We start from the raw sequence: 110,682 nt of genomic DNA, 5'->3' as shown, positions 1-110,682 counted from the left end.
CTTGATGTTGTCATCAATGATTTTGGTGATTTCTGCGTGATTCATTTGTTTTGTCTCTTCTTTTTATTGGGCAGGCTAGAGGATAAAACAGACTTTAAATCTTCGCTGAGGATTCAAGCACTCATATTTCAGAGAATTAAGTCGAAAAAGCTTACTTTTTCGGCTCCCAAAGCTCAATAAATGCTTTTTTTGCCAAAAATGCCTGTTTTTGGGTGTTTTAGCCCCATAAAACCTAGTAAAAGCCCTGATTAAATAATCATATCCCTTTATTCAAATTGTGCGATACTTAGCGCGTAGGTCTTCAAGTAGCTTCCGTCGTTTCCATTTTTCAAAATGGGTGATTCGGTTAGTTGAATCTTCCAGCCCTGCAAAGAAATGGTGAGAAATCACCACGTTTAATTTTTTTAAGGAATTTCAGTAATGGCAACAGGTATTGTTAAGTGGTTCAACGACGCAAAAGGTTTTGGTTTTATTACTCCTGACGGTGGTGGTGAAGATTTATTCGCTCACTTCTCAGCGATTCAAGGTAACGGATTCAAAAGCTTGAAAGAAAACCAAAAGGTTAGCTTTGAAGTAACAACTGGCCCTAAGGGCAAGCAAGCTTCTAACATCAACCCAATGTAATTTGGCGTTATGTTTATAAGAACCCGACTTCGGTCGGGTTTTTTATTGCCTATTTTTTATGGCTGGCTGTGATGCGCTGATTTAAATCAGCCCCACCCCACCCAACACTGCCCCAATCAATAACAACAACAAGATATGTATCTTTGTTTTCCAAATCAGGAAGACAGTGACAATGGTGCACAACCACAATGGCCAGTCATTTTCTAAACTGGTGTTAGCAGCACTGATCAACCAACTGGTGGCCAAAATGGCACCAATCACCAGAGGGGCCAGCCCTTGTTTGAAGGCCATAACGAAATTACTGTCTTTATTGGCCTGAACCCACTTCGCAGTTGAGTAAGTCAGAACTGAGCTGGGTAGCATCACACCAATCATGGCCAACACCATGCCAAAGGTTCCCCAAAAATACTGCGCATGAATTGTTGTGACAGAGTTAATGCCTATGTGCCAACCCATCATGGCAATCACCAAGATGTTTGGGCCTGGGGCTGATTGAGCGATTGCAATGGATGCCGCGAATTGGTCCTCAGACATCCAGGCATTTTGATAGACCAAATGCCGATGCATCTCCGGAATGACAGTCACTGCTCCGCCCACTGCCATCAATGAAACAGCCGTGAAATGCAAAAATACATCCAGCCAGTTGGCGAATGAAAATTGAATCATGGTTTGACCCGACGATATGTAAGATAGATAGACAAAATGCCAAGGCTTAAGAGCACATGTACCAAAGGAATTCTGATCAAAGCCACCAAAATGAAACACAGTGAAGCGATACCAATGGCCGGCAAATAACCCAATGGATGCTTTTTAAGTGCGCTGGCTAATTTAAGAGATGTTCCAGCAATCAAGCCTGCTGCAACAGCACCCATCCCTTTGATCGCACCTGCAACCACCGGATTAGCCCCCCAATGAAGATAGGTGATCGCTATGACAATCAGCGCCAACATCGGAAATACCAACATGCCTGCAATGGCTGCTAAAGCACCTAGCAAACCAAAATGGCGTGAGCCAAAAATGATGGCCAAGTTAACCACGTTGGGGCCGGGCAATACTTGGGCAACTGCCCACTCTTCAAGAAACTCTTCTCTGGTGTACCAACGTTTCTTATCTACCAACTCGCGCTCAGCAACGGGCAAAACACCACCAAATCCCTGAAGAGCCAGCCAAGTAAATGCCCAGAATATTTCAGATTTAGATTGGGGTAATTGGCTCATGGGTTTATTTTATCTTGGCGTTTGGTCTTGGTAGATAAATAAAAAAGGAGCCGAAGCTCCTTTAATGATCTTATCTTCAGCAGTCTTAATTGGTAGATGCTTCCTTAACGCGCATCGTTCTTGCTTGCTCATTGATTGGTCGAACAGGTCTGCCTTGGAAAAAGACAGATGTCTGCGATAAACCATTGGTCAAAATGGTGAATGGGGCTTTACCACCAAAGGTATGACCCGCGCCTGGCTCAATCGACTGCATCATTGATTTTCCGCTGGCATCCACCACGCAAATAATTTGCCTTGACTTCACAACGACATGCACAAAGTTACCTGGCTTGGTAGGCTCAGTCACAGATTGCTCTGACACACTCGCATCAGGTTTTGGGCAACCAACATCTGATGGCAATGGTGATGTAACCGCCACATTGGCTGCTGGCACTCCTGAACTTGGTGCAGATGGGTTTGCAGGGTTTGCAGGATTGGCTGGTGTTGCTGGATTAGCGCCGTCTTCTTTAGGTTCAGCTCCTTCAACCACCACTGGTTGAGGTTCTGCAGCTGGCGGATTAAACACAGCAATGATGTCATCCTTACTTGAATACAAACCACCTGCCACCAAGATCAACAACAAGATTGACATCAAACCACTGCGTGAGCGTTTTGACTTTGGTCTTGAAGAATCCATCTGACCACCAGTCTGAATATTTTCCAAGCTGACTTTGATTGGTTTATTTGCTGGTGCTGTTGCAGGCTTAGTAGTTTGTTGATTTGACTCTTCAGCTGCTGGCGCACTCACCTTTTCTTCCTTGGCCGATTTTGTTTCTTGAACTTTTACTGGCTGCTGAGTCTCTTCAACGGTTGCATCGAAAGGCAATGATTCTTGTTGAGACAAATCACCATCTGGATGAACCAACACAAGTGCTTCATCCAATTGCAATATTTTGGCAACTTTTTTTGCCACGGTGATCTTATGAGATTCAGAGTAAAAGCTGGTGATGCCACCCTGCTCAAGCTCTGTGATATGTTTTTTAGATAGGCATGCTTTGACTGCAAGTTCTTGAACATCAAGTCTTAGTTTTTCACGGGCGGCTTTAAGCACCTTTCCCTGAATTTCAGGCAGGATTTCAATTTTATTTTTTGATCCTATTGACATGCTGTCTCCATGAGCTCTTTGGCTTCTTCGTGCTACTTTAACATCGTTAAATTACTAAAAACTCTAAATTCATCAAAGACCTGTTATTTATTCTTCACCAAATCATATAAACGGACCAACTCTTGCAAAGAAGGCGCCATCATTTTTTCCATCACCCTTGATTTATGAACCTTGATGGTGGCGTCGGTGGTACCTAAGCGCACAGCCACGTCTTTGTTCATCAAACCCTCGACCAATAGAGCGCAAACCTCTTTTTCCCTAGGGGTCAGGGAGTCGTAACGCTGATTAATGGTCAATGACTGAGTCATTGATTGGAAAATTTCTTTGTCTTTTTGAATCGCGGCACCGATGCAACGCAATAGATCATCCAAATTAAATGGCTTGAACAAGAAATCAATGGCTCCTTGTTTCATGCTGGTCACGATCTCGTGAGGCATCGATTCACCTGAAATAAAAATGATCGGTGTCTCTCGGCCCATCTCTTTTAATTTCTTTTGCAACTCGACCCCTGACATCCTTGGCATGCGCATATCCAAAAGAATAGTTGCTGGCGAAACCGGAATTGATTTTTCTAAAAATGACTCAGGGGACTCATGTGACTCGATGGAGTAACCGCAACTATTCAACATGCGAGTCAAGGAACTGCGCATTGAAGCATCGTCATCGATGATGTATATGTGGCCTAATTCACTCAAAATGCTATATCTTTCAGATATTTAACTTTGGTCATATTAGTTATATTAATAATTTTCGGCTATTAGCTTTAAAGCTAATAAAAAAGGCCGCACAAATGTGGTGCAGCCTTTATGGGTTTAATTCATGTACTCAATCAGTGCTCGGGAGTGACCTGCAAAGCAACCAAAAATCTTGAGACCATGTTGTAAGTAGCAATCACACCTACCAACTCCACCAAATGTGAATTACCCAAAGCGCTTTGTAAACGCTTCATCAAAGCCGGATCAACCTCGATTGATCTTGTCATTTGAATGGTTAATTCAATCGCGTCCTCTTCCAACTGACTGAACAAGCCTGCTGGCATCGGACCGGAACCAATTTGGCGCATGGCTTTGACTTGTTCCTCAGTTCCACCAGAACTTAAAAAGACTGGGGCATGATGAATGAACTCATATTCAGCACGGTTCAAGATCGCCACACCGCACATACCCAATTCACGGAGCTTTGGGTCTAGGCCAATATTGTTACGGACCTCACCTAAAAAAGCATTCCAACCCGTTGCAAACGGAGCGCTGTGCAACAGCATGCGATCAAGATTGATGAATTGGCCGCCTCGCCTTTGACGGATAGCGGCCACCAAATCCGCTGGCTCTTGCAAGTCCAGCGGTTGATAAGGTACGAGACGTTCAGTCATTGATTAATCAGCTGCCTTGATGTTGTTAGCCTTGATGAAAGCACCCCAAACATCAATCTGCTTATTAACAAAATCTTGAGCAGGCTTTGGACCCAAGGCTGCAATTTCAATGCCTTGTGATTTCAAGCGTTGTGCAATCTCAGGATTCTTCAATGCCTTAGCAACTTCTTCGTGCATGCGGTTAACGATTGCTGCCGGAGTTTTTGCTGGAGCAATGATGGCCCACCAAGCTGGCGCTTCAAAGTTAGGGTAACCACTTTCAGCGATCGTTGGAACATTTGGCATTTCTGGTGAACGCTTGCTGGTTGTCACTGCCAAAGGAATCACACCACCTGAATCAACGTGAGGTTTGACCAAGAACAATGAACCAATCGCCAAAGGTACGTGACCTGCCAAAGCATCTTGCATCAAAGGACCACCGCCACGATACGGCACGTGTGTCCAATCAAATTTAGCGTCTTTAGCCAATGATGCCAAAGCTAAATGACCCAAGCTACCTGTACCAATTGAACCGTAGTTGTTTGCTTTTTTTGCTTTTGCATCAGCAAGCAATTGTTTGAAACTGGTAATGCCTGATGCTTTGCTAGCAGTCAACACCATCGGCGCTGTACCAATCATGGTCACAGTCGCCAAATCAGTTTTGGTCTTATACGGTAACTTTTCAATCATGTTCTCGTTCACACCGTGGGTGTCGAACACAACGCCAAATGTGTATCCATCTGGTTGAGCTCTTGCAACTGCAGCAGCACCGATAGAGCCTGATGCTCCACCAATGTTTTCAACAATCACGTTTTGCTTCATTTGATTTTGTAATGCTGGGGCCAAAATTCTGGCAACCTGGTCAACAGATCCCCCTGGTGGGAAAACTGCAATCATCTTGATTGTTTTTTGAGTTGGCCAGTCATTGCTTTGTGCCTGAGCGACACCACTGATACATAAAACCGACATCAAGCCGGCTAAAAGCTTATTCATTTCGTCTCCTTAAGGTTTTGTCCGGCTTTTTAGCTCTGTGACTTCATAAATATCCCACACTCCTATAATGAATGCAATTAAAAAAACGGGACACATCATGCGCAAGAAAATTGTGGTTTTAGATGATTATGAAAATTCATATGAAAAACTGTCCAATTGGAGCTCCATCAAAGGTTTGGCCGATGTGCAGATCTTCAATCAACCCTTGCTTGGCGCTGCCCTTCTAGAAAAAATTCAAGATGCTCATGCCTTGGTGTTGATGCGTGACCGCACCCCGCTCAAAGCAGACCTGATTGCTCAATTAAAACATTTGGAATATGTGGTCTTTACCGGCACTCGGAATTTAGCCTTAGATAGTGACGCTTTAAAACAAAGAGGCATTCCAATCAGTCATACCGAATGGGGTCCATCCAAAGACAGCACAGCTGAATTAACTTGGGCATTGATTCTGGGCTTACACAAAAGATTGGTTGAACAAAATAGACTGATCATTGATAAGCAATGGCGCAATCAACATTCTTTATTACCAGTTTTAAAAGGCCAAACTTTGGGTTTGGTCGGCTTGGGTGAAATTGGCTCGCGCGTGGCCAAAGTGGCGCTCGCCTTTGGTATGAAAGTGGTGACCTGGAGTCCTAACATGACTACTGAAAGAGCCGCGGCTGTGGGCGCTGAATCAGTCAGCTTAGATGTCCTGTTGCAAAACTCTGACATTGTTTCTTTGCACATCGTTGCCAGCCCAACGACTAAGGGCATGATCAACCAAGAAAAACTAGCGCTGATGAAAAAAGGTGCCTTACTGATCAATACCTCACGCTCAACCTTGGTTGATACAAGTGCATTGGTTCAAGCACTTCAAAACCAAAGTATTGGTGGTGCAGCCTTGGATGTTTTTGACATCGAGCCTTTACCCGATGATCACCCATTGCGCAGCACACCCAATACATTGCTCACCCCACACCTTGGCTTCGTTGCAGAGCCAGTGTTCAAGTCATTCACCACAGGCGTGGTCGAGTGTTTAGAAGCTTGGTTAAATGGTCAAGCCATCATCCGTCCTCTGCCCTGATTGCGGCAACCCACGAGGCACTCTTCAGTCAGAGTGCCCTTACTGTGGATCGCAAGAAACACCACCGCTACCTAAAAAGTTAGCGGGTATTTTTACACTCAATTTAGAAGAGAATTTACCCAGGGTCGACGAAGCTTTGATAATTTTTGATCGAGCTCTCGATGAGCTGGCCAAAACAGCGATCAGGGTTGTGAAAGTGATTCATGGTTATGGCTCAGGTGGGCAAGGTGGCAGAATCAAAGAAGCGATTCGCCAAGAGCTGATGTATCAAAGACGCTCTCACTTGATCAGCGCATATTTCGCTGGTGAAGATTTGGGTCCAGGCAAAGAGTCTTACCAAGAACTGTGCAGACAATACCCTGCTGTCAAAGAGATTCTGACAAAGGATATTTTTGGTAACCCCGGTATTACTTTGATTATTCTGAAAAGATGAACAAACCGTTAACGGATTCTCAATGCCCGCAATGTGGCAAAATTTTTGAATGTCTCTCTGCCACAAATGTGGAAGACTGCTGGTGCATGTCACTGCCACCAGTGAGCTTCAACGATGGTGAAAAAAGCAGTTCTTGCTGGTGCCCTGATTGCCTTCAACAGCAGTTAGAAAAGCAATCAAATCAAGATTAAAGAGTAACTAAGCTCACTTTGAGAGTGCGCAAAGCTCATTCAGAGCGAGAACAAACCCACTCACGTCTTTGCCATTCACCTGGTTTTTCAGCAAAAACCATCCAAATAACCAAACCGCTCATCAAAGACCAAATTGGGTTAGAAATCAAAGTTTTCATTTAAATACTCCTTTTAACGCCAGTAGATATAAGGCACAGTGCCTATACTGTATAAATATACAGTATTTTTAAAAGATGTCAAGAAATTGCTTAAAATTCTTAAAAATGGCTTGTTTGGGCAGATAATTGATAATTCAAAGACCCCTCCGCACTTGGGTTCTTGTGAGTAATGTCTTGATAACTGGGTGAATGATGACTCTGGCAGAAATGATTTTTGATGGACTGGTTTGGCTAATTGGCGGTCTTGTGGTTTTCTATATGGCACGTCGCTACTGGGTGATGTTTCGCGCCAGCCAAAAACCTGCATCAGGCTGCTCAAGCTCAGATTCCGGCTCAGGATCTTGCTCTTCTTGCCCCAGTAAAAAAGACTCTTAGCAATAAGGAGACATTGCCATGTTGTTAACCGCTATTCGCACCCCACTCTCTCGTGTTTTATTGAGTGTCTGTTTGGTATTGTTTTCTAGCTTATCTTTGGCGCAGGTTGAGATTCCAGAAGCGAAGGTTGCGCAAGGTATTGAATACATCAGTGGCGGCATTGGTAGCGAAGAATCCGATGCACTTTTAGCTTTGGGTAAAAAATGGCCTCTGGTTTTGGAGTTTTCTCAAGATCATCCACAAAGACCATTGTGGGTGGCTGATGTCACCGTCAAAATCATGGATCAAAAAAAGAAGGTTGTTTTTGAGGCTTTGAGTGATGGCCCCATCATGTTGCTGAAATTGACAGCTGGCAAATACGATGCCGAATACTCCTTTGAAGGAAAAGTTTTGAAACGCACCTTGGTAGTTGAAGAAGGTAAGTTCCAAAAGCAATCGATTGTTTGGCCACAATAAGGCCAAGAGGGTTTCGTGCGCTCAGCATTTCTTGACAACATCAAAGGCATTGCTTGCCTGTTGATTCTTTTTCATCATTTGGCTTTTTATGGGCCAATGTCGGATGTTGCCAACACAGTCATACCCAAAACCATTGATTTCTTTTTTGATTACGCTCGCTTAGCGGTTGCGGTATTTCTTTGCATTGGTGGTTTTTTAACTGGCTTAAAGCTCAGTGAACCGAATTTTTTCGCCAAGCATTCTGTGCAAAAAGTCATTTGGCAAAAGTATCTTCGTCTCGTGATTCCCTACCTTGGCGCAATCGCTTTAGCCATCGCAGCTTCATTTGTGGCCAGTCGCCTGATGGAGCACCATTCAATCTCTGCAATGCCCGACATGCCTCAGCTATTGAGTCATCTGTTCTTTTTACAAAACATCCTTGGTTATGAATCTTTATCTGCTGGCCTTTGGTATGTCGCCATCGATTTTCAGTTATTTGCCGTTTGCGCATTATTGGTTTTCTTGGTAGAAAAATTATCTCCAGCTAGCTGGAGCTACCGCAGCACTCGCCTGATCACATTGATCATCTTCAGCGCTCTCACAACTGCATCGGTGCTATTTTTTAATCGTCATGACACCTATGACGTTTGGTTCATTTTCTTCTTTGCCACCTATGGCTTGGGCTTGCTGACCGCTTTCTTGGCCAGAAGCCAATCACATCATGTCTTGATTCTGTCTGTGGCAGCGATCACTATTTTTTCTCTTTACTACCAAGATTTCAGAGAGCGCTTGTCCGTTGCATTAATCACGGCACTTATATTGTTCAGTAGCTATGAGAGCAATTGGTCTCAATCCAAACTTTGGAACAACCCATTGCGAAAAATTGGGGAGATGTCCTATTCTATTTTCTTGGTGCACTTCCCTGTTTCTCTGGTGATCAGTGGAATTTGGGTGCAACTTTACCCAAGCGATCCTTGGATGAATGTCTTGGGGATGTGCGTATCTGCGGTGCTTAGTTTATTGCTGGCCATTCCTTTCTATAAGTACATAGAAAAGAATTAAACCCACCCTTGTTTCCACTCCAAGCCATTGGTGAGTGATCGCCATTGAATGGTTTTTTGACGCTTGCTCATCACTGCTTCAATCACCACCTGCTCAACTGGCCCACCCTCAACTTGCGGCTCAATCACTTTGATCACCATGAAATGTTTTTCTTTGTTCTCAGGTGTGACCGCAGTCCATTTACTCAAGAGTAATTTTTTTGGGTGAATTGGATTCTTGGTCATGAGTGAAATTGATGAGAAACTTGGTAATTCTTTAATTTTGGTTGAATTCAATAGATACTATGAAGATGAAACAATTATTGCAAGAAACCAAAACAATTGCTGTGGTGGGTCTATCCAATAAACCTGATCGACCATCTTATGGCGTGACCAAGTACATGCAAGATCATGGCTATAAGATCATTCCCGTGAATCCTGCTTGCACTGAAATTTTGGGCGAGACCTGTTATCCAGATTTAAGCAGCATTCCAGTTCCTGTCGACATGGTGAATGTGTTCAGAAAGTCAGTAGATTGCCTGGAGATTGCTCATGAAGCAGTCAAAATTGGCGCAAAATCCTTGTGGCTCCAGATGGGTGTCATCAACCAGGAAGCCTTGGATTACGCCAGTTCGCATGGTCTAACTGGCATCATGGACAAATGCCTGATGGTGGAACACCGCCAGTTGGTCCTCTAAGCCTTCTAATTAGCAAGCCACGCAAAGCAGAAATCTTGATTCTCGATTAAGCTAGATGCATGAAAAATACCCATGACATCCTGGCCAGCGAGATCACCCCTCAAAACATCTTTGAAAAGAGACGCCAATTAATCAAATTGGCTGCGATGGGTGCGTTTGGCTTGTCGCAAGCAGAAGTTTTCAGCAGAAGTGCTTTTGCTCAGAGCGGCCAAAAGCTTCCAGCCAAAGTCAACCCGCAGTTCTTTGTGGCTGATAAGTTAACAAGTTATAAAGATGTAACAACCTACAATAATTTTTATGAGTTTGGAACAGACAAAGCTGATCCTGCTCGCAATGCCCACACACTAAAAACAAGACCTTGGACTGTGAGCGTTGAAGGTCTGGTCAACAAACCTAAAGTTTGGGACATTGATGCCCTGCTCAAGTTAGCCCCAATGGAAGAGCGAGTCTATCGCTTTCGTTGCGTCGAAGGCTGGTCAATGGTGATACCTTGGATTGGTTATTCTTTATCTCATCTAATCAAAGCCAGCGAGCCACAAGGTTCTGCAAAGTACATTGAATTTATTTCTTTGGCTGATCCAAAACAAATGCCTGGCGTTAACAGCCGAGTATTGAATTGGCCCTACACCGAAGGCTTGCGTTTAGATGAGGCCATGAATCCTTTGGCACTTTTAACATTTGGCCTTTATGGAGAAGTGCTGCCTAATCAAAATGGGGCACCAATTCGTATCAACGTGCCCTGGAAATACGGCTTCAAGAGTGCTAAATCAATTGTAAAAATCCGCATCACCGATAAAGAACCTGCAACGAGCTGGAAAGTATCAGCTCCTTATGAGTACGGCTTCTATTCCAATGTAAACCCAGAGGTCAATCATCCGCGTTGGAGTCAAGCAACTGAGAGAAGAATCGGTGCTGAGGGCGGTATGTTTGCACCTAAGATCAAGACCTTGCCTTTCAATGGCTACGCAGAACAAGTGGCGCATCTTTATAAAGGCATGGATTTACGGAAGTTTTATTAAGTGATGAAAGCATTGTTGATCGGCATTGGTTTACTGCCACTGGTCCGATTGATAGTCTTGGGCTACCAAGAGGATTTAACAGCCAATCCGATTGAATTCATCACTCGCTCGACGGGTACCTGGGCCTTGGTATTTTTATGCTTGACCTTGGCCATCACACCTTTGAGAAGACTCACTGGCATCAACCAATTGATTCAATACAGAAGAACCTTGGGTTTATTTGTGTTCTTCTATGCCTGTCTGCACTTTTCAATTTGGTTTTGGCTAGATCACGGTTTGATATTTTCAGAAATGATTGTGGATGTGATCAAGCGCCCTTTCATCACGGTCGGATTCATATCATTTGTTTTACTGATTCCTTTGGCACTCACATCCAATCAATGGGCCGTTAAAAAACTAAAACGGAACTGGGCCAGACTCCATCAATTAATTTACTTGATTGCACCTTTGGTGATTCTTCATTATTTTTGGCACAAGTCCGGAAAAAATGATTACTTCACTGTGAGTATTTATGGTGCTGTTCTTTTGATACTTCTCGCATTTAGATTACGACTGAGGTTAAAACCATGAAGCTGAACAAACCACACAATTTCAAGATGTCTCTTTACGGCGGCCTATTGGTGATACTCATGACTTCTTTGATGAACACAGCCAGCGCTCAAACAAAACCAACTGCTTTAGAAAAAACAACTCGAATTGGGCAACTGGAATGGGACTTGCATGAAGTCACGATTGGCACAGTCAAACTTTATGCACAACAAACCAAGTTTGTCAGCTCCGGTGAAAAAGAAGGTGGTAGTTTTATTTATGAATATGGCTGGACACGTAAAAAAGGTTGGACTTGGTTGCAACCATTTGGCGTGCCATCAAAAGATCAAGAGCCAGCGGTTCATTTGAATTTCGATGAAGCACAAGCCATCTGCCAATTTTTTGGTAAACGACTGCCCAAGGATCAAGAATGGACATCAGCGGCTTTTCTAGAGCAGCGGGCCACTCCTCCACAGCCATTCGTTAAAGGTAAACGTTACACCTATGCCAATGGTGATACCCCACGAAACTCGCATTGCTTGAATGGCTGTGCAGGTTTAAAAGGCCTAGCCCCTGCTAATGTTCTTAATCGCGGCACAGGCCATGTGGCGGTAATGACCACTCAACCGGGGGTGAATGGTTTATACGATATGGGCGGCAATGTTTGGGAATGGGTCGACGATGGTCCAGGCAATGAGAGAGTCACTCGCGGTGCCTCTTGGTGGTATGGCCCAGAGAATCAAATTGAATCAGCCGTGGCAACCAAACCCAGAGATACCAAGGTCGCTTATGTTGGTTTTAGGTGCGTTAGAGATGTGAAGTGAAACTCCATCAACTGATTTAAGTAGTTGGGGTAATCAGAGATAGCATGATCGCCACCTTCTAAAATCAGTTGATGAGCACCAGGGTATTTGGCGACCATCTCATGCCAATCCAAAACTTCATCCCCTTTTGCAGCCAATAAAAAATAGCGCTCTGCTTGAGTGATCTTTTGCACATAAATCTCTTGAAGCTCTTCGATGTACTCTGGCAAGAAATGAAACACTTCATCTTGGTGCCAAGATTTTTGTTCGCCAATGTATTTTTCTAAATCTCTAGCAGGCTCAATCGCCGGGTTCAACAAGCTGACCTTACTTGGAAACAGTTCAGCCAAATAGGTGGCGTAGTAACCACCCAAGGATGACCCCATGAAAGACAAAGTACTGAATGTCTGCCCATGAATATGATCCTTTACCATCTGTATCGCTTCACGCGGCGAAGCAGGTAATTGCGGGCAATACCAAGTGATTGGCTCACCAGCTTGAATGCGTTGCTCAATGGCGGCTTTAGTCAGCTGAGCCTTATTGGAATTTGGCGAAGATTTAAAGCCGTGAAGATAAACAAATAAATGCATGTGGATGGTTTTAATTTTGAATCAAGCTTGGTGAATTAGCCTAATATAGTCGAATATTACTTAAGAAATCAGGTTTCTAAATGACCACCATATTTGAAAAGCTTTTATCAGGTGAATTGCCTTGTGCCAAAGTGTACGAAGATGATCTCGTATTTGCTTTCATGGATGCTGGACAAGTGAATGATGGGCATGTAATCGTGGCATCTAAAAAGCCCTATGAAACCATTTTAGATATCGACGAAGAAACCACTCAGCGACTCTTTTTGGTCGCCAAGCGCATTGCTCACGTTGTTAAGGATGTGTTCAAGGCTGAAGGCATTACTCTTTTACAAGCTAACAAAGATGCTGGCTGGCAATCTGTGCCCCACATCCATGTGCATGTTCTACCTCGCTACAAAAATGACGGGGTTGAGCTGGTTTGGCCAAGAAAAGAACCTGGCATCGAGCGTCTCAAAGAACTTGCTAAATTGATTCAAGTACCAAGCCTTTGAAAGATTCATCAATGAACTGTCCATGCGGCAAAGGCCTCTATGAAACATGCTGCGGTAAATTTCATGAAGGTAAAGAACTGGCCAGCAATGCTGAAGAATTGATGCGCTCACGTTACAGTGCCTTTGTTTTAAAGAATGAACCCTATTTATTAAGCACCTGGCACTCTTCCACCAGACCTCAAGAACCATTGTTCAATGAAGATCCAACTCAATGGACGGGTCTGACCGTGAAACATTTCAGTGAAGCCAGTGATCGTTTATCTGCCACAGTAGAGTTTGTGGCGATATATAAAATCAATGGCAAAGCCCATCGCCTTCACGAAATCAGCTCCTTTGTCTGTGAAGATAAACAATGGCTCTATGTGGATGGGCAGTTTCCCAAGATAAAATGAATCCATGAACGACGATATTCTTCTTAAAATGCGCGCAGTCTTCCAGGATTGCCAAAAACAGGCCGTAATATTGGTCCAACAGCACCCCAGCATCCACAAGGGATTTGTGGCTGATATGCAATTTGCCAGTACGTTTGGCACCTTTTTGGGCGAAATTAAAATCAAGCATGGCATTGATATAGAAAAAGACTCTATGGCTCAACGCTTGATCAATGCCTTAGAAAAAACAGACTCTCACACCATTGGTCTGATTCGAGAAGAAATCTACGATGCCTTAGATAAGATGCAGGCAGAACAATACGCTAGCTATATTTTTATCAGCTGCTTCCCAAGTATTTACAAAGCAATGTCAGAAAAATAAAGGCCTGTCATGATGTCCGATCAATTAGCCAAGAAGACGCTCAAAGAAAAACTCTTCGTCATCATCTTTGAGGCAGATACTCGCGCCGGACAATTATTCGACAAAACCCTCATTTATTTAATTTTGTTGTCATTGGTGGTAGTAGTAGTAGATAGCATCGAATCAATTTCTGCTGAATTCCACTTCAGCCTGACTGTTCTAGAGTGGTTTTTTACAATCATCTTTAGTTTGGAATACATTGCTCGGGTTTACTGTGCGCAAAATCGTATGCAGTACATCAAGAGCTTTTACGGCATCATCGATTTGGTTGCGATTCTTCCGACCTACCTAGCGATGCTCTTCCCTGAGTTACACGCTTTGATTGATGTGCGCGTGCTGCGCTTGATTCGCATCTTCAGAATTTTCAAACTCACTGAATATGTTGCTGAGTATGTCCACCTAGGTGCTGCTTTGGCTGCCAGCCGAAGAAAGATCTTCGTCTTCTTGTCAGGCGTTTTAATGATTGTGATGGTCTTGGGCACTCTGATGTATGTGGTCGAAGGTCCAGCCAATGGATTTACCAGCATACCAACGAGTATTTATTGGGCCATCAGCACCATGACAACAGTTGGTTTTGGCGACATCACTCCTAAGACAGACTTGGGAAGATTCATCACATCCATCATGATGTTGATGGGCTGGGGAACCTTGGCAGTACCAACGGGTATTGTGACCGCTGAACTAGCCAGTTCGCGCACTGAACAAATCACCACCAGAACTTGTAAAGAATGTATGTCAGAAGGTCATGCTGCTACCGACCAATACTGTCGCCATTGCGGCGCCAAACTACCTGACTACATTCACGACTAAATCTTCGCTTAAATTCATCCTTTTTATTTTTTGGATGATGTCCAATATTTTTGCATCTCCAAAAATAGGAATGATGCTGACCAGGTGATGAGTAAGAGACCCAATAGTGCTTCTACCCCAGTCAGATATCTAAGATAGCCATTTGCCACGACATCACCATAACCAACCGTGGTGTAGGTGATGAAAGATAAATAAACATAATCTAATAAGAGTCCATGGCCACTGGTCACACCAGTCAAGCCACCCATGCCTTCAAATTGCAATGTGAACAAATAGCCAAAAGCAAAAACCCAGATTTCTACAATATGGGCCATGAAAATCACACCGGCACCCACCAGCACTTTGAAGCGTGCAGGCAAATGGGAGACTTTTGGCAATTGCTTATCCAATTGGAATAAGACCTCGTAGTGAATCAAGATCACCAATAGAGCCAAGATCGTATTGAAGATAAAAGCAAGAGTAAGCAACATAAAAAATCTTTTTGGAATATTGAATCAGTCCATATTACTGATTTATCCGGCTTTACACCACCCGAATGATCAAGCAAAAGATAAAAATCTTCAGAATGGTTACACTAGATCAATTCATACATTAATAATTGATTCAATTTAAGAATATTCTCTATGCTCTCTCATCTAGAAAAATTCAATGCACTGGTGATTGGCTCTAGCGGATCCATTGGTCAGGCATTCATTGAGCATTTAAATAAACTGCCCAATTGTTCAAAAGTAATGGGCTTAAACAGACAATCAACGCCATCGATTGATTATGCAAATCCTGACAGCATTCAAGCAGCAGCTGATGCCTTGTCTCATGAAGGCCCTTTTCACTTGATCATTGTTGCTACAGGCATTCTTCACAGTGATGCTTGGTTACCAGAAAAGAAGTTATCAGACTTGCATGAAGCTCAGTTCATGCAAACCATGCAGTTAAATGCCTTGGGGCCTGGCATGTGCTTGCAATCATTCGCACCACTATTAGATCCTGAATTTGGTGTCATGGCCTGCCTATCTGCCAAAGTCGGCAGCATTGAAGACAATCGTTTGGGTGGCTGGTACAGTTATCGAGCCTCTAAGGCTGCTTTGAATATGCTGATTAAAACAGCGTCGATTGAGCAAAAGCGCACAAAACCCAATCATTGTTTGCTGGCACTGCACCCCGGCACAGTGGCCTCTGCCCTATCAAGACCATTCAAGGGTGATCAAATTGGCAGAACGCCACAGGATGCAACTTCTGATATGTTGCAAGTGCTCTTGAACGTCAAAGCCAGCGACTCTGGTAAGTTTTTGAGTTACCAAGGCGAAGAGATTCCTTGGTAAGAAATTCTCTGTATTTAATTATTTGATGTTTTTAAATATTTGATTCATTGACTTCGCCAAAGCGATGTCTTTGTGCGTGATGCCACCAGAATCATGGGTACTCAATGTCACGTACACAGTACTATAAACATTTGACCAGTCAGGATGGTGATTCATCTCTTCAATTGGTTCATAACAATTCTTCATGAACGCAAAAGCTTGTTCAAAATTCTTGAACATGAACTTTCGCTGCAGTGAGAGTTGATCAGCGCTGATGGCCCAACCCTCTAGCTCATTGATTGGAATATCTTTAACTACCAGTAAAGCTGGCTTGACGTTATTTGCTTGAGTGGACATGACGTACTTTTAAAAGTGCTGAAAAATAAAATAAGGCTGGCGTAATCATCAACCAGACAACTGATAAGCAAATCATGGCGGTCACAAAGTCAGGAAATACGCCCGCACCCATTCTGACACCTGCCCAGTAGGCAAATGGTCCACTGATGGCACCCAATACTCCTGCGAGCACATAGCGGCCACTCAACCAGCTCATGGATGATTGAAGCGTCAATGCCAGAGCAATCCAAATTGGTGTCATCCACAATGGCGCCATCGAGGTCCAATACGCCGTTGTAAAAGTAATTAAATTCTGGGATATCAGTAAGCTATCAAGAGCGACTCCAATGATCACAGCAATCAAGCCGATCATATAGTCATGGGTGCGATACTCCGAGGTGAGGATGGCCCAAGCAATGATGCCTACAGAAATCAAGATGGCTATCAACTCAAATTGATGGGCGGCCCCAAAAATACATAGAAACCAAACCGCTTGAAATTGAATGAAGTTGATCAGTTTTTTCATAGACTTCTTGATACTTCAGTATTAGCGTTTGTAAAAGGCCAAAGTCACTTCACCTAAATAAATACCAAATTTACTCATTTTGGCTTTGTTTAGCATGACCTTGTCATCCATCTGATACATCCAGTCATTGAACTGAACGTTGTAGACCTTGCCATCTACTGGCAGCGCTAGAGTGTATGACCAGTTCAAGGCATTACCAGCAACCTCACCCAATGCTTCTCCAACCACATCAGAGGCAGTTCCCTTGTAGCGGTTTGGAGCAATTTCTGTGAGAGTCCACACACGACGCTGCGTGGTGCCGTCTGAGTATGTAAAGGCTTCATCTAATACGCCAACCTTGTTGCCATTCTGCACAGTCCACTTGGCATCAATCACGACTTTGAATCGCTTCACTACTTTATCGCTTCTGTCTGTGAAGATGCCATGAGCATCAATCGTGCCATTGAAATAGGTGGATAAATCCAAGGCTGGCTTTTCTTGGGCATAGTCACTGACTTTCACGCTTGAACAACCAAATAAGGCAAACCCCATTAAACAAACTCCTAAACGTTGAAATAATTTAATCATGACAATAGGCCTCTAAATTAACCCTCGGACAATATTGACCCAATAATACTTTTCTTAATTGGGGCGCACTGGTTTTGGGGTGTAACCAGATACCAAAAAATGCTTGGGAGAATGACTCTCCAGAAATTTCACTGACAAACTGCCCGTTATAAAAAAACTGAGTGCTGCCTTGGGGCTTTTTGATGGCAGTGATTGAATCCCCTACTTGCACGGTTTTGAATGCCTTGGCCAATGGACTGGCCCACTCCGCTCTTTGGGTATCACTCACCCCCAACTTCTTTAGTTCATCTAAAGTTTGCTCGGCCAGTGCTTTGGCTTCAAATTTACGCAGGTACTGAATATCCAGAGCAATGCCACCTTTAGGCTCTTTACTAGCAAATAGTTTTGCATCGTAAAGAGTAAATCCCCAATAGGTCATTCTGCCTTGCCCCAAAGATTCGACTTGACTGATATTTTTAGTTACCAGGGATTGATTGTGAGCATTTGATGCAAGCGTCACGCCTGAAAATGACACCACCAAGCCCAGAAAAAAAGCTTTTAATGGCAGGGTAAGGCGTTGGTGATTGCTTAAATATTTGGTCATCTCACTAGCTTACTCTTTAATCAGAATTTTTTCTTATGTGCCCCAGACCTCCCAAGAAATATGGGGGTATTGAGGGCATTACCAAATGTGGTTATTTCATTAAGAATTGATGAAAAAATGCATCTTTGAGCTAAACAACCAAGATATTGAACTATCTGTAAAATGAGCCATCAATAAATGGATTGTGGTCTATGAAAAAAACAAGCCCTACCGAAGAACTCCGCGAGACCGGACTGAAGGTCACAGCGCCAAGATTAAAGATCTTGGAGTTTTTCAATAAAAATCCTAATCGTCATTTCAGTGCTGATGATATCTATCTTGAAGTTATTAAAGAGAAGCTAGACATTGGTATTGCCACAATTTACCGTGTATTGATGCAATTTGAAGGTGCTGGCATTTTAAGAAAAAATAACTTTGAATCGGTCAAAGGCGATGGAAAAGCTATTTTTGAATTAAATGAAGGCACTCATCACGATCACATTGTTTGTGTCAAATGCGGCAAGATTGAAGAGTTCTTTGACGCCACCATTGAAAAGCGTCAAAAAGAGATCGCCGATAAATTAGGTTTTACTTTGGTTGATCACTCTTTATCTTTGTACGGCTCTTGCAAGGCTTGTAAGAAGAAATAAGCAACTCGCTGGCTGTCTGGCTCAGCATCCTCTTCCGTTGCTTCATTTAACCATTGAGTTTTGACCCTTCTTTTCTCAAAATAAACTGCACAGGTAAGAGATAGCAAGCATTGATATCTCTGTCTTGATTTTTCGCAGGAATAAATTTCCATTTCCTCACGGTTTCAATCGCGATGTCATCCAAACGCTGATAACCCGATGTTGTTTCTAGCTTCAGATTCTCAACCAAGCCGCTTAAGCTCACACATACATTCAGGACCACTTTACCCTCTTCATTCAGTCTTCTACTCAACAGAGGATAAGGAGGCTTCGGATTGTTCAGGCCTTTAGCAAATGCGTTCGGCATGGTGACTGGGGCAGCCCCAGCTTGATGTTTCTCAGCTTGTCTTTTTTCTTCTTCAGAATTTAGGCTCTTTTCTGAATCACTATCTTGGCTTTGTTGTGAGGCAGATGCTTTCGGCACGATATTGATGGTGTTTGTTGATGGGTGATCGATGAGCGACGCCATCATCATGATCTGAGCGCCCTGCTCACTGCGCACATTAAAAGAAAATAATCCAAACAAGATAATTGCCACATGCACTGCGGTGACCACCAGTGTGATGACTGCATGAGGTTGATTGGCTTTACTGAATATCAAAGACATGATGTTGGTCAGTTTGTGTAAAAGGGCCTTAGATTTGACGGAATCAACAAATCTTTTCTTCCTGCTCGAGTAAATCTTTCCAAGCTCATCTCATACAAAATCTCGAGCTCTTTTTGAGGTGCAGGATGGGATGGCAGGTCTGCCATGATTTTTCCGTCTTTGATCAAGATCAGACGTTCAAAATGCTCAATGGCTTGTTGGATGTCATGCAAGATGGCAACAAGGGCGTGAGATCTATCTTGGCAAAATTTCAAAATTGCCGACAGCAGTTCAATCTGCAATCCAGGATCCAAAGCTGCCAGTGGTTCATCAATCAACAGGATGCCGTTGTGCTGATCCCATAATTGGGCGAATACTCTGGCCAAGTGCACCCTGGCTTTTTCTCCTCCGGAGAGTGTCTGATAGGAGCGATCTAAAAGATGTTCTGCTCTCGCGGCCATTGCTGAGTCTTTGATGATTTCAACAAGTTCTGGGTCGTGACCCCTCGCCACCCTGCCTAAGCTGATGATCAGCTCACTGCTTAAATTAAATGCGGTCTCATGCTGTTGAGGTAATAATGCTCTCTTATAAGAGAGTTCTTGCACACTCATTTCTCCGAGTGGTTTAGATAAAAACTCTATGCATCCAAAATGCGCATGTAATCCAGACATGATTTGCAATAAAGTTGATTTACCAGCTCCACTGGGGCCAAGTATTGCTATACGCTCATTGCTTTTGATATCAATTGAGAATGGTCCAGGGGTATTGCTTCTAGCTTTGGCACTGTTATTTTTTGAACTCGCACTTTTTAAGCTGGCGTCTTTCAAAGACATTAGAGATTTGGCATTACTCATCACATCAAGACCCTCCTTTGTTTTGCTAAGAGACTCAAGAAAAATGGTGCCCCCAACAGGGCCGTGAATATACCCACAGGTATTTCAGCAGGTATGGCGACTGTTCTGGCCAAAGTGTCTGCAAGTAGCAGCAGTAAACCGCCGAGCAACATCGACAATGGCAACACCTGGCGATGATCTGGTCCTGCGATGGCTCTGGCTATGTGGGGCGCAATTAAGCTGATGAATCCAATCATCCCGCACCAAGCTACTGCACAAGCACTCAAGATAGCAACCATCACAATGATGCGTTGACGCAATTGCTTTAGGTTGATGCCGACTTGACTTGCCACGGCCTCACCCAATGACAAGGCATTGATTTGAAGCGTCAATCTTTGTGAGCATAAGAATGCGACAGTCAATACAAACATCATCAATGAGAGCACCATCCAATTGGCGCCTGCCAAGGAACCCATGGTCCAAAAAGATAGGTTCCTTAATTGTTCATCGTTGGCAAGGTAAGTAGATAAGCCTATGAATGCTGCGACCAAGGCGTTGATGGCAATACCAGTGAGCAACAGTCCCATGACAGATCCAGGAGTTAACCACCTTGCAAGACGATCTAATAGAAAGCAAATGCCCAGAGCTCCACAGAAGGCTGCCACAGGCAACACCCAGACACGCAGGTCTTCAGGTATCGCCCAAGCCAAACTTCCAGAAAACACAATTGCACCGGCCGCTGCAGCGGCAGCACCACTGTTCACCCCCAATAAGCCCGGATCTGCAAGCGGATTACGAAACAATCCTTGTGTCAAAGCTCCAGCCAAACCAAGACTTGCACCAAGGGCGATGGCAAACAAAATTCTGGGTAAGCGCACTTGCCACAAAATATAGTCTTCTACGAGCTGATCATTAGCCGACAGCTTATTTAAATAATTAATTTCTACTGGGCCAAGAATCACAGCCATCAAAGCGATGGTGATCAGCACAATCAAACCAATCGCATACATCAACGCTGTTTGATTGTTCATCAATTTGCAATACCCCTGCGAGAGTGCGTTCCGTTCCATCACTTGATGTTGTGGATTTCTTTAGCGAGTGAATAAAGCATGCTGGGCAAACGAGGGCCAAAACCTAAAAGGTGATTGGCCTCACGAGAGTAAATCTGTCGATATCTGCCAGCCGGAGTTTGTATCAGCCCAGGTAGGCGCAAGACACCCTTCATCCCACCTTGAGCTTGCAGACCTTGATCTGTTAATAGAATGACATCTGCTTGTCCAGCAATCACACTTTCCGGAGTGAGTGGCTTATAGCCTTGTAGTGTTTTGAATGCATTATCAAGCTGCAGGTAGTTCATGATGGCATGAGCACTTGTGCTGTGCCCTGCCACCATGATTTGCTGTGGACTGTGCGCCATGATGAACATGGCTTTTGGTTTTTTGCTACCAGGAACTTCATTTTTACCAATCACGCCGTGATTGATGTCCTGTTGATATCTCTGCCACTCATGATTGATTTCTTTGATCAGCTTCTCTGCCCGAGCTTCTGCCCCCAATAAGAAGCCAATCGCCCTGATTCGGTCAATCAGACCTTCATAACGATGATCTGCCTTTAATACCTTGACTTGAACCCCTGCATGACTGAGTTGACGTAATACTTGTGGAGGTCCTGCATCTTCGGTGACCAACAGGGTTTGTGGTCGCATGCTCAATACGCCTTCTAAAGAAAGAGTTCTGGCATACCCCACATTGGGTAGCTTTTTGGTGGCCATGGGGTATGTGGATGTGGTATCAATCGCGATCAAATGCTCTTGAAGATCCAGGGCATAAATGATTTCCGTCAAAGACCCACCCACACAGACCAAACGCTTCAAAACAGTTGCTCTTGGTTTAGACCAACTTGGGCTGGGGAATAGCCAACTACTGATAGCAGTGGCAGCAGCCGCCTTGGCAGCTGGGGCACAGATATTTTGTAGCAATTGTCGACGTTCAAGAATCACTGGATGCATAGCTCTTCCTTATCCAGAAATTCTTGAATCATCTTGCGCCAAGTTTCTAACTCAGGAGTGCCAGGCTTTCTTTCGCCAAAAAACATGGCAATCGCTTGACCTTCACAATCAAATAACTCCAAGGATGTGACAATGCCATCATCTGTGGGTTTTCTGACGACCCATGTGTCATAAATATTATCTTCACGCAAATGAAGATTGAAGTTTTTATCTAAGATATTGAGCCAAGGGTCCATCATCACAACCCTTGATATTGGGCCTGTGTGTATTTGTATGACCCCTCGATTGGCCACAAACACCATGATGGGGATGCGTCTGACGGCCACTCTTCTTAACAGTTGTCTTGTGAACTGAAGTGGCACTCTTTGAGCGTGACCTTCAGGCGCAAAGCGCAAAGCTTGGATTCTGCTGAGCTTGTATTGTTTGATCAAGTCATAGAACTGATGGGTATCAGACATACCCAACCAATCTTTCTGAAAGCTCAATAGATCAATGTCAACATCAATCAACGGATGTTTGTTGAGTTTCGGTGCTTGTATCTCAATCTTGGGTGCTTGATCTTTAGATTGGTATTTTTCTATGATGCTTTCATAGGCATAAATGTTGCTATTCTCTGTGATGATGATCTTATGCAGCGCATTGCCGTGGTCATCAAAAAACTGTAGGCTGCGTCGACAATCGAAGACCAGGTTCTCAATGACGGCAAAGCCATGCGCCCATTCTTTATAAAAAATTCTTAAATCAATTTCTTTGCCTAACAGTAGGTCAAGATCTTTACCGGTTGGTTGAGCGTACTGCCCCACCTTCTCGTGCACACATGACTCATTTCTGGTCAGTGCCATGACCTCGCCCAAGGAATGAGCATCAGCAATGATCGATGCCCAGCTTGGCTCTAAGCGAATCACCCTTAACTTGATGTCTTTATTAGCAGGGTCAGTGTCTAGGTGAGCTGCCAGTAATTCAGCTTCAGAGATACCCATGGAATGAGCCACATCCCTGTGCCTTACTTTATTTTTAAAACGCTGATTGATGAGTCCCTGCTGAATTTCTTGAATAGATAAAGTCATATATTTCCATGATTTAAATTACCGGCTGGCTAGATCTGTGTTGAAAATCTTGGCTTGCTACGACTATTGATGCTTTCTTGTTACTTTTTATTGTTATTTTTTATTTGTTAGTTCTACATTTTTCATTTACATGAACGCATAGTTCATGCTGACAAAGAAGTTACGGCCCGGTGAGGTGTGATAGTCACTCACAGCAGTACTGCCAGTTTGAGTTAAACCTGACGATGAGATGTTGGCCCAATCAATGTACTTTTTATCCAATAGGTTGTTGATACCCGCATAAAGATTGAGTTGTTTGTTGGCTTTGTATTGACCGCGGGTATTGATGATGGTGTATGAGCCTGGAGCATAGGTGTTGGTGCTTGCGCCAGCAATGTCCTCTTGTTTTTTAGCTCCCACGTATTTGATTGTGGTGGCTGCACCCCATGTCCCTTGATGATAGTCTGCTGAGAGAATCACTCTTTCGGGTTGCACGGTGTTGATCGGTTGATTCAAACCAGCAAGGGTTGTTTCTGAACCACTGGAACGAACATAGCCAGCCTTGAATAACCACTGAGGATTATGACGGTACTCAAGTCTTAAATCTATTCCTTGAATAGTTGCTTTGGGCGCATTTTGGTACTGATAGCACTGTGTAAGGCCACACGTGGTCATACCATTCGGACTAGTTCCTGAGTTAAAGGTGTATTGACTGATGAAATCATCATAAGAGTTATCAAAGTAACTGATGGCGTATTTGATCTGCTGTATGGATCCCTTGATACCCACCTCTTTGGCCAGGACTCTTTCTGGATTAAGGTTTGGATTGGGTATATAGGCATAACCATGGCCTTGATTGGTGAATGAGGCAGATATTTCCTCTGCCGCAGGAGCTCTAAACCCCTTACCAATGTTCATGAATGGCATAGCTGCTGGCTCTTGAGTCCAAATAGCTCCCAATGAAGGTGACCAGGCCTGATCATTTTTATTGATGGCTGATGAACTGATGCTCCACCGATCAAAGCGTATGGCTGGAATTAGATTGAGGTGACCGATGCTCAAGTCATCTTGGAAATAAACACCCACCATGTCTTGTTTGGTTTTGGGTATGTAACTTTCAGGGGTGCTGACATCCCCACTTCTGTTGAGCTCTTGCTTGACCCAAGATTCTGATAAATCCAGACCATATTTGAACTGATGAGCAATCTGAGTATCAGAATCTTTGCCAGGTGAGATGCTTTTAGCTCCTTGCAAGACAAAGCCATAAGCGTCATTCAGAACTTTGTTATCGCGGGTCCTGTTGTAGGTACTTGGTAAATAACGACTAGTTTGAGATGTGCCGGTTTGCCACACTGCTTGATGAACATTGGTTTTTTGGTACCAAAGCTTGCTGTCAATCACATCTGCTAATTGACTATGCAAATGGTATTGATGATCGATAGACACTCTGCTTCTATTGATGTGGTCCTGGCCAATATCACTGTAGATACCCGCTCCAATGGCATTGAGATTATTGGTGTCGATTCTTTTTTTAGAATCTTCCAAGGTGAATTTAAGTTCATCGCCCCCTTGAAGTTCTTTGACATATTTAGCCAACACATAGGTGTTGTGGGTATCCATGGGGTTGGCTTTGGTTCTACTGCTGCCCGTGCTGTCATTCACACCCTGAGTTTCTGTTTCATGACCAAGACTCAATGAACCCAAGATAACTGCAGACCAATCATCACCCTGCTGAGCATGCGTCAAAACACCTTTGGATGTTTGTGATGCATCGAAATACGATGCTGTGACTGAAGTTGCGGAATTTGCATCATTGATGGAACTTGCTGGATGATCATGAAGGATGTCCTGAGGAGCAATGGTATTGAAGAGGACTGTGCCAGCAACGCCATCACTGCCATAGAGCGCTGAAGATGCCCCGCGCAGCACTTGCACACTGCTCACTCCATCCACATCTAAGTAATCACCCCTTGCAGCAGAGTGACTTCCAAAGCCGAAGGAGTATGGGAGCTTGATACCATCCACCATGAGGTTGAGTCGATTACCTTCTAAACCTCTGATGTTGATACTTTCGTTTGAACCTTTGCGATTACTCGCCCCACTGACACTGTTACCGGTGCGGATGGTTTGCTTAACATCAACATCCAATTCTTCATAAAATAAATCTTTGATATTTTTAACACCACGACGATCGATGTCATCTTTGGTGATGGTGGAGATGGTAGCAGGTGTTTCTAGGTTGGATTTTTCACCACGTGTTGCCAAGACATTGACTGTACCCAAAGTGCCTTGTTGTGAGTTTGTTCGTTCGGTGTTTGATGGTTGCGCACTGGTTTGATGAGCGTAGAGGCTGCATAGCAAGCCAGCAAAAGTAGCAATCCTATAAATAGGTTTGCGCGCTGTTGAATTTTGAGGTTTTGGTCGTGAGAGTTTTTGTAGCAACATGAGATAGCCCTTTTAAGTGATTCTTTAGCTAATAAATTAGCTATTAACTTAGCTGGCTATATCAATAGATTTGCTTGCTACTTCGAATAAGAACTATATCATAAATGATAATCATTCTTATTAATAAACTATTAATTGAAGGGGTTTTTGTGACTCGCTGCCACTTCTATCAATTAAAACGCTTTGAATTTGAATTGAACTGAAAGAGATCCCGCAACCTTCTCCGGAATCGATGGGACCAACAATAAGTTAACGCCAAAGCGATCACCCTCATAGGTCAAGGCCGGAATGAGTGCTGGAAACCAGCCGCCATCATTGGTTTTTGAGTAGCCATTAAAGACCCCTGCTACTGCACCAAACTTGAATACTCCCAACTGAATCGGTTGCCAATAGGCGCCTATGTAATTACTGGATTCATGATAACTGTTACGGTATGTACCCAAAGTGACAGATGCAACTGAGGAATAACGATACTCAGCACCAAAACCCACATTACGAGAGTTAAAGCTTCTATCACGATCAAAGTGATAAGAAAGCATGCCTGGGTTGAGCCATAGCTCGCTTTGAGCTTCATGCTTGGCGATACTAAAAAAATCACTGGCTTGCGTCTTGGCTGGTGCGCTGAGTGCGCAGAAAGTGACGGCAAGAAACATCCATTTGAGGCATTTGATCATTGTTAGATGATGCCATAAAGGAAAAGCCCAGCAATCAAATGATCACTGGGCTTTTTGTAAAGCTAGCTGAGTAAGGTCAGCTGTCTTTTAGTGACTATCTTTTGAACTACCCCGCTCTTTTGCACTGAAAGGGAATGAAGTGCTAGAAGCGCCTTTCCTTGCTGGAATTTTCAATGACAGAATCATCGTGATAGCCAAAGTTAGAACGGTGAAGCCCAATGACCATGTGATAGGAATCTTGTACAGGTCAATCAGCATCATTTTTGTACCGATGAACACCAAGATGATCGCCAATCCATAGGACAACAAATGGAATCGCTCATGCATGCTTGCCAATAGGAAGTACATGGCACGTAAACCAAGGATCGCAAACACGTTGGATGTCAACACAATGAACGGATCAGTGGTGATCGCAAAAATAGCTGGGATTGAATCCACCGCGAACACGATGTCCACAATACCAATCAACATGATCACCACAAACAAAGGTGTGGCCATCTTGACACCGTTGTGCACAGTGAAGAATTTTTCGCCATCAAATGTTGGAGAGATCTTCATGTGACGATTGATCCACTTGAGTGCTGGGTTGTTATTCAGGTCAGGTTCTTGACCAGCCGCCCACCACATCTTGACACCTGTGAATAGCAAGAATGCGCCAAACACGTACATCACCCAATGGAACTGAGTGATCAACCAAGCACCAATCAAGATCATGACTGCGCGCAAGACCAAGGCACCCAAAATACCAATCATCAATACACGCTTTTGAAATTCTGCTGGTACAGCGAAGTATGTGAATAGCATCAAGAAGACAAAGATGTTATCGACTGCCAGCGCTTTTTCAACCAGGTAACCTGTGATGAATTCCAAAGCTTTGGCATCGGCCATTTCTCGTGTCACAGGATCTTGTCCTGTACCACCCAAGAACCACCATAGCCAAGCAACGAACAAGAAAGATACCGCTACCCAAATCAGCGACCAGATGGAAGCTTCTTTGATACTGACGGCGTGAGAGCCCTGACGGCTCATAGCGAAGAAGTCAACAATCAGAGCAACAACCACAAATGCTGCGAATAGTGACCATAACAAGGGAGTACCGATGGATATCATCGTTTGTTACCTCTCATCCCAAACCGGCATCGCCTGGGCAATAAATTAATAAGGGGTCTCTGTTAGTCTTGCTGCCCGGAAATGATACTACCGAGTTAAGGCACCGAACACAGATGTTTGCCACTTCACCTATGTCGTAATGACGGCACCAAAATACAAAGTTTATGCACGGGGGCACTAAAGCATTTGTATCAGCTACTCCCTTTGAGAGATACCCAAATCTTAAATGAAGAGATGAACTTCGTCAAACGACCTCAAAAATCCATCAATTAAGATTTATTTTAACTAATCAAAAATGTCGCTCAACCATGATTTTGGTTTGCGATAGTGATCGGAACGGTACTCATTCCGATATTGTTGTTGTGGCGGTGCCGATGCCTGAACAGGCGCATGATCAGCTGATGATCTTTCAATTAATTTATCCAACTCACCTCGATCAAGCCACACTCCTCGACATGAAGGGCAATAATCAATTTCAATTTTTTGCCTCTCAGAAATGACAAGTTGAGAATCTTTGCAAACTGGACACTGCATAAAGAACTCCTATAAAAGTTGTTGAACCAAACAAAATTGATTTCTTTCAACACATCATGGATGTGCGAAAAAATTATAGGAGTGCGATTGAAATACTGTTGAGTGCTTAGATTCCCCAAAGAAAAAAGGGCTTTTCAGCCCTTTGTATCTTTGATGTTGGCGGAGACGAGAAGATTCGAACTTCCGATCCAGGTTTTGCCCAGATGCTCCCTTAGCAGGGGAGTGCCTTCGACCACTCGGCCACGTCTCCGTATCACTTCACTGAATTAAATCAATGAAGACGATGATTTTAAATTACTTTTGGTCTAACTCGAATGCTTTATGCAAAGCACGTACTGCTAATTCCATGTATTTCTCATCAATCAAGACAGAAATCTTGATTTCACTGGTAGAAATCATCTGAATATTGATGCCCTCTTCTGACAGAGTGCGGAACATTTTGCTGGCAATACCTACGTGTGAACGCATGCCAACACCCACAACTGAAACCTTAGATACTTTTGGATCACCCAAAATTTCTTTGGCTTGAATGTGCGCTTGAACTTTGCTCTTGAGTAGATCAAGGGCTTTTTGATAGTCGCCGCGTGGCACTGTGAAAGTGAAGTCAGTCTTACCATCCACAGATTGGTTTTGAATGATCATGTCCACATCAATGTTGGCGTCCGCAATCGGGCCCAAAATTTGATATGCGATACCTGGCTTATCAGGTACACCTAATACGGTGATTTTTGCTTCGTCACGGGCGAAAGCAATACCCGAAATAACAGCAGCTTCCATGGTTTCTTCTTCCTCGAAAGTAATCAAAGTGCCTGAGTTCATTTCTTGCTCAAGCGACATCAATGGGTCAGTTAATGATGAGAGTACGCGTGTCTTAACGCGGTATTTACCAGCAAATTCTACTGAACGAATTTGTAGTACTTTTGAACCCAAGCTAGCCATTTCTAGCATTTCTTCAAAAGTGATTTTGTCTAAGCGTCGTGCATCTTCACACACACGTGGATCAGTTGTATAAACACCATCCACATCGGTATAGATCAAACACTCATCAGCGTTCAATGCAGCAGCCACAGCCACAGCAGAAGTATCAGAACCACCACGACCTAGGGTTGTGATGTTGCCATGATCATCAACACCTTGGAAACCAGTGATCACCACTGCTTTACCAGCTTTGAGGTCACCTAAAACTTTTTCACCATCAATGCCCTGAATACGAGCTTTGGTATATGACGAATCAGTTTTAATTACAACTTGCCAGCCGGCATAACTCACCGCACCAACACCTTGAGCTTGAAGTGCCAAAGCCAACAAACCAGAACTGACTTGCTCACCTGTTGAGGCAATTTGGTCCAACTCACGTGGATCTGGATTTGGGTTGATTTCTTTAGCCAAACCTAAAAGACGATTCGTTTCACCAGACATGGCTGAAGGAACGACGACCACTTGATGGCCTGCCTTCATCCATTTGGCAACTCGTTTGGCCACGTTTTGAATGCGCTCAACAGAGCCCATCGACGTGCCACCATATTTATGAACTATTAGAGCCATGAGTTAAAAATCGTAAAAATCGCACCACTGGGGTGCGTTAAGTAGCAAAAATGTAATTTTACACGTTTAGGGCGGGTTTAATGAGAATTTCGGCAGGAATGTAAATGTCCAAAGTTTTAACTAGATTGCCTGGATGCTTTGAAAACAAGAAGTTAATCGTTTTCTTTCAAAATTTTCAACCATTGAGACAAGCCCATCCAACTTAGAGCCTTCAAGAGTACCCTTTTGAGCATTCATCAATGATTCGATTTCTTGTAAAACCTTGATGTACTGGCGATTTGATGTGATTTGCTTCAGATTCATGAGTGATCCATTGAAATTTGATTGTGATTTTGAGGACACAATTTTGAACTTGTCAGCGTTTATCAGCAAGTAGATTTAATTTATTAGTAATAAGAGACTCTTTGAATCACACTCGGCATTTACTTGAATGCAGGTTAATTTTGATACTTATGTCACTTCTATTTCCCTATTGACAAAATAGGTGTAATATATACGCAACTTACGTATAATTTTGGGATGTATGCAACCCTGATTGAACTCCCAAATTTTAGTAAGTACCGCGAGGATTACCTTGATGACTACGAATACAACAAGCTCCAAGCGCTTCTTGTTAACAATCCAACATCTGGTGACTTGATACAAGGAACGGGTGGATTAAGAAAGCTACGCTATGGTGATTCAAGTAGAGGAAAAGGTAAAAGAGGTGGGCTGCGAATTATTTATTACTGGTGGGTCAATGCGTATCAAATATTTTTGTTCACTATACATAACAAAAATGAAATGACTGACCTAAATCAAGAGCAGAAAAAGAAGCTGAAAGAACTACTTGAAGATGAAATCAAAGCAAGGAGTAAACATGAAAAAACGTGATTTGTTTTCTGAGCTAAGCGAAGGCGTGGATGCCCTCAAAAAAGAGAGGTCAGGAAAGTTAACGCTTAAGAAATACAAAGTGACCATCAAGCCATCTCCTATCGTGACAGTTAATGAGCTCACCACCCTTCGCGAAAAACTAGGTCTCTCAAGACCAGTCTTTGCTAGCTTCATTCGCACCAACCCAAGAACAGTTGAAAACTGGGAGCAAGGTCGAGCTAAACCAAATGCTCAAGCTGCTCTCATCATTAAATTAGTTTCTAAATATCCTCAAACATTTGAGATGCTGGCAAGCATCTAAGCCGCTTGCCACTCCAGGGTGAATCTCGGACCCTCAGTGGTCTGCCAGTCTGCGCTGATGCCAATACCTGCCACAGCCACAAGCTCTTCGCCGATATACAACAGTGGCACATCACGTTGCCATGGTGGAATGGCAGCTTCTTGGTAGAGATTTTTTAGACTTTTTCTAGGTCTTTTTAAATCCACCTTGAATTTTTCGCCGCCCTCTCTTGCCATGGTGTTGATCAGGCCTTTTTGTTTGGCTTGTTCAAAACGATCTTTGGCAATGCCTGGCTTCTTGCTATTCGCGGGAACTTTCTTAAAAGTCCACTCGCCCTCATTTGTTACTTTTTCTTTTTCTCTTTCTTTTCCTTTTGCCTTGGCATTCAAGTCTTGAGTGATGCTCAAGTGGCCACGCCACAAACGAATCACGCACTGATCATGATCCCATTGCAACTTCGCATCAAGTCTTGCTTGCGTCAGTTCAGACCACCAAGCAGTTAATCTTTCTTCACTTGGATAAGCCAAGCCGTTTTTAGATAGCCAACGGCGCAAGGCATTGGTGGCTCTCGCCTGACTGGTTTTGTACAGTCTGATGAGATTGGTTTTTGATAAGCCTTCTTTTGTTTCAATCAAACCCAAATCAATATCAGCCAATTGGTTTAACAATCCTTGAGCCTCACCAAGGTGCTTGGCACTTCTTGCTAAATTTTCAATGGCGCCCTTTTGGTGTTTCTCCAAGCTTGGCATGATTGATTTTCTGACGGCATTGCGACGATAGGATTCATCTTGATTGCTGGGGTCTTCAATCCATGTGAGCTGATGTTCTTTGGCATAAATCTCTAGATCTTTGCGGCGCATGTTTAGAAATGGACGCCATAAGTGAATCAGTTCATTTGATTTAACTTGCGGCATGGCTGATAGGCCTGGCAAACCGGCACCACGCATCAACTGAATCAAGACCGTCTCTGCTTGGTCATCCAAATGGTGGGCAAGTAATAAGTCTTGAATCTTGTACGCTTCGCACATCTGAGTTAATGACTCGTAGCGCAAGTTTCTAGCTTGAGATTCAACATTGGATTGCTTATTGAGTTTGACGTTTCTGGTGTCAAAGTGACAGCCGAATTTATTAGCCACTGCTTTGCAGTGAGCTTGCCATTGGTCTGCTTCTTTTTGAATGCCATGATGCACATGAAAGGCGTGTACATTTTTCTTGCCATGCGCTTTGATGGTGGCGTGAAGTAATACAGTGGAATCAAGCCCACCACTGAAAGCCACCGCCAGTTGTGTCGGCGGTGTTTTCTTTTGGGTAGGTTTACTTGTCTTTGCTGCTGTCTTTGAACTTGCCATAGCTCATCAAGCGCTCGTGACGACGTTCAAGCAACTCATCCACACCCATGGTTTGGAATTGGCGCAAAGAATCAGCCAAAGCACGCTTGAGTAATGCAGCCATACCAGCGTGGTCACGGTGCGCACCACCCAAAGGTTCGCTAACAATTTTGTCAATCAAGCCCAAGGCTTTTAAACGAAGTGCTGTCAAAGCCAATTGCTCGGCAGCTTCTGGAGCTTTCTCTGCAGTCTTCCAAAGAATTGATGCGCAACCCTCTGGTGAGATCACTGAGTAAGTGGCAAATTGCAACATTTGCACCACATCACCCATCGCAATCGCCAAAGCACCACCTGAACCACCCTCACCGATGATGGTTGAGATGATAGGTACTCTGAGTTCTGCTTGAACAAATAAGTTATGACCAATCGCTTCTGATTGGTTGCGCTCTTCAGCATCAATACCCGGGAACGCGCCTGGTGTATCAACAAATGTGAAGACTGGCACATTGAATTTTTCTGCTAAGCGCATCAAGCGCTTGGCTTTTCTGTAACCCTCAGGACGGCTCATACCAAAGTTACGCATCGCACGTTCTTTGGTGTCTCGACCTTTTTGATGACCGATCACCATACAAGGCATGCCGTTGAATCTGGCTAATCCACCAATGATGGATTGGTCATCAGCAAAGTTTCTGTCACCATGCAGTTCATGGAAGTCAGTGAAAATGTTGTTCACATAATCCATGGTGTATGGGCGCTGCGGATGACGTGCAATTTGCGCCACTTGCCATGGAGTTAAACGTGTATAGAGGTCTTTGGTGAGCAGTTGGCTTTTTTCAGAAAGCTTGCCGATCTCTTCAGAAATATCGACTGCAGACTCATCTTGAACAAAACGTAATTCTTCAATTTTTTGCTCGAGTTCAGCGATTGGCTGCTCGAATTCAAGGAAAGTGATTTTCATGGCCTCTATTCTAATAGCTTGCGGCTTAGATGCCTAATTTTATGAAAATTTATTACAAATCAATGACTTGTATTAAATCAATACTCGACTGGAATGGGATCGATACTGCGCCACATGTACCAAGTGGCCACTGTTTGCCAAGGCGCCCAATTGGCAGCAACCTCTTTGGCTTCATGGCGTGACACAGGTTCACCGCTGAAATAAGCCAAAGAAATGCCTTTGATCAAACCAATATCATCCAAAGGCAAGACATTGGGTCTCATCAAATAGAAGATCAAGAACATTTCTGCTGTCCAACGGCCAATGCCACGAATCGCTGTTAATTCTGCGATGACGGTGTCGTCATCCAGCAAATCCCATTTCGCACTGCTCAAGCCGCCATTTTCAAAATGAGTGGCCAAGTCTTGCATGTACTCGACTTTTCTTTGCGATAAACCAGCTGCTCTCAATGCAGAAGGCTCTAACTTAAGAACTGCTTTGGCAGTGAATTTTTTGGTCAGCGCAATGGTGCGCTCCCAAACAGATTGAGCCGCCTTAACCGAAATCTGCTGCCCCACAATGGCCCTAGCCAAAGTTTGAAATGGATCACCGCGGGTGGTCAAGAATTCTGCTTTGGGGTATTTGGGAATGAGTTTGCGCATGATGCGGTCGTGCTTCATCAACTCAGTGCACGCCTGATCCCAATAGTCTGGGGCTTTTAGTGCTGGTGCCTGAGGTTCTACTACCTTAGGTTCTGCTACCTTAGGAGCAGCAGTCATTAAGCGCGTCTCCAAAGCGTGACGCCACCTGGCTTGTCTTCTAGAACAATGCCTTGGGCTAGCAAGTCTTGGCGTATTTGGTCTGCTTTGGCAAAGTCTTTGCCCTGCTTGGCGTCCGCACGTGCCTGAATCGCTGCTTCAATGGCTGCCGTGTCGTTATCGGCACTCTGCGATCCACCACCGGCTTGTAAAAACTCTTGAGCAGGTCTTTCTAACAATCCCAATAGTTTTGCCAATTGTTTGAGCTCTCGTGCAAGATCGCGTCTTTCTTCTAACTTCTCAGGACCCTCTGCTTTATTGATCTCACCTGCCAACTCAAACAAGATGGCAATCGCTTCAGGGGTGTTGAAGTCATCGTTCATCACCTGGGCAAAGCGAGTTCTCCAAGTACTTGGCTTGCCATACGTTGGAATGTCTTCAACCGTTGATAAGGCGTTGTACAAACGCGTCAAACCTTGCTTGGCTTCTTCAAGATGCGCATCGCTGTAGTTGAGTGGACTGCGGTAATGGGCTTTCAAAATAAAGAAGCGCACCACTTCAGGATCAAATACTTTTAATACTTCGCGAATGGTGAAGAAATTGCCCAATGATTTAGACATTTTCTCTTCATTGACTCGCACAAAGCCGTTGTGCATCCAGGTGTTCACAAACGGCTTGCCTGTTTCGTCAGAGAATGCACCTTCACTTTGGGCGATCTCGTTTTCATGATGAGGGAACTGCAGGTCTGCACCACCACCGTGGATGTCAAAGTGCTTACCTAAGAGTTCACAGCTCATGGCTGAACACTCAATGTGCCAACCTGGTCGACCAACACCCCAAGGAGATTCCCATTTGGTGTCTGCTGGCTCATCAGCTTTGGCAGTTTTCCAAAGAACGAAGTCCAAAGGATCTTGCTTGCCACCGGTCACGGCCACACGCTCACCCGCTCTTAAATCGTCCAATGACTTACCTGATAACTGACCGTAGTTTTTGAAGTTTCTAACGGCGTAATTCACATCACCCTCATCTGCCTGATAAGCGTAGTTCTTATCCATCAAGCGCGTGATGATGTTTTGCATCTGTGGAACATACTCAGTGGCTCTTGGCTCATAAGTAGGTCTCTCAATACCCAAGGCATCGGCATCTTCATGCATCGCGGTAATGAAGCGATCGGTCAAGGCTTTGATGGTCTCTTTGTTCTCTACCGCACGCTTGATGATTTTGTCGTCAATGTCTGTGATGTTTCTGACATAAGTCACTTCCATGCCAGAGGCTCTTAACCAACGCTGCACCATGTCAAACACCACCATCACCCGAGCATGGCCAATGTGACAAAAGTCATAAACAGTCATGCCACAAACATAGAGCTTTACTTTGCCTGGCTCAATGGGCTTGAATGTTTCTTTACGGCGCGTCAGGGTATTAAAAATGTGCAACATATAAAAGCTTGAGAGTTCTTTTAAGTTCTTTTGATTTCTTTAGATGATTCGGTATTTGTTCTGGCGTGATTTTAATGAAATCACTTTCATTACGGTGTTATTTAAGGCAATATCTTAGAAATACTCCAGCTGCCTGGCGATTTGTTAGACTGATTGATGAGTATAGCTAATTCGTTGTCGTATCTGCTTTAAAATCAACCCATTCCTTCGATCCCGGGCCCGTTTTATGAAAATGCTTTTCCAGAAAAGTCCTTCCCTGCAGCAAGTGGCCCTCGGGGTTCTATGTTTTATCTCGGCACAGGCTGTGATGGCTCAGACACCAACGCCGCCGACCAGTCTCACAGCACCCAAAGTCAGTCGCTCTGATATCGCCGCCAAGTCAGATCCATCTCCATTTGAAAATAATCCAAATGCCGTGCAATCAGCGCAGATGCAACCATCCTTGGCAACACCCTTCATTGTTTTACAAAGAGTGCCTGAGCCAAAGAATAAAAATGCGATTCCGCAAGACATCTACAACCTGATCACCAGCAAGAAATTGCCAGAAGCCATTGTGGCGATTGATAAAGAATTAGGCGTTAACCCACGCAACGTGCAATTACGTTTTGTGCGCTCAAGAATTCAGATTGAAATCGGTCAAATTGATTTAGCAAAAAAGACACTTTTAGAAATCACCCAACAGTTCCCAGAATTGCCTGAGCCTTATAACAATCTAGCCGTGCTTGAAGCTCAAGGCGGTGATCTTGATCAAGCCAAAGAGTATTTAGAGTTGGCACTCAAGGTTCAACCCAGCTTTTCAACTGCTTTAGAAAACTTGGGCGATGTTTACACACGCTTAGCCTCTAGATCTTATGGCAAAGCAGTGCAACTTGATCGCCGATTGGTTGACAGTCGCCGCAAAATGAAACTGGCTGAAGACATTCTGAAGTAATTATTAGCAAGCAATCGTTAGTTACAAATCAATTTTTTTATTTTTAAACTCCGGGACTCAATCCCTCATTACATGGAGAAGGACGTAGCATGGCAAAAGTGCAATTAACCACCAGCATGGGCAACATCACATTGACTTTGAATGATGAATTAGCACCTAAATCGACTGAGAACTTTCTAGACAACGTTCGCTCTGGTCATTACGACGGTACGATCTTTCATCGCGTGATTGCAAACTTCATGGTTCAAGGCGGCGGCATGACTGCCGGCATGAAACAAAAGCCAACCAAAGCCACGATTGAAAACGAAGCTGATAACGGTTTACCAAACAAGCGCGGCAGCGTAGCGATGGCGAGAACGAGCGATCCTCATTCAGCAAGTTCACAGTTTTTTATCAACGTGGTTGATAACGACTTCTTGAACTTCTCTGCACCAACTTCACAAGGTTGGGGTTATGCAGTGTTCGGCGAAGTTACTGAAGGCATGGACGTGGTCGATGCGATTCGCCAAGTGAAAACTGGCAGCTCAGGCTTTCATCAAGATGTGCCTAAGGAAGATGTCACGATCACCAAAGCAACCATCTTAGAAGAGTGATCATGCACGCGAGCGCTCTGTTCATTTCTGATCTTCATTTAACACCATCGATGCCTAGAACGGCAGAGAGGTTTTTTGAATTTCTAGAAAAAGAGGCTCGCACCCATGAAGCTTTGTTTATTTTGGGTGATTTGTTTGAGTTCTGGGTGGGTGATGATGCCAAAGCAAGATCACCCTTCCACCTTGAAGTCGCTCAAAAAATCAAAGCACTGAAGCAACAAGGCACCAAGGTTTACTTCATGCACGGCAACCGAGACTTCTTGCTCGGTGAAGCTTATGCACAAAAAGCAGACATGGAAGTTTTAAGAGATCCACAAGTGGTCACGATTGCCGAGCAAACCTGGTTGCTCACTCACGGTGATGCTCTGTGCACTGCGGATAAAAGCTATCAACGTTTTCGCTCAGTGGTGAGAAGTGCTTTTGTACAAAAGTTATTTTTGATGTTGCCAACCTCTTTGCGAGTGAATATCGCCAGTTCTTTGCGCAGCAACAGCACGGCCAACTATCACCGTGCACAACGCTTTACACCGGATGTGATTCAGGTCAAAGGTGATGTGACCATCACTGCGACTGCAAGCTTGGTAGCAATGACCAATTGTCAACGAGTGATCCATGGACACACCCATCGTCCTGGCTATCATGAAGAATCTTTGGGCGGCCAGTCATGGCAGCGCTGGGTGTTATCAGATTGGGATTTTGATCATCCTGAAACAGTGCTACCAAAAGGTAATGCTTTGAGCATTACCTCTGATGGTGTCAAAGTTTTGGATTTAGTTCGGTCTTAAGTTTATTAATCAGGCTTGAGGCTTTGAGTGCTCGCGCAGAGCGGTCACCAATTGGCCGAAGATGCGTGGGTTGGCTGCCATGATTTCTCCTGACTGCATGTAACCCTCTTCACCTGCGTAGTTACCAACCAAGCCACCAGATTCAGTGATCAACAAGATGCCTGCTGCCATGTCCCATGGCTTTAAGCCTGATTCAAAGAATCCATCCAAGCGACCAGCGGCCACATAGGCCAAGTCCAAAGATGCGGCGCCCGGACGACGCAAGCCAGCACACTGGCGTGTCATCTTGGCAAATATTTCTAAATACTCTTCAACGTTTTGGTCTTCGCGATAAGGGAAGCCCGTGCCCAAAAGTGCTTCTGACATTTTTAATCTACCAGCCACACGTAAACGGCGGTTGTTCACATAAGCACCTGCACCGCGAGTGGCCGTGAACAACTCATCACGGTTCGGGTCATAGACCACGGCTTGCTGCAAGACGCCATCAACTGCTAAAGCAATTGATACCGCGTACTGTGGAAAGCCATGAATGAAATTGGTTGTGCCATCCAAAGGATCAATGATCCACACATGGTTGGAGGTTTGATTGTTACTGCTAGATGGTGTTTCGCCGGTTTCTTCGCCTAAAAAGCTGTGATCAGGGAAGGCTTCTTTCAAAGTATCGATAATGGCAGCTTCAGCAGCTTGATCGATTTCAGTGACAAAATCATTGTGTTGCTTACGGGTAACCTGAATACGCTCGCTATTCAGCGATGCTCGGTTGATAATATTTCCTGCGCGACGCGCGGCCTTAATGGCCACATTAAGCATGGGATGCATAGTATTTAAGTAACACAACGAATTGGAGAAGAGCAATGTCCAGCAATCAAGCTGAACGGCGAAAACAGATTTTAGCCCGAAATGAAGATCAATTGGGAGTTTTGGACCAAAACTGGCCAATTCGTTGGGTCATGATGCGCACCAGCCACCCTGGTAATGTGGGCTCTGCAGCCCGTGCTTTGAAAACCATGGGCTTTTCAGCTCTGCACTTGGTGAGCCCGGCCTATGAGTACATGGCCAGAAAAGCTGAGGCCATTTCTTTATCCAGCGGGGCTTTTGATGTGCTCGAAGCGGCTCAAAATCATGAGACGATGCTTGAAGCTTTGGGTGATAGTCAGTTGGTCTTTGGTCTGACTGCCAGGGATCGTGAATTCGGCCCACCCGCGATTTCTTTGCACGAAGCGGTGTCGATGGCAAGTTCAGCACTTGTGGCGAATAAGCCGGTGTCATTTGTCTTTGGTACAGAGCGCACGGGTTTAGATAATGAAGACCTTAAACACTGCACCCATCGGGTGTGGATTGATGCAAATCCGAGCTACCCTTCTTTGAACTTGGCTCAAGCGATGATGATCGTGGCTTACTCCATGCGCCAAGGTTTGATGAAAGAACTGGCGATTGATTCAATTGCGCCAAGTTCTTTGGCATCACAGTCAGCAGAATTGGCCGATCCAAGCGCGATTGCGGCGATGCTCGAGCATTGGCAACAAGGTCTCGAGGCCATTGGATATCTGGATCCAGAGAACCCTAAAAAACTCATGCCCAGACTCCAAAGTCTATTTGCCAGAGCCGCTCTACAAAAAGAAGAAATTGACCTTTTACGCGGTATCGCGAAACAAATGCTCCAACACGGTAAAATCAAGTAATGCCTTTATTCGATCACATTGACTCCATCATTTCCCGAGACCCTGCCGCGCGCACACGTCTGGAGGTGATCCTTTGCTATCCTGGCTTACATGCCATTTGGCTGCATCGAATTGCTCATTTTTTATGGGGCATTGGTCTGAAGTTATTGGCCAGAATCGTTTCTCATACAGCCCGTTTCATCACCGGTATTGAAATCCACCCTGCTGTGGTTGTGGGTAAGCGTGTGTTCATTGATCACGGCTTAGGTGTTGTGATTGGCGAGACCACCGTGATCGGTGATGATTGCACAATTTATCAAGGGGTCACACTCGGTGGTACTTCTTTGTTCAAAGGTGCCAAGCGTCACCCAACACTAGAGGCTGGCGTGGTGGTGAGTGCTGGCGCAAAAGTATTGGGTGGTTTTGTGGTGGGCGCAGGAGCTCGCATCGGCTCTAATGCGGTGGTCCTCAAGGCTGTTCCTGCCGGTGCTACTGCGGTGGGCATCCCAGCACGCATTCTTGAAACCAATGAGTCACAACACTCATTCACTGCCTACGGCATCACACCAGAAGATCTCAATAATTAATGACTATGCAGGAGTTGGCAACGCACACGCCAGCGATGCAGCAATTTCTGCGCATCAAAGCTGAGCACCCGCACTCCTTGGTATTTTTTCGGATGGGTGATTTTTATGAGCTCTTCTTTGAAGATGCTGAAAAAGCAGCCCGCCTCTTAGACATCACCCTGACCCAACGTGGTCAATCATCTGGCAGACCGATCAAAATGGCAGGCATCCCCTACCATGCTGCCGAACAGTATTTGGCCAAGATCGTCAAAGCCGGTGAGTCTGTGGCGATTGCTGAACAAGTCGGTGATCCTGCAACATCCAAAGGTCCTGTTGAACGCCGCGTGATGCGCGTGATCACACCAGGCACCGTGACAGATTCAGCATTGATGAATGATTTGGAAGATGCACCATTGTTGGCGATTGTTCCAAGCAAAAAGATGTGGGGTTTGGCATGGCTGACGATCACCAGCGGTCAATTGCGTTTCACACAATGCGCTCCTCATGAATTAGCTCATTACATTTATCGCATTCGTGCGGCAGAATTGTTGTGCCCTCTCGGCACAGAGAGTTCTATCAAAGAAGCATTGCAAGCATCGAGCGCATCAGAAGTTCATTTATCGGGTCACACAATCCCGGATTGGGTGTGGTCAGCTGATGAAGGTCAACGTCGCCTTTTAGAGCTTTTCAATATGAGCAATTTGCAAAGCTTGGGCATTGATGATGCAGAAAAATTTGGCCCAACACTCACCGCAGTTGCTGCTGTCTTGGCCTACGGCGCCAATACGCAAGGTTTGGGTTGGCAGGGCAAATTGCCACATATCTTGCAATGCCAATTAGAAGAAGATCAGAACTACATTGGCATTGATGCAGCTACGCGCCGCAATTTAGAAATAACAGAAACACTGCGCGGTGAAACAGAGCCCACCTTGTTGTCTTTATTAGACACTTGCTCTAGTGCCATGGGCAGTCGTTTATTGCGACACACCTTGCATCACCCATTGCGTGATCAAGCCGTGATTAGTGAGCGTCACGTGGCGGTTGGCACATTGATTGAGCATGCCTTTGTTTTAGATGAATTGCGTCAAACTTTAAGAAGCGTCGCTGATATTGAACGCATCAGCACGCGCTTGGCCTTGGGCAGTGCTCGCCCACGGGATTTGAGCAGTCTGCGCGACACATTGGCGAATCTTCCTCAACTCGCCAAGACTTTGGATGGCTTGGCTCAAAAAAGTTCTTTGCTGACCTCTTTGGCTAAGACCTTGGCATCCCCTCCCCCTGTCTTGGCTTTGTTACAAGCAGCCATCGCAGTAGAACCATCCGTGGTGATCAGAGAAGGTGGCGTGATCGCTGATGGTTACAACTCTGAGTTAGATGAACTGCGTCGCTTGAGTGATGACTGCGGCGCATTTTTATTAGATTTAGAAACTCGCGAACGAGAAAGAACTGGCATTGCCAATTTGCGGGTTGAGTTCAATAAAGTACACGGCTTTTTTATTGAAGTGACCAACGGTCAAACAGACAAAGTGCCCGATAACTATCGTCGTCGCCAAACTTTAAAAAATGCTGAGCGTTACATTACTCCTGAGCTCAAGGCTTTTGAAGACAAAGCTTTGTCTGCTAAGGAGCGCAGCTTTGCTTTAGAGAAACAACTTTACGAAGAGTTGTTGGTGCAATTACAAGCCCACGTGCAAGCATGCCAATCAATGGGTTTGGCATTGGCCCAGGTAGATGTTTTAGCCACACTCGGTGAACGTGCTCAAACCTTGGGTTGGTCACGTCCAGAGTTCAGCAAGGATGCTGGCATTGCGATTGAAGAGGGTCGCCACCCTGTGGTTGAAGCTCAGTTGGCCAAACGTTCAGAATCTTTTTCACCAAACGACGTGCGCTTTGATCAAAGCAGACGCATGCTGTTGATCACTGGTCCGAACATGGGTGGTAAATCAACCTATATGCGACAAATAGCATTGATTGTTTTGTTGGCATACGTGGGTTCTTACGTTCCAGCCAAACATGCGCGCATTGGTGTGGTTGATCAAATTTTCACACGCATTGGTGCAGCCGATGATTTGGCCAGCGGTCGTTCAACCTTCATGGTTGAGATGACTGAAGCCGCTGCCATCTTGCATCGCTCCACCGAACACTCTTTGGTCTTGATGGATGAGATTGGAAGAGGTACTTCCACTTTTGACGGTTTGGCATTGGCTTGGGCGATCGCACAACATTTGCTCACAAAGAATCGTTCATGGACTTTATTTGCAACGCACTATTTAGAGCTGGCATCTTTGCCAAGTAAATATCCGCAGTGTGCCAACGTTCATTTGAGTGCCGTTGAAAAAGGTCAAGGCATTGTGTTTTTACACACTGTCAAAGAGGGTCATGCGAATCAGAGTTATGGTTTACAAGTGGCTCAGCTAGCGGGCGTTCCTCAAGCAGTGATCAAAGATGCTCGTCAGCATTTGCGTCGCTTAGAAGAGCACGCCAATCAAGAGAGTGCGCAAGTTGATTTGTTCAGCCAAGATTTTTCTGCTGATACAGGTGGATCTGGTGCTGATGAGGAAACAGCCAGGGAAATAGAAAAGGCTTTGGCTGTCCTAAAACAGTTGAATGAGATTCAACCGGACAACCTCAGCCCTAAAGAAGCTCTTGATCTCTTGTACAGCTTAAAAAGATCTAGCTAAATAATCAGTGAAGGCTCGGTGAAGACTTAGTGAAGGCTTAGTGAAGCGTTGGGCGCTGAACCACAGGTGGTGCTGGTGGCTCTTCGTCAATGTCCATGTCTGATTCATCATCCACATCAAGACCAAAGGCTCCTTGTGGGTGACCATCTTCTAGCTCTTCTTCGGTGGCTTCACGCACATCTGACACCACCAACCAAAACTTCAATGCCAAACCAGCCAAAGGATGGTTGCCATCCAAGACCACTTTGTCTTCTGCTAAATCAGTGACTGTGTAGATCAAAGGATCATCGTCGTCCTCTTCTTCAACAGGCGTTTGATCATCATCCAACAGACCTTCGAATTGCATGCCCACTTCTAAAGGCTCAGGGAATCTTGAGCGCGGTTCAATTTTGAGTAACTCAGGGTCATAATCACCAAAAGCATCAGCAGGTTCCAACTGAATCGTGGTCTCGTAACCAACATCGTGGCCATCCACGGCTTCTTCTATTTTTGGAAAGGTGCCGTCATAGCCACCATGGAGATAAATCATGGGGCCAGCTGATTCTTCGATCAAATTATCCTGAGCATCAGTCAAACGGTATTTGAGTGAAACAATAGTATTCTTTTGTACTTTCATAATATGTATTTTACGTGAGTCCACCCAAGCAGGTCATAATCTTCCTATGACAACTCAATCCAAAACCGGCCACAAAGCCCTTTATAAAGCCCCAAAGGCTCCCAAACCCCTCCCAATACAAGAGCCTTGGGCTCTCTTGGGTGGCATGAGTCCTGTGACCTTCATGCAAGAGTATTGGCAAAAGAAGCCCCTCCTAGTGCGTGGCGCCATCCCAGCGTTTCAACTGGCAAGAGAGTCTGGCTTGGAACTTGAAAGCCCAATTTCAATGGCAGATTTGAGTGATTTCGCCAGACAAAAAACCGTTGAATCTAGATTGATTCAAAGCAAACCCTGGTCACTCAAAAAAGGACCCTTCAAACCAAAAGACATTCCATCTTTAAAGAAGGATGCATGGACTTTGTTGGTGCAAGGTGTCAACGCCCATCATCCAATCGCTGAAAGAGTGATGTCTTGGTTTCGCTTCATTCCTGAAGCTCGTTTAGATGATTTGATGATCAGCATCGCAGGCAAGCATGGTGGCGTCGGTCCGCACGTGGATTCTTATGATGTGTTTTTGTTACAAATGGCTGGTCGTCGTCATTGGAAGATTTCAGGACAAAAAGATCTGCGCTTAAAAGAAGGTTTGCCACTCAAGATCTTGAAACACTTTGAACCCACCCAAGATTGGGTTTTAGAGCCTGGCGACATGCTGTATTTACCACCCAACATCGCTCATGATGGCTTGGCATTGGATGCTGGTTGCCAGACTTGGTCGATTGGCTTCAGAGCACCAACTTATAAAGAGTTGATCAGTGAAATTCTTTGGCGCACCACCGAGGCCCTCGAGAATGATCCAAAGCTTTGCCAGTTATATACCGATCCAAAGCAGCCTGCCACTCTTGATACCAACGCAGTACCCAAAGACCTGGTTGCAGCAGTGTCTAAGCACTTAAATGGCTTGCGCTGGAGCAATAGTGATATTTCTTGCACACTGGCCAGCATCCTGAGCGAACCAAAACCTCAAACGGTCTTTGATGCTCCTAGCAGTCAGTTGGATTTGCATGCTTTCAAAAAAATGATTGCACAACAAGGACTTAAGCTATCCCCTCAATCAAAAGCCCTGCACGATCATGACTTTTTCTACCTCAATGGCGAGAGTTTGAGCGATTCCGAAGAGGCTGATTGGGCTTTCTGGCTGGCATTAGCCCAAGAGCAATCTTTGAGCCCCGCCAAGTGCCAACAGTTAGTGAAATTGATCAAGGATGTTGATAGCCCTTGGTTTGAGGCCTACAGCTCAGCCTGGATATTAATTGATCAAGATTAGGGTTATCACTAGTATTTTGCGCATTTTTATTTATAATCATCGTCGGTGCATTAGTTTTAATAATGAAGGCACCCGGTCTAAATCACCGTTAGATGATTAGCTAATCTTTTAAGGAAAACAAAATGAAAAAATCACTATTAATCGCTTCTTTGTTGGCAATTTCTTTGGCTGCTTGCGGCAAAAAAGAAGCTCCAGCTCCTGTAGCTCCTGCTGCTGCTCCAGCTCCTGAAGCTGCTCCTGCTGCAGCTCCTGCTGCTGCTCCAGCTGCTCCAGCTGCTCCAGCTGCTCCAGCACCTGCTAAGAAGTAATTCTTCTTCAGAAGTAAAAAGACCACCCTCGGGTGGTCTTTTTTTTGCCTGCTGTTTTAGCGTCTGCTGTTTTTAGCTTTTGCTATTTTGAACTTCTAATCAGCGACCGATCTGCTGATCCAAAAGTGTCAAGATTTGAACAGCTGTTTCACCTAGTTCGTTCGCGCCTTTTTCATCTTGAACGGTCACAGTGACATTACCAGCAACATCTTTAACCTGTACACGGTAACGTTTCGCTTTTTTCAACTCATCGGCACTCTTCTTGCTGAATAAGTTAGCGAAGAAACTCTTGTTGGTCTCTGGTGATAGGTCATTGGTGTTCACAAAACGCACGTAGTAAATACCTTTGCTTCTATCACGGTCTTCAACGGTGAAGTTTGAACGATCCAAGCCAACACCCACTTCTCTCCAAGCACGATCAAAGTTGCTAGCGAACTCAAGACGTGGCTGTTTGTCTTTCTTCAAGCGAGATGGTGCATTAGCAGCCACTGTTGATTTTTGACCCACTGATGCGCGCGCAGCATCTTCGGTGTATCCCAAACGCTGCATCAAACGAGCCAAGAATTCAGCTTCTAATTCAGGATCATTCGGACGATTGGTCCACATGGTTTGAGACTTGTCATTACCTGTTAATTCTTCAGTAGCACCACGGTGAGTGATATAGATCTCAGTGTCGCCTTTGCTGTTAACTTCTAAACGTGTGCGGAACTTGTCACGCTCACCAGTAGAGTAAAGAGAATCTAAAACTTTACCAAGGGTGCGACGAATGATGTCTTGAGGAATCTTGGCACGATTTTCTGCCCAATCAGTTTCCATGATGCCGGTCTCTGGTGAATCAGTTAAGAGAATGAAGCCAGTCTCTTGCCAGAACTCACGCACGCTTGGATACAAATCTTTGGCTGGCTTTGAAACCACCAACCAACGACGATTACCTTCACGTTCGATCTTCATGCCAGACACTGCTGGCAATACAGCTTCTTTGCCTGTTGGTTTGTTTTTAACAGCTGTGCTGTAACCAGATAGTGTTGCACCGCCATCAGGCACCACGTAACGCTTGTCACCACCCATCGCGGTCATGTCTGGTGGAAATGCCAAATTAGGGCCCTTCTTTTCGCCAGCAGATTTGTAATCAATGGTGTCACCAGAAAACGTGCTGGTGCAAGCAGAGGTCAAGACGCCAGTTGCTAAAACTGACATCAGTAGCACGCTTGATTTAATTGATATGCGACGCATAAGTTTTCCTAAGTTATCGAACGATTATTTAGACATTAAGCCAGCGCCGATCAGCGCTTGCTTGACTTGTTCTTGAGCACTGCCTACCAAAGTTGTGAGTGGTAGACGAATCCCTGGCTTCATTTTGCCCATAGCGGTTAAAGCCCACTTCACCGGAATTGGGTTGGCTTCTACAAACATGGCTTTGTGAACCGGCAGTAATTTGAATTGGATTTCTTTGGCACGTGCCACATCACCAGCCATGGCAGCCACGCACAGCTCATGCATCAATTTAGGTGCCACGTTGGCTGTCACAGAAATATTGCCGCGACCACCCATCATCATCAGCAACAAGGCTGTTGGATCATCACCAGAGTAAACCGCGAAATCTTTACAACCCGCCTCTTCTAGACCAGCGATCAACTGAATGCCGCGATCAAGATTGCCCGTCGCATCTTTGATACCAACAATGCCTGGCACTTTGGCCAAACGAATTGTGGTCTCTGTGGCCATGTCTGCCACCGTGCGACCTGGCACGTTGTACAAAATGACTGGTAGATCAACTTTTTGAGCGATTGTTTTGAAATGCTGATACATGCCTTCTTGTGTTGGCTTGTTGTAATAAGGCACGACTTGCAAACTGGCATCGGCACCCACTTTTTTTGCGTACTCTGTGAGCTCAATTGCTTCGCTGGTTGAATTACCACCAGTGCCCGCAATGATTGGAATACGTTTAGCCGTGTGTTCAACGGTCACTTTGATCAGTTCACAGTGCTCTTCAACTGAAACAGTTGGAGATTCACCAGTGGTACCAACGATCACGATGCCATCGGTGCCCTGCTCAATATGCCAATCGATCAACTGGCGCAAACCAGGCAAATCTAGACTGCCATCGGCGTGCATGGGCGTGACAATGGCCACCAAACTTCCTGAGATATTTTTAGCTAATTTAGTCATGTTTTTGATTGTAGCGGAACAGCACAGACTCTCTGCACACAAGCGGGTTTAGGCTGAGTGACCGTGAGGTCCTCATAGGCCAAAACCCTCATATTTGAGGCAAAGCCGAGCAGTTCATTGGGTTTTAATAAAAAGTCAGGATTACTGGGTTTACCAAAGGCTTCATTGCCAATGGCAAAGGTTTCGTAGATCAAAACCCCTTGAGAATTCAATAAATTAGGCAATTTTTGCAAAAAAGGACGGTAGAGGTAATTGGTCACAATCACCGCGTCAAATTGGCCTAAATGGCTCAATGACCAGGCATCGGTTTCTAGATCAATGGCTTCTGTTTGGATGGCCAGATCAGGATGGCTACTCTTGATTTGCTGCAAAGAGGCCAAATCACGATCGATCGCCATCACCTGAAAGCCTTGCTTGGCCAACCAAACCGCATGGCGACCACTGCCGCAAGCGTAGTCCAAGACACGTCCACCGGCTTTGATCTTCGAAGCGTGAGTTTGTACCCAGTCCGAAGCTGGAACACTCAACTCTTGGTGCGACTTAACTGTAATCAAGTCCCATGGCCTCGCGCACATCGCGCATCGTTTCTTGAGCAGATTTGCGAGCCTTATCACAACCATCAGCAATGATGGCGCGCAATAAACTTGGATCGTCCAAATAAGTTTGAGCACGTTCCATCATCGGTTGTTGCTCTTTGAGAATCGCATCGATCACAGGTTGTTTGCATTCCAAGCAACCAATGCCGGCACTCTTACAACCTTTTTCTGCCCAAGCTTTGGTTTCGTCGCTGGAATACACCGCATGCAATTGCCACACTGGGCAACGCGCTGGATCACCCACATCCGTTTTACGAATACGGGCTGGATCAGTTGGCATGGTTTTGATTTTTTTCTCAACCGATGCAGCGTCTTCACGCAGAGCAATCGTGTTGCCATAAGACTTGGACATTTTTTGGCCATCCAAACCAGGCATGCGTGACTCTTGCGTCAAGAGCGCTTGCGGCTCAGCCAAAATAATTTTTCTTGAACCTTCTAAGTAACCGAACAAACGCTCACGGTCACCCATTGATAAACTTTGTGCGTCAGCCAATACCGCACGAGCCTGCTCTAGTGCTTCTTCATGGCCTTTTTCTTGATACTCGGTTCTGAGCTCAAGGTATAACTTGGTGCGCTTACTGCCTAATTTTTTAGCTGCTTCCAAAGCTTTTTCTTCAAAGCCTGGTTCACGACCATACAAGTGATTAAAACGACGCGCTACTTCACGGGTCATTTCTACGTGAGGCACTTGGTCTTCACCCACTGGCACGTGTTGTGCGCGGTAGATCAAGATGTCTGCGGCTTGTAGCAATGGATAGCCCAAGAAACCATAAGTCTGAAGATCTTTTTCTTTGAGTTTTTCAATTTGATCTTTGTAGGTCGGTACACGTTCCAACCAACCCAAAGGTGTGCCCATGGCTAACAAGAGAAATAGTTCTGCGTGCTCTGGCACTTTGCTCTGAATGAACAAGGTGGCTTGAGTTGGATCAACACCAGCTGCCAACCAATCGATGACCATGTCCCAAACGGATTTTTCAATCACCTCTGGTGTTTCATAGTGCGTGGTCAAAGCATGCCAATCAGCCACAAAGAAATAGCATGGGTATTCAGCTTGAAGCTTTAACCAATTTTTAAGAACACCGTGATAGTGACCTAAGTGCAGAGCGCCGGTTGGGCGCATACCTGATAAAACTCGTTCAGAAAACATATATCTCTTATTGAAACTCCAACCAAACAGGTTGTAATTGTGATGGCAGATCTGGCAAGGTGCCCAAATCTACATGGCTCTCAGTGGGACTATGAAAATCAGACCCTCTGGAAGCCAAAAAACCATGCTGTAGTGCTACTTTAGCAAATGTTTTGTACTCGTCCTTGGTATGGCTACCAGTGACCACTTCGATGCCACGGCCGCCCATGTCTTTGAACTGGCCATAAAGCTCGTCTAACTGCAAGCTGGTGTAGTTATAACGCCCTGGATGGGCTATCACGGCAATACCACCCGCTTGGGTGATCCAATTGACGGCGTCGGTTAAATTGGCCCATTCATGGCCCACATAGCCAGGTTTACCTTCTATTAAATAATTGGCAAATACTTCATTGGTGTCTTTGCAAACACCAGAATCCACCAAGAATCGTGCGAAATGCGTTCTTGAAATAAGTTCAGGATTACCCACGAATTGCAAAGCACCCTCGTAGGCATTTTTAATGCCGATTTGATCGAGTTGTGCTGCAATCTCTTGGGCTCGCTTGGATCGACCATTTCTGGTCTGATAAAGGCCTTCAATCAAAGCGGCGTTGGTGTGGTCAATCCCCAAACCAACAATGTGAACTGTTTGTGAGCACCAGGTCACTGAGATTTCAACACCAGAGATGTATTTCATGCCCAGATCTTCGGCGGCTTTTTTGGCGCGCTCTTGACCACCCACTTCATCGTGGTCGGTCAAAGACCATACTTGTACGCCATTGGCATGGGCACGACAAGCCAGAGCTTCCGGGGTCAAAGTCCCATCAGAAACAACGGAGTGGCAATGCAAATCGGCATTGAGTGTGTGCATGCGTCTATTTTACTTGCCTATTGGCGGCAATGCTTTGAGATTAAGGATCAACTAAGTTAGACCTAAGTCAGACCTAAGTCAGACTGGTATCAACGATGCGCCTAGGCGCCTCAAGGTACTCTTTGGACTGCATCTCAACAATGCGTGACACGGTTCTGTGGAACTCATTGGCCATAGGGCCTTCGGTGTAGAGTAATTCTGCTGCTACCTCGGCCGAGATGATGAGTTTGACCTTATGGTCATAAAAGACATCGATCAACCAAGTGAAGCGACGCGCCTCACTCGACATCTTGGGTGGCATGTGTGGCACTTCTGATAGTAGTACCGTGTGAAACAGATTAGAGATCTCTAGATAATCGTTTTGAGATCTTGTGCCACCACACAAAGTTTTAAAGTTGAACCAAGCTACGCCACCGGCTCTGCGCACGGCATTGATTTCTCTTGATTCAATAAAAAGAGTTGAGTTTTCCTCATCGTGCGCTTCAGCAATTTTGTTAAAAACTGCATCCATGGTTTTCGCAGTTTCTGCACCCAAAGGTGTGTAGTAGGCCTGAACCTGTTCCATCGCTTTTTGACGGTAGTCGATGCCTGCATCAACGTTCATCACATCGAGCTTTTCTTGCAATAAAGCAATCGCTGGCAAGAGACGGTCACGATGCAAGCCATCTGGGTAAAGAAGATCAGGACGGTAATTGGACGTCATGATGAATTGCACGCGGTATTTGAATAAGGCTTCAAGCAATTTGTACAAGATCATTGCATCAGCCACATCGCTCACGTGAAACTCATCAAAACAAATCAAACGGTATTTTTTGGCGATGTTTTTACCCAAGGCATCCAATGGGTCTGCTTGACCTCTGAGGTCTTGAAGCTCTCGGTGAACTTCACGCATGAACTCATGAAAGTGCAAACGGGTTTTCTTCTCCAGAGGAGATGCTTCGTAGAAGCAATCCATCAAAAATGATTTTCCGCGCCCCACTCCACCCCATAGATAAACACCACGAGGAAGATCTGGAAAGCGCACCATTTTTTTCAGGGTATTACTGCGCACTTCTTTGTAGGCAAACCATTCATCTTGACATACTTGCAAGCGATCAATCGCGGCTTGTTGTGCAGGATCGCTGCCATAGCCTCGCTTGACCAATTCTTGTTTGTAAAAATCAACGACTTTCATTTTCATGATTTATCTGCGTGATTGCTTTCTAGTAAGTACTATCTAAAAAAATGCTGTCTGTATAAATAATTTGGGGATCTATAAACCAATAGCGTTTATCGATCCCCAATTTGTCACTCTTGATAAAGCAACATCACATGCATTACATATTCAGTGCACGTTTGTCAGTCGCCAATGCTGCTTCTCTCACGACTTCTGACAAGCTTGGGTGTGGATGGCAAACGCGACCGATGTCTTCAGCGGCTGCTTTGAACTCCATCGCTACAGCGGCTTCAGCGATCAAGTCTGAGGCTGCCGCACCAACAATGTGAACACCAAGGATCTCATCAGTCTGAGCATCAGCCAACACTTTCACGAAACCATCAGCAGAGCCCATACCCAAGGCACGACCGTTGGCCGCGAATGGGAACTGACCTGGCTTGTAAGCACGACCTTCAGCTTTTAATTGCTGTTCAGTTTTGCCAACCCAAGCAATCTCAGGAGATGTGTAGATCACCCAAGGAATGCAGTTGTAATCAATGTGTGGTTTTTGACCAGCGATCACTTCAGCCACTAAGACACCTTCGTCTTCAGCTTTATGTGCCAACATCGGTCCACGCACCACGTCACCCACAGCGTATACACCAGGAGCTGAAGTAGCGCATGTGTGGTTATCGATTGGAATGAAACCGCGCTCATCCACTTTTAAGCCGATGGCTTCTAGGTTCAAACCTTCAGTGTTTGGTACACGACCCACTGACACGATCAAACGATCACATTCAAGTTTTTGAGCTGCACCAGTGCTGTCTGTATAAGCCACTGACACACCTTTTTTAGATGCTTTCACTTCACCAATCTTCACACCCAAATTGATCTTCAAGCCTTGCTTGGTGAATAGTTTGTGAGCTTCTTTGGCAACGCCTTCATCACAAGCACCCAAGAAGCTTGGTAATGCTTCAAGGATCGTGACTTCAGCACCCAAACGACGCCAGACTGAACCCAACTCAAGACCAATCACGCCAGCACCAATCACGCCTAATTTCTTAGGAGTGGCGCCAAACTTGAGAGCACCTTCGTTGTCACAAATCAATTCGTTATCAACAGGCATGCCTGGTAGATGACGGGCTTTAGAACCTGTGGCGATGATGACGTTTTTAGCAGTTACTGTGCCAGCGTCTTTACCGTCCACTTTGATCTGGTAACCATCAGCGCCCTTGCCTGCAAATGAAGCGTGGCCTCTTAACAAAGTGATTTTGTTTTTGCGGAACAAGAACTGAATGCCACCTGTCATCTTGCCAACGATGTCATCTTTGCGAGCAATCATCTTTTTCACATCGATGCTGGCATCTTTAACGCTGATACCGTGATCACCAATGTGATGAGCGATGTTCTCAAACTCTTCAGAGCTGGCCAACAATGCTTTTGATGGAATACAACCAACGTTCAAACAAGTACCGCCCAAACGTGGCTCACCTTTTGGATCGTCATATGGATTGCTTTCAGCACACGCTACTTTGAAACCTAATTGAGCGGCACGAATCGCAGCGATGTAACCACCAGGGCCACCGCCAATGACAACTACGTCAAAATTTTGACTCATAATTTTTCCCTATTTCTCTTTGTCTTTGACTGTATGGATTAAAGGTCTAACAAAAGACGTGCTGGATCTTCCAACGCTTCTTTCATTGCAACCAAACCTAATACAGCTTCACGACCGTCAATGATGCGGTGGTCGTAAGACATCGCCAAATAGTTAATTGGGCGCACCACCACTTGACCGTTTTCAACAACAGCACGGTCTTTGGTAGCGTGGATACCCAAAATAGCTGACTGTGGTGGGTTGATGATCGGTGTAGACAACATTGAACCGAAGATACCGCCGTTAGAGATTGAGAAAGTACCACCTGACAAGTCATCAAGTGTTAATTTGCCATCACGTGCTTTAACGCCAAATTCAGCAATTTTCTTTTCAATATCAGCCAAGCTCATTTGATCAGCATCGCGCAGAATAGGTACCACTAGACCACGTGGTGAACCAACGGCGATACCAATGTCAAAGTAACCGTGATAAACGATGTCGTTGCCATCAACTGAGGCATTCAAGACCGGGTATTTCTTCAAAGCGTGCACAGCTGCTTTAACGAAGAAAGACATGAAACCTAACTTAGTACCGTGTTCTTTTTCAAACTGGTCTTTGTATTTGTTGCGCATGCCCATCACTGGAGCCATGTTCACTTCGTTGAAAGTAGTCAAAATGGCATTGGTTTGTTGAGACTGCAATAAGCGCTCAGCAATACGAGCACGCAAACGGCTCATTGGTACGCGCTCTTCTGGGCGATTACCGATGTTCACTTGCGGTGCCGCTGGTGCAGCAGCTGCTTTAGCAACTGGTGCTGCGCCAGACAATGTTGCAAGAACATCACCTTTGGTCACACGACCATCTTTACCTGAACCACCCACTTGAGCAGCAGATAGATTGTTTTCTGCCATCAACTTAGCTGCTGAAGGCATTGCCTTAGCGCTGGCTGATGCAGCGGCTGCTGGCGCAGCAGCAGGAGCTGCGGCTGGTGCAGCTGCAGGAGCAGGAGCGGCCGCTGCAGGTGCAGCAGCAGCTTTAGCAGCGCTGTCAATTTTTGCAATCACTTGATCAGAAACCACTGTGCCGCCATCACCCACCACGATTTCAGCCAATACACCGGCTGAAGGCGCTGGTACTTCAAGCACCACTTTGTCGGTTTCGATTTCGATCAAGATTTCATCTTGAGCAACCGCTTCACCGGCTTTTTTCTTCCAAGTCAACATAGTTGCTTCTGCAACTGATTCTGATAATTGTGGAACTTTGACGTCTACGATAGCCATGTTCTTTTTCCCTTATTCTCTATTGAGTAATTGTTAGTGTTATTAACTGATTATTTAGTGAGTACAAAACCTTTGAGTTTGGCAAACGCGCCTTCAATCAAAGATTTTTGTTGATCTTGATGCAAGTGAGCGTAACCACAAGCCGGAGAGGCTGAAGCTGGGCGACCTGAGTAACCCAATTTTTGACCCTCTGTCATGTTCTCGTGAATGTTGTGCTGAATGAAGAACCATGAACCCTGGTTTTGTGGCTCGTCCTGACACCAAACAATTTCAGTCGCTTTTGGATATTTCTTCATTTCTGTAGCAAATGCTTTGTGTGGGAACGGATACAACTGTTCTACACGAATCAATGCCACATCAGTTTGTTTCTTAGCTTCACGAGCTTTTACCAAGTCGTAATAAACCTTGCCTGAGCAAGCAACCACACGGGTCACTTTCTTAGGATCAATGCTCTCATCCAATTCACCGATCACTGTTTTGAATTCACCTTTGGTGAATTCTGAAACTGGTGATGTGGCGTCTTTGTTTCTCAACAAAGATTTTGGAGTCATGATGATCAACGGCTTACGGAACTGACGGATCATCTGACGACGCAACAAATGGAAGATTTGTGAAGCAGTGGTTGGCTGAACAACTTGCATGTTCATGTCAGCGCACAACTGCATGAAACGCTCAGGACGTGCTGATGAGTGCTCAGGACCCTGACCTTCATAACCGTGAGGCAACATAAGAACTAGACCATTGGCACGACCCCACTTCACTTCGCCAGAGGCGATGAACTGGTCGATCACCACTTGAGCACCGTTCACGAAGTCACCGAACTGGGCTTCCCAAATAGTCAAAGTGTTTGGTTCTGCTGCTGCGTAACCATATTCAAAACCTAAAACAGCTTCTTCTGAAAGAATTGAGTCGATCACAGTGAAATTGGCTTGACCTTCTGCAACGTGTTCCAAAGGCACATAAGTACCTGTGTCCCACTTTTCGCGATTTTGATCATGGATCACTGCGTGACGGTGTGTGAATGTGCCACGGCCTGAGTCTTCACCTGATAAACGAATCGGGTAACCGCTCGCCACCAATGAAGCAAACGCCATGTGCTCGCCCATACCCCAGTCAACGTTGACTTCGCCACGACCCATGGCCGCACGATTGTTCAATACGTTATCAACCAAGTTATGTGGCTTAAAGCCTTCTGGCACTTTTGTAATACGTTCTGCCAAGCGCTTCCACTCAGCCAAAGGAATCGCTGTGTCCGCTGAGTCTGTCCATTTCTTATTTAGGAATGGAGACCAATCAACTGCGTACTTGCCTTTGAAGTTAGAAATCACTGGGTCTACTGTGTGCTTACCAGCATCCATCGCTGTGCGATAGGCTTTGACCATTTCATCACCGCCACCAGCTTGCAATACGCCTTGGGCTTCTAGCTTGTCAGCATATAACTTACGAGTACCAGGATGTTGTGCAATCTTTTTGTACATCAAAGGTTGAGTCAAGGCTGGAGTGTCTTGCTCGTTGTGACCTAATTTACGGAAACAGATGATGTCGATCGCCACGTCTTTTTTGAAGGTGTTGCGATATTCAACAGCCAACTGAGTAGCGAACACCACTGCTTCTGGATCATCACCGTTCACGTGCAACACAGGTGCATCGATTGTTTTGAGGATGTCTGTACAGTAAAGAGTCGAACGCAAGTCGCGTGGGTCTGATGTCGTGAAACCGATTTGGTTGTTGATCACGATATGAATCGTGCCACCAGTGTAGTAACCACGAACCTCAGCCATCGCCAATGTTTCTTGAACCACACCTTGACCAGCAATCGCTGCGTCACCGTGTACCAAGATTGGCATCACTTGAGAACCTGTTGTGTCGCCACGACGATCCATACGCGCACGCACTGAACCTTCTACCACTGGGTTCACGATCTCTAAGTGAGATGGGTTGAACGCCAATGACAAATGCACAGGACCGCCAGGAGTTGTGACGTCGCTTGAGAAACCTTGGTGATACTTCACGTCACCAGCAGGCAAATCTTCTGGGGCTGTGTGATCGAATTCAGCGAACAAGTCTTTAGGCATCTTGCCCAAGGTGTTCACCAACACGTTCAAACGACCGCGGTGAGCCATACCGATCACGATTTCTTGTACACCGGCAGAGCCAGCCACTTTGATCACTTCATCCATCGAAGCGATGAAACTTTCACCGCCCTCTAATGAGAAACGCTTTTGACCCACATACTTTGTGTGCAAGTAACGCTCTAAGCCTTCAGCTGCTGTTAAGCGCTCAAGAACTTGTTTTTTCTTTTCTGGTGAGAAGCTTGGAGTTGATCTCGCAGCTTCTAATTTTTCTTGCCACCAACGTTTGATCTTTTGATCAGTGATGTACATGAACTCAGCACCGATGGTGCCTGAGTATGTTTGGCGCAAGTTTTGCAACAACTCACGCAAAGTCATGTTGTCTTTGCCGAAGAATGTGTTGCTGGTATTAAATACGATGTCCATGTCAGCATCACCCAAACCGTAGAAGGCAGGATCTAGCTCTGGAATATTTGGGCGCTCAGTGCGCTTGAGTGGGTCTAAATCGGCCCAACGGTTACCAACGTTGCGGTGAGCAGCGATGAGTTGTTGAACAGCAACGCGTTTGCGACCTAGTTCTGAATCGGCAGAGTCATTGATGACACGAATCGGACCTTGCTTGGCACGTTGTGCAAAAGCATTGACCACTGGGGCATGAGGTACATCGTGTTTGGTTGAACCATCAACAGCTGGCACTAATTGAACATTGTCAAAATATTCACGCCAATAGTCTGAGACAGAAGCTGGGTTTTCAAGATAGGCTTCGTAGAGTTCTTCTACGTAGGGCGCGTTACCGCCAAAGAGATAAGAACTACCTCTGTAGGACTGCATCATATTGCTCACCTTTCATCGGGTATCCCGAGTTTGTAGTGGGTTAAAACCTTCCGCGACACGGCTTCACCGGTTAGCGGATTGCGATCAAGTTGTAACTACCACGGAAACATTTCCGTAAATGAGAGCTTAACACTTCCAGCACCAATTTGCGGGACTTTTTTAACAATAATCACTTTAAACCCAATGTTTAAGGTGCACATTCAGGTTTTTCCCTTATTTAATCGGTTTCTCATGACAGTTATTTGTAAGAAATTTCCTACAAAGAAATCAGAATCGTCTGATTACATAGCAAATAAATTAAATATACGATTTCAGGTCCTTTCATCAATTAATAGGAAAGTTTTAGATGGACCTTAATAAAGAAGAAAATCCTAAAGATTTCTTGAGTACTCGCGAAACCGCGAAGCATCTTCAAGTATCACTAGGTACCGTCCAAAAGATGGTTGAGACTGGCGAGTTATTGGCTTGGAAAACCCGAGGCGGTCACCGCCGTATTTTGATGTCCTCATTAGAGCAATTGCTGACCCGCAGAAGAATGGGTATCCGCGAACGCTGCGGCAATCAGTTCCTATTACTCTGTATTTTGCGAGGCGAGGAGCAGTTCGAAGACTTCAAGAAGTTCGTTGAGCCTTGGGAGTCTTCGGTCGATTTGCATTTGTGCCATGACACCCTGGAAGCCTTGATGCAATCGGTTTCCCTATCACCCGATGTGATTTATTTGGATTGGCAGATCAGCCCAGTTGAGCAAGTTCATTTGCTTCATTATTTGCAGAGAAACCTGCACACCAGACACATCCCTACTTTGGTTGAGGGTGGGTTCTTAAAGTTGCATCCTCAAGTGACAAAGATTCCCCCAGAAATCAAAGAATATCCACCCAATAAAGAACCCAAGATTTTGACCAATTCAATGATCAGGGGATATAAGAAAGATAAGCTCTCTATGGCAAAAGGCGAGGTTAATTTGCTTTATGCCCACAAGATGGAAACCTTGATTTTGGATTGCCTGGTTCAGAAATGCGAAGAGGCTGGAATATAAGCTCTAGGAGCACTGGGCTTTGATGCGGTAGCAGGCCACTTTGGCAGAGGTTGCCATTAAAAATCCAAAATCGGTATTTTGCCTCCTCATCAAGTTTGGCTTGCAGTAGGTACAAAGGTCCTTAAAGAGAAAAGGAAATAATCATGCCATTAACTAAATTATTTAAAGATACAGTTAAGGCGCGCGTTGAGCGTGACCCTGCTTTTGCAGCAGCTCTATTTGAAGAAGCTCTTTCTGCCTTTTTTGTAGGCGATACCGCACTTGGAAAAGCCTTACTCAGAGATCTCGTGAATTCTACGATCGGCTTTGAGGGCTTGGCTCAAGAAATAAATAAGCCGAGTAAAAGCCTTCATCGTATGCTTGCTCTTACTGGCAACCCAACCATGGAGAATTTTTTTCAAGTGATCCATATTATTCAAAAAAATGAAGGTATTAATTTCCAACTAAATGCGTTGGTAAAAAAGAAAGCAAGAGTTAGCCAAAAGGTACATGCCTGATTACTAGCATAGCAATCACTACCCCTCCCTGAAAATATGAGGGAATATAAGTCAATTAATTAGAGTGTATTTAAGGGCGGGATGGAGAAAAGAGAAAGCCCGCTATGGGTCATTAACTGACCAATTAACGGGCTTTTTATTGTTTGAGCTATTTATTACTAAATATTACTGAGTTACCTGATCAGTAATATCTAGTAAATCGCGCATTAAATTGCAAATTGAGCGCGGTTTTGACCTTCGATCCATTTTGGCGCTTTGCCACGGCCAGTCCAGGTTTCACCTGTGTTTGGATTGCGGTATTTAGCAGCAACCTTACCACCACGTGAGCCTGCAGGACCTTTGCGATTGAATATATCAGAGGCGCTCAAGTTATATTGTTCAATGATGGCTTTTGCCTTAGCAACGCCTTCTGCTTTTTCACGGGCTTTAGCTTCAAGGATTTGTTTCTCTAAAGATTCTTTTTGAGCTAATAACTCTTGATAAGTTGCCATTGATTCTCCAAATATTATATAAGTTTAATAAGTATTAATTTACTCAGCAGTTAATAAACCAGTTTTCTGAGCTATCCCATCAATTAATTATTGAGGATATTTATTATAGTAACTATTAAATACCTAATCGGCAAGTATTTAATAATTTATTTGGATTATTAATATTAATGTTTATATAAATATAATAATATTTATATGTTTTGATGATTTTATTCAGCCCCCCCCCTATTTACTTAAAATCCTTGATTTATAAGCACTTTTAATCAATTAAGAGGGCTTCAACTTTGGCTGTCATCAGAATTTTGCCAATGGCGGTCATGACTTCTTTTTCTTTGCCTCTAAAGCCATGCTCGGTAAATGCCTTGCAAGCATCCCCACGAAAATCACCTCCTCCGGTGACCGTGATCAATGGACGTTTGTATTTTTCTGCAATGGACTTCGCTCCTGAATGAGTGGTCAGGAAGCAAGGATCGTTCAGATGGTGAATGAAGATGTGATTGGCTTTGGCGTAATCAAAGTTTCTTAGTTCTGGATAAGAGTTTCTGGCATTGGGTTCAGTGATCGAAGCTGTATGAATCGCTCCTTTGTAAATACTGGGCTCATGAGTGAGTGCAAAGCTTGATGAGACTGTGCCCATCGATGTACCTATTGCCCATATCTCTTGAATACTTGGGTATTGTTTTTTAACTTCCTGAATTAACTTCAATACATCTTGATGACGTTTTGAAGATGCTTGATAACTGCTTGAGCAATAGTCACCACTATCCGAGTGACAATCCACAACCAAAGTAGCAATTGCATCAGTGGCCAAGTGACGGCGTGACCGAATCAAGAAGTTTCCAGAGAGCTTAGAGGATGTCATGCTCTGCCCTTCAACCACTGGTCTTACTACTGATGGATAGCCCGGAAATAAAACAGCAAGTCGTGTGGGCGCTGTGCTGCTAGCAGCAAGTGATAAAACACCTTGTTGTTGAATGCCCGGAGATAGCTCAACTGAGATGAGTTGTTCTTTAAGGCCTATGGCGTGCTCGGGGGTGGCAGTAGATTGAGCGAAGGCAAGATTTAGAAGAGCTACATTCAAAAGACCAAATGTGATGAATGTGGGAAATTTGAGAATGAAGTTTTTTGAAATTGATAAAAGTGTTTTCATGAACTGATGCTCCAGTTGAATGCTTCATCAATCAGTTGAGAGGCTTCAACAGATAAGAATTTAGGTGATGGGATGATGCCTACTCTTCCAAGATCTAAGCGATCAGCATCCCAACAGCTTTGTATGGTTGGATTGGTAGAGACTTCACCACCTGAGTGATGACGAATAGCATAGCAGAGGTTATCGAGCTGCTGACTGTCTAGGTGGAAGTGTTGTCCATTGATGCCGTGGGCGAATTCTGCACCCCGCTCTCCATGCAGTGGGTCTTTGTAGTCATCAAAGCGGCAGCTGTCATGCAAAAAAGCAAATAGTTCTACAACGAGTAAGTCAGCTTGTCTTTGTTCAGCGATGCGTTGGCCATGATGCAAGACCCTGGCCCAGTGATTAGCTCCATGAACCCCATGCCAGTCAATGACGAATTGGTCACGGATGTGCTGAAGGAGTTGTGGGCGGTGGTAGAGCATTTATATGTATGGGTAGATGTTTACCAAGTCTATGTCTTTGGGTGGGTTAAAGAGTTCATAAATTTTTTGATAAGTACGACCCCAAATATTGTTTTTATAAGTTCTTTCAACTCTAACAGTTTTTGGTTTCTTACCCAAGCATATGTAGTCTTTAACTTGATTTTTTTGACCGCACTTTTTGATAAATTACATGTTGTTGATTAATTCATGAATAATCATTTTTAAATATCCGAAAAAGTATTAGTACTTCTTAAGAATTTGAGAATGAAGAGTTTTCTTCTTTTAAGGGGTCGATCATATTTGTTGGCTTCTCTGAGTATGAGCTCTTGGTCATGGTTGATGACTGGAAAACGGTTCATGAGATTGGGCACACCAATCAATACGGCTGAATCACGTGCAATACGCACGTAAACATCCGTTTCAAGACGGAAATGTTGAAGATCGTTGGCATAGAGTTGTAGAGGTAGCAAGAAAGAAATGATGGCTGGTCCGATTAGCATATTTCGCATTTTGGGACATGGGTGGCTCATATATTGAGCCAGCTTGAGCTTAAAGTGGATTCATAGTTGAACGCACGTCACCCAAAGAGATCGCTAAACGTTACATTCAAAAAGTTACTACTTCTTAAATGCACTAATTTCAATTTTTTTAAATTCTAAATTCGGGTGACTAAATGGAATAGAGCATGACTCCCACTCTCCAAATCCAATACTTTGAGGTATTGAATCAGAAATCATTGAAATGTCAGCAATTGCCATGTAGATATCATTATTCAAAAAATTAAAAAGATAGAGATGGTAATTTTCTTTTTGCTTAGCAAAATTGTATTCATTTTTAGAAAGATAAAAATGCGCCTTAGATCTAGCCAAAGTACTAGATTTAACTTCAATAAACAAGCGGTGGCTTAAATCAAAATCAATACAACTTAAAATATCATAACCAGCAGTATTGTCATAAATTGATTGCCATATTGGCTCTAGGCCAGTTCTGCTTCGCTCATAATTAATTGCAATCTCTTCACCGCGACGACCAACATCTTCTTTGAGAGCATTAATATCCCCTCGGCGTTCTCTTGCTAACCCATCCCACCAGTCGATCATTTCATTAGTTGGAGAATCTTCTAAAAGTCCACTTTCCCTAAAAATTTGACGCTCACTTGCACTCATCGAAGCTAAACAATGCGCAACTCCAAGATGGGCTAAAGAAGTAATTACTGGCCTATCAAATTGAACATACATCTTTACAATTGCTTGCTTAATAAATAATTTTTTTTCTGATTTAATTAAAATTGCGGCTGATTCAGAGAGTTCGATAAGCTCATCATGGTTTTCTTTAAGCAATTTATATCTAATGCCTAATTGACAGATAGATGCTAAATCACAGCTGTTAAAAACTCGGCGCATCGTTACATTTACATGTAAGTGATAACCGCTATTAATTTTTAAAATTAATTCAACTAAAGCATCTACTAAACCAGCCGACACCATAATTAAGAAGCCATATCCTTAATAAGAGCTCGAACGTCTTCGACCTCCAAGCCTTCTGACTCATCCAGAACACCCTCTTCCAAATCCAGGCTTACGTTTATCATATCTCTTAGAGAGTCATCTCTAAGAACCTTTGACATATTCTCAATCTTTTCGGCAAGACGTTTTGAAACAGTTTGATCAATTGAGTCTTCACATTCTAAAAATTTAATTTTTACAGCTGGCTTATTCTTACCATCATTACTGACTCTATGAATCCTGTCTTGTGCCTGAATATACTGTGCCGCATTAAATGATCTATCAATAAAAACGGCATTATGGCAACCATGATGAAGACTTATACTTTCTGAAGCAGCTGCAGGAGTTGCAACCATTACCATACAATCGGGCGCTTGATTGAATTGCTTGATTTTATATTCTCTCGTCTCCTCATCCTCATCAGAGCCAGCATCAACACCTCCATGAATGTGAACAGCTCCCAAATCTTTCAATTGCGTAGTTATTAGCTCGACATTCTGTCTAAAGTTTGTCCATATAAGAGTCTTCTCACCATTATTAGCATTTTTCCTGGCGATTTCACATGCTCGTTTATTTTTTGGGGACTCATTTTTACAGGCTGCAATTAACAAATCATTTAATGCATCACTATCAAATTTACCAATAATTGATGGATTTACTGCTAACATCAATAATCTCATTACAGAGCGGCCAGCCCTCCTAAGAGCACTTCTATCAGTTAGATTTAATCCAGATAACTTGCGAATCTCCTCTTTCTTAACTAAATCATATAAATGCCTGTGGTCAAAACCTAATTTAACCATTTCACGCTCGCAAACAATTGACGGCAAGTATTCATCTAGCTCAGCTTTTGTGGTCCTAACAAATATATTAGAAATTGCAGAAACAGGATCTTCAATGTTGTGAACTTGGTATGCCGGATATAAAAAACTAATTTGCGGCTTCAAATCCTCAATGCTTTGAGGCATTGGCGTACCAGTAAGAAGTAATCTCCTGTCAACCAAATCTGCTAGGCTCAGTACTGCTTCGGCAGTTACCCTACCTTTACCACCTTTAATTCTATGCGCCTCATCAAGAATCATCATAACCCGATGATTTGATAAAAGCTTTTTAAGTAGCGGAACTTCATTAGCTAATTTTTGATATGTGATGATTAAAAATCTAGCAGCATCTATTTCATCCACATTTAAATTTGCACCCTGCATACGATATATAGCCGGAGGATTTAAGAAACAATCCTGAATCTGGTCATCCCAAGAAATAAATGCATTCTTAGGTGCCACAATTAAAACCTTGTCAAGGTCTTTACTGTGATACGCGTAAGTCGCCAATGCTTCGGTAGTTTTACCTGCGCCAGGGACAGAAAAAGACGCTCCACCGCGCAAAGACGCTAACTTACAAACATTTCTAAGCTGCTCTGCAGTTAAATTACGTTTAAAGTGACTTGCTTGAATAGTCCCCAATAAAATACTTGCATCTATGGGGCTTGGAGCAGAACTTTCAGTTAAGACTTCTCTGTCCTTTATCGCCAGATTGAATTTATTTCGAGCATCATCATCGAAAATAAACTCAACATCCTCGAACTCAACACGCTCAGATATACCATCACATATTGATAAAAAATCTGACCAATCCATCTGAAACCGAAAGTCAGATAATCTCTTATAGCTTTCTAAACCTGATATCTGACAGTAAGTAAAAATACTCATTCGCAAGGATGCTTTTACATCATCTGAGAAAGTAAAAATCGCAGACGAGTTTTCGCGACTATAGTCAACTTTTAGATGAGGCATTATTTTTTATCCTCAAGCACCTTTTTTCTTAGTTCATTTGTCAAACTTAAGATTTTATCCATGTTAGAAACAATGGTTGATGGGTTTTTAGGGGACTTAAAATTCCTCTTGGCTTGATTTAAGCATTTAATTGCTTCATTAACTTTATCCTCAACAAAAGAAGCATTTTTTTCGCCTTTAAGCTCTTCCTTAGCTTCCTCTATGGCCTCAAAAATTATTTGGGACTTTTCTTTAACCTCTTCTCGTTCATTAGTTTTTATTGTTACAAATTGAGCAAAACTCTTAAATCTTTCTTTTTCAGGAAGATCTAAAAAACCCTTATCCTCTGCTACTTTGTCGACAATGACCTCAAGTGATTTTCCCAATTCAGGTATTTGAGTAAACAACCGCCCTGCCTTATCTTGTCTAGGCGTACTTATTAAAGTAAAAGCAGCTGCCTCTAAAGCCATCTCATGATGAGGCATTAATTTCTTACCCCTTTTCTTTTTTGCTTCATAAAGCATCTTAAAAGCTTGTTCATTTTGATCAACCTCAGACCACTCATTAGTTTTACCAGATTGCTCTAACCAGTTTTCAGCCAATTGATAGTAACCAATTTGATCATTCAACTCTGCAACATCTGTAAGTTTGTAATTATTAACAATAACCTCGGGGTCCACATTGTCAATAAATTGCCTTTGTCGCATCATTCCTATACGACAATGCCATGCATATTCACTTTTAATATCCGGTTTAACCTGAATAGCCTCTTCGTACTCAACAATTTCCCTTTCCTCACAAGGGGGCAACCTAACAACATCTATATATTCAAACGCCCCATATGATTTTGGATTGTCCGATAACAACTTACGCCAGGCTGTAATACGCCTATTACCATTAACAACAAATCCATCATGATCTAGAACTAACGGCTCTGTTTGAATTTCACCGTTCTTTTTTTGAGTGCTTTGAAATGTTTCCAATAGCCTCTCTTCATTAATCATTTTTTCTAATATTTCATATTGCGCTTTTTGAGCTTCAATATTTTCAGGGTCAGCACTAAAGAAATCTTTATCCACTGTATGTTTTGCAACATACTCTAATTGATAGGTTAATGTTCTACCATTCCTTAACCTGTACTTTGGCACTGAAATATTAACGCGCAAAATTGGTAAATCATGCGACTTGCGTTTAAAGTTTGTAATTAGGAAGGTACGAGTATCCCCACGAGCTGCCTCAAGCTCAGCTCGTTCCAATATATCCAACCTTTCTTGCCTAGACTTACCCAAAAAATTTTCATCCATCATCTTGCCCTCAACTCACCCAATCAGTTTATAAATTGAAATCCCCAACCTATCCACAACACCTGTTACAAGTGCATTACCTATAAAGAAGGCTCGCTTCTTATCTGGAATAATGTCCAGCCTTGTATGATTCTTCGGAAACCCACTTAATCCCTCAAGCTCAACTGGTGTCAACCTTCTGTACTTACCATCCTTAAAAATAATATGCTTAAATCTTGATGGGGTTTTCCCCCCCTCCGAAGTTATGATGGTCCGAGCAGGCTTATTCAACTCATCTGGACAGGCAATTCTGCCTTCAGAATAAAGATAGGGAATTCCAGATTTACTTATTCTTTCTATTTTTTTTGCATCCTTTAAGGGAAACCATTTTTCTTCATATTCTTTTTTAGATATGTAGTACTCAGCCGGCACATCAGAATCCTTTACCAGATGATTTCTAATGCAATCAAACTTGCCAGAGTAATTTGGAATAACTCGCTCAGTCCATATATTTCTTTTAAATGAGATACCGGAATTTAAAAATGGAGTTTTTTTACCGCCCTTATTAAAATTAGTTGTTATCACATCCAAATCTAAATCACTAATTGAAAAATTAGGGAGTAAATTTTCTTCTAAATTTTTTTCTTTGCCTATAACTGGAAAAGCTTGCGGAAAAATACCATTTTTATAAATTGATGTGAACGGAGATTTAATAATTTTTTTTGCATATTTCGTTGTCTCTTTTGAGGCAAAAATAAATATCCTCTTTCTTCTTTGAGCGAACCCATACTCAGCAGCATTAATGATTCGCCACTCAACCACATACCCTAAATCATTCAAACATGACAACATAATTGCGAAATCTCTTCCCCGTTGCTTGGCCGGGGAACTTATTAATCTATCAACATTTTCTAAGAGAACGTACTTGGGCGCTGTAATCGAAATAATTTTGTATATCGACCACCATAAAACACCTTTTTTTCCATGAATACCCTCTGCACTTCGAAGTGTTTTAGCTACTGAGTAATCTTGGCATGGAAAACCACCAACTAATAAATCGTATTTCGGCAGGATTTTTTCGCCTGATCCAGAAGACATTTCCCGCTCGCAAATCGTCTCAATATCTTCATTGCTATGATTTTTTTCACCCCACTTATTGACATAAACTTGAGATGCGTATTGAGCCCTCTCATTAGGCTCCCACTGATTACTCCAAACCACCTTAAAGTAGTCTGAATTTAAATTCTTATTGGCTGATTCAAATCCAATCCGAAAACCGCCAATACCTGCAAAAAGTTCAATAATTTTCATTGGATTATGATAACTTATAGTTTCTAGTAAATAAAAATTAATTAAATGACTTTTAGTAAAAGTGGCGTAACTTCAGGCGATGACTTAATCAACATTATGACAATGCTTGAAGGTCAAAGTATGATTACTTTAGCAAAGCAACTAAATATTGATATTTCAAAGTCAAAGAATGGTCAGGCAACATTATTTAAAAAGTTCTTTGCAAATCTTAATGTATTACCAAAAGACTCTAATACTAAAATTAAGGTCATTAGAATTAACCCAGCTACAAATAAACCCTGGGAATCGGTATCTTTATGCCCCATTAAACTTAAAGAATTTGAGCTTGAAACTTGGGAGCAAAGCCATTTAAAAAAATATTTAAACTCCCTGTTGTTTATACCAATTTTATCAACCTCAAAGATTAGTCATGTTAGTGAAAGAAAAATTGGGAAATCATTTTTATGGTTTCCTGATAATTTCGATGAAGCTATGATTAGAGCCGAATGGGAAATGTATCAAAAAAAAGTTCAAACTGGTGCATGCAAAACATTTAAAACGTCAGGCGGAAAAAATATTAGTAGCCTGCCAACAAGCTCATTTACAAATTTTATACACATGCGGCCAAAAGCTCAAAATGGCTCTGATTTTGATACTGATTCCATAGGCAATAAAATTGTTAAGCAAGCTTTTTGGTTTAACAGTGACTACATTAGAAAAATTGTTGATAAATCTCTTCGTTACTACTAACGTATTTACGCAAGTACATGACTATTTAGTGTTTCTTTCTATTTTGATTTTCACATCAAATTCGCTCGTGCCTTATAGAAACGTTTTTTTAATTTCAAAGCGTTGAATAATTTTCATTCTTTTAAGCAAGCAAAATCCAGTACCCACCATACATAAGGTGCCATCTTTAAATCTTGATTTCAATACAGCAGTTGAAATACAAGCGCGGAATCAGAGCTAAGGCAGCACTAGCTCATTAAATGAGCTACCAATCTCATAAAGTGCTAAAGTCATCAAAAGTGCTAAATATGAGGCTGGCTTATGAACAACATGGAGCGCGTTTACAAGATATACAACCTACTCAATAGTCGTGGGGTTGTGAGTACAGACGCTTTTTTACAAGAGCTCGATATTTCATTGGCCACGTTCAAACGCGATCTGGCTTTCATGAAGAATAATTTGAATGCCCCGATTGAGTGGGATTCATATGAGCGTGGTTATAAATTTGGTAAACAAGGTCCAGGCCCTAAGTTTGAGCTGCACGGCATGTGGTTTTCTCAAGAGGAAACCACCGCCCTAGTGACCATGAATCATCTCCTGGCTTCTTTGGACCAAGGCGGCCTCATTGGTCCTCATATCGCGCCATTGATGACCAGAATCGATGCGATCCTAGGCAACGGTGAAACAAGCTCCAAAGAGTTGCGTAAGCGCATCAAATTGATCAGCATGGGGTCCCGAAAGAACTCTAGCAAGTATTTTGCGGATATTGGTAATGCCCTGCTCAAACGAGAAATGATTCAAATCCTTTTTTATACCAAGGACCGCGATGAAGTCGAGGAACGCGAGGTGTCACCTCAGCGTTTGATTCATTATCGAGAAAACTGGTACTTGGATGCTTATTGTCATAAGCGAGAAGCTTTACGAAGCTTCTCGCTAGATGGCATCAGAGATGTGGTTTTACTCAATGAGAAGTGCAAAGACATTTCTGATAAGGATATGAATGAGCATTTCACAAAGAGTTACGGCATCTTCTCTGGCGGAGCAGATAAGACAGCCAAACTTAAATTTAGTCCAAAAGCATCAAGATGGGTTTCAGGGGAGTCTTGGCACCCAGAACAACGCAGCCATTTTGAAAAAGATGGCTCTTATGTTTTAGAGTTTGAGTACAGCCAAGATCCTGAACTGATCATGGATATTCTCAAGCATGGCGACGAGGTAGAAGTTCTAGCCCCCGCTGACTTGAAGAAGAAAGTCATCTCAAAGCTTGAGAATTCTCTTAAGAAATACGCTCAATAAATTGAGCGTATTAATGAAGTAAAGATTCAGCTTCTGTAGTTTTGTCGCTCTCTTTTTTACCTTGGCTGTTGATCAGGTAGTTTTTAGTGATTAGCGCATCCTTGATGAACTCATCAACGGCTTCTCTGAACTCTTCCGTGGTTTCTTCGTTTGAGAACATGTAAGTCAGACTGTAGATGAGATTGTCGGCGTCCCCACCATCAAGAGTCACTGTATTGTTCTCATCGTTATCAACGATCCTAAAGCCTCTTGAAAAGATCGGCTTTTGATCCCCCACCCAGCTCATGTCTAAGCGGTCAATGTCATATCTCAGACTGCGAAATAGGTTGACCACTATAAAACGGGTGCCATCAATGTAAGTGTAGTTACGCATACCACCTCCAAAATGAGTGTTTGATAGCTCATTTTGAGGGCTCAATGGCTCATAGGTTGAGCCATTGAATAACTAAAATTTAATTGAGTAAGCGGTTAAATAAAGTTACATATAAAAATTACTAGCAATAAAGTATCAATAAGGTTAATCTAAAGATATTGAATCAACGTAAAGGAGTCACATGAAGAAAGTACTAGGTTTTTTACTTATGTCCGTTACAAGTATTGCTTTTGCTCAACAGAGTTATCAGCAAATTGGTAATCAACGCTATTACCAAAATGGAACTACATCGCAACAGATTGGCAATCAGACTTATTACTCCAACGGAACGACAGCTCAACAAATCGGCAACCAGACCTATTACTCAAATGGAACGACTGCTCAGCAAATCGGCAATCAAACCTATTACTCAAATGGAGTTACTGCCCAGCAAATTGGCAATCAAACCTATTATTCAAATGGGAAAACCTGTCAAACAATTGGTACTCAGACATACTGCAATTAAAGATCTCAGTACAAAAAATATAAAAAGACCACTTCGGTGGTCTTTTTTATTGGTCGGGGCGAGAGGATTTGAACCTCCGACCACTTGCACCCCATGCAAGTACGCTACCAGGCTGCGCTACGCCCCGACTTAACAGAAAATTGTATAACTATTTAGATAGGATTTTTAGGACGGCTTCTAGCTCAGTCCTGATTGAATCTTGATGCTGGCCATTGGTTCTCTGGTGGCTCACCTGAACAGAGTTCTCTTGGCTTGATTCATTGAGGCGCAATTTGGCGCCGTTGATGGTGAAACCTTCTTCGTACAGCAGCTCTCTGATTCTACGAATCAGCACCACTTCATGGTGTTGGTAGTAACGACGGTTACCGCGACGCTTTTGTGGGTTGAGTTGGTTGAACTCTTGCTCCCAATATCTCAAGACGTGCGGCTTAACATCACACAACTCCCCTACTTCACCAATGGTGAAGTAGCGTTTCGCTGGAATTGGAGGGAGGGATCCCCCGGCAATCATGCCGTGCATGTTCTTTTCCATTAGTGAAACTCTTTAGACCTTAGGATCGACCTTGTCTTTGAGCTTTTGGCTGGCGTGAAATGTGACCACGCGTCTGGCTGAGATAGGTACCAACTCACCAGTTTTAGGATTACGGCCAGGACGAGCTGATTTTTCTCTTAATTGAAAGTTACCAAATCCAGAGATTTTAACGTCCACACCTGATTGCAAAGATTGACCCACTGTTTCAAAGAAAGAGTCGATCAAGTCTTTGGCTTCACGCTTGTTTAAACCAACTTGGTCAAACAAGGCGTCTGATAATTCTGCTTTTGTAATTGTTGCGGCATCACTCATGGCTGCACTCCACTTTTACTTTGTTCTGTTGTTTATTTTTTAGTTACTGCTTATTCTGTTCTTTGTTGCGTTGTTGGTCAACGAATTCTTGCTTTGCATTTTACGCTCATGGCATCTAACAAGGCTGAAATCACAGGTTCGATCTGAGCATCTTGTAATGTACCTGATTCATCTGACAAAGTGATCCTAAACGCCAAACTCTTTTCGTTTTCAGCCATTCCGCCCATTCTGCCTGCAGTTGGCTTGAATTCGTCAAATAAGTCGATTTTCTTTACCAATAACTGCTTGGCTGCCTTCATAGCATCTTGCAACTGAGTCACTGTTACTGCCTGATCCACAACCACCGCCAAGTCTCTGGTAACCGCTGGGAATTTACTGATCGTGTTGATGACCGGTAAACCGATGTCTTGGATGGCTGCCCAGTCAATTTCAAATAGAACGACTGAACCTGGGATGTCATAGGCTTGCTGCCAACGTGGGTGAAGTTCACCAATCACGCCCAAGTTAATATCTTTGCCACGCTTCTTGATAGAAATTTGTGCACTGCGTCCAGGATGCAAGGCTGGGTGTTCTGTCTTTTCTGCTTTGAATTCTAAAGGAGCCAATAGTGCCTCTAGATCACCTTTGACATCAAAGAAGTCGACTGAGCGAGTTGGTGTGCCCCATTGTTCTGGCACTGCTGGGCCATAGGCCAAACCAGCAACACGAACTGGTTGATCGTAACCAGCAATGCTCAACTCACCTACTTGAGCTTCTGGATTGCGTTGGAATACACGACCCACTTCAAATAAACGCACACGCGTTGCTTTGCGGTTGATGTTTTGTTTGAGGTTTTGTACCAAACCACCAATCAAGTTACTTCTCATGACCGAGTACTGACTAGCGATCGGGTTGAGTACTTTGATTGGGTTGGTGTTACCGGCTAATTTTTCTTCTGTGTCAGCGTCAATGAAACCAAAGTTCATGACTTCTTGATAGGCTCTGTTTGCAATCGCGTGACGCAATTGATGGATGCCACGCTTAGGCTCTTGCGTGCCTTGCATGCGCTGCTCTGCCACTGGCGGGTTGGCTGGAATATTTTCAAAGCCGTAGAGTCTGGCAACTTCTTCAATCAAGTCTTCTTCGATTTCAATATCGAAACGATGGCTAGGAGCTTTGACCACAAATGCTTCATTGCCTTCTCGCTGGTATTGCAAACCAATGCGATCAAATAATTGTGCAATCACATCAGCAGTCAATGGCACACCAATGACTTTTTGTGCACGAGCCACTCTTAAACGAACGTCTGAGCGCTTTGGCAAGTCAACGATTTGGTCATCAACAGGACCTAACTGACCACCACAGATTTCAGCAATCAATCCTGAAACAAATTCAAGGGCATTGACTGTGCCGGCAGGATCTACACCGCGCTCAAAACGATGCGCTGCATCGGTTGAGAAGTTGAATCTTCTGCTGCGACCTTGGATGGCTGATGGCCACCAGAAAGCAGATTCGAGATAAATATCTTGTGTGTCTAAAGTGACAGAGCTTGGGTTACCACCCATGATGCCGGCCATGCTTTCTACACCGTTGGCATCAGCGATCACGCCAACACCCTGACCATTCAATGGCGCCACAGAAATTGTTTGGCCATTCAATAGCTCTAATTGCTCACCATCACGACCCCAACGAACCGTTAAGTCGCCTTTGATCTTGTTCAGATCAAACACATGCGTTGGTTGACCAATTGCCAACATCGCATAGTTTGAGATATCCACCAAAGCAGAAATACTTCTTTGTCCGGCGCCTTCTAAATAACGCACCATCCAGTCAGGAGTTTTGGTTTTGGCATTAACACCCTTGATCACACGACCAGCGAAACGACCACAGAGGTCTTTGTTTTCTACTGTGACTTTGAGTTTGTCTTGAATGCTGCTTTTTTGCGCTTCAATTGTTGGTGCGCATAGTTTGGCACCAGTGATGGCAGACACTTCACGTGCCACACCAAGAATTGATAAGCAATCAGCTTTGTTTGGTGTGAGCTTGATGATGAAAATCGTGTCATCAAGTTTTAAGTGCTCACGAATGTCTTGTCCAACCGGCGCATCAGCAGCCAACTCCATGATGCCTTCAGAGTCTTGACCAACACCTAGTTCGCGACCTGAACACAACATGCCTTGCGATTCAACACCGCGCAATTTGCCAAGTTTGATAGCGAATGGTTTGCCACCCTCTTCAGATGGTGGCAATTGCGCACCAACCAAAGCACAAGGAATCTTGATACCAACGCGAGCATTTGGGGCACCACAAACAATTTGCAATGTCTCGCCACCGGCATTGACTTTACAAACGCGCAAGCGGTCTGCATCTGGGTGCTGCGCAGCTTCTAGAATTTCTGCAACCACCACTTGTGTGAATGGCGGCGCTAAAGGACGTGTCTCTTCAACTTCAAGACCTGCCATGGTCAAAGCATGTGACAACTGCTCCGTTGTCATGTCAGGATTAACGTATTGTCTGAGCCAGGATTCTGAAAATTGCATGATGGTTGCTCAGTCTGAATTAAGCTGGGAATTGAGATAAGAAACGAATGTCGTTTTCAAAGAACAAACGCAAATCGTCAATGCCATAGCGCAACATGGTCAAGCGCTCTAAACCTGAGCCAAAAGCAAATCCAATGTAACGCTCCGGGTCGAGACCCATGTTGCGCAAAACAGTTGGATGAACTTGACCTGCTCCTGAAATTTCTAACCAACGGCCCGCTAACTTTCCAGATTCAAAGGCCATGTCAATTTCTGCTGATGGCTCAGTGAACGGAAAATATGATGGGCGGAAACGAACATCGATGGCGTCCGTTTCAAAGAATGTTTTTAAGAAGTCGGTGTAAACACCTTTGAGGTCTGCAAAAGATACGTTCTCTGCAATCCATAAGCCTTCTACTTGATTGAACATTGGTGAATGCGTCGCATCACTATCAACACGGTAAGTGCGACCTGGTGCAATCACTTTGATTGGTGGCATCACCGCATCTTTGGAATATTTAGCCACATGAGCGCTGGCATAACGAACTTGCATTGGGCTGGTGTGCGTGCGCAATAGCAATGGTTTGTTTTGCTCATCAACACCTTCCACATAGAAAGTGTCTTGCATGGATCGTGCTGGGTGATTTTCAGGGCTGTTCAGCGCCGTGAAATTGAACCAGTCGTTTTCGATTTCTGGGCCATCGGCCACATCGAAACCAACTGATCGGAAAATTTGTTCAACACGTTCCCAAGTGCGCATCACAGGATGCAAGCTACCGCTGTCTTGACCACGACCTGGCATGGTGACATCAATGGCTTCAGCACTTAAACGAGTTTGTAAAACAGCATCAGCCAATGCTTGGCGACGCGCATTGAGCGCTGCTTCTACGGCTGATTTAACTTGGTTGATTTCTGCGCCGGCTGCTTTGCGTGCCTCAGGATCCAACGCACCTAGCGACTTAAGACGCTCTGTGAGAATTCCGGATTTACCGAGGTAGCGTGCCTTGGCGTCTTCGAGGGCCGCCGAATCGGCGGCACCATCGAAGTCCCGCTTGGCATCCTCGACAACTTGGTCGAGTGAAACCATGTGCGGGCCCTACTTACGCAGCTACTACTGTTTTGATACGAGCGACTAAGGCAGCAAACGCTGGCTTGTCGTTGATCGCCATGTCAGATAGAACCTTACGGTCTAACTCAACACCTGATCGCTTCATACCATTCATGAATACGCTGTATGTGACATCGTATTGGCGAACAGCAGCATTGATACGTGCAATCCACAAAGCACGGAATACGCGCTTCTTATTGCGACGGTCACGGTAAGCGTACTGACCTGCACGCATAACCGCTTGCTTAGCAATACGGAATACATTCTTACGACGGCCACGGTAACCTTTGGCAGCATCGATAACTTTTTTATGACGGGCTCTAGCTGTAACCCCGCGTTTGACTCTTGGCATGTGATTCTCCTATTCGTCTGAGGTTAAGCGTAAGGCATCATAGAACGTACTGATTTCACATCTGAATCATGTACGGCAACTGCACCGCGAAGGTGACGTTTGTTCTTAGTCGTCTTCTTGGTCAGAATATGGCGCTTGAACGCTTGACCACGTTTGATAGAACCGCTTGCGCGAACTCTAAAACGCTTAGCTGCACCGCTTTTCGTTTTCATCTTGGGCATAACTGCTCCCTTTTCACTAATTTGTACGACTTAGGTGGCAATCGACGATTGCGCTTCTATTACCCAGACATACTTCTAAATAAGACTTTCGTCTTTCTCCGGTCTGACTTACGTCGCCGGGTTACTGCATCACCTTTTCAGGTAATTCTTTCACCCTTAGGGTGATTATTCGTTTCACTCTTGCGAGTGATTATTTCTTCTTGATGGGGGAAAGAACCATCACCATCTGGCGCCCCTCCATCTTTGGAAACTGCTCAACAGCGCCATACGGCTCTAGATCAGCTTTCAATCTTTCCAACATGCGTACACCAATTTCTTGGTGGGCTAATTCACGACCTCGGAAACGCAAAGTGATTTTTGTTTTATCACCCTCTTCTAAGAATCTCACCAAATTGCGCAACTTAACGTTGTAGTCACCGTCATCAGTGCCAGGGCGGAATTTAACTTCCTTCACCTGAATAACTTTTTGCTTTAACTTCGCTTCGTGAGCTTTCTTAGCTTCTTGGTATTTGAACTTGCCGTAATCCATCACACGGGCAACCGGAGGTTCTGCCGTTGGGGCAATCTCCACCAAATCTAATTCGCTCTCTTCCGCCAGTCTTAAAGCATCAGCCAATTTCACCACTCCAAGTGGTTCACTGTCGTTGCCAATTAATCGTAATTCGGGGGCAGTAATTTCCCGGTTAATACGATGAGTTTTCTCAGTAGCTATCTCGTGTTTCCTTCAAAATTTTTTAACAAGACCTTGCTCACCTCAGACTGGCTGGGGTCCGACCTTCTGGGATACATCCTGTTGGAGTCGGGCGATGAAGTCTTCGATTGGCATTACACCTAAATCAACTCCACCTCTGGCGCGCACGGCCACCGCATTTGCTTCTGCTTCCTTGTCACCGACAACGATGAGATAAGGAACCTTCTGCATTGCGTGCTCACGGATTTTAAACGTAATTTTCTCGTTCCGCAAATCAACTTCAGCCCTAAATCCTTGTTTTTTGAGGATTTGCTGTACTTTTTCAGCATATTCGGCTGAATTTCCGGAAATATTCATCACTATGCACTGAGTTGGTGCAAGCCAGGTAGGCATTGCGCCGGCATGGTTTTCGATCAAAATACCGATAAATCGCTCCAAAGAACCCACGATCGCACGGTGCAACATGACCGGTACTTGACGATCATTGTCAGCAGAAACGTATTCAGCGCCTAAACGTTGTGGCATTGAAAAGTCGACTTGCATCGTGCCGCATTGCCATGAACGACCGATTGAATCTTTGAGGTGATATTCAATTTTTGGTCCGTAGAAAGCACCCTCACCTGGTAACTCTTCCCACTCTTGTCCAGAGGATTTCAAAGCATTGCGCAAGGCATCTTCTGCTTTATCCCAAATGGCGTCGTCACCAACTCGCTTAGCAGGTCGCAAGGCCAATTTAACGGCCACTTCTGTGAAACCAAAGTCTTGATAAACCGCACGCACGGCTTTATCAAAGTCAGCCACTTCAGATTGGATCTGATCTTCTGTACAGAAAATGTGACCATCGTCTTGCGTGAAACCACGCACACGCATCAAACCGTGCAAGGCACCAGATGATTCATTGCGGTGACACTGACCAAACTCACCGTAACGCAACGGTAGTTCACGGTAGCTGTGTAAACCAGCGTTATAAATTTGTACGTGGCCTGGGCAGTTCATCGGCTTCAAAGCATAAGCACGATTCTCAGACTCAGTCGTGAACATATTGTCTTTGTAGTTTTCCCAGTGGCCTGATTTTTCCCAAAGTCCACGGTCCAAGATTTGCGGAGCTTTGACTTCTTGGTAACCATTCTCTTGGTACACACGGCGCATGTATTGCTCAACTTGCTGCCAAATCGTCCAACCTTTTGGATGCCAGAAGATCAAGCCTGGGGCTTCTTCTTGGAAATGGAATAGATCTAATTGTTTACCTAGTTTGCGGTGATCACGCTTCTCAGCTTCTTCCAACATGTGGAAGTAAGCGTCTTGATCTTCTTTCTTGGCCCATGCTGTGGCGTAAATACGCTGAAGCATTTCGTTCTTGCTGTCGCCGCGCCAATAGGCACCTGCCACTTTGATCAATTTGAATACTTTTAATTTGCCAGTCGATGGCACGTGAGGGCCGCGGCACAAGTCAGTGAAGCCACCTTCTGAATACAAAGAAACATCTTCAGACTGAGGAATCGCTTCAATCAATTCTGCTTTGTAGTTCTCGCCCAAACCTTTGAAATATTTAACAGCTTCATCACGGCTCACCACGCGACGCTCAATCTTCTCGTCTTTTTTGGCCAACTCAGCCATGCGCTTTTCAATCGCTACCAAGTCTTCTGGTGTGAATGGACGGCTGTAGGCAAAGTCATAATAAAAACCAGACTCGATCACAGGGCCGATGGTCACTTGCGCTTCTGGGTAGAGTTCTTTAACGGCATAAGCCATCAAGTGGGCGCTGGAGTGACGAATGACTTCCAAGCCTTCAGGATCTTTATCTGTGACGATCGCGATGTTGCTATCAGAGTTGATCAAGTGACTGGTGTCAACCAATTTGCCATTGACCTTACCGGCCAAAGCAGCTTTAGCCAAACCAGCACCAATGCTTTGTGCCACTTCGAAAACGGTCAATGGCGCGGGATATTCGCGCTTTGATCCATCAGGTAATGTGACAACAACCATATCAACTCCAAAAATTTAGCGCGGTGCTCTGGGGTCTTTTTGAACCTAGGACATTCCGCGCCAGTTTTTACATCACTGCACCATACTTTACGGTGCCAAATTCGTTGGTAGGCTCGATTGGAATCGAACCAACGACCTCTACCATGTCAAGGTAGCGCTCTAACCAACTGAGCTACGAGCCTATTAAGACCGACAGTTTATCACTTGTGGCTACTTCCTTCTCGCCTCGGTGACACCTTTGACCTCTAAAAGAGCGCTCACAGCGGTTTGTAAACCATTGGTTGAGGGCACTTCAATCGTGAACTGCATGCTGGCAATGCCTTTGCGAGACTGCGTTTTGACGCCTGTGACGTTGATTTTTAGGCGTGAGAACACTTCCGAGATGTCTCGCAACAAGCCCTGGCGATCGACGGCCATCAAAGCCAAGTCCACTGGGAACAATGATTTGCCTTCGGGCTGATTGCCCCACTCAGTGACCACGACTCTCTCTGGTGCTCTGGCTAGGAGTTGCTTGAAAGTGCTGCAGTCTTGTCGATGGATCGATACGCCACGACCTCGGGTCACAAATCCACTGATGGGGTCTGGTGGCACAGGACGGCAACAACGCGATAGTTGCGTGAGCAAAGAATCAACACCCACCACCAAGACATCGCTTTGACCAGATTTGACTTTGCTCTTGCGCAAGATGATGTCGGGCAACTCTGGCTTAACAACTTCAGCAACAATTTCATCTTTATCTGTTTTGTCACCATCTTGTTCAGCTTGTTGCGCCGTGAACCAAGCACGCACTTTTGATTTAGCACGATTGGTGGCGAGGTAGCCTCGCTCAGCATTGAGCCAATCCAAAGAAGGACCGCCTTGTTTGACAGAAATGATTTCAACGGTTTGACCATTTTTTAGTTGCGTGTCCAAAGGCACCATCGCACCATCTACTCTCGAGCCTCTGCAACGGTGCCCCAAGTCCGTGTGAACCGAGTAAGCGAAATCAATCGGTGTGGCACCTTGCTGCAAAGGCACGACCTGACCCAATGGTGTCAGCACATAAATTTGATCATCGAGCTCTTGCCCTTTGAGTTGATCCCAAGCGTCTTCTTTCCAGGCAATCAATTGTCTGGCCCAAGCAATGCGGCGGTCGTATTCTTCTTTGGCACTCACGGTGCCGGCATAACCTTGCTTGCCCGCTTCTTTGTAACGCCAATGCGCAGCAACACCATACTCGGCTTGCTTGTGCATTTCGTGGGTTCTGACCTGCACTTCAAATGAAATGTTGTCTGCGTCCATCACCACGGTGTGCAGTGATTGATAACCGTTGGGTTTTGGTCTGGCAATGTAGTCGTCGAATTCTTTTGGGATGGGTTGCCAGATGTGATGCACGATGCCCAAGGCAGCGTAGCAATCTTTTACATCATCGACCATGATACGAAATGCGCGCACATCGTAAAGCTGAGCAAAGTCGATGGATTTGCCCTGCATTTTTTTCCAAATGCTGTAAATGTGTTTTGGTCGACCCTGCACTTCACCTTTGATACCAGCTTGATTCAATTCTGCTTGCAAGCGATTCATGACATCGGCAATGAATGCTTCACGCTCAACGCGTTTTGAATCCAACAAACTGGCGATCTGTTTGTAGGTGTCTGGAGCCAAGCATCGAAATGCTAAATCTTCCATCTCCCACTTCAATTGCCAAATACCCAAACGATTGGCTAAAGCTGCATCGACATCCAAGATGTCTTGCGCCCAAGATGTTGGTGTTTCGATTCTTTGGGAGGTGACCCAACGCAAAGTTTGAACCACTGATGCCAAATGCAATAGCACCACGCGCAAGTCATGAGCAAATGCCAAAAGCATTTTTCTTAAAACTTCTACTTGAGCTTGCGCACTTTGACCAAGTTGATTGGATGACTGTCGGGCAATTTTTAATTGCGCCGCTTTCAGCGCGCGATAGCCCATGATCAATTGAGCAACTTCTTGCCCCAATTGTTTTTCTAGAGATTCTTTAGAGAGTGTTGAGTCAAGATGCTCAGCAGCCAAGCAACTGGCTTCATCTAACTTTAAGAAGAGCAGGATCTCCTTCACGCCCATGGCATGGGCATGAAGGTCTTCTCCAAACAATAAATCGGTCTTAACTATAGAACTCACGTGCTAAGGATACCTGTTCTGGCGTGATGAATGCCGGAGCATGTCCCACCCCAAGAATTTCGGTGCTTTTTGCTTTGGGGTTACGACGACACATCTCATTCACTGTGAGCCCTGAAATCAAATCAGATTCAGCACCACGCACAATCAGCATCTCAGCATTGATCGCATCATAGGCTTTCCAGGTCATCATTTCACCCATCATGGAAGTCATCTTATTAACTGCTGAAAATGGTTTGACGATGTCCGGGTCGTAATGCACGATCCACTGATCACCATCTTTTTTCAAATGAGGACCGTTGTAGTCTTTCCACTGTTCTGGCGTGAAAGTTCCAAAAGGTTCACAAATGCGATTGAGATAAATCAAGCCTTCTTTTTTGCTGTTAAAGCGCAAAGGTTTGCCAACATAATCACCCAAACGTTTGAGCGCTGTTGGTTCAATTCTTGGGCCAACATCATTGAGAATCATTTTTCTAATCGGTGAGTTTTTCTGACTCGCCATGAAGATGCCAATCAAACCACCCATCGATGTGCCAAACCAATCAACTTCATGCAAACCTAACTGTGCAAGAAGCGCATTCATATCAGTCACATATTGTGGAATGCCATACAGCATCGGATTTTCTAACCAATCAGAATCACCTCGACCCACGATGTCTGGGCAGATCACTCTGTAACGATCGCGCATCGCTTTGGCCAAAACTGTGAAGTCACTACCGCGGCGAGTTAGACCGTGCACACAAATTAAGACACGTGGATTATTAGGATCACCCCACTCGTGATACGCCATCTTATGAAAACCCGATGGGCTGGCGCATTGCACATAGTTCGTTCTACATTCTGGATCGGGAAGATCAGGAACATCCTCAACTGGGATGGGGTAATCAATGACAGGTGTTATTAATTCATTCTTTACTTCGTTATTTGCTTCACTAGCTGGCGCTTGCGATACGCCCACAGAGCTTGTGAGTTCTATCTCATAAGAGCTCTGTGGTTTCTTTCCGAAGAGTCGTTGAAGTAAGCGCTTGAGCATTACTGGGCTACCCAGCCTCCATCCATATTCCAAGCAACACCACGTATTTGAGTAGCCGCTGGACTACAGAAGAACACTGCCAAAGCTGCTAATTGATCAGGTGTGACGAATTCGCCAGAAGGTTGCTTTTCTGAAAGCAAACGTTTCTTGGCTTCTTCATTATTCACTTTGTCTTTTTCAGCGCGGGCATCCACTTGTTTTTGGACCAATGGCGTTAATACCCAACCTGGGCAAATCGCATTACAAGTCACACCGGTTTGCGCTGTTTCTAAAGCTGTCACTTTTGTTAAACCAACGATGCCGTGCTTGGCTGCAACATACGCTGACTTCTGCGCAGAGGCCACTAAGCCGTGTACAGATGCCAAGTTGATGATGCGGCCCCAATTGCGTTGCTTCATGCCAGGCAATGCCATGCGTGTGGTGTGAAACGCTGAAGACAAGTTGATCGCAATGATGGCGTCCCAACGATCAACCGGGAAGTCTTCCACATTGGCCACATGCTGAATACCTGCGTTGTTCACCAAAATATCAACAGCACCAAAACGCTTTTCAGCGGCTTGCATCATCGCTTCGATTTCTGCAGGCTTGCTCATGTCAGCACCGTGGTAATCCACTTCAACACCAAAGGCTTTGACTTCAGCCATCGCTGCGTCTTTTTCTCCAAAGCCGTTCATCATGATATTGGCACCCTGCTCTGCCAATGCTTTAGCAATGCCCAAACCAATACCACTGGTTGAACCAGTCACCAATGCTGTTTTACCTTTCAACATACTCATATCCAATCGCTCCGAAATATTTAATGATTTATTTATTAATTTAGCTTAATCACTTAGCTTGTTAAGTTCGCTTGCTAACTTAACTAGGCATCTCAGGTTGCAAAGTGACATGATCAATCTCATGTTTCTCTAGCAACATCTTATTAATTTTTTCCATGGTGATTGGCCAATCTTGCAAATCACGCACTTCGACATGACCAATCAAAGCAGGATGTCCTGGTGACATCTCCCAGACATGCAAGTCATGCACAGCCAAAACACCATCAACTGCTTGTAAATCTTTACCCACTTGAACGTAGTCAATGTGATGAGGCACACCCTCCATCAAGAAGTGATATGACTCTTTTAATACATTGATGGTTGAACGAATCAATAAGACACAGACAAACAATGACAAGATTGGGTCAATCTGCATCCAGCCTGTGAAATGAATCACCACACCTGCAATCAATGCTGCCAATGAACCCAAGAGGTCACCCATCACATGAACCAAGGCTGCTTTGGTATTAACACTTTTCTTATCTTTAGACAAAATCCAAGCGACGATCAAGTTGATCACCAAACCAATCACGGCCACCACCATCACAGCCTGACCTTGCACTTGATGTGGATCATTGAAGCGTGAGATCGCTTCAAGAGCAATCCAAATGATCAAGACCAACATTGCCAAGCAATTAACAAAAGCTGCCAAAGACTCTGCTCGACCAAAACCAAATGAATTTTTGATTGAAGGTGGTCGCTTAGCAATGATTTGCGCCAATAAAGCCAAAGCCAAAGCTGATGCATCTGTGACCATGTGGCCAGCATCAGAGATCAAGGCCAATGAGTTGGCCCAAAAACCAGCAAATGCTTCAATACCGGCAAAGAGGAAAGTTAGCAGCAAGGCTGCTAACAGAATGCCGACTTGATGAGACTCGCGGTAATGAAGATGCTGAGCATCGCCTCTCTTGTGTGCATGCAAATGAGTGGCATGCTGAGTTGCTTGCTTAGCATCTTTCATATTTAGACAGCGCTGGTATCTAAAGGACAACCAGTTTTAGCAATCACCTCTTCTTTGCTCACACCAGGTGCAAGCTCAAGTAGTTTCATGCCTTGAGGTGTGACATCTAAAACAGCTAAATCAGTGATGATGCGATTGACCACACCCACACCTGTTAATGGCAAGGTGCAGCTTGGCAAAATCTTGATGTCTTCTGTGCCGTCTTTTTTCTTGGCAACGTGTTCCATCAAGACCACCACGTGTTTCACGCCCGCAACCAAGTCCATTGCACCGCCCATGCCTTTGACCATCTTGCCTGGGATCATCCAGTTGGCCAAGTCGCCTTTTTCGCTGACTTGCATCGCGCCCAAAATGGCAATATTGATTTTTCCGCCGCGAATCATGCCAAATGAATCAGCTGAAGAAAAAATCGCAGAGCCAGGTAATGTGGTGATGGTTTGTTTACCCGCATTGATCAAGTCTGCATCGACTTGATCTTCTGTTGGGAATGGACCAATGCCCAACAAACCGTTTTCTGATTGAAGCCAAACTTCAATTTCTTTTGGTACGTGGTTCGCTACCAAGGTTGGCAAGCCAATGCCCAAGTTAACGTAGTAACCATCTTTTAATTCTTTGGCTGCACGTGCAGCCATTTCATCACGATTCCATGCCATGATCTTGCTCCTTAAGCCTTGCTAACAGTGCGCTGTTCGATGCGCTTTTCTGGATTTTTGTTTAACACGATGCGATGCACATAAATACTTGGTGTATGAACATCAGCAGGCTCAAATGCGCCGTTCTCAACGATCTCTTCGACTTCAACCACCGTGATCTTGCCGGCCATCGCGCACATTGGATTGAAGTTACGCGCTGTGTGGCGGTAGATCAAGTTGCCAGCTTTGTCAGCTTTCCAAGCTTTGACCAAAGCAATGTCTGCCACCAAAGAGCGTTCCATCACATATTTTTCACCATCGAATTCGCGGATCTCTTTACCATCGGCCACGATCGTGCCTACACCAGTCTTAGTAAAGAAAGCAGGAATGCCACAACCACCGGCGCGAAGTTTTTCTGCCAAGGTACCTTGTGGTGTGAACTCAAGTTCTAATTCACCTGCCAAGTATTGACGCTCAAACTCTTTGTTTTCACCCACATAAGATGAAATCATTTTTTTAATTTGGCGAGTTTCTAGTAGTTGACCCAAACCAAAGCCATCCACACCAGCGTTGTTAGAGATGGCTGTTAAATTGGTTGCCCCTGTATCGCGCAATGCAGCGATCAATGCCTCAGGAATGCCACACAAACCAAAACCACCCACTGCAAAAGTTTGGCCATTTTTGACAATGTCTGCCAAAGCCTCTTTTGCAGAACCGTAAACCTTATTCATGAAAAACTCCCATTTGATTCAAAGATAGCTGGTTTTAGTTTCTAAAACCCATTGTTTTGCTGACTATTCATTAAGCAAACAATATGCCAAACCCCTATTTATATACCATTCTATTGACGTTACCTTGACAGAATTGACCCAAGAGCGATCTAAATGCCCTAAGCCCTTGTAATATATGCACTAAAGGGGGTGCTAGTATCTGTTTTGTATCCTGTTTTGCAGCCTATGTAAGTATGATTTGAGATTGAACTTAAAATCATGACTGTTAAATCATTGATTCAGTGAGTCAGAAGAACTCATTTTGGAGATTGCATGAATACCAGCCCTGAGCTACTTGAACAATTTGGCCCGCGTGAATCCATGGACTATGACGTTGTCATCGTCGGTGGTGGCCCTGCTGGTTTATCAGCCGCCATTCGCTTAAAGCAATTGAGCACCGAAAAAGGTCAAGAGATCTCTGTCTGTGTTTTAGAAAAAGGCTCTGAAGTTGGCGCACATATCTTATCAGGCGCCGTGATGGACCCAATTGGCATCAATGAGTTGATCCCTGACTGGAAAAAACAAGGTGCGCCATTGAATACTGCAGTGAGTGAAGATCGTTTCATGTTCCTCACTGAGAGCAAGTCATACACCACCCCTCAATGGATGTTGCCTAACTGTTTTAAAAATCACGGCAACTATGTGGTGAGTTTGTCGAACTTCACTCGTTGGTTGGGTACTCAAGCTGAGAACCTTGGCGTGGAAATTTTCCCAGGCTTTCCAGCAGCAGAAATTTTGTACGGTGAAGCAGGTCAAGTGGTCGGTGTGGCCACGGGTAATTTAGGCGTTGGTCGTGATGGCCAAGCCACTGAGAATTTTCAGCTCGGTATGGAGTTGCGCGCCAAGTACACATTGTTTGCTGAAGGTGCGCGTGGTCACTTAGGCAAACAATTGATCGAGAGCTATCAATTAGACGAAGGCAAAGATCCGCAGAGTTACGGTCTTGGCATCAAAGAGCTATGGGAAATCGATCCAGCCATGCATCAAGAAGGCTTGGTGATCCACACAGCAGGCTGGCCACTCAGTTCTGACACTTATGGTGGTTCGTTTTTATATCACCTAGAAAATAATCAAGTAGCGGTCGGCTTCGTGGTGGGCTTGTCGTATAGCAACCCTTACCTCAGTCCTTTTGAAGAGTTTCAGCGTTACAAAACTCATCCAAGCGTGCGCAAGTTCTTCGAAGGCGGCAAGCGCATTGGTTATGGTGCACGTGTGATCACAGCCGGTGGCTTGAACAGTTTGCCAAAGACAGTGTTCCCTGGTGGCGCTTTGATTGGTTGCGATGCAGGCTTTTTAAATGCGTCTCGCATCAAGGGCAGTCATGCAGCAATCAAGACCGGCATGATGGCCGCTGAAGCTGCGTTTGAAGCCGTCACACACAATCGCTCTGGTGATGAGTTGAGCGCTTACCCAGAAGCTTTCAAGAAGAGCTGGTTGTATCAAGAATTGAACAAAGCTCGCAACTTCAAACCATGGATGGGCAAAGGTTTGTATGTGGGCACCTTGATGGTGGGCATTGAACAAAAGTTATTCGGTGGCAATGTGCCATGGACAGTTCACACACAGTACGCTGATCACGAGTATTTAAAACCAGCTGATCAGTGTCAAAAAATTGACTATCCAAAACCTGATGGAAAAATTACTTTTGATAAATTATCTTCAGTGTTTATTTCCAATACGAACCATGAAGAAAATCAGCCAGCGCATTTAACGCTGCTTAATTCAATGGTGCCAGTCATCACCAACTTACCTGTGTTTGATGGTCCAGAGCAACGCTACTGCCCTGCTGGTGTTTATGAATACGTGGATGGTGAACAAGGTCAGCAATTACAAATCAATGCGCAGAACTGCGTTCATTGCAAAACCTGTGACATCAAAGACCCAACGCAAAACATTGTTTGGTTAAATCCTGAAGGTTCTGGCGGCCCGAATTATTCTGGCATGTGATGCAGTTGTTTTAGGTGATTTTTGAGTTGTTTCTTGCGCTGTTTCTTTAGTTATTTCTTCAGTTCTTAATCACCGCAGCATCATGGTGTGGCTTCACGCGACTCATGCACAAGTATCCGAATAAACTGCTGAGCGCTGCCAAACCAAAGACGTGGTGTGGAGCGAGGTATTCCCAAACCCAACCAGCGAACAAACCGCCCACTGTGCCACCAATGCCATACGAGACGGTGGTGTAAAGCGCCTGCCCTCTGGCTTGCAATGGTCCCTTGAACCAGGTTTGCAACATCTTGATGCTGGCACTGTGGTGAGCACCAAAGGTGGCTGCGTGCATCACTTGAGCCAAAATCAAAATCAATAATTCAGGAACGTAAGCCATCAAAGCAAAGCGGACGACCCCGATGAAATACGCGCCGAGCAAAATGTTCTTTGTGGTGAATCTGGCAAAAAAGTAACTTTGAAAGTAAAAAAATATCACTTCAGCTAAAACACCCAACATCCAAAACAATCCTATCTCACCTTTGCTGTAACCCAAACGATCAAGATACAAAGAGTAGAAGACATAGAGTCCGGCATGGCCAAAGATCATCCAAAAATTGGCAGACATGAACCACTGCACATTGCGGTTTTTAAGCACATGACTTAACTTGATGTCAGCGTGCATGACCACATCCATCGGTGGTTCACGCAAGGTCAAGGTCAAAGCAGTCATGATCAACAATGCCACGATGCCAAACCAAGGCAAGCTATCAATGCCAAAAGTTTCAAACCAGGCACCGGCGCCCAACACCATGGCAATAAAACCAATCGAGCCCCAGAGTCTTAAGCGCCCATAGCGTTTATCAAAGTCATTGTTTTTATACAGAGCATGAACCGTGGCTGCCTCGCCCAAAGGCATCAGACTGCTGATCACGGTGTTCAATAAGAACATCCAGATGAGTAAAGCGATGTAACTCTCCAGATAAAAAATACCAGAGAAAATAATGCAGGCCAATGCGGATGTGATGCGCATGATGCCCAAGCGATCGCGGCGCATATCGGCCAACCAACCCCAGGCAAAAGGACCTAAGATGCGCGTGATCTGGAACATCGACATCAAGGCGGCGATTTCAATCGCGCCGAAGTCTTTACTCGCAAAGTAAAGACTGGCATAGGGCGACATCAGCCCAATGTATGAAAAGTAAAAAAAGAAAAAGGCTGCGAAAGACAGTCGTACCAGACCAGTCATTGCAGCACTCTATTTAGGGACGTTGTGCTGGAATGCGTGGCGTACTGACACTGACATCACCGCACTGTGCGCGATGTCTTAAGACATGATCCATGATCACCAAAGCCAACATGGCTTCAGCAATTGGAGTGGCGCGTATACCCACGCAAGGATCGTGACGACCTTTGGTTTGCACCACAGACACATCGCCAGCACGATTGATCGATTGTTTTGGTGACATGATCGATGAAGTTGGTTTGATCGCAATCGATACCACCACATCTTGGCCACTGCTGATACCACCCAACATACCGCCGGCGTTATTGCTTGCAAAACCATCTGCAAACATTTCATCGCCATGCTCACTGCCTTTTTGGGCAACGCTCTTAAAGCCTGCGCCAATCTCAACACCTTTGACCGCATTGATGCCCATCATTGCGTGCGCAATGTCTGCATCTAATTTGTCAAAAATAGGTTCGCCCAAACCAACCGGCACATTCTTAGCCACCACTGTTAAGCGTGCACCACAAGAATCCCCTGCTTTGCGCAGTTGATCCATGTACGCTTCTAGTTCAGGAATGATCTTGGCATTAGGTGCAAAGAATGGATTTTGAGAAATCTGTGATTGATCTTCAAACGGAATCTCCACATCACCCAGTTGAGTCATGTAGCCATAAAAACTGATGCCGTGTTTTTCTGCCAACCATTTTTTAGCTACCGCAGCTGCAGCCACAACAGGCGCAGTTAAACGCGCAGAAGAACGACCGCCACCGCGTGGGTCACGAATGCCGTACTTGTGCCAATAGGTGTAGTCAGCGTGTCCTGGTCTAAAACTATCCAAGATGTCGCCATAGTCTTGACTGCGTTGATCCGTATTACGAATCACCAAAGCAATCGGAGTACCGGTTGTTTTACCTTCAAACACACCTGAAAGAATTTCTACTTGGTCAGCTTCTTGACGTTGCGTGACGTGGCGTGAGGTGCCAGGTTTGCGTCGATCCAAGTCCAGCTGAATGTCTTCAACTGATAAAGACATGCCCGGAGGACAGCCGTCTACAACAGCTCCGATTGCGGGTCCATGAGATTCACCAAAAGTGGTGATACGAAATAAGTGTCCTAGTGTGCTTCCAGCCATGCCTCAATTATGACATTGGTCTGGCAATGAAGCTTGATTTGCCATTCTTATTTTTTGTTATTTTTGTAATTCTTGGCAAAGAATGGCTTTACTTGGCCGGAGTACCTGACTCTTCGGCGGCTGGCCAATCACGGATATAGGCTTTGAGCATGGTGTTTTCAAAACCTTGCGCTTCCACCACTGCCTTAGCAACGTCGTAGAAAGAGATCACACCGTTCAAAGTGCTGCCATCCAATACCGGTAAGTAGCGCATGTGTTGATCTAGCATGATGCGACGCGCTTCATCCAAGTCCATTTCTGAAGTGCAAGTCATGGGAGATTTTTCCATCACAGAGCCAACAGTCTCTTGATTCAAGGCACCATGATTCTTAGCCAAAGCATTGATCACTTCACGGAAGGTCAAAATACCTACCAAGTCTGAATATTTCATGACCACCAAAGAACCGATGTCTTTTTCTGCCATGATGTGCACGGCGGCTGCAAGCGAAGTATCTGGAGCAACGGTATAAAGAGTAGCGCCTTTAAAACGCAAAATATCACTGACCTTCATGCTTGCCTCCTTTTTTTGGTGTCTTATAGGCTCAGTCTATCAGTAGGTTTTAAGACTCGCCAGCCCTGCCATATAGGGGCTTACCCCAGCTATGGCTTTTCTTTTCAGGCCTCTTGGCTTTTAGGGGCCTTCCATGCCCTGATGATGGGCATGTTGGCCACCATGGTGGCGCCCGCCAAAGTGACCCACCAGGTCAAGTAAATCCAGACTAAGAACAAAGGCAGGATGGCAAATGCGCCATAGACAGTTTTATAGATTGGGTAGCTGGCCACAAACCAAGCAAAGGCAGATTTGGCCAATTCAAAAATGATGGCGGCACAGGCGCCACCCAAGATGGCGTCGCGCCACTCTACTCGCTCATACGGCAGTATTTTGTAGACCAAGCTGAAGGACAAGGTCGAGAGCAATATTGGGAAAGCCCCTGCCACAAAGTTAAAGCCATCACTCAAAGGACCAATCAAGCCCTTTGAGGCGCTCAAGACCATCGAGCTCAAGTAAATACTCAAACCCAATAAAAGTGGTCCCATGACAGTGGCCACCATATGAATGCCAATCCGCTTTAAGAATGGTCGAGGATTCTGAACTTGCCAAATGCGGTTGAAGGCATTTTCAACTGTGATCAATGTGAAAAATACGCCAATCACCAAACCAACCGTACCAAAGATGGTCAAGCCTTTTGCCTTGAGGGCAAATTGGTTCAAATAAACCAAGATAGGGTCACCAATCGCTCCAGGAATCAGATTGTCTGAGAGCCATTCTTGGAAGGCTGCCCGCAGCTTAAGAAAACGGGGTAAGGCCGCCAAGAGGGCGAATGAAACCGTTACCATAGGCACAATCGACAAGATGGTCGTGAAAGACAGGCTGGCTGCCATTTCATTGATACGACTTACCTTGGCGCGATTACGCAGGTATTTAAAAAAATCGAGAAAAGAGTCTTTATGACGAATTGCTTCCACGGCTCTATCATAAGCAAGATACATCAACGAGTACACATTCTATGAATTCTGAAATTAATGTTTTGGTTCTTTATTACTCTCGACATGGCGCTACGCGCCAGTTGGCAGAACTGATTGCTGAAGGTGTTGAAAGCGTTCCAGGCGTGTCAGCACGCTTGCGCACCGTGCCAGCTATTTCAGCTGTTTGCGAAGCAACTGAATCTGATATTCCAGCATCAGGTCCTCCTTATGTTGAAAACAAAGACCTTCAAGAATGTGCTGGTTTGGCCTTGGGATCACCCACTCGTTTTGGCAACATGGCATCAGCCATGAAATACTTTTTAGATAACACCACCTCTGAGTGGTTGTCTGGTTCTTTGGTTGGTAAACCTGCGTGTGTCTTTACCAGCACCGGCAGCATGCATGGCGGTCAAGAAAGCACCCTGCTATCAATGATGATTCCATTGATGCATCACGGGATGGTGATCGTGGGTCTACCGTACAGTCATCCTGAATTGATGAACACCCAAACCGGTGGCACACCCTATGGTGTGACACATTTTGCAAAAGCCGATGGCTCAGCACCGATTTCTGCTGATGAGAAAAAATTGGCGATTGCACAAGGCAAACGTTTGGCTGAAATGGCCAGAAAATTATCAGCATGAGCGATTCAATTCAGTCCCATCCAGAATTAGCTCCCAAAGACCACTGGCGTTTGATCGCCTGGTTCTCTTGGTTTGCACTGATCGTGTTGTGCATTTTGTGGGAAGCTGTTTTGGCGCCCATCAAACCAGGTGGCTCATGGGCAGTGATCAAAGTGGTGCCGATGTTCTTTGCATTGAAAGGTATTTGGCAGGCTCGCAACTACACCATGCAGTGGGCATCGATGTTGGTGATGCTGTATTTCATTGAAGGTGTGGTGCGCTTTAATGACAAGGGCTTATCTGCCTACTTGGCTGGTTTAGAAATTGTTTTAAGCTTGGTGGCATATTTCGCAATACTGGCTTATTTGAAGCCTTTGAAAAAAGTAGCGAAAATGAAAAAAGCTCAAGAAGAATTAGCAGCAAAAGAATTGGCAGTTAAGAAATTAGAAGCAGAGAAGCAAGAAGAAAAGATCTAAAGAAGTAAATAAAAATATTAGAAATACTGAGGAAGACAAAATGTCATTGAATGATCAAGAATTGATTGCTGGCTTTGAAAAGATCATTGGCAAAGCCCAAGTGATCACAGCACCTGATGATTTAGAGCCCTACTTGGTTGATTGGCGTAAGCGCTACCGTGGTCAAGCGATTGCTGCTCTACGCCCCGGTAATACTCAAGAAGTGTCAGAGATTGTGAAGCTCTGTGCTGCCAATCGCATCGCGATTGTTCCGCAAGGTGGCAACACCGGCATGTGCGGTGGCGCCACCCCTAACAGCACTGGTCGACAAGTGGTGATCTCTTTGAACCGCATGAACCAAGTGCGCGCGATTGATACATCCAATCAAACCATCACAGTTGAAGCTGGGATGATTTTGCAGTCTTTACAAGAAGCCGCTACAGCAGCCGATCGTTACTTTCCATTGAGCTTAGGTGCTGAAGGCAGCTGCACGATTGGTGGCAATTTATCAACCAATGCAGGCGGCACTTCAGTGTTGCGTTATGGCAATGCACGCGAGCTTTGCTTGGGTCTTGAAGTCGTGATGCCCAATGGCGAAATTTTGAATAGCTTGCGTGGTTTGCGCAAAGACAATACCGGCTACGATTTACGTGACTTGTTCATTGGCGCTGAAGGTAGCTTAGGCCTTATCACCGCAGCAGTGATGAAGTTGTTCCCACGCCCAGTGGCTAACTGGACTGCCTTGGTTGCGGTTCCGCATGCAGATGCTGCCGTTGAGTTATTGAATCGTTTTCAAGCAGGTGCTTCAGCACAGCTCACTGGTTTTGAAATGATGTCTGATGAAAGTTTGGCATTGTTAAAACACTACTACCCTGCTCTTGCCAGTCCTTTGAGCGGCCCGAATGCTTATGAAGTGTTAGTAGAAATTTCTGATTACGAGAGCGAAGAGCACGCCATGCAGTTGATGGAGTCGATCTTGGAAGGCGCCCTTGAATCTGGTTGCGCGAGTGATGCAGCGATTGCTAGCAATCTTGCTCAAGCCAGAAAATTTTGGGACATGCGTGAGCACGTGCCCTTGGCTCAAGCGGATGATGGTCCGAACATCAAACATGATGTGTCTTTGCCGATTTCAGCGATTCCGAGCTTCATCACCACCTGCAATGACATGTTGCGCACCAAGTATCCAGGCGTGCGCGTGATCAACTATGGTCACTTGGGTGATGGTAATTTGCACTACAACATCGCAGGTCCAAGTTCAGCACAAACTGAAGAATTCTTCACCAGCAAATCCAAAGAGATTCAAGCTTTGGTCTATGCCGAAGTTGAAAAGCTCAATGGTTCTATCTCAGCAGAGCATGGAGTGGGTCAACAAAAAGTGGGGTACTTAAAAGGCCATCGCGGTGAAGTGGCCTTGGGTGTGATGCAAGCCATCAAGCATGCTTTAGATCCACACAACTTGATGAATCCTGGTAAGGTGATTGCTTCTTGATTAATTAAGTATTGCAATAAAAAAAAGCTCCTGATATTTCAGGAGCTTTTTTGTTTTATGAGCATCTACTTATTTAGCAGTGGCTTCGATCATGCAATTTGAAATATCTGAGAAGTATTTCAACGCAGTGCTGGTAGGCTCGATGTATTTTTTACGACCATCGGTTTCCACCACATAAGTCACCATGTTTTTGTCACGCAATTGCTTTAAGCGCGCATGCAAAGTCGCAGGCGATCCAATCTCACGCATCGCGATTGCATCACTGACCAAGAGGCGTTCACCACTTTTCCAATGAGTTGCCACTTCGTTTAGAAGCTGAGTTTCTGTGCATCTAGTTTAGGAAAGCTTGGTAGCTCTTCAATTGAGCGAACCAAGTTCAAAAACCTGAAATAGATTTCTTGCAAATCTTTGTTTTTCATTTATGTGTTGTCTCTAGGGCTAATAGTTTTAATTGTATTTTTGATTTTGTGTACAAATTATAGGCTAAGGAACTTACAAAAGTAATATAAGTGACATAAATGACGAATGAGGCTTTGAGGGTATGTTTTGATGGCCATTTTTTAATGGCTGTATGCCTAAGCGATTGTTATTTAATATGTTTTTAATCACTCGGTAAGCAGACTTATTAAAAACTTCTTAAAATAGCGCTCATCCAAACACTCTAAAAAGAAAAGAGACATGAAATTATTAACACCTGAAACCTTGGGGGCGATTGCCCTGCAAAATCGCCTAGTGATGGCTCCCTTGACCCGCATGCGTGCCACTGCTGGTGATGTACCCAGTGATTTAGCGGCCACCTATTACAGTCAACGAGCCAGCGCTGGCTTGATCATTACCGAGGCTTCTCAAATTTGTCCTTTGGGTAAAGGTTATCCAGGCACTCCTGGTATCTATAGCGACGAGCAAATGAAGGCTTGGCAAAAGATCACGGCTGCCGTGCACGCCAAGAACGGAAAAATCGTGATGCAGTTATGGCATGTGGGCAGAATTTCTCATTCTTCTTTACACCCTGAAGATGGCTTGCCAGTAGCTCCTTCTGCAATTGCTCCAACAGGTCAGGTGTACACAGCTTCTTGGCAATTGGCTGATTATGAAACTCCACGTGAATTAGCCGTCTCTGAAATCCCTGCGTTGCTTCAAGCTTATAGCCATGCCGCGACAGTCGCAAAGCAAGCTGGCTTTGATGGTGTTGAGGTTCATGCCGCAAACGGTTACTTGCTGGATCAGTTCTTACAAGACTCCAGCAATCAACGCCAAGATCAATACGGTGGCAGTTTTGCCAACAGAACGCGCTTGTTGTTAGAAGTTCTTGATGAGGTGATACAGGTATGGGGCAGCGATCGTGTGGGTGTGCGCCTTTCTCCTTACGGCACATTCAATGACATGTCAGACAAAGATCCCGTTGGCTTATTCACGCATGTGATCGAGCAATTAAATCCATTGAACTTGGCTTATTTGCACATGATTGAGCCCCGCTCAACCAGTGCTGGCGGCAACGATGAAGTGGCCAAGGATGTTCCAAGTACTTCAGCCTTGTTCAAAAAGCTTTTCAAAGGCAAAGTCATCATGGCAGGCGGTTACGATAGAGACAGCGCAGAGGCAGCAGTCACATCAGCTCAGGCTGATGCAGTGGCTTTTGGCAGACTTTATATCTCCAACCCTGACCTGCTAGAGCGTTTTGCCCAAAATGCGGCATTAACCCCTTACGACCGCTCAACTTTTTACGGTGGCACTGAAAAAGGTTACACAGATTACCCTGCTTTGACTTAAGACAAAAAAGCTCTTGATACCCTGTAAAAGCCCTGTTTTATCAGGGCTTTTACCTATTTGGGGAGCCTATTTTCATTAAAAATCAGGGTGCAGGGTTTTACTTAGCCCAAATAGGTAAGGATAATCAAAGATTCGACGATTAAAATCGCTTTCGAATTTGCTACACCTTGAGTATCAGACGGACATCTATAAAAAGAGGACAAAGAAGAATGAGCAAGGAAAAATCAACAATCATCTACACATTGACGGATGAAGCCCCATATTTAGCAACCGCTTCCTTTTTACCCATCATCAGAACTTTCACAGCACCAGCTGGTATTGACGTTGTTGAAAGTGACATTTCTGTTGCGGCTCGTATCCTTGCTGAATTTCCAGATTTCCTTTCAGACGAACAAAAAGTTCCTAACAATTTAAGCGCATTAGGCAAACTGACTTTGTTGCCTGATACGAACATCATCAAGTTGCCGAATATTTCTGCAGCTTTAGGTCAGTTAACAGCCGCCATCAAAGAATTGCAGTCTCAGGGTTACAAGATTCCGAACTACCCAGAGAACCCACAAACAGAAGAAGAAAAAGCGATTCGTGCGCGTTATTCAAAATGTTTGGGCAGCTCAGTGAACCCTGTGCTTCGTGAAGGTAACTCAGATCGTCGCGCACCAGCAGCTGTGAAGCGTTATGCACGCAATAACCCACACTCTATGGGCAAGTGGAGCCAAGCTTCTAGAACTCACGTGTCACACATGCACGGTGGTGATTTCTACTCCAGCGAAAAATCAATGGTCATGCCTCAAGCCTGCGACGTGCGCATGGATTTGGTGACTAAATCAGGTAAGACAGTTGTTCTGAAAGAAAAAGTTTCTCTTTTAGAAGGCGAGATCATCGACAGCATGTACATGAGTAAAAAAGCTTTGTGCAAGTTCTATGAAGATGAAATCCAAGACGCATACGAAACACGCGTGATGTTCTCATTGCACGTGAAAGCGACCATGATGAAGGTGTCTCACCCAATCGTGTTCGGTCACGCTGTGAAGATTTTCTACAAAACTGCTTTTGAGAAACACGGTGAGTTGTTCAAGCAATTGGGCGTGAACCCAAATAACGGTTTGAGCAGTGTTTACGAGAAGATCGCAAGTCTTCCAAGCTCTAAGCGTGAAGAGATCATCAATGACTTGCACGCATGTCATGAGCACAATCCAGAATTAGCGATGGTGGATTCTGCCAAAGGTATTACTAACCTTCACTCACCAAATGACGTGATCGTTGATGCATCTATGCCAGCGATGATTCGTGCGGGCGGCAAGATGTGGGGTGCTGATGGTCGTTTGAAGGACACCAAAGCAGTGATGCCTGAATCAACATTTGCTCGTATCTATCAAGAGATGATCAACTTCTGTAAGACGCATGGCAATTTTGATCCAGTGACCATGGGCAGTGTGCCCAACGTGGGCTTGATGGCTCAACAAGCTGAAGAGTACGGCTCACACGACAAGACTTTTGAAATTGCAGAGCCAGGTGTTGCACGCATTGTGACCTTGGATGGCACTGTGTTGCTTGAGCAGAATGTGGAAGAAGGCGATATTTGGCGCATGTGCCAAGTGAAAGACGCTCCAATCAGAGATTGGGTGAAGTTGGCTGTGACTCGTGCACGTCAATCAAATACTCCAGCAGTGTTCTGGTTAGATGAGTACCGTCCTCACGAAGCTGAGTTGATCAAGAAAGTAACTAGATACTTAAAAGATCACGACACCACAGGTTTGGATATTCAGATCATGTCTCAAACACGTGCGATGCGTTACACATTAGAGCGCATCATTCGTGGCAAAGACACCATCTCTGTCACGGGTAACATTTTGCGTGACTACCTCACAGACTTGTTCCCAATTCTTGAATTAGGTACTTCAGCCAAGATGTTGTCTGTTGTGCCTTTGATGAATGGTGGCGGCCTATTTGAAACTGGTGCCGGCGGTTCAGCGCCTAAGCATGTGAAGCAATTGGTTGAAGAGAACCACTTGCGTTGGGACTCATTGGGCGAGTTCTTGGCCTTGGCAGTTTCGATTGAAGATGTGGGCATCAAGAAGAACAATCCTAAAGCTAAGATTTTGGCCAAGACTTTGGACGAGGCCACTGGTCAATTGCTTGAGAATAGAAAATCACCTTCATCAAGAACAGGTGAACTAGATAACCGTGGCAGCCAGTTCTATTTGGCACTGTACTGGGCACAAGCTTTGGCTGCTCAAACAGAAGACAAAGAACTACAAGCTCACTTTACTAAGTTAGCTAAGCAGTTAAAAGACAATGAAGAGAAGATTGTTTCTGAGTTAGCAGTTGTTCAAGGTAAGTCAGTTGATATCGGTGGTTACTACAAGCCAGATCTTAAGAAGCTTGAACAAGTGATGCGCCCTAGCGCAACACTGAATCAAATCATTGATTCTGCTAAGTGATTTAGATAAGCAGTAATAAAAAGGGCCGCATCAGCGGCCTTTTTTATTGGTTTAGTTTTAACCTTATTTTTAGTTTAAGGCTTCAAATACGCGTAACGCTCTTTGGCTTGCAAGTTAGAAACTTCTGCAACGCCTGAAGGAACAATCTTAGCTTCCATGATGACTTGCTCTTTAGGAATTTTTCTTGAAACCAAGGTGTTGTTACAAACTCTGAACTCAACACCCTTGCTCACCAAGTCACCAATCGATGCGGAAAACTTTGAACCAGACATGTTCTCAGCACCTTCAAGTAAAAAGTCGATACCAGGGCCGTGAGTCACTACAACGATTTTTGCTTTTGGATCAGCATTCAAGTGATTGCGAATATTACCAATCGCACGACTGGCTTGTTGCACACCTTCGTTCACGTGATAAACAATTTTGACTGATTCTGAAAAAGCATGTCCTGAGAAAACCACGAATGACATGGCTGTGATTAGTTTGATTAATTGCTTCATAACACTCCCTCGATTTTTATTAAAAACACTTAGTAAGAGAAACTAAGTATTAGTGATGAATAAATTAAATTGAAGTAAAACTTTATTTATTGGTCTAACAATGAACCAAACTACCGATAAAATCAAGACCCATCGATAGATAAGATAGTTATTAACTAATCCTAAATGCTCTTCACCAAAAAACCATCAAGATTTCAGATGGGACTTCTTATATCTCTGGCATTTCATTTAATTTTGATTGTTGTGGGATTGAGCTATCAAGAAAACAATCCCATCAAATCAAAGCCTTTGAATGAGGTGGTACAAGTCAAACTTGAGCCTGAGCAAAAGAAAGAAGAGAGAAAAGAAAAGAAACCTGAAGAAGAACAAACTCTGGTTTTAAATACTCAAAGAGTAATACCCGAAGAGAAGAAGTTGGCTTACATGGATGCGCCACCAGCACCATCCGCTGAAGAGTGGCAAAAAGCTTCCACCTATACCTTGAAGAACAGCAAGCGCTATCGCCACAATTGGGGACAACAAGTGCGCAGCATGATGGGAAGATCAGTAGAAGGACCCGATCAAGGCATGGTGCGCTTTCATATTGAGATTGCCGCTAACGGCAAGCTATCAAAGTTAGAGACGCTTTGGTCCACATCTCCTGTTGCTGAGAAGCTAGCGCGTCAGGCGATTGAAAACATGCCGCCTCTGCCACCCATTCCCACCGGAAAACCGCTGATCTTCCAGAAAACCATTTCATTCCAACCCGTGGATGATGGTTGGCCTCCTATTTATAAGTACGATTGTTTGCCAGATCCACCAACTTTCAAGAACCCATTTGCCTGGGATGGCAAATCAGCACCCGTAGCGGTTCAGCAAAAGGTGGCTGATGGTTCTAAACAAGAGATGCCAACGGATTGCCCCGCCAGTGAAGACGATACGATTGAGGCTGAAGCTGCAGACATGAAGCGTCAGTTTGAAATCTGGGGCTCGAGTCGCTTGAACCCCAAAAAGTGATTTATTTATCAAATTCATATGTTTTTGATGTGGCTTTAAATTAAATGTGTTTTATTTGATTTAAACGTTTCTAATTTATAGAAATTAGGTTCATACTGGGCGCATAACATCCTAAAAAGAGCATGTATGTACCTGAAAGTTAATACTAAATTTCAATTAGCCTTATTCGTTGCGATTCTTTGGGCTGGCTTCTCTGTGTGGGCATCCCAATTTTGGTTTGCCGATCTCTCAGCAGTGATTGGCTGGTTCCTTGCTGGATTTTTGATTTTATTCATCGCAGTTGTGCCAGGCTTTATCAATGCCTTCATGGTTTTTAGCTTGATGATGGATAAAAGGCCTGTTCGCAAACATCTAGATAGTTATCCCCCCATCACTATTTTGATTGCAGCTTATAACGAAGAAGCTGTCATTCCAGATACTTTTGAAAGTATTGCAAAACAAAATTATCCGGGAACTCTTGAAGTCATTTTGATCGATGATGGTTCCAAAGATCAGACCCATGCCGTGTGCAATCAACTGACCAGCAAATATCCTTGGTTGCGATGCATTCAGCAAGAGACCAATCAAGGTAAATCTGAAGCGCTGAACAGAGCTCTCGCCATGGCTAGTCATGAGCTAGTGATTACCTTGGATGCAGACTCCTATTTATACAAAGACGCATTACTTAGAATTGTGGAACGCTTCCACAGTGATCCTGCTAATACCTGCGCGGTTGCTGGCACGATCATGGTTCGTAATTCTCGTCAAAACTGGATCACTCAATCACAAGAGTGGGATTACTTTCAGGGGATTGCCACCGTTAAACGGGTGCAATCTCTCAATCAAGGCACCTTGGTGGCACAAGGCGCATTTTCTTTGTATAAAAAATCAATCGTTCTTGAGTTAGGCGGTTGGCCAAAGACTGTCGGTGAGGACATTGTGCTGACTTGGGCCATGCTCGAAAAAGACTATCGCGTGGGCTATTGCGAGGATGCAATTGCTTTCACAATCGTGCCAAGTACTGTCTCAGGTTTTATTCGACAAAGACAGCGCTGGGCCAGGGGCATGATTGAAGCATTCAAATACCATCCAAAAGTATTGTTCAGGAAGCGCTTATCTACTTTCTTCATTTGGTGGGATCTGCTGTTTCCAGCCATGGACGTTGCTTTTACTTTTGGCTTCTTGCCAGGCTTGATCTTAGCCATGTTTGGTTACTTTTGGATTGTTGGACCAATGACTCTGACACTTTTGCCATTGGCTCTGATCATCAATTCCGTGATGTACCGCATTGAAGAACAAATGTTTATTGAGCAACACTTACGTGTGCGTCGTAATGCTTTAGGATTTTTTCTTTATATATTGCCCTACAGCTGTATTTTGCAACCAGCTGCAGTTTGGGGTTACATCACAGAGATATTTGGCACAAAAAAAACTTGGGGCACAAAATGAAAAACAAACTAAGAACCCCCGCACTTTTAACCACGCTTATTTGTGCAGTCCTCACACCAAACTTGATCCATGCTCAAAGCAATGAGTCTTGGGGTTTACTGAGCCCAACGATCAGCGCCTATAGTGACAATGATCAGTTCAAAGCTGTCAAAGCAGGCATTGGTTTATTGCCGCTTTACAAAGATGGTCAACATTACACAGGCATCCAAGCCCTGCATCACAGCTTTGAACAATATGAGTGGAAAAAAGATGCCTCTCAAGTAAGCTTGGTGAGTGAGTCGATTGATCCAAAGAATGGTTTAGGTCACAAGGTCAATCTTGGTGTGAATCAATTGGGCAATCACACCCTGGTGAATGCTGACATGAACTACGCCATGTCTCTTCGAGAAGGCACCAATGCTGAATTGTTTTACAACCGTGACTGGGTTGAGACAAGAAACTCTCTCGACAGGGGTATCAAATATGACTATTACGGCGGCAGTTTAGAGCAGCGTCTTGCCGAAGGATGGACAGTCATTGGTCTTTTAGGGCAACACCGTTTCTCTGATAACAACACCCGAAACCATATTCGCGGTAAGTTGATTTACGACTTGCTACCCGAGCAAGGCATCAATCTTCAGCTAAGACATCGTCAGTATCGCAACAGTCAACAAGAAAATAATGGCAACTACTTCAACCCCAATGAATACGAAGAACAGATGGTGGCAGTGGCCATGCGTCAAAAGGTTCAAAGCTGGATGTTGTCTGGCTTGATTGGTGTGGGTCGTCAAAAAGTGAATGAGGATCCTCGCACCAGCACTCATTTGTATGAGTTAGAAGCCAACAGCCCCATCAACAAGTCGATTGTTTTTAAAAGCAAGTTAGGCTATGGTCAAAGTGCCACCTTCAACGGCCCAGACTACAAGTACAGATACTTGAACACCAGCCTGATCTTTAGCTTCTGATCGATCATGAAAACACTAGCAATCCTACTGTATTCACTTTCTCTGACTCTTCAGATAGGCGCCAGTTATCAATCATTCAGATTAATCAATATTGTCAATAAATACAAAATCACTTGCATTGCTTTAAGTGCCGCACTGACCATCATGATTGGTCGCCGAGTGGTACCGTTGATCAATGTCTATGAATACTCAGTTTATGACATCAAAGATGCTTTTTTATCAGTGCCAATTTCCTTATTGTTGTTCATTGGGGTTTTTGGTATCAAGGCAGCCTTGAGTGAAGTTCGTAAAGAGAATTCTGCTTTAGAGATTTTGAATGCCACGGATTCTTTAACACTGGCACTGACTAAAAAAGAAACCTATGTGCGCCTTAAAAGAGAAATCAGTCGCGGGCAAAGAAGTCTTCACCCCTTGGCCTTTCTGATGCTTGACATTGATTACTTCAAGCGTATCAATGATCAGTATGGTCATATGGTTGGTGACACAGTATTAAAGAACTTGTCTTTATTCTGTCAGCATAAATTAAGAGATATTGATGTATTTGGTCGTTTTGGTGGCGAAGAGTTTTTGATTGCTTGCCCAGAAACTGATACCAAAGCTGCCCTTGAGATTGCAGAAAGACTTCGTGAAGCTATTTCAAAAAATTATTTCGCAATCGTCAACGGTGAAGAAATCACCTTAACAGTGAGTATCGGGATATCTATCTTTGATCCAAAACAAGTGAATCATGATTCTTTAGATCTTGCGATGGATCTTTATATCGACTATTCCGATAAAGCGATGTACTGCGCTAAAAATGCAGGCAGAAATCAGGTCAAGTTATTTGATGATGGGATGATGGCTTAGCTGCTTTGATCAAACCGCTGGAAACTCGTAATTGTCTTGTCTAAATAGCTTTAAACAAGCATCTACCACCCGTTCATCGAACAAGCTTCCTTTGCCACTCTCAATTTCAGCGAGTGCCTTATCAAGACCTAAGGATGTTCGATAAGGTCGGTTGTGTGACATGGCTTCAACGGTATCAGCCACGGCCAAAATTCTGGCTTCCATGATGATGGCGTCACCTTTGAGTTGATTCGGGTAACCAGCACCATTGATTCTTTCGTGATGCTGATAAATGGTTTGAGCCAGAGGCCATTGAAAATTAATATCTTTGACGATATCAAAACCAGTTTGAACATGCTTTTGGAGGGCTTGTATTTCGTAAGTTTCCAAAGGTGTAGGCTTGGTGAGTAATTCCGCAGGCACACCAATTTTCCCAATATCATGGATCAAGGCACTTAATTTAAGGCCTTCAACAACATTCACGGGCAGGTTCATTTGATTGGCAATGGCTACGCACAGATGTGCCACTCGTAATTGATGTTGGTAGGTATAGGGATCACGAGCCACAATAGTCTTGGTCAGTGCATCAACTACCTCGTACATATTAAGAGCCAAGTCTTGCTGATATTTAATTAAACAGCCTTCAGCATTTTTTCTATCGGTGATATCTCTGATATTGCACTGAATCACTCGCTCACCATTCACACCGTAGGCATTACTGACGAATTCAACACTGATGATTTTTCCAGATTTAGTGCGAAGTGGCAGATCACTGTATTTAATGTAGCCTTCTTGCTTAAGAGTTTCAAAAGCTTTCAAAGATGCCAATTTATCGACCATGGCGCCGATTTCCCAAAGCTCCATGCCAATCAGTTCTTCTTTGCTGTAGCCCAGCATTTCGATTAGATAAGGGTTCACATCTTGAATGCGACCACTTTCAAAATCTAAGATCAAAATGCCGTCGTAGGCTGTTTCAAATAGGCGTCGATAACGCAGATTGGTTTCTTGTGAAGAGATTGGTGACATATCTAATCTTCGGCTGAAGAGGTGTTTTTGTCAATGAATACTTTTGCGCCAGGTCAATGGAAACGCTTTGAAACTACTTTAAAGATTCATCAAAGCCAAAGTGATCTGTAAGCCTTATCCGAGTCGTGATCATCTGCTTGTTTCTTTGGATTAAAGCGCCGACCTCCCCGCGGATCTGTGCCTCTGCCGGCAATGTATAACCAATTCCCCTGATTGCTATAAACATCGTAATCAATCAACTGCGATTCGAACCAAGCAGCTCCCGCTCGCCAATCGCAATTGAGGTCATAGATCAAATAACTAGCAACCACTTGCCTTAATCGGTTAGACAGATATCCCGTTGCATGTAACTCTCTCATGCCTGCATCAACGATTGATTCACCTGTGTTACCTGCGCACCACTTCTCAAAGCATTTTGGGTTGTGTTGCGGCGGGGGTGCATCACTAAGCCCCCTGGCATGGTAAAGAGCACTGCCCCACTTCAAATGCAAGACTCTGAAATAGTCGCGCCAGAGAAGTTCAAACCATAGCCAGTAACTGCCTTCATTCGCTCCAAACTCAGCCTCGAATTCTTTTAACTGAGTCATGACGATTCTTGAAGACAAACACCCATTGGCTAACCATGGTGAGAATTTACTTGAGTAGTCTTCACCAAACAATTCATTGCGTGTTTTTTTATAGGTATGAGGTAAGCGTTTTTGAAGGTATTGATGAAGATGTTGTTTGGCATGTGACTCACCGCCTCGGAATGATTCTTTCCAATACGGGAATGAACTTTGAGTACTCAAGGCAATGTTACTCGGTGATACTTCAAGAGCTTGCTGATGTTTGAATTCATCAGGTAGTGGGGGAATGGCTTTGGGTGCTGATTTGGGTGGCGTGAAGAGATGCTTTCTTTTTTCAATTTGAATACGAAATTGTGTGAATTGCTCAGGCATTTCATCGACTGAAAAAGGCAGCTCACCCGGGTCAATCATGGTTGATTGCCAAGTCGCATGAATAGGTATGCCCAAATCCTTACCTAACGCCTCAATCAAAGCGAGTTCGTTTTGCTCCTCAGGGGCAGCAATCTCTTCACAGTAGATAGCATCAACCTGCAGTTGCTTGATTAAATCTTGAAGCACATAGGTAGGCTCACCTTCAAACAAACATAGTTCAGAACCTTTGGCTTTGAGTTGCTGATTCAAATCATTGAGAGAATCATTCAAGAAATAACTGCGGTGAATTCCCTCCCGAGGGAATCCCCATTTTGTTATTTTTTGATTTTCAGGGGACCTGCAATAGATGGGGATTAAAAACTGACTTTCAGAGCAGGCTTTAGAGAAAGCCGGATTATCTTCAAGCCTGAGGTCTTGCCGAAAAAGGTAAACCGAAGTTTTGTGCATCCTGAATTAGGAATTAGTGATGATGAATCAGGAATTGAGATTTAAGCGAATTGCCTAATCAGCCCTGATCAACCCTTAAGTAAAGCTAGATCGACTGGATTACTTTCTGGTTTTAACTCTTGCTCGAGCTCTTCCCAAGTACTGTCGCCTAATTTTTTGACACTCAGCTTAAATGTCCAGTGCTCTGGAATACCACAGGTCCACTCATCAGGCCCCGTCTGAATCAAGACATTGGTTTGTTGACGGTGATCAAAGTACAAGTGATAAATCTTGCCATGCAATGGATTGAATGAGAACTTAGCAGCATGCACTTGTTCAGTGACATCAAGTCTGGATTGCAAAGCTTTGGCTTGCTTCATCAAGACATTGGCTTGCTCCATGATGCGATCGTATTCATGCTTGGCATTCTGACGAGCCACATTGACAGCCTTGTCTTTTTCTTCGGTGACTTTAATAGGCGCGAAGACAGGCGACCCCACTTCCATCGGATATTCAATACTGGCATGTCTGGCTGGATCGGTATCTTCAATGCGCATTTGAATCCTTGTTTTGTCTCGCCTTATTAGCTTTATTCGCTTTTTGCCATTTATTTGGCGTTTTTATAATTATAAGAACTTTAAGGATTTGTTGCTGAGAGCTTCCTCAGTGGCAGGATTTGGCTTTTAAAGCTGCCCTGAATGGCTTTTTTGAGGATTTTGTAAATATCCAGATCAAATTCAGCATCGCCCAGGTGCATCAACTCTTCCAACTCGCTCTCATTGATAGCTGATCCCAAATAGCACCAACGATCAACGACGTGCATTTGCTCACCCTCTTTAATCGCAATGGGCCCCTTGTATGGCCAGACTTGAACCCTGAATAACTCCAGAGCGGTTTTTAGTTGCAGGTTATGTAAGCTGATGGGTGATTGACCAATGCACGCACCCCCACATTGTTTGATTTGATAGCCAAAACAAGACTTGCCCGCTATGCGTTTTTCAAGACCAAGCAATGCTTCACATAAGCGATGCTTTTTAGCGATTGCCTTCAAATAAGCATTGGCTTCTCTTTTACTGTAAAAGAGACCAAATAGATCATCTTGTAGCCCCGGAAGTAAATCTCGATGATTCACCAGCGTTGGAATCAGAGCACCCTCTTCATTCTCTTGGACTTTCCAGGCACAGAGATCTTTTGAGCGGCGCAGCTTGATGTTCATGCTTGGCATGCGCTCTTTGATTAGCTTTGATTCAAGCAATAAAGCTCCTAGCTCACCGCTGGTCTCTATCCAATCAATGTCTCTGATCTGCATGGATAGTTTCATTTCTTTGCGCTGAGTCAGCGCCGACTGAAAATGACCCATGACCCTGCTGCGCATCGTGATGCTCTTACCGATATAAATAGGTGCTTTGTTCTCACCATAAAAAATGTAGCATCCTGGCTTTTCAGGTATTTCATCGATCATGGCTTTGTCAATATTGGGCGGCAGGCTGGCATGGCCAATCAATTGATTAAGCGCTGCTCTTAGTTGGGTCTTACCAAATTTCGCTTCGCAGATTCTCCAAAACTGAAGAAGTAGATCAGCATCGCCTAAGGCGCGATGTCTGGCGCTGACATTTAAACCATGAGTCTGGATGATGGTGTCTAAGTTATGCCTAGGCTGGTTGGGAAATAACAACCTTGATAATTTAACGGTGCATAAGACCTTTGGCTTGAAATCAATCCCAAGTCTTTTGAATGAGGCTTTTAAAAAGCCATAGTCAAAGCGTGCGTTATGAGCAATGAATATCTTGCCCTCTAGTTTTTCTAGGATTTGTCTGGCAAGTTCATCAAACGGTGGTTGATGCTGCACCATCTCGGGACGAATGCCTGTCAACGCTTGAATATTTTGGGGTATGAATGTGCCTGGATTGATCAGGCTTTCCCAAGTTTCTTGATGGTCACCAGAGACTAGCTTGATACCAATCTCTGTGATTCGGTCCCTATCAAAATTCGACCCAGTCGTTTCAATATCGACAAAGGCCAAATCTGGATAATCTTGGTGATCATGATGCATAGGGAAATACTGCTAATGAATGATTATTTATCAGTGTCCTGTTGAGACATTCTCTGACAGCTGCGTTCCCTAAAATCAACCATGGTGTGATAACCCATTTGATAGCAAGCGCAATGCTTGCCCAAAATCCAGCGCGCGAGTTTGATGCGTAATTGTTGAATCATGTTTGTCACCTGTTAATTCTTGTTGGTATTGCCTCTAATTTAGCCGATAAACCGAAATACTGCTGAGCTCTATCCGCAATTTGGAGTCAGGCTGAGGCAGGTTTTATGGGTATATGCGGGCTGCAAGCAAAAATCTAGTAAATCTATTAAATTGGGGTGTCGATTTATTCACACGCATCTTTTAATGAAAGCCGATTCCTATGATTGCTAACTACCTTATTGCTGCCATGGTTGGCATCATGCTTTTCTTCACCGTGGTGGTGGCTCCAACGGTGTTCAAGGTTCTACCCGTCGAATGGTCTAGCAAGTACGTCAGGAACTTTTTTCCAAAATACTATGCCTCATTGGGCATTTTGACGGTGATCAGTGCTTTCTTGGCGCAAAGCTCTCATGCTCAATATTTACTGATTGCTTGTGCGATTTTATTTGGTTTTACTCTGTTTTATTTGACCGGAAAAATCAATCAAGCAAAAGATTTAGGACTGCATAAACAGTTTCATATTCTTCATGGCTTGAGCGTGGTGATCAACCTCGCTCAGTTAGTTGCTTTTATTTACCTGTTGGTGGTTTCATTATGAAAAAATTTATTCGTTTTACACCAGCGTTTTTCTTGCTATTTTCAGACCTGGCATTCAGCCAGCCTACGAGTATCACGAGCTTTAAGAAGAGCTATCAAGAAAGTTGCATCCAAGAACAGCTCAAACGTCATGCGGGTGTTAAAGGCTTAACATCAGAACAGTTCACTGCTCATTGCGCATGCACTTCAACCCAATTGAGCAATAGCTTGAACACCAGTGAAATTGAGACCTTGAACAACAATCAAACAAGGCCAAGTTGGTTCAAGCAAAAAGAATCAGCCGCAGCCAAATCTTGTTTGATGCAAGAGCCTAAGATTCAGGTGAGGTTTTTGGATTTTCGTTTGAATCAGGTGTTGGGCTGACCAATGGTTTGAGTGGTGGATGGCACATTTTTTCGCCATCCCATACCTGACCACACCAACACTCACCTTGAGCATTGATGATGCAGACTCCTGAACCACAACAGCGCTTATCTGAACTCAACTTAGATTCCCTTCCTGAATTACTCTTGGTGGATACAAGACCACCAAAATCAACTTATTTAAGATGTTAATCTTTTTTAGCTAGTCACGCTTGATGAAACAAATTTCCCTGATGAATGATCTTGATGAAGCCCTCACCATCTTGTCCAAAGATGGTGAGGTGACCTATCACAAAGATTTTTATTCAGAATCGGAAAGCAAGCAATTGTTTGAGGAACTGCTCAAGGGCTTGAATTGGCAATTTGATGAACTAGCCATGTTTGGCAAGAAAATCACTACTACCAGGAAGGTTGTTTGGGTTGCTGATTCAGATCTTTCTTATACCTATTCTGGGGTTAAAAAGAATCCTCAAGAGTGGTCTGCGCCCCTCTTGGGCATTAAACAGAGGCTGGAATCTTTCTGTGGCCATCAGTTCAACTCTTGCCTGCTCAATCTTTACCATCATGGTGATGAAGGAATGGGTTGGCACAGCGACGATGAGAAGGAGTTGGATCAAAACTCTCCGATCGCATCACTGAGCTTTGGCGGAAGAAGAAAGTTCTCTTTTCGTCATAAGAAGGATTTCAGCAAAGCGTCCCTATTTTTAGACGATGGCAGTCTCTTACTGATGCAACCTCCAACCCAAACCTACTGGCAGCATGCTTTGATTAAAACCAAGGTAGCTGTAGAACCACGAATCAACTTAACTTTTAGAAAAATAAAGCATGCAAGCTGAATCAAATAAAAAACCATCTGTGGCAGTGATTGGTGCTGGTATTTCAGGGGCTGCTTGCGCCCTGAAGTTACAGTCATTGGGATTTGATGTCCAAGTCTATGAAAAGAGCCGCGGCGCCAGCGGTCGCTTGAGCACACGCCGCACAGAGTCATGGTCAGCAGATCATGGAGCGCAGTATTTCACGGCCAGAGACCCTCTTTTTATAGAAGAAGTCAATCTCTGGATTGAGTTAGGCCTGGTTGCGCAGTGGCAGCCAAAACTAGGTGTTTATAAAGAAGGTTCTTGGTCAGAAAGTCTTTCTCAGGACAAACGTTTTGTTGGTATTCCTGAAATGACAGCACCAACCAAGCATTTGGCCAAGCAGTTATCAGTTCAGTATGAAACCACTATCTGTGGAATGGAGAAAAGTCTCCAGGGCTGGGCTTTGAGTAGCTTGGAACATGGCCCTCTATTGAAGCAGTTTGATATGGTTGTTTTGGCTATTCCATCACCGCAAGTTGAGACACTACTTAAAAATGTCACAGGACAAGTATCAAATCTTGATAAAGCATCAAAGATTGCAAATGATTCCAAGATGAAATCCTGTTGGACGATGATGGTTCATTTTCCGCACCAAAGTTCTTTTCAATTTGATGCAGCTTTTATCAATCAAGAACCGATCGCTTGGATTGCCAGAAATAGCACCAAGCCAAAACGAGGTGGCCTGGATTACTGGACAGTTCATGCCAGCCCTGAGTGGAGTGATGCGAACCTAGAACTGGCAAAAGAAGATGTTAGTGCTGAGTTAATGGCTTGCATGGGGAAGCTTGGCTTTAATACTTTAGATGCCCAAGTGACCATGCATCGTTGGCGTTATGCCAGCGGTGGTCTTGAAGCAATGATTGAGTATCACTATTCACCAGTGGATGGCCTTGGCTTTTGTGGAGACTGGCTGCATGGAGGTCGAGTTGAGGGGGCTTGGTTAAGCGGCATTAAATTAGCCAACAGAATCAGTACTCATTGTGCTTCGCATCAGAATAAATAACCCTTTGAATAGCCGACAAGCAAGAAAACAAGAATTCCTATACATTGGTACTAGATTTCAATTAAAGCCTTCAAAGGATTAGTTTCAATGGATTTTGACAACTTGCTTGGCTTCATTGCAGCCACCATCACCACCGCTGCTTTTATTCCACAAACCTATCGCTCAATCACCACCAGAGATTTATCGGGTATTTCATTGGGCATGTATGCCACGTTTACTTTTGGAATTATTCTTTGGATCATTTATGGCGTTTTAATAGGCAGTGGTCCGATCTTGGTCGCTAACATCATCACATTTGTTTTATCAGCGACTATTTTGTATTTAAAAATTCAGCACCTGATGGCACACCGCCAAGGTGATTAAAATAAGGCCACATCATGAGTGAACCAAAGCCAAGTAAGCAACAACCTATTTCTGAAGTCATCCGTGCGCGCTTGAAAGCAAGCAAGGTCCGCTTCCATGCGAATGACAATATTGCTGCACATATAGAGCCAGGTGAATTAGATGGTTTGGTCGATGAAGTGTCTGAAAAAGTACAAGCTTTGCTTGAAAGCTTGGTGATTGATACAGAGAATGATCACAACACCAGAAATACCAGTCGTCGCGTGGCAAAGATGTATGTGAATGAAGTCTTCAATGGCCGTTATGTGGCGCCGCCTGCTTTGACTGACTTTCCGAACATCAGCCGTCTTAATGAGCTGATGATCATTGGCCCTATCACCGTGCGCAGCGCCTGCTCGCACCATCTTTGCCCCATCATGGGCCGTATTTGGATTGGGGTACTACCTGACAAAGACTCTGCATTGGTTGGCCTATCGAAGTACGCTCGTTTAACTGAATGGGTGATGTCTAGACCTCAGATACAAGAAGAGGCTGTGGTGGAACTCGCGAACATGCTTGAGCAAAAGCTAAAGCCTGCTGGCTTAGCCGTGGTGATGGAAGCTGATCACTTCTGCATGCAATGGCGTGGTGTCAAGGACAATGATTCGAAAATGATCAACAGTGTGATGCGTGGTGAGTTTTTAGAAAACTCTAATTTGCGCAGAGAATTTTTGTCTTTGATTGAGAAAAGATAAGTTTTCTTTGTTCAGATTTTATCGAGAGTTGGCCTTGATGAAGCTCAGCACGTCATCGTAAAACTGCCTGATTTTTCTTGGTAAATAGGTGACCATTTTAAAAAAATTCATTTTTTTGATTGCTCACTTTGAGTAATTTGGATTTCACTGTCAATATAACGCTTATTACAAAAAAACAATTTATTCGCAATACGCTACAGAAACAATGATGCTTAATTTTTTTGATCAGCATTTTTATGAAAGTTATTTGAATTGATATTCATTGAACACAAAACAGAGGTTTTTGAGTTTGAGAATCTAGATCAAGCCATGGAATGGGCAAAAGCATTGGGTGAATTTGTAACGATTCATGCAAATGGGCTCGAAATTGTCGGAAAGTTCGGTTCTGACGGGATTTCTGATGGTAAGTTATCTAATGGCGAACCCTACACATGGAAGAAAAGACGCAGAAGTTAATCCAATAAAAATCTATTTTTACTAATAATAAGAATTAGTGATCTTAATTTTGCGCTGTTACTATCAAGATTATTTTTCTATCAGCGGATTGATGATTGAGTGTACTTCTTGATATTCTTTTTCAGAAAACATCTCCGGTTTAGTCAGATACTCCAGAATCCAGTCGATTGAATCAACCCCCCAAAATATTTGCTGATCAATTCTTATGCTCGGCACACCAAATACACCATGATTAGCAGCGGTTTGCGTTGATTCAATCAAAGCTTTCTTGATATTTTCATCTTGTGGTTTTGGGGTGTTTTTAGGTAATCCAATTGCCACACAAAACCCTTCCCATTCAAGCTCTGGATCATGCCCCTGCCCCCAGACAAAATCAAAGGCTTTATCAAGCATGGCCAAATCAGCATTGTTCTGAAGTAACAAGCGCTGCGCTGGCGCTGATGCAAAGGGATGACGTTTGGGAAATTGAAACGACAGATTTAGTTTTTGAGCTTTCCACACACAAAATTGATAGGTGTAGATTCGCTTCTCAGAAACTTCAGCCGGCCCCCTGTTATCTTGAAGTCTCAATAAGCCAGGGAAAAAGATAGGTACAGGAATGAGCTGTAATTTATCTTCTAAAATTTTTCTTGATTTTAGAAATAAGTAAGCATACGGTGAAATGATGTCGTAATAGAAATAAGCTTTTAGTTTCATATTCATAAATAAAAAGTTAACTTCTTCCTTTTTTTCCGATCGCAATTCGCTCCACTACCTGCGTTACATATATAGCGCAGAGTTTTGCGGAATTCTCTTGGAACATTCTGATGCGATGTGTATTTTCCAAAATCAGTAAACCTACGCATTGCGCGAAAAAAGCGGTTACTTCCTCTTTAGCAATCTTAGGAGACGCACCTATTTCGATTAAAGCATGCTCTAAATGCAGCAATGAATCCCTGAGCCTGGTGTTTAGTTTTGTATTTAGTTCTGGTGTTAAACCATAAGGTCTAGCGCCACCAAATAAATAAAATCCAAGATCAAGATCTCTTGGATTTGAAGCGTAGAACTCATAGAATCCCAATGCGGATCTCTCTACCTTTTGAACTGATGATTTGGCGCTAGCTATGCTATTGCTGACAGCTTCATTTAAACGCTCTAATGATTCTGCCAATAAAGCGCCGTAGATTTCTTCTTTAGAAGTGAAATATGAATAAATTGCACCTGGCGTATATCCAGCTTGTTTAGCAATTTCTCTGACGTTAGCCCCTTCCAAACCATGCTCCTCAAATACTTCTTTGGCTGCTGCCAAGATATGGGCTTTCTTAGCATCACTGACCAGCGCTTGGCGGCCTTTACGTGCCTCAAGCACCTTTTCTTTACTGGAATCTTCTAAGTTGGTTTTTTGTCTCATGTTCCTTATTTTACCTAATTTTGAACAATTGACAATAAATTAAACAATGTTTAATATTTAAGAAACAATTGTAGGAAAGTCAAAGCCATGTTGATGTCAGCCAAAGAATATGAAGAATCACTTCGCCAATACAAACCGAAAGTATTTGTGGACGGACGTCGCATTGAATCGGTTGTAGATGAACCTTCATTGCGCCCTGGCGTGAATGCCGTTGGCTTAACTTATGACTACGCTCTTCGCCCAGAATATGCGCCGATCATGACCGCGACTCAAAATAGCACCGGAGAAGTTATTAATCGATTTGTGCACATTAATACAAGTAGCGGCGACCTATTAAACAAACTAGAAGCTGTTCGTCTTGTATGTCAGGAGACGGGTTGCGCTCAACGCTATCTCACTCATGATGCAT

The 110,682-nt window shown here is 44.2% G+C and carries 126 protein-coding genes, 3 tRNA genes and 1 pseudogene (2 of these 130 running past the window's edge); 50 read left to right on the top strand and 80 right to left on the bottom strand.

What is annotated here, in order from left to right:
* On the bottom strand, nucleotides 1-45 hold the start of the coding sequence (locus tag ICE88_RS07580; RefSeq protein WP_216251282.1) for a nitroreductase. Its footprint begins 651 nt before the window's first position; 45 of the gene's 696 nt are visible here — the first part of the coding sequence; it begins with the start codon at nucleotides 43-45; its stop codon lies beyond the left edge, outside the window.
* A 375-nt stretch (nucleotides 46-420) separates the two neighbouring features.
* Between ICE88_RS07580 and ICE88_RS07575 the strand changes: the two genes are divergently transcribed.
* Nucleotides 421-624, top strand: coding sequence for a cold-shock protein (locus ICE88_RS07575; RefSeq protein ID WP_089515906.1), 204 nt, complete (start codon nucleotides 421-423; stop codon nucleotides 622-624).
* An 81-nt stretch (nucleotides 625-705) separates the two neighbouring features.
* On the opposite strand, the gene ICE88_RS07570 is transcribed toward ICE88_RS07575, so the two are convergent.
* The 6 genes from ICE88_RS07570 to ICE88_RS07545 form a co-directional block, all read right to left on the bottom strand.
* A complete protein-coding gene (locus ICE88_RS07570; RefSeq protein WP_216251280.1) occupies nucleotides 706-1,290 on the bottom strand; it encodes a chromate transporter in 585 nt (194 codons plus the stop codon).
* Complete coding sequence (locus ICE88_RS07565; RefSeq protein ID WP_216251277.1) at nucleotides 1,287-1,841, bottom strand: chromate transporter; 555 nt, start codon at nucleotides 1,839-1,841, stop codon at nucleotides 1,287-1,289. The genes ICE88_RS07570 and ICE88_RS07565 overlap by 4 nt, the downstream gene beginning before the upstream one ends.
* 85 nt (nucleotides 1,842-1,926) lie before the next feature.
* A complete protein-coding gene (locus ICE88_RS07560; RefSeq protein WP_216251273.1) occupies nucleotides 1,927-2,985 on the bottom strand; it encodes a RodZ family helix-turn-helix domain-containing protein in 1,059 nt (352 codons plus the stop codon).
* 83 nt (nucleotides 2,986-3,068) lie between these two features.
* Complete coding sequence (locus ICE88_RS07555) at nucleotides 3,069-3,680, bottom strand: response regulator transcription factor (RefSeq protein WP_255535264.1); 612 nt, start codon at nucleotides 3,678-3,680, stop codon at nucleotides 3,069-3,071.
* Between the two features lie 134 nt (nucleotides 3,681-3,814).
* A complete protein-coding gene (locus tag ICE88_RS07550; RefSeq protein ID WP_216251270.1) occupies nucleotides 3,815-4,354 on the bottom strand; it encodes a carboxymuconolactone decarboxylase family protein in 540 nt (179 codons plus the stop codon).
* 3 nt (nucleotides 4,355-4,357) lie between these two features.
* Nucleotides 4,358-5,326, bottom strand: coding sequence for a tripartite tricarboxylate transporter substrate binding protein (locus ICE88_RS07545; RefSeq protein ID WP_216251268.1), 969 nt, complete (start codon nucleotides 5,324-5,326; stop codon nucleotides 4,358-4,360).
* A 97-nt stretch (nucleotides 5,327-5,423) separates the two neighbouring features.
* Here ICE88_RS07545 and ICE88_RS07540 point away from each other — a divergent pair, with 97 nt between their 5' ends.
* From ICE88_RS07540 to ICE88_RS08650, 3 genes are read left to right on the top strand one after another with little or no spacing between them, the layout of a single operon-like run.
* Complete coding sequence (locus tag ICE88_RS07540) at nucleotides 5,424-6,389, top strand: D-2-hydroxyacid dehydrogenase family protein (protein WP_255535263.1); 966 nt, start codon at nucleotides 5,424-5,426, stop codon at nucleotides 6,387-6,389.
* Nucleotides 6,358-6,822 (top strand): Smr/MutS family protein, encoded by a 465-nt coding sequence (locus ICE88_RS07535; RefSeq protein ID WP_216251264.1) that lies wholly within the window; start codon nucleotides 6,358-6,360, stop codon nucleotides 6,820-6,822. Before ICE88_RS07540 ends, ICE88_RS07535 begins: the two co-directional genes overlap by 32 nt.
* On the top strand, nucleotides 6,819-7,013 hold the full coding sequence (locus tag ICE88_RS08650; protein ID WP_370624437.1) for a cysteine-rich CWC family protein: 195 nt from the start codon (nucleotides 6,819-6,821) through the stop codon (nucleotides 7,011-7,013). Before ICE88_RS07535 ends, ICE88_RS08650 begins: the two co-directional genes overlap by 4 nt.
* 35 nt (nucleotides 7,014-7,048) lie before the next feature.
* Here the strand turns inward: ICE88_RS08650 and ICE88_RS08560 are convergent, their stop codons facing one another.
* The gene (locus ICE88_RS08560) at nucleotides 7,049-7,171 is read right to left on the bottom strand and encodes a hypothetical protein (protein WP_255535262.1); all 123 of its coding nucleotides are present in this window, start codon (nucleotides 7,169-7,171) and stop codon (nucleotides 7,049-7,051) included.
* A 189-nt stretch (nucleotides 7,172-7,360) separates the two neighbouring features.
* Here ICE88_RS08560 and ICE88_RS07530 point away from each other — a divergent pair, with 189 nt between their 5' ends.
* Genes ICE88_RS07530 through ICE88_RS07520 form a run of 3 tightly spaced genes read left to right on the top strand, consistent with a single transcriptional unit; the run spans nucleotide 7,361 to nucleotide 9,043 of the window.
* Complete coding sequence (locus ICE88_RS07530) at nucleotides 7,361-7,546, top strand: hypothetical protein (protein WP_216251261.1); 186 nt, start codon at nucleotides 7,361-7,363, stop codon at nucleotides 7,544-7,546.
* An 18-nt stretch (nucleotides 7,547-7,564) separates the two neighbouring features.
* Entirely contained in the window at nucleotides 7,565-8,002 is a 438-nt protein-coding gene (locus tag ICE88_RS07525) for a carboxypeptidase regulatory-like domain-containing protein (protein ID WP_216251259.1), read from the top strand.
* A gap of 15 nt (nucleotides 8,003-8,017) precedes the next feature.
* Nucleotides 8,018-9,043, top strand: a complete 1,026-nt coding sequence (locus ICE88_RS07520; protein WP_216251257.1) for an acyltransferase — start codon at nucleotides 8,018-8,020, stop codon at nucleotides 9,041-9,043.
* Here ICE88_RS07520 and ICE88_RS07515 read toward each other — a convergent pair.
* Nucleotides 9,040-9,267: a TIGR02450 family Trp-rich protein gene (locus ICE88_RS07515; protein ID WP_216251254.1), complete on the bottom strand. Its 228-nt coding sequence runs from the start codon at nucleotides 9,265-9,267 to the stop codon at nucleotides 9,040-9,042. The genes ICE88_RS07520 and ICE88_RS07515 overlap by 4 nt on opposite strands.
* A gap of 65 nt (nucleotides 9,268-9,332) precedes the next feature.
* On the opposite strand from ICE88_RS07515, the gene ICE88_RS07510 reads away from it, so the two are divergent.
* From ICE88_RS07510 to ICE88_RS07495, 4 genes are read left to right on the top strand one after another with little or no spacing between them, the layout of a single operon-like run.
* Nucleotides 9,333-9,719: a CoA-binding protein gene (locus tag ICE88_RS07510; protein ID WP_255535261.1), complete on the top strand. Its 387-nt coding sequence runs from the start codon at nucleotides 9,333-9,335 to the stop codon at nucleotides 9,717-9,719.
* Nucleotides 9,720-9,778: 59 nt separating this feature from the next.
* Nucleotides 9,779-10,738, top strand: coding sequence for a protein-methionine-sulfoxide reductase catalytic subunit MsrP (gene msrP / locus ICE88_RS07505; protein WP_216251237.1), 960 nt, complete (start codon nucleotides 9,779-9,781; stop codon nucleotides 10,736-10,738).
* 3 nt (nucleotides 10,739-10,741) lie between these two features.
* The gene (locus ICE88_RS07500; protein WP_216251234.1) at nucleotides 10,742-11,308 is read left to right on the top strand and encodes a sulfite oxidase heme-binding subunit YedZ; all 567 of its coding nucleotides are present in this window, start codon (nucleotides 10,742-10,744) and stop codon (nucleotides 11,306-11,308) included.
* Complete coding sequence (locus tag ICE88_RS07495; protein ID WP_216251231.1) at nucleotides 11,305-12,090, top strand: formylglycine-generating enzyme family protein; 786 nt, start codon at nucleotides 11,305-11,307, stop codon at nucleotides 12,088-12,090. The genes ICE88_RS07500 and ICE88_RS07495 overlap by 4 nt, the downstream gene beginning before the upstream one ends.
* Here ICE88_RS07495 and ICE88_RS07490 read toward each other — a convergent pair.
* Nucleotides 12,054-12,659 carry a YqiA/YcfP family alpha/beta fold hydrolase gene (locus tag ICE88_RS07490; protein ID WP_216251228.1) on the bottom strand — a complete coding sequence of 202 codons (606 nt, stop codon included), beginning with the start codon at nucleotides 12,657-12,659 and terminating at the stop codon, nucleotides 12,054-12,056. The two genes, ICE88_RS07495 and ICE88_RS07490, sit on opposite strands and share 37 nt — an antisense overlap.
* A gap of 80 nt (nucleotides 12,660-12,739) precedes the next feature.
* Between ICE88_RS07490 and ICE88_RS07485 the strand changes: the two genes are divergently transcribed.
* Genes ICE88_RS07485 through ICE88_RS07470 form a run of 4 tightly spaced genes read left to right on the top strand, consistent with a single transcriptional unit; the run spans nucleotide 12,740 to nucleotide 14,752 of the window.
* On the top strand, nucleotides 12,740-13,150 hold the full coding sequence (locus ICE88_RS07485) for an HIT family protein (RefSeq protein WP_216251226.1): 411 nt from the start codon (nucleotides 12,740-12,742) through the stop codon (nucleotides 13,148-13,150).
* Between the two features lie 11 nt (nucleotides 13,151-13,161).
* Nucleotides 13,162-13,542, top strand: a complete 381-nt coding sequence (locus tag ICE88_RS07480) for a YchJ family protein (RefSeq protein WP_216251223.1) — start codon at nucleotides 13,162-13,164, stop codon at nucleotides 13,540-13,542.
* Nucleotides 13,543-13,546: 4 nt separating this feature from the next.
* Nucleotides 13,547-13,903, top strand: a complete 357-nt coding sequence (locus tag ICE88_RS07475; protein ID WP_089515939.1) for a hypothetical protein — start codon at nucleotides 13,547-13,549, stop codon at nucleotides 13,901-13,903.
* Between the two features lie 9 nt (nucleotides 13,904-13,912).
* Nucleotides 13,913-14,752 carry an ion transporter gene (locus ICE88_RS07470; protein WP_216251221.1) on the top strand — a complete coding sequence of 280 codons (840 nt, stop codon included), beginning with the start codon at nucleotides 13,913-13,915 and terminating at the stop codon, nucleotides 14,750-14,752.
* Between the two features lie 23 nt (nucleotides 14,753-14,775).
* Here the strand turns inward: ICE88_RS07470 and ICE88_RS07465 are convergent, their stop codons facing one another.
* Complete coding sequence (locus ICE88_RS07465) at nucleotides 14,776-15,222, bottom strand: potassium channel family protein (RefSeq protein ID WP_216251218.1); 447 nt, start codon at nucleotides 15,220-15,222, stop codon at nucleotides 14,776-14,778.
* Between the two features lie 153 nt (nucleotides 15,223-15,375).
* Here ICE88_RS07465 and ICE88_RS07460 point away from each other — a divergent pair, with 153 nt between their 5' ends.
* On the top strand, nucleotides 15,376-16,071 hold the full coding sequence (locus ICE88_RS07460; RefSeq protein ID WP_216251216.1) for an SDR family NAD(P)-dependent oxidoreductase: 696 nt from the start codon (nucleotides 15,376-15,378) through the stop codon (nucleotides 16,069-16,071).
* Between the two features lie 18 nt (nucleotides 16,072-16,089).
* On the opposite strand, the gene ICE88_RS07455 is transcribed toward ICE88_RS07460, so the two are convergent.
* The 4 genes from ICE88_RS07455 to ICE88_RS07440 are packed head-to-tail and all read right to left on the bottom strand — an operon-like array spanning nucleotide 16,090 to nucleotide 18,062.
* Nucleotides 16,090-16,407 (bottom strand): 4a-hydroxytetrahydrobiopterin dehydratase, encoded by a 318-nt coding sequence (locus ICE88_RS07455; RefSeq protein WP_216251214.1) that lies wholly within the window; start codon nucleotides 16,405-16,407, stop codon nucleotides 16,090-16,092.
* Nucleotides 16,388-16,912: a DUF2878 domain-containing protein gene (locus tag ICE88_RS07450; protein WP_216251211.1), complete on the bottom strand. Its 525-nt coding sequence runs from the start codon at nucleotides 16,910-16,912 to the stop codon at nucleotides 16,388-16,390. Before ICE88_RS07450 ends, ICE88_RS07455 begins: the two co-directional genes overlap by 20 nt.
* A 21-nt stretch (nucleotides 16,913-16,933) precedes the next feature.
* On the bottom strand, nucleotides 16,934-17,479 hold the full coding sequence (locus tag ICE88_RS07445; RefSeq protein ID WP_216251209.1) for a DUF3833 domain-containing protein: 546 nt from the start codon (nucleotides 17,477-17,479) through the stop codon (nucleotides 16,934-16,936).
* Nucleotides 17,472-18,062: a chalcone isomerase family protein gene (locus ICE88_RS07440; protein WP_216251207.1), complete on the bottom strand. Its 591-nt coding sequence runs from the start codon at nucleotides 18,060-18,062 to the stop codon at nucleotides 17,472-17,474. The genes ICE88_RS07445 and ICE88_RS07440 overlap by 8 nt, the downstream gene beginning before the upstream one ends.
* Before the next feature lie 191 nt (nucleotides 18,063-18,253).
* Between ICE88_RS07440 and fur the strand changes: the two genes are divergently transcribed.
* Nucleotides 18,254-18,691 carry a ferric iron uptake transcriptional regulator gene (fur, locus tag ICE88_RS07435; protein WP_216251204.1) on the top strand — a complete coding sequence of 146 codons (438 nt, stop codon included), beginning with the start codon at nucleotides 18,254-18,256 and terminating at the stop codon, nucleotides 18,689-18,691.
* A gap of 46 nt (nucleotides 18,692-18,737) precedes the next feature.
* Here the strand turns inward: fur and ICE88_RS07430 are convergent, their stop codons facing one another.
* The 12 genes from ICE88_RS07430 to ICE88_RS07375 form a co-directional block, all read right to left on the bottom strand.
* Nucleotides 18,738-19,337, bottom strand: a complete 600-nt coding sequence (locus ICE88_RS07430) for an energy transducer TonB (RefSeq protein WP_216251202.1) — start codon at nucleotides 19,335-19,337, stop codon at nucleotides 18,738-18,740.
* An 8-nt stretch (nucleotides 19,338-19,345) separates the two neighbouring features.
* Nucleotides 19,346-20,170 (bottom strand): ATP-binding cassette domain-containing protein, encoded by an 825-nt coding sequence (locus ICE88_RS07425; RefSeq protein WP_216251200.1) that lies wholly within the window; start codon nucleotides 20,168-20,170, stop codon nucleotides 19,346-19,348.
* Entirely contained in the window at nucleotides 20,170-21,180 is a 1,011-nt protein-coding gene (locus tag ICE88_RS07420; protein ID WP_255535260.1) for an iron ABC transporter permease, read from the bottom strand. The genes ICE88_RS07425 and ICE88_RS07420 overlap by 1 nt, the downstream gene beginning before the upstream one ends.
* Before the next feature lie 38 nt (nucleotides 21,181-21,218).
* Nucleotides 21,219-22,157 (bottom strand): hemin ABC transporter substrate-binding protein, encoded by a 939-nt coding sequence (locus ICE88_RS07415; RefSeq protein ID WP_216251196.1) that lies wholly within the window; start codon nucleotides 22,155-22,157, stop codon nucleotides 21,219-21,221.
* Nucleotides 22,145-23,224 (bottom strand): hemin-degrading factor, encoded by a 1,080-nt coding sequence (locus ICE88_RS07410; protein ID WP_216251194.1) that lies wholly within the window; start codon nucleotides 23,222-23,224, stop codon nucleotides 22,145-22,147. The genes ICE88_RS07415 and ICE88_RS07410 overlap by 13 nt, the downstream gene beginning before the upstream one ends.
* A 126-nt stretch (nucleotides 23,225-23,350) precedes the next feature.
* Nucleotides 23,351-25,648, bottom strand: coding sequence for a TonB-dependent hemoglobin/transferrin/lactoferrin family receptor (locus tag ICE88_RS07405; RefSeq protein WP_216251192.1), 2,298 nt, complete (start codon nucleotides 25,646-25,648; stop codon nucleotides 23,351-23,353).
* 173 nt (nucleotides 25,649-25,821) lie between these two features.
* Nucleotides 25,822-26,301 (bottom strand): hypothetical protein, encoded by a 480-nt coding sequence (locus ICE88_RS07400; RefSeq protein ID WP_216251188.1) that lies wholly within the window; start codon nucleotides 26,299-26,301, stop codon nucleotides 25,822-25,824.
* A 108-nt stretch (nucleotides 26,302-26,409) separates the two neighbouring features.
* On the bottom strand, nucleotides 26,410-27,432 hold the full coding sequence (locus ICE88_RS07395) for a TerC family protein (RefSeq protein ID WP_216251185.1): 1,023 nt from the start codon (nucleotides 27,430-27,432) through the stop codon (nucleotides 26,410-26,412).
* A 285-nt stretch (nucleotides 27,433-27,717) separates the two neighbouring features.
* Nucleotides 27,718-27,966, bottom strand: coding sequence for a zf-TFIIB domain-containing protein (locus ICE88_RS07390; protein WP_216251183.1), 249 nt, complete (start codon nucleotides 27,964-27,966; stop codon nucleotides 27,718-27,720).
* A gap of 157 nt (nucleotides 27,967-28,123) precedes the next feature.
* Nucleotides 28,124-28,216: transfer RNA gene (locus tag ICE88_RS07385), tRNA-Ser, on the bottom strand.
* Between the two features lie 44 nt (nucleotides 28,217-28,260).
* Entirely contained in the window at nucleotides 28,261-29,511 is a 1,251-nt protein-coding gene (locus ICE88_RS07380; protein WP_216251180.1) for an aspartate kinase, read from the bottom strand.
* A gap of 120 nt (nucleotides 29,512-29,631) precedes the next feature.
* Nucleotides 29,632-29,814 (bottom strand): hypothetical protein, encoded by a 183-nt coding sequence (locus tag ICE88_RS07375; protein WP_216251178.1) that lies wholly within the window; start codon nucleotides 29,812-29,814, stop codon nucleotides 29,632-29,634.
* A 216-nt stretch (nucleotides 29,815-30,030) separates the two neighbouring features.
* Here ICE88_RS07375 and ICE88_RS07370 point away from each other — a divergent pair, with 216 nt between their 5' ends.
* Nucleotides 30,031-30,384, top strand: coding sequence for a toxin (locus tag ICE88_RS07370; protein ID WP_216251176.1), 354 nt, complete (start codon nucleotides 30,031-30,033; stop codon nucleotides 30,382-30,384).
* On the top strand, nucleotides 30,371-30,685 hold the full coding sequence (locus ICE88_RS07365; RefSeq protein ID WP_216251174.1) for a DNA-binding transcriptional regulator: 315 nt from the start codon (nucleotides 30,371-30,373) through the stop codon (nucleotides 30,683-30,685). Before ICE88_RS07370 ends, ICE88_RS07365 begins: the two co-directional genes overlap by 14 nt.
* On the opposite strand, the gene tilS is transcribed toward ICE88_RS07365, so the two are convergent.
* The 4 genes from tilS to cysS form a co-directional block, all read right to left on the bottom strand.
* Nucleotides 30,682-32,013 carry a tRNA lysidine(34) synthetase TilS gene (tilS, locus tag ICE88_RS07360; protein ID WP_216251172.1) on the bottom strand — a complete coding sequence of 444 codons (1,332 nt, stop codon included), beginning with the start codon at nucleotides 32,011-32,013 and terminating at the stop codon, nucleotides 30,682-30,684. The genes ICE88_RS07365 and tilS overlap by 4 nt on opposite strands.
* Nucleotides 31,979-32,950 (bottom strand): acetyl-CoA carboxylase carboxyltransferase subunit alpha, encoded by a 972-nt coding sequence (locus tag ICE88_RS07355; RefSeq protein WP_216251170.1) that lies wholly within the window; start codon nucleotides 32,948-32,950, stop codon nucleotides 31,979-31,981. Before ICE88_RS07355 ends, tilS begins: the two co-directional genes overlap by 35 nt.
* 77 nt (nucleotides 32,951-33,027) lie before the next feature.
* Nucleotides 33,028-33,708 carry a DNA-3-methyladenine glycosylase gene (locus ICE88_RS07350; RefSeq protein WP_216251169.1) on the bottom strand — a complete coding sequence of 227 codons (681 nt, stop codon included), beginning with the start codon at nucleotides 33,706-33,708 and terminating at the stop codon, nucleotides 33,028-33,030.
* Entirely contained in the window at nucleotides 33,708-35,126 is a 1,419-nt protein-coding gene (gene cysS, locus ICE88_RS07345) for a cysteine--tRNA ligase (protein ID WP_216251168.1), read from the bottom strand. The genes ICE88_RS07350 and cysS overlap by 1 nt, the downstream gene beginning before the upstream one ends.
* A gap of 307 nt (nucleotides 35,127-35,433) precedes the next feature.
* Between cysS and ICE88_RS07340 the strand changes: the two genes are divergently transcribed.
* The 3 genes from ICE88_RS07340 (at nucleotide 35,434) to ICE88_RS07330 (ending at nucleotide 37,435) form a co-directional block, all read left to right on the top strand.
* Entirely contained in the window at nucleotides 35,434-36,057 is a 624-nt protein-coding gene (locus ICE88_RS07340) for a M48 family metallopeptidase (protein ID WP_216251166.1), read from the top strand.
* A gap of 89 nt (nucleotides 36,058-36,146) precedes the next feature.
* Nucleotides 36,147-36,650 carry a peptidylprolyl isomerase gene (locus ICE88_RS07335; protein ID WP_216251164.1) on the top strand — a complete coding sequence of 168 codons (504 nt, stop codon included), beginning with the start codon at nucleotides 36,147-36,149 and terminating at the stop codon, nucleotides 36,648-36,650.
* Between the two features lie 2 nt (nucleotides 36,651-36,652).
* Nucleotides 36,653-37,435, top strand: a complete 783-nt coding sequence (locus ICE88_RS07330) for a UDP-2,3-diacylglucosamine diphosphatase (protein WP_216862213.1) — start codon at nucleotides 36,653-36,655, stop codon at nucleotides 37,433-37,435.
* 9 nt (nucleotides 37,436-37,444) lie between these two features.
* Here the strand turns inward: ICE88_RS07330 and ICE88_RS07325 are convergent, their stop codons facing one another.
* A complete protein-coding gene (locus tag ICE88_RS07325; RefSeq protein WP_216251159.1) occupies nucleotides 37,445-38,254 on the bottom strand; it encodes an inositol monophosphatase family protein in 810 nt (269 codons plus the stop codon).
* 35 nt (nucleotides 38,255-38,289) lie between these two features.
* Between ICE88_RS07325 and ICE88_RS07320 the strand changes: the two genes are divergently transcribed.
* From ICE88_RS07320 to mutS, 3 genes and pseudogenes are all read left to right on the top strand, one after another.
* Nucleotides 38,290-39,117 (top strand): RNA methyltransferase, encoded by an 828-nt coding sequence (locus tag ICE88_RS07320; RefSeq protein WP_216251158.1) that lies wholly within the window; start codon nucleotides 38,290-38,292, stop codon nucleotides 39,115-39,117.
* Nucleotides 39,117-39,668: pseudogene (cysE, locus tag ICE88_RS07315) on the top strand (serine O-acetyltransferase); the annotation flags it as partial. The gene ICE88_RS07320 and the pseudogene cysE, both read left to right, overlap by 1 nt.
* Nucleotides 39,669-39,682: 14 nt before the next feature.
* The gene (mutS, locus tag ICE88_RS07310) at nucleotides 39,683-42,343 is read left to right on the top strand and encodes a DNA mismatch repair protein MutS (protein ID WP_216251152.1); all 2,661 of its coding nucleotides are present in this window, start codon (nucleotides 39,683-39,685) and stop codon (nucleotides 42,341-42,343) included.
* 37 nt (nucleotides 42,344-42,380) lie between these two features.
* Here the strand turns inward: mutS and ICE88_RS07305 are convergent, their stop codons facing one another.
* Nucleotides 42,381-42,959, bottom strand: a complete 579-nt coding sequence (locus tag ICE88_RS07305) for a peptidylprolyl isomerase (RefSeq protein WP_216251149.1) — start codon at nucleotides 42,957-42,959, stop codon at nucleotides 42,381-42,383.
* A gap of 46 nt (nucleotides 42,960-43,005) precedes the next feature.
* Between ICE88_RS07305 and ICE88_RS07300 the strand changes: the two genes are divergently transcribed.
* Both ICE88_RS07300 and ICE88_RS07295 read left to right on the top strand, forming a co-directional pair.
* Nucleotides 43,006-44,262: a cupin domain-containing protein gene (locus ICE88_RS07300; RefSeq protein ID WP_216251146.1), complete on the top strand. Its 1,257-nt coding sequence runs from the start codon at nucleotides 43,006-43,008 to the stop codon at nucleotides 44,260-44,262.
* 122 nt (nucleotides 44,263-44,384) lie between these two features.
* A complete protein-coding gene (locus ICE88_RS07295; protein WP_216251145.1) occupies nucleotides 44,385-44,570 on the top strand; it encodes a hypothetical protein in 186 nt (61 codons plus the stop codon).
* Between the two features lie 99 nt (nucleotides 44,571-44,669).
* Here ICE88_RS07295 and bamC read toward each other — a convergent pair whose 3' ends face one another.
* The 9 genes from bamC to ICE88_RS07250 all read right to left on the bottom strand — a co-directional run bounded on the left by bamC (nucleotide 44,670) and on the right by ICE88_RS07250 (nucleotide 56,247).
* Nucleotides 44,670-45,803: an outer membrane protein assembly factor BamC gene (gene bamC / locus ICE88_RS07290; protein ID WP_255535257.1), complete on the bottom strand. Its 1,134-nt coding sequence runs from the start codon at nucleotides 45,801-45,803 to the stop codon at nucleotides 44,670-44,672.
* Between the two features lie 24 nt (nucleotides 45,804-45,827).
* Entirely contained in the window at nucleotides 45,828-46,739 is a 912-nt protein-coding gene (gene dapA / locus ICE88_RS07285; protein ID WP_216251143.1) for a 4-hydroxy-tetrahydrodipicolinate synthase, read from the bottom strand.
* The gene (locus ICE88_RS07280) at nucleotides 46,736-47,266 is read right to left on the bottom strand and encodes a bifunctional 2-polyprenyl-6-hydroxyphenol methylase/3-demethylubiquinol 3-O-methyltransferase UbiG (RefSeq protein ID WP_255535256.1); all 531 of its coding nucleotides are present in this window, start codon (nucleotides 47,264-47,266) and stop codon (nucleotides 46,736-46,738) included. Before ICE88_RS07280 ends, dapA begins: the two co-directional genes overlap by 4 nt.
* A gap of 13 nt (nucleotides 47,267-47,279) precedes the next feature.
* Nucleotides 47,280-48,482 carry a tryptophan--tRNA ligase gene (locus ICE88_RS07275; protein WP_216251139.1) on the bottom strand — a complete coding sequence of 401 codons (1,203 nt, stop codon included), beginning with the start codon at nucleotides 48,480-48,482 and terminating at the stop codon, nucleotides 47,280-47,282.
* Between the two features lie 7 nt (nucleotides 48,483-48,489).
* Nucleotides 48,490-49,329, bottom strand: coding sequence for a 3',5'-nucleoside bisphosphate phosphatase (locus tag ICE88_RS07270; protein WP_216251137.1), 840 nt, complete (start codon nucleotides 49,327-49,329; stop codon nucleotides 48,490-48,492).
* A 73-nt stretch (nucleotides 49,330-49,402) separates the two neighbouring features.
* Nucleotides 49,403-50,503, bottom strand: a complete 1,101-nt coding sequence (zapE, locus tag ICE88_RS07265) for a cell division protein ZapE (protein ID WP_216251948.1) — start codon at nucleotides 50,501-50,503, stop codon at nucleotides 49,403-49,405.
* 142 nt (nucleotides 50,504-50,645) lie between these two features.
* A complete protein-coding gene (gene lpdA / locus ICE88_RS07260) occupies nucleotides 50,646-52,082 on the bottom strand; it encodes a dihydrolipoyl dehydrogenase (RefSeq protein ID WP_216251135.1) in 1,437 nt (478 codons plus the stop codon).
* 38 nt (nucleotides 52,083-52,120) lie between these two features.
* Nucleotides 52,121-53,341 carry a 2-oxoglutarate dehydrogenase complex dihydrolipoyllysine-residue succinyltransferase gene (odhB, locus tag ICE88_RS07255; protein WP_089516013.1) on the bottom strand — a complete coding sequence of 407 codons (1,221 nt, stop codon included), beginning with the start codon at nucleotides 53,339-53,341 and terminating at the stop codon, nucleotides 52,121-52,123.
* 50 nt (nucleotides 53,342-53,391) lie between these two features.
* Complete coding sequence (locus tag ICE88_RS07250; protein WP_216251133.1) at nucleotides 53,392-56,247, bottom strand: 2-oxoglutarate dehydrogenase E1 component; 2,856 nt, start codon at nucleotides 56,245-56,247, stop codon at nucleotides 53,392-53,394.
* A 346-nt stretch (nucleotides 56,248-56,593) separates the two neighbouring features.
* On the opposite strand from ICE88_RS07250, the gene ICE88_RS07245 reads away from it, so the two are divergent.
* Nucleotides 56,594-57,283: a helix-turn-helix domain-containing protein gene (locus tag ICE88_RS07245; RefSeq protein ID WP_216251131.1), complete on the top strand. Its 690-nt coding sequence runs from the start codon at nucleotides 56,594-56,596 to the stop codon at nucleotides 57,281-57,283.
* A gap of 143 nt (nucleotides 57,284-57,426) precedes the next feature.
* Entirely contained in the window at nucleotides 57,427-57,780 is a 354-nt protein-coding gene (locus tag ICE88_RS07240) for a transcriptional regulator (RefSeq protein WP_216251123.1), read from the top strand.
* 206 nt (nucleotides 57,781-57,986) lie between these two features.
* On the opposite strand, the gene ICE88_RS07235 is transcribed toward ICE88_RS07240, so the two are convergent.
* From ICE88_RS07235 to dcm, 8 genes are all read right to left on the bottom strand, one after another.
* Nucleotides 57,987-58,271 carry an H-NS family nucleoid-associated regulatory protein gene (locus ICE88_RS07235; protein WP_089516018.1) on the bottom strand — a complete coding sequence of 95 codons (285 nt, stop codon included), beginning with the start codon at nucleotides 58,269-58,271 and terminating at the stop codon, nucleotides 57,987-57,989.
* A gap of 259 nt (nucleotides 58,272-58,530) precedes the next feature.
* Nucleotides 58,531-59,421: a hypothetical protein gene (locus ICE88_RS07230; protein ID WP_216251120.1), complete on the bottom strand. Its 891-nt coding sequence runs from the start codon at nucleotides 59,419-59,421 to the stop codon at nucleotides 58,531-58,533.
* Nucleotides 59,418-59,885, bottom strand: a complete 468-nt coding sequence (locus ICE88_RS07225; RefSeq protein WP_216251117.1) for an HD domain-containing protein — start codon at nucleotides 59,883-59,885, stop codon at nucleotides 59,418-59,420. Before ICE88_RS07225 ends, ICE88_RS07230 begins: the two co-directional genes overlap by 4 nt.
* 221 nt (nucleotides 59,886-60,106) lie before the next feature.
* Complete coding sequence (locus ICE88_RS07220) at nucleotides 60,107-60,394, bottom strand: hypothetical protein (protein WP_216251115.1); 288 nt, start codon at nucleotides 60,392-60,394, stop codon at nucleotides 60,107-60,109.
* Nucleotides 60,395-60,502: 108 nt separating this feature from the next.
* Nucleotides 60,503-61,372, bottom strand: a complete 870-nt coding sequence (locus ICE88_RS07215; RefSeq protein ID WP_216251112.1) for a DUF3883 domain-containing protein — start codon at nucleotides 61,370-61,372, stop codon at nucleotides 60,503-60,505.
* 2 nt (nucleotides 61,373-61,374) lie between these two features.
* Complete coding sequence (locus ICE88_RS07210; RefSeq protein WP_216251110.1) at nucleotides 61,375-63,183, bottom strand: DEAD/DEAH box helicase; 1,809 nt, start codon at nucleotides 63,181-63,183, stop codon at nucleotides 61,375-61,377.
* Complete coding sequence (locus tag ICE88_RS07205) at nucleotides 63,183-64,469, bottom strand: hypothetical protein (RefSeq protein WP_216251106.1); 1,287 nt, start codon at nucleotides 64,467-64,469, stop codon at nucleotides 63,183-63,185. Before ICE88_RS07205 ends, ICE88_RS07210 begins: the two co-directional genes overlap by 1 nt.
* 12 nt (nucleotides 64,470-64,481) lie before the next feature.
* Nucleotides 64,482-65,756: a DNA (cytosine-5-)-methyltransferase gene (dcm, locus tag ICE88_RS07200; RefSeq protein WP_216251103.1), complete on the bottom strand. Its 1,275-nt coding sequence runs from the start codon at nucleotides 65,754-65,756 to the stop codon at nucleotides 64,482-64,484.
* Between the two features lie 45 nt (nucleotides 65,757-65,801).
* Between dcm and ICE88_RS07195 the strand changes: the two genes are divergently transcribed.
* The gene (locus ICE88_RS07195) at nucleotides 65,802-66,485 is read left to right on the top strand and encodes a MutH/Sau3AI family endonuclease (protein WP_216251099.1); all 684 of its coding nucleotides are present in this window, start codon (nucleotides 65,802-65,804) and stop codon (nucleotides 66,483-66,485) included.
* A gap of 300 nt (nucleotides 66,486-66,785) precedes the next feature.
* Nucleotides 66,786-67,760, top strand: a complete 975-nt coding sequence (locus ICE88_RS07190) for a YafY family protein (protein ID WP_216251083.1) — start codon at nucleotides 66,786-66,788, stop codon at nucleotides 67,758-67,760.
* 10 nt (nucleotides 67,761-67,770) lie between these two features.
* Here ICE88_RS07190 and ICE88_RS07185 read toward each other — a convergent pair whose 3' ends face one another.
* On the bottom strand, nucleotides 67,771-68,133 hold the full coding sequence (locus tag ICE88_RS07185; protein WP_216251081.1) for a hypothetical protein: 363 nt from the start codon (nucleotides 68,131-68,133) through the stop codon (nucleotides 67,771-67,773).
* Nucleotides 68,134-68,314: 181 nt separating this feature from the next.
* Between ICE88_RS07185 and ICE88_RS07180 the strand changes: the two genes are divergently transcribed.
* Nucleotides 68,315-68,638, top strand: coding sequence for a hypothetical protein (locus tag ICE88_RS07180; RefSeq protein ID WP_216251078.1), 324 nt, complete (start codon nucleotides 68,315-68,317; stop codon nucleotides 68,636-68,638).
* A gap of 50 nt (nucleotides 68,639-68,688) precedes the next feature.
* Here ICE88_RS07180 and ICE88_RS07175 read toward each other — a convergent pair.
* The 16 genes from ICE88_RS07175 to ICE88_RS07100 all read right to left on the bottom strand — a co-directional run bounded on the left by ICE88_RS07175 (nucleotide 68,689) and on the right by ICE88_RS07100 (nucleotide 82,646).
* Nucleotides 68,689-68,765, bottom strand: a tRNA-Pro gene (locus ICE88_RS07175).
* 21 nt (nucleotides 68,766-68,786) lie between these two features.
* A complete protein-coding gene (locus tag ICE88_RS07170) occupies nucleotides 68,787-69,170 on the bottom strand; it encodes a MerR family transcriptional regulator (protein ID WP_255535254.1) in 384 nt (127 codons plus the stop codon).
* A 12-nt stretch (nucleotides 69,171-69,182) separates the two neighbouring features.
* Nucleotides 69,183-69,482: an integration host factor subunit alpha gene (locus ICE88_RS07165; RefSeq protein ID WP_089516022.1), complete on the bottom strand. Its 300-nt coding sequence runs from the start codon at nucleotides 69,480-69,482 to the stop codon at nucleotides 69,183-69,185.
* Between the two features lie 77 nt (nucleotides 69,483-69,559).
* On the bottom strand, nucleotides 69,560-72,001 hold the full coding sequence (gene pheT, locus ICE88_RS07160; RefSeq protein ID WP_216251076.1) for a phenylalanine--tRNA ligase subunit beta: 2,442 nt from the start codon (nucleotides 71,999-72,001) through the stop codon (nucleotides 69,560-69,562).
* 19 nt (nucleotides 72,002-72,020) lie between these two features.
* Entirely contained in the window at nucleotides 72,021-73,067 is a 1,047-nt protein-coding gene (gene pheS / locus ICE88_RS07155) for a phenylalanine--tRNA ligase subunit alpha (protein WP_216251074.1), read from the bottom strand.
* 13 nt (nucleotides 73,068-73,080) lie between these two features.
* Nucleotides 73,081-73,440 carry a 50S ribosomal protein L20 gene (rplT, locus tag ICE88_RS07150; protein WP_089516027.1) on the bottom strand — a complete coding sequence of 120 codons (360 nt, stop codon included), beginning with the start codon at nucleotides 73,438-73,440 and terminating at the stop codon, nucleotides 73,081-73,083.
* A 23-nt stretch (nucleotides 73,441-73,463) separates the two neighbouring features.
* The gene (gene rpmI / locus ICE88_RS07145; RefSeq protein ID WP_215289856.1) at nucleotides 73,464-73,661 is read right to left on the bottom strand and encodes a 50S ribosomal protein L35; all 198 of its coding nucleotides are present in this window, start codon (nucleotides 73,659-73,661) and stop codon (nucleotides 73,464-73,466) included.
* A 190-nt stretch (nucleotides 73,662-73,851) separates the two neighbouring features.
* Nucleotides 73,852-74,373 (bottom strand): translation initiation factor IF-3, encoded by a 522-nt coding sequence (gene infC, locus ICE88_RS07140; protein WP_089516031.1) that lies wholly within the window; start codon nucleotides 74,371-74,373, stop codon nucleotides 73,852-73,854.
* Nucleotides 74,374-74,415: 42 nt separating this feature from the next.
* The gene (gene thrS / locus ICE88_RS07135) at nucleotides 74,416-76,338 is read right to left on the bottom strand and encodes a threonine--tRNA ligase (RefSeq protein WP_216251071.1); all 1,923 of its coding nucleotides are present in this window, start codon (nucleotides 76,336-76,338) and stop codon (nucleotides 74,416-74,418) included.
* 105 nt (nucleotides 76,339-76,443) lie between these two features.
* Nucleotides 76,444-76,520 (bottom strand) — tRNA-Val (locus tag ICE88_RS07130).
* A 28-nt stretch (nucleotides 76,521-76,548) separates the two neighbouring features.
* Nucleotides 76,549-78,477 (bottom strand): bifunctional (p)ppGpp synthetase/guanosine-3',5'-bis(diphosphate) 3'-pyrophosphohydrolase, encoded by a 1,929-nt coding sequence (locus tag ICE88_RS07125; protein WP_370624436.1) that lies wholly within the window; start codon nucleotides 78,475-78,477, stop codon nucleotides 76,549-76,551.
* The gene (locus tag ICE88_RS07120) at nucleotides 78,461-79,507 is read right to left on the bottom strand and encodes an alpha/beta fold hydrolase (protein ID WP_255535253.1); all 1,047 of its coding nucleotides are present in this window, start codon (nucleotides 79,505-79,507) and stop codon (nucleotides 78,461-78,463) included. The genes ICE88_RS07125 and ICE88_RS07120 overlap by 17 nt, the downstream gene beginning before the upstream one ends.
* Nucleotides 79,507-80,277, bottom strand: coding sequence for a 3-hydroxybutyrate dehydrogenase (locus ICE88_RS07115; protein WP_180738126.1), 771 nt, complete (start codon nucleotides 80,275-80,277; stop codon nucleotides 79,507-79,509). The genes ICE88_RS07120 and ICE88_RS07115 overlap by 1 nt, the downstream gene beginning before the upstream one ends.
* Before the next feature lie 85 nt (nucleotides 80,278-80,362).
* Nucleotides 80,363-81,283, bottom strand: a complete 921-nt coding sequence (locus tag ICE88_RS07110; protein WP_216251068.1) for a cation diffusion facilitator family transporter — start codon at nucleotides 81,281-81,283, stop codon at nucleotides 80,363-80,365.
* A gap of 2 nt (nucleotides 81,284-81,285) precedes the next feature.
* Nucleotides 81,286-81,936 (bottom strand): CoA transferase subunit B, encoded by a 651-nt coding sequence (locus ICE88_RS07105; RefSeq protein ID WP_216251064.1) that lies wholly within the window; start codon nucleotides 81,934-81,936, stop codon nucleotides 81,286-81,288.
* Between the two features lie 11 nt (nucleotides 81,937-81,947).
* Entirely contained in the window at nucleotides 81,948-82,646 is a 699-nt protein-coding gene (locus tag ICE88_RS07100) for a CoA transferase subunit A (protein WP_215289868.1), read from the bottom strand.
* Nucleotides 82,647-82,958: 312 nt separating this feature from the next.
* On the opposite strand from ICE88_RS07100, the gene ICE88_RS07095 reads away from it, so the two are divergent.
* Nucleotides 82,959-84,632, top strand: coding sequence for an electron transfer flavoprotein-ubiquinone oxidoreductase (locus ICE88_RS07095; protein ID WP_216251061.1), 1,674 nt, complete (start codon nucleotides 82,959-82,961; stop codon nucleotides 84,630-84,632).
* A 58-nt stretch (nucleotides 84,633-84,690) separates the two neighbouring features.
* Here ICE88_RS07095 and ICE88_RS07090 read toward each other — a convergent pair whose 3' ends face one another.
* The 4 genes from ICE88_RS07090 to ICE88_RS07075 form a co-directional block, all read right to left on the bottom strand.
* Nucleotides 84,691-85,857: an MFS transporter gene (locus ICE88_RS07090; protein WP_216251057.1), complete on the bottom strand. Its 1,167-nt coding sequence runs from the start codon at nucleotides 85,855-85,857 to the stop codon at nucleotides 84,691-84,693.
* 13 nt (nucleotides 85,858-85,870) lie between these two features.
* The gene (gene aroC, locus ICE88_RS07085) at nucleotides 85,871-86,971 is read right to left on the bottom strand and encodes a chorismate synthase (RefSeq protein WP_216251054.1); all 1,101 of its coding nucleotides are present in this window, start codon (nucleotides 86,969-86,971) and stop codon (nucleotides 85,871-85,873) included.
* A gap of 88 nt (nucleotides 86,972-87,059) precedes the next feature.
* Nucleotides 87,060-87,521 carry a CBS domain-containing protein gene (locus ICE88_RS07080; RefSeq protein WP_216251051.1) on the bottom strand — a complete coding sequence of 154 codons (462 nt, stop codon included), beginning with the start codon at nucleotides 87,519-87,521 and terminating at the stop codon, nucleotides 87,060-87,062.
* A 104-nt stretch (nucleotides 87,522-87,625) separates the two neighbouring features.
* Nucleotides 87,626-88,477, bottom strand: a complete 852-nt coding sequence (locus ICE88_RS07075; RefSeq protein WP_216251048.1) for a YihY family inner membrane protein — start codon at nucleotides 88,475-88,477, stop codon at nucleotides 87,626-87,628.
* Between the two features lie 41 nt (nucleotides 88,478-88,518).
* Between ICE88_RS07075 and wrbA the strand changes: the two genes are divergently transcribed.
* Genes wrbA through ICE88_RS07060 form a run of 3 tightly spaced genes read left to right on the top strand, consistent with a single transcriptional unit; the run spans nucleotide 88,519 to nucleotide 91,044 of the window.
* Complete coding sequence (wrbA, locus tag ICE88_RS07070) at nucleotides 88,519-89,121, top strand: NAD(P)H:quinone oxidoreductase (protein ID WP_216251045.1); 603 nt, start codon at nucleotides 88,519-88,521, stop codon at nucleotides 89,119-89,121.
* On the top strand, nucleotides 89,118-89,576 hold the full coding sequence (locus tag ICE88_RS07065; protein WP_216251043.1) for a DUF2069 domain-containing protein: 459 nt from the start codon (nucleotides 89,118-89,120) through the stop codon (nucleotides 89,574-89,576). The genes wrbA and ICE88_RS07065 overlap by 4 nt, the downstream gene beginning before the upstream one ends.
* A 40-nt stretch (nucleotides 89,577-89,616) precedes the next feature.
* Nucleotides 89,617-91,044: an FAD-binding oxidoreductase gene (locus tag ICE88_RS07060; protein ID WP_216251039.1), complete on the top strand. Its 1,428-nt coding sequence runs from the start codon at nucleotides 89,617-89,619 to the stop codon at nucleotides 91,042-91,044.
* A 69-nt stretch (nucleotides 91,045-91,113) separates the two neighbouring features.
* On the opposite strand, the gene ICE88_RS07055 is transcribed toward ICE88_RS07060, so the two are convergent.
* On the bottom strand, nucleotides 91,114-91,347 hold the full coding sequence (locus ICE88_RS07055; protein ID WP_216251034.1) for a hypothetical protein: 234 nt from the start codon (nucleotides 91,345-91,347) through the stop codon (nucleotides 91,114-91,116).
* Between the two features lie 375 nt (nucleotides 91,348-91,722).
* On the opposite strand from ICE88_RS07055, the gene ICE88_RS07050 reads away from it, so the two are divergent.
* Complete coding sequence (locus ICE88_RS07050; RefSeq protein ID WP_216251031.1) at nucleotides 91,723-92,814, top strand: alkene reductase; 1,092 nt, start codon at nucleotides 91,723-91,725, stop codon at nucleotides 92,812-92,814.
* Nucleotides 92,815-93,023: 209 nt separating this feature from the next.
* Nucleotides 93,024-95,255: an NADP-dependent isocitrate dehydrogenase gene (locus ICE88_RS07045; RefSeq protein WP_216251029.1), complete on the top strand. Its 2,232-nt coding sequence runs from the start codon at nucleotides 93,024-93,026 to the stop codon at nucleotides 95,253-95,255.
* A gap of 74 nt (nucleotides 95,256-95,329) precedes the next feature.
* Here ICE88_RS07045 and ICE88_RS07040 read toward each other — a convergent pair whose 3' ends face one another.
* The gene (locus tag ICE88_RS07040; RefSeq protein WP_216251027.1) at nucleotides 95,330-95,752 is read right to left on the bottom strand and encodes a DsrE family protein; all 423 of its coding nucleotides are present in this window, start codon (nucleotides 95,750-95,752) and stop codon (nucleotides 95,330-95,332) included.
* Between the two features lie 198 nt (nucleotides 95,753-95,950).
* On the opposite strand from ICE88_RS07040, the gene ICE88_RS07035 reads away from it, so the two are divergent.
* The 4 genes from ICE88_RS07035 (at nucleotide 95,951) to ICE88_RS07020 (ending at nucleotide 99,966) form a co-directional block, all read left to right on the top strand.
* Nucleotides 95,951-96,748, top strand: a complete 798-nt coding sequence (locus tag ICE88_RS07035; RefSeq protein ID WP_216251025.1) for an energy transducer TonB — start codon at nucleotides 95,951-95,953, stop codon at nucleotides 96,746-96,748.
* 126 nt (nucleotides 96,749-96,874) lie between these two features.
* Nucleotides 96,875-98,176 (top strand): glycosyltransferase family 2 protein, encoded by a 1,302-nt coding sequence (locus tag ICE88_RS07030; protein ID WP_216251023.1) that lies wholly within the window; start codon nucleotides 96,875-96,877, stop codon nucleotides 98,174-98,176.
* Entirely contained in the window at nucleotides 98,173-99,120 is a 948-nt protein-coding gene (locus tag ICE88_RS07025) for a hypothetical protein (protein WP_216251021.1), read from the top strand. Before ICE88_RS07030 ends, ICE88_RS07025 begins: the two co-directional genes overlap by 4 nt.
* Nucleotides 99,121-99,126: 6 nt before the next feature.
* Nucleotides 99,127-99,966 (top strand): GGDEF domain-containing protein, encoded by an 840-nt coding sequence (locus ICE88_RS07020; RefSeq protein WP_216251019.1) that lies wholly within the window; start codon nucleotides 99,127-99,129, stop codon nucleotides 99,964-99,966.
* A gap of 9 nt (nucleotides 99,967-99,975) precedes the next feature.
* On the opposite strand, the gene ICE88_RS07015 is transcribed toward ICE88_RS07020, so the two are convergent.
* The 5 genes from ICE88_RS07015 to ICE88_RS06995 all read right to left on the bottom strand — a co-directional run bounded on the left by ICE88_RS07015 (nucleotide 99,976) and on the right by ICE88_RS06995 (nucleotide 104,552).
* The gene (locus ICE88_RS07015) at nucleotides 99,976-100,971 is read right to left on the bottom strand and encodes an HD-GYP domain-containing protein (protein WP_216251017.1); all 996 of its coding nucleotides are present in this window, start codon (nucleotides 100,969-100,971) and stop codon (nucleotides 99,976-99,978) included.
* Nucleotides 100,972-101,060: 89 nt separating this feature from the next.
* Nucleotides 101,061-102,356 carry a DASH family cryptochrome gene (locus ICE88_RS07010; protein ID WP_216251013.1) on the bottom strand — a complete coding sequence of 432 codons (1,296 nt, stop codon included), beginning with the start codon at nucleotides 102,354-102,356 and terminating at the stop codon, nucleotides 101,061-101,063.
* Nucleotides 102,357-102,424: 68 nt separating this feature from the next.
* A complete protein-coding gene (locus ICE88_RS07005) occupies nucleotides 102,425-102,892 on the bottom strand; it encodes a DUF2452 domain-containing protein (protein ID WP_216251007.1) in 468 nt (155 codons plus the stop codon).
* Nucleotides 102,893-102,972: 80 nt separating this feature from the next.
* Nucleotides 102,973-104,388, bottom strand: coding sequence for a 3'-5' exonuclease family protein (locus ICE88_RS07000; RefSeq protein ID WP_216251004.1), 1,416 nt, complete (start codon nucleotides 104,386-104,388; stop codon nucleotides 102,973-102,975).
* Nucleotides 104,389-104,411: 23 nt separating this feature from the next.
* Nucleotides 104,412-104,552: a hypothetical protein gene (locus tag ICE88_RS06995; RefSeq protein WP_180738118.1), complete on the bottom strand. Its 141-nt coding sequence runs from the start codon at nucleotides 104,550-104,552 to the stop codon at nucleotides 104,412-104,414.
* 200 nt (nucleotides 104,553-104,752) lie between these two features.
* Here ICE88_RS06995 and ICE88_RS06990 point away from each other — a divergent pair, with 200 nt between their 5' ends.
* The 7 genes from ICE88_RS06990 (at nucleotide 104,753) to ICE88_RS06960 (ending at nucleotide 108,883) form a co-directional block, all read left to right on the top strand.
* Nucleotides 104,753-105,130 (top strand): DUF4149 domain-containing protein, encoded by a 378-nt coding sequence (locus ICE88_RS06990; protein ID WP_216250999.1) that lies wholly within the window; start codon nucleotides 104,753-104,755, stop codon nucleotides 105,128-105,130.
* Nucleotides 105,127-105,492 carry a hypothetical protein gene (locus ICE88_RS06985; RefSeq protein ID WP_216250994.1) on the top strand — a complete coding sequence of 122 codons (366 nt, stop codon included), beginning with the start codon at nucleotides 105,127-105,129 and terminating at the stop codon, nucleotides 105,490-105,492. Before ICE88_RS06990 ends, ICE88_RS06985 begins: the two co-directional genes overlap by 4 nt.
* A gap of 214 nt (nucleotides 105,493-105,706) precedes the next feature.
* A complete protein-coding gene (locus ICE88_RS06980) occupies nucleotides 105,707-106,327 on the top strand; it encodes an alpha-ketoglutarate-dependent dioxygenase AlkB (RefSeq protein ID WP_216250991.1) in 621 nt (206 codons plus the stop codon).
* Nucleotides 106,317-107,351, top strand: a complete 1,035-nt coding sequence (locus ICE88_RS06975) for an NAD(P)/FAD-dependent oxidoreductase (RefSeq protein WP_216250989.1) — start codon at nucleotides 106,317-106,319, stop codon at nucleotides 107,349-107,351. The genes ICE88_RS06980 and ICE88_RS06975 overlap by 11 nt, the downstream gene beginning before the upstream one ends.
* A gap of 87 nt (nucleotides 107,352-107,438) precedes the next feature.
* Nucleotides 107,439-107,714 carry a SemiSWEET transporter gene (locus tag ICE88_RS06970; RefSeq protein WP_216250986.1) on the top strand — a complete coding sequence of 92 codons (276 nt, stop codon included), beginning with the start codon at nucleotides 107,439-107,441 and terminating at the stop codon, nucleotides 107,712-107,714.
* Nucleotides 107,715-107,728: 14 nt separating this feature from the next.
* The gene (gene folE, locus ICE88_RS06965) at nucleotides 107,729-108,427 is read left to right on the top strand and encodes a GTP cyclohydrolase I (RefSeq protein ID WP_216250983.1); all 699 of its coding nucleotides are present in this window, start codon (nucleotides 107,729-107,731) and stop codon (nucleotides 108,425-108,427) included.
* A 252-nt stretch (nucleotides 108,428-108,679) separates the two neighbouring features.
* The gene (locus ICE88_RS06960) at nucleotides 108,680-108,883 is read left to right on the top strand and encodes a hypothetical protein (RefSeq protein WP_089516111.1); all 204 of its coding nucleotides are present in this window, start codon (nucleotides 108,680-108,682) and stop codon (nucleotides 108,881-108,883) included.
* A 69-nt stretch (nucleotides 108,884-108,952) separates the two neighbouring features.
* Here ICE88_RS06960 and ICE88_RS06955 read toward each other — a convergent pair whose 3' ends face one another.
* Nucleotides 108,953-109,585, bottom strand: a complete 633-nt coding sequence (locus ICE88_RS06955) for a 2-hydroxychromene-2-carboxylate isomerase (RefSeq protein WP_216250980.1) — start codon at nucleotides 109,583-109,585, stop codon at nucleotides 108,953-108,955.
* 10 nt (nucleotides 109,586-109,595) lie between these two features.
* Complete coding sequence (locus tag ICE88_RS06950) at nucleotides 109,596-110,273, bottom strand: TetR/AcrR family transcriptional regulator (protein ID WP_216250977.1); 678 nt, start codon at nucleotides 110,271-110,273, stop codon at nucleotides 109,596-109,598.
* 87 nt (nucleotides 110,274-110,360) lie between these two features.
* Here ICE88_RS06950 and ICE88_RS06945 point away from each other — a divergent pair, with 87 nt between their 5' ends.
* Nucleotides 110,361-110,682, top strand: partial view of a 4-hydroxyphenylacetate 3-hydroxylase family protein gene (locus tag ICE88_RS06945; RefSeq protein WP_216250974.1) — the beginning only. 1,247 nt of this gene lie beyond the right edge of the window; the window shows 322 of its 1,569 coding nt (coding positions 1-322); it begins with the start codon at nucleotides 110,361-110,363; its stop codon lies off the right edge, out of view.

Source organism: Polynucleobacter sp. AM-26B4 (assembly GCF_018882285.1).
In the GTDB taxonomy this organism is placed as follows: Bacteria; Pseudomonadota; Gammaproteobacteria; order Burkholderiales; family Burkholderiaceae; genus Polynucleobacter.
This window is presented reverse-complemented; position numbering and strand designations above follow the sequence as displayed.

Bases quoted from the DNA above. Each gene is read 5' to 3' on its own strand.
- ICE88_RS07575 (WP_089515906.1), top strand. From the start codon at position 421: ATGGCAACAGGTATTGTTAAGTGGTTCAACGACGCAAAAGGTTTTGGT.
- ICE88_RS07570 (WP_216251280.1), bottom strand. From the start codon at position 1,290: ATGATTCAATTTTCATTCGCCAACTGGCTGGATGTATTTTTGCATTTC.
- ICE88_RS07565 (WP_216251277.1), bottom strand. From the start codon at position 1,841: ATGAGCCAATTACCCCAATCTAAATCTGAAATATTCTGGGCATTTACT.
- ICE88_RS07560 (WP_216251273.1), bottom strand. From the start codon at position 2,985: ATGTCAATAGGATCAAAAAATAAAATTGAAATCCTGCCTGAAATTCAG.
- ICE88_RS07550 (WP_216251270.1), bottom strand. From the start codon at position 4,354: ATGACTGAACGTCTCGTACCTTATCAACCGCTGGACTTGCAAGAGCCA.
- ICE88_RS07545 (WP_216251268.1), bottom strand. From the start codon at position 5,326: ATGAATAAGCTTTTAGCCGGCTTGATGTCGGTTTTATGTATCAGTGGT.
- ICE88_RS07540 (WP_255535263.1), top strand. From the start codon at position 5,424: ATGCGCAAGAAAATTGTGGTTTTAGATGATTATGAAAATTCATATGAA.
- ICE88_RS07535 (WP_216251264.1), top strand. From the start codon at position 6,358: ATGGTCAAGCCATCATCCGTCCTCTGCCCTGATTGCGGCAACCCACGA.
- ICE88_RS08650 (WP_370624437.1), top strand. From the start codon at position 6,819: ATGAACAAACCGTTAACGGATTCTCAATGCCCGCAATGTGGCAAAATT.
- ICE88_RS08560 (WP_255535262.1), bottom strand. From the start codon at position 7,171: ATGAAAACTTTGATTTCTAACCCAATTTGGTCTTTGATGAGCGGTTTG.
- ICE88_RS07530 (WP_216251261.1), top strand. From the start codon at position 7,361: ATGATGACTCTGGCAGAAATGATTTTTGATGGACTGGTTTGGCTAATT.
- ICE88_RS07525 (WP_216251259.1), top strand. From the start codon at position 7,565: ATGTTGTTAACCGCTATTCGCACCCCACTCTCTCGTGTTTTATTGAGT.
- ICE88_RS07515 (WP_216251254.1), bottom strand. From the start codon at position 9,267: ATGACCAAGAATCCAATTCACCCAAAAAAATTACTCTTGAGTAAATGG.
- ICE88_RS07510 (WP_255535261.1), top strand. From the start codon at position 9,333: ATGAAACAATTATTGCAAGAAACCAAAACAATTGCTGTGGTGGGTCTA.
- msrP (WP_216251237.1), top strand. From the start codon at position 9,779: ATGAAAAATACCCATGACATCCTGGCCAGCGAGATCACCCCTCAAAAC.
- ICE88_RS07500 (WP_216251234.1), top strand. From the start codon at position 10,742: ATGAAAGCATTGTTGATCGGCATTGGTTTACTGCCACTGGTCCGATTG.
- ICE88_RS07495 (WP_216251231.1), top strand. From the start codon at position 11,305: ATGAAGCTGAACAAACCACACAATTTCAAGATGTCTCTTTACGGCGGC.
- ICE88_RS07490 (WP_216251228.1), bottom strand. From the start codon at position 12,659: ATGCATTTATTTGTTTATCTTCACGGCTTTAAATCTTCGCCAAATTCC.
- ICE88_RS07485 (WP_216251226.1), top strand. From the start codon at position 12,740: ATGACCACCATATTTGAAAAGCTTTTATCAGGTGAATTGCCTTGTGCC.
- ICE88_RS07480 (WP_216251223.1), top strand. From the start codon at position 13,162: ATGAACTGTCCATGCGGCAAAGGCCTCTATGAAACATGCTGCGGTAAA.
- ICE88_RS07475 (WP_089515939.1), top strand. From the start codon at position 13,547: ATGAACGACGATATTCTTCTTAAAATGCGCGCAGTCTTCCAGGATTGC.
- ICE88_RS07470 (WP_216251221.1), top strand. From the start codon at position 13,913: ATGATGTCCGATCAATTAGCCAAGAAGACGCTCAAAGAAAAACTCTTC.
- ICE88_RS07465 (WP_216251218.1), bottom strand. From the start codon at position 15,222: ATGTTGCTTACTCTTGCTTTTATCTTCAATACGATCTTGGCTCTATTG.
- ICE88_RS07460 (WP_216251216.1), top strand. From the start codon at position 15,376: ATGCTCTCTCATCTAGAAAAATTCAATGCACTGGTGATTGGCTCTAGC.
- ICE88_RS07455 (WP_216251214.1), bottom strand. From the start codon at position 16,407: ATGTCCACTCAAGCAAATAACGTCAAGCCAGCTTTACTGGTAGTTAAA.
- ICE88_RS07450 (WP_216251211.1), bottom strand. From the start codon at position 16,912: ATGAAAAAACTGATCAACTTCATTCAATTTCAAGCGGTTTGGTTTCTA.
- ICE88_RS07445 (WP_216251209.1), bottom strand. From the start codon at position 17,479: ATGATTAAATTATTTCAACGTTTAGGAGTTTGTTTAATGGGGTTTGCC.
- ICE88_RS07440 (WP_216251207.1), bottom strand. From the start codon at position 18,062: ATGACCAAATATTTAAGCAATCACCAACGCCTTACCCTGCCATTAAAA.
- fur (WP_216251204.1), top strand. From the start codon at position 18,254: ATGAAAAAAACAAGCCCTACCGAAGAACTCCGCGAGACCGGACTGAAG.
- ICE88_RS07430 (WP_216251202.1), bottom strand. From the start codon at position 19,337: ATGTCTTTGATATTCAGTAAAGCCAATCAACCTCATGCAGTCATCACA.
- ICE88_RS07425 (WP_216251200.1), bottom strand. From the start codon at position 20,170: ATGAGTAATGCCAAATCTCTAATGTCTTTGAAAGACGCCAGCTTAAAA.
- ICE88_RS07420 (WP_255535260.1), bottom strand. From the start codon at position 21,180: ATGAACAATCAAACAGCGTTGATGTATGCGATTGGTTTGATTGTGCTG.
- ICE88_RS07415 (WP_216251196.1), bottom strand. From the start codon at position 22,157: ATGCATCCAGTGATTCTTGAACGTCGACAATTGCTACAAAATATCTGT.
- ICE88_RS07410 (WP_216251194.1), bottom strand. From the start codon at position 23,224: ATGACTTTATCTATTCAAGAAATTCAGCAGGGACTCATCAATCAGCGT.
- ICE88_RS07405 (WP_216251192.1), bottom strand. From the start codon at position 25,648: ATGTTGCTACAAAAACTCTCACGACCAAAACCTCAAAATTCAACAGCG.
- ICE88_RS07400 (WP_216251188.1), bottom strand. From the start codon at position 26,301: ATGTTTCTTGCCGTCACTTTCTGCGCACTCAGCGCACCAGCCAAGACG.
- ICE88_RS07395 (WP_216251185.1), bottom strand. From the start codon at position 27,432: ATGATATCCATCGGTACTCCCTTGTTATGGTCACTATTCGCAGCATTT.
- ICE88_RS07390 (WP_216251183.1), bottom strand. From the start codon at position 27,966: ATGCAGTGTCCAGTTTGCAAAGATTCTCAACTTGTCATTTCTGAGAGG.
- ICE88_RS07380 (WP_216251180.1), bottom strand. From the start codon at position 29,511: ATGGCTCTAATAGTTCATAAATATGGTGGCACGTCGATGGGCTCTGTT.
- ICE88_RS07375 (WP_216251178.1), bottom strand. From the start codon at position 29,814: ATGAATCTGAAGCAAATCACATCAAATCGCCAGTACATCAAGGTTTTA.
- ICE88_RS07370 (WP_216251176.1), top strand. From the start codon at position 30,031: ATGTATGCAACCCTGATTGAACTCCCAAATTTTAGTAAGTACCGCGAG.
- ICE88_RS07365 (WP_216251174.1), top strand. From the start codon at position 30,371: ATGAAAAAACGTGATTTGTTTTCTGAGCTAAGCGAAGGCGTGGATGCC.
- tilS (WP_216251172.1), bottom strand. From the start codon at position 32,013: ATGGCAAGTTCAAAGACAGCAGCAAAGACAAGTAAACCTACCCAAAAG.
- ICE88_RS07355 (WP_216251170.1), bottom strand. From the start codon at position 32,950: ATGAAAATCACTTTCCTTGAATTCGAGCAGCCAATCGCTGAACTCGAG.
- ICE88_RS07350 (WP_216251169.1), bottom strand. From the start codon at position 33,708: ATGACTGCTGCTCCTAAGGTAGCAGAACCTAAGGTAGTAGAACCTCAG.
- cysS (WP_216251168.1), bottom strand. From the start codon at position 35,126: ATGTTGCACATTTTTAATACCCTGACGCGCCGTAAAGAAACATTCAAG.
- ICE88_RS07340 (WP_216251166.1), top strand. From the start codon at position 35,434: ATGGCTCAGACACCAACGCCGCCGACCAGTCTCACAGCACCCAAAGTC.
- ICE88_RS07335 (WP_216251164.1), top strand. From the start codon at position 36,147: ATGGCAAAAGTGCAATTAACCACCAGCATGGGCAACATCACATTGACT.
- ICE88_RS07330 (WP_216862213.1), top strand. From the start codon at position 36,653: ATGCACGCGAGCGCTCTGTTCATTTCTGATCTTCATTTAACACCATCG.
- ICE88_RS07325 (WP_216251159.1), bottom strand. From the start codon at position 38,254: ATGCATCCCATGCTTAATGTGGCCATTAAGGCCGCGCGTCGCGCAGGA.
- ICE88_RS07320 (WP_216251158.1), top strand. From the start codon at position 38,290: ATGTCCAGCAATCAAGCTGAACGGCGAAAACAGATTTTAGCCCGAAAT.
- mutS (WP_216251152.1), top strand. From the start codon at position 39,683: ATGACTATGCAGGAGTTGGCAACGCACACGCCAGCGATGCAGCAATTT.
- ICE88_RS07305 (WP_216251149.1), bottom strand. From the start codon at position 42,959: ATGAAAGTACAAAAGAATACTATTGTTTCACTCAAATACCGTTTGACT.
- ICE88_RS07300 (WP_216251146.1), top strand. From the start codon at position 43,006: ATGACAACTCAATCCAAAACCGGCCACAAAGCCCTTTATAAAGCCCCA.
- ICE88_RS07295 (WP_216251145.1), top strand. From the start codon at position 44,385: ATGAAAAAATCACTATTAATCGCTTCTTTGTTGGCAATTTCTTTGGCT.
- bamC (WP_255535257.1), bottom strand. From the start codon at position 45,803: ATGCGTCGCATATCAATTAAATCAAGCGTGCTACTGATGTCAGTTTTA.
- dapA (WP_216251143.1), bottom strand. From the start codon at position 46,739: ATGACTAAATTAGCTAAAAATATCTCAGGAAGTTTGGTGGCCATTGTC.
- ICE88_RS07275 (WP_216251139.1), bottom strand. From the start codon at position 48,482: ATGTTTTCTGAACGAGTTTTATCAGGTATGCGCCCAACCGGCGCTCTG.
- ICE88_RS07270 (WP_216251137.1), bottom strand. From the start codon at position 49,329: ATGCACACACTCAATGCCGATTTGCATTGCCACTCCGTTGTTTCTGAT.
- zapE (WP_216251948.1), bottom strand. From the start codon at position 50,503: ATGAAAGTCGTTGATTTTTACAAACAAGAATTGGTCAAGCGAGGCTAT.
- lpdA (WP_216251135.1), bottom strand. From the start codon at position 52,082: ATGAGTCAAAATTTTGACGTAGTTGTCATTGGCGGTGGCCCTGGTGGT.
- odhB (WP_089516013.1), bottom strand. From the start codon at position 53,341: ATGGCTATCGTAGACGTCAAAGTTCCACAATTATCAGAATCAGTTGCA.
- ICE88_RS07250 (WP_216251133.1), bottom strand. From the start codon at position 56,247: ATGATGCAGTCCTACAGAGGTAGTTCTTATCTCTTTGGCGGTAACGCG.
- ICE88_RS07245 (WP_216251131.1), top strand. From the start codon at position 56,594: ATGGACCTTAATAAAGAAGAAAATCCTAAAGATTTCTTGAGTACTCGC.
- ICE88_RS07240 (WP_216251123.1), top strand. From the start codon at position 57,427: ATGCCATTAACTAAATTATTTAAAGATACAGTTAAGGCGCGCGTTGAG.
- ICE88_RS07235 (WP_089516018.1), bottom strand. From the start codon at position 58,271: ATGGCAACTTATCAAGAGTTATTAGCTCAAAAAGAATCTTTAGAGAAA.
- ICE88_RS07230 (WP_216251120.1), bottom strand. From the start codon at position 59,421: ATGAAAACACTTTTATCAATTTCAAAAAACTTCATTCTCAAATTTCCC.
- ICE88_RS07225 (WP_216251117.1), bottom strand. From the start codon at position 59,885: ATGCTCTACCACCGCCCACAACTCCTTCAGCACATCCGTGACCAATTC.
- ICE88_RS07220 (WP_216251115.1), bottom strand. From the start codon at position 60,394: ATGCGAAATATGCTAATCGGACCAGCCATCATTTCTTTCTTGCTACCT.
- ICE88_RS07215 (WP_216251112.1), bottom strand. From the start codon at position 61,372: ATGGTGTCGGCTGGTTTAGTAGATGCTTTAGTTGAATTAATTTTAAAA.
- ICE88_RS07210 (WP_216251110.1), bottom strand. From the start codon at position 63,183: ATGCCTCATCTAAAAGTTGACTATAGTCGCGAAAACTCGTCTGCGATT.
- ICE88_RS07205 (WP_216251106.1), bottom strand. From the start codon at position 64,469: ATGATGGATGAAAATTTTTTGGGTAAGTCTAGGCAAGAAAGGTTGGAT.
- dcm (WP_216251103.1), bottom strand. From the start codon at position 65,756: ATGAAAATTATTGAACTTTTTGCAGGTATTGGCGGTTTTCGGATTGGA.
- ICE88_RS07195 (WP_216251099.1), top strand. From the start codon at position 65,802: ATGACTTTTAGTAAAAGTGGCGTAACTTCAGGCGATGACTTAATCAAC.
- ICE88_RS07190 (WP_216251083.1), top strand. From the start codon at position 66,786: ATGAACAACATGGAGCGCGTTTACAAGATATACAACCTACTCAATAGT.
- ICE88_RS07185 (WP_216251081.1), bottom strand. From the start codon at position 68,133: ATGCGTAACTACACTTACATTGATGGCACCCGTTTTATAGTGGTCAAC.
- ICE88_RS07180 (WP_216251078.1), top strand. From the start codon at position 68,315: ATGAAGAAAGTACTAGGTTTTTTACTTATGTCCGTTACAAGTATTGCT.
- ICE88_RS07170 (WP_255535254.1), bottom strand. From the start codon at position 69,170: ATGGAAAAGAACATGCACGGCATGATTGCCGGGGGATCCCTCCCTCCA.
- ICE88_RS07165 (WP_089516022.1), bottom strand. From the start codon at position 69,482: ATGAGTGATGCCGCAACAATTACAAAAGCAGAATTATCAGACGCCTTG.
- pheT (WP_216251076.1), bottom strand. From the start codon at position 72,001: ATGCAATTTTCAGAATCCTGGCTCAGACAATACGTTAATCCTGACATG.
- pheS (WP_216251074.1), bottom strand. From the start codon at position 73,067: ATGGTTTCACTCGACCAAGTTGTCGAGGATGCCAAGCGGGACTTCGAT.
- rplT (WP_089516027.1), bottom strand. From the start codon at position 73,440: ATGCCAAGAGTCAAACGCGGGGTTACAGCTAGAGCCCGTCATAAAAAA.
- rpmI (WP_215289856.1), bottom strand. From the start codon at position 73,661: ATGCCCAAGATGAAAACGAAAAGCGGTGCAGCTAAGCGTTTTAGAGTT.
- thrS (WP_216251071.1), bottom strand. From the start codon at position 76,338: ATGGTTGTTGTCACATTACCTGATGGATCAAAGCGCGAATATCCCGCG.
- ICE88_RS07120 (WP_255535253.1), bottom strand. From the start codon at position 79,507: ATGCTCAAGCGCTTACTTCAACGACTCTTCGGAAAGAAACCACAGAGC.
- ICE88_RS07115 (WP_180738126.1), bottom strand. From the start codon at position 80,277: ATGTTGAAAGGTAAAACAGCATTGGTGACTGGTTCAACCAGTGGTATT.
- ICE88_RS07110 (WP_216251068.1), bottom strand. From the start codon at position 81,283: ATGAAAGATGCTAAGCAAGCAACTCAGCATGCCACTCATTTGCATGCA.
- ICE88_RS07105 (WP_216251064.1), bottom strand. From the start codon at position 81,936: ATGGCATGGAATCGTGATGAAATGGCTGCACGTGCAGCCAAAGAATTA.
- ICE88_RS07100 (WP_215289868.1), bottom strand. From the start codon at position 82,646: ATGAATAAGGTTTACGGTTCTGCAAAAGAGGCTTTGGCAGACATTGTC.
- ICE88_RS07095 (WP_216251061.1), top strand. From the start codon at position 82,959: ATGAATACCAGCCCTGAGCTACTTGAACAATTTGGCCCGCGTGAATCC.
- ICE88_RS07090 (WP_216251057.1), bottom strand. From the start codon at position 85,857: ATGACTGGTCTGGTACGACTGTCTTTCGCAGCCTTTTTCTTTTTTTAC.
- aroC (WP_216251054.1), bottom strand. From the start codon at position 86,971: ATGGCTGGAAGCACACTAGGACACTTATTTCGTATCACCACTTTTGGT.
- ICE88_RS07080 (WP_216251051.1), bottom strand. From the start codon at position 87,521: ATGAAGGTCAGTGATATTTTGCGTTTTAAAGGCGCTACTCTTTATACC.
- wrbA (WP_216251045.1), top strand. From the start codon at position 88,519: ATGAATTCTGAAATTAATGTTTTGGTTCTTTATTACTCTCGACATGGC.
- ICE88_RS07065 (WP_216251043.1), top strand. From the start codon at position 89,118: ATGAGCGATTCAATTCAGTCCCATCCAGAATTAGCTCCCAAAGACCAC.
- ICE88_RS07060 (WP_216251039.1), top strand. From the start codon at position 89,617: ATGTCATTGAATGATCAAGAATTGATTGCTGGCTTTGAAAAGATCATT.
- ICE88_RS07050 (WP_216251031.1), top strand. From the start codon at position 91,723: ATGAAATTATTAACACCTGAAACCTTGGGGGCGATTGCCCTGCAAAAT.
- ICE88_RS07045 (WP_216251029.1), top strand. From the start codon at position 93,024: ATGAGCAAGGAAAAATCAACAATCATCTACACATTGACGGATGAAGCC.
- ICE88_RS07040 (WP_216251027.1), bottom strand. From the start codon at position 95,752: ATGAAGCAATTAATCAAACTAATCACAGCCATGTCATTCGTGGTTTTC.
- ICE88_RS07035 (WP_216251025.1), top strand. From the start codon at position 95,951: ATGGGACTTCTTATATCTCTGGCATTTCATTTAATTTTGATTGTTGTG.
- ICE88_RS07030 (WP_216251023.1), top strand. From the start codon at position 96,875: ATGTACCTGAAAGTTAATACTAAATTTCAATTAGCCTTATTCGTTGCG.
- ICE88_RS07025 (WP_216251021.1), top strand. From the start codon at position 98,173: ATGAAAAACAAACTAAGAACCCCCGCACTTTTAACCACGCTTATTTGT.
- ICE88_RS07020 (WP_216251019.1), top strand. From the start codon at position 99,127: ATGAAAACACTAGCAATCCTACTGTATTCACTTTCTCTGACTCTTCAG.
- ICE88_RS07015 (WP_216251017.1), bottom strand. From the start codon at position 100,971: ATGTCACCAATCTCTTCACAAGAAACCAATCTGCGTTATCGACGCCTA.
- ICE88_RS07010 (WP_216251013.1), bottom strand. From the start codon at position 102,356: ATGCACAAAACTTCGGTTTACCTTTTTCGGCAAGACCTCAGGCTTGAA.
- ICE88_RS07005 (WP_216251007.1), bottom strand. From the start codon at position 102,892: ATGCGCATTGAAGATACCGATCCAGCCAGACATGCCAGTATTGAATAT.
- ICE88_RS07000 (WP_216251004.1), bottom strand. From the start codon at position 104,388: ATGCATCATGATCACCAAGATTATCCAGATTTGGCCTTTGTCGATATT.
- ICE88_RS06995 (WP_180738118.1), bottom strand. From the start codon at position 104,552: ATGATTCAACAATTACGCATCAAACTCGCGCGCTGGATTTTGGGCAAG.
- ICE88_RS06990 (WP_216250999.1), top strand. From the start codon at position 104,753: ATGATTGCTAACTACCTTATTGCTGCCATGGTTGGCATCATGCTTTTC.
- ICE88_RS06985 (WP_216250994.1), top strand. From the start codon at position 105,127: ATGAAAAAATTTATTCGTTTTACACCAGCGTTTTTCTTGCTATTTTCA.
- ICE88_RS06980 (WP_216250991.1), top strand. From the start codon at position 105,707: ATGAAACAAATTTCCCTGATGAATGATCTTGATGAAGCCCTCACCATC.
- ICE88_RS06975 (WP_216250989.1), top strand. From the start codon at position 106,317: ATGCAAGCTGAATCAAATAAAAAACCATCTGTGGCAGTGATTGGTGCT.
- ICE88_RS06970 (WP_216250986.1), top strand. From the start codon at position 107,439: ATGGATTTTGACAACTTGCTTGGCTTCATTGCAGCCACCATCACCACC.
- folE (WP_216250983.1), top strand. From the start codon at position 107,729: ATGAGTGAACCAAAGCCAAGTAAGCAACAACCTATTTCTGAAGTCATC.
- ICE88_RS06955 (WP_216250980.1), bottom strand. From the start codon at position 109,585: ATGAATATGAAACTAAAAGCTTATTTCTATTACGACATCATTTCACCG.
- ICE88_RS06950 (WP_216250977.1), bottom strand. From the start codon at position 110,273: ATGAGACAAAAAACCAACTTAGAAGATTCCAGTAAAGAAAAGGTGCTT.